Raw genomic sequence first — 94,298 nt, 5'->3', positions numbered from 1 at the left:
GCGGCCGGAGCCGCTGCCTCGGGAGCCGGAGCGGCGGCGGGGGCCTCCTGGGCCGGGGCCGGAGCCTCGGCCGGAGCGGCGGGGGCCTCGGCGGCGGGGGCCGCTGCCTCGGCCGGAGCGCCCGAGCCGTCGTCGATGACGGCCAGCTCGGCGCCGACCTCGACGGTCTCGTCCTCGGCGACCTTGATGGAAGCCAGCACACCGGACGCGGGGGCGGGGATCTCGGTGTCGACCTTGTCGGTCGAGACCTCGAGCAACGGCTCGTCGGCCTCGACGCGCTCGCCCTCGGCCTTCAGCCAACGGGTGACAGTGCCCTCGGTGACGCTCTCGCCGAGCGCCGGAAGGGTTACGGAAACCGACATGGTTTCAGTTGCTCCTTACGAAAATGCGGAAGTGGTCGGTCGTCGCGCCCGGGACCGGGGGATCAGTCGTGGGCGTGGAGAGGCTTGCCGGCCAGTGCCAGGTGAGCCTCGCCCATCGCCTCGTTCTGCGTCGGGTGTGCGTGGATGAGCTGGGCGACCTCGGCGGGCAGCGCCTCCCAGTTGTAGATCAGCTGGGCTTCGCCGACCTGCTCGCCCATACGGTCGCCGACCATGTGGACGCCGACCACGGCACCGTCCTTGACCTGGACGAGCTTGATCTCGCCCGCGGTCTTCAGGATCCGGCTCTTGCCGTTGCCCGCGAGGTTGTACTTGAGGGCGACGACCTTGTCCGCGCCGTAGATCTCCTTGGCCTTGGCCTCGGTGATGCCCACGGAGGCGACCTCGGGGTGGCAGTAAGTCACCTTCGGCACGCCGTCATAGTCGACCGGGACGGTCTTGAGACCGGCCAGCCGCTCCGCCACCAGGATGCCCTCGGCGAAGCCGACGTGGGCGAGCTGGAGGGTCGGGACGAGGTCGCCCACGGCCGAGATCGTCGGGACGTTGGTCTGCATGTACTCGTCGACCAGGACATAGCCGCGGTCCATCGCGACGCCCTGCTCCTCGTAACCGAGGCCCTGCGAGACCGGGCCGCGGCCGATCGCGACCAGCAGCACCTCCGCCTCGAAGGTCTTGCCGTCGGCGAGCGTCACGCGGACGCCGTCCTGGGTGTACTCGGCCTTGTCGAAGAAGGTGCCGAGGTTGAACTTGATGCCGCGCTTGCGGAACGCGCGCTCAAGAAGCTTGGAGCTGTTCTCGTCCTCGACCGGGACGAGGTGCTTGAGGCCCTCGACGATGGTGACCTCGGTGCCGAACGACTTCCACGCCGAGGCGAACTCGACGCCGATGACGCCGCCGCCGAGCACGATCGCGGACTTCGGCACGCGGTCGAGCTTCAGCGCGTGGTCCGAGGAGATGATCCGGTTGCCGTCGATCTCCAGGCCCGGCAGCGACTTCGGCACGGAGCCGGTCGCCAGCAGCACGTGGCGGCCCTGGATGCGCTGGCCGTTCACGTCCACGGAGGTGGGGGAGGAGAGCTTGCCCTCACCCTCGATGTAGTGGACCTTGCGCGAGGCGATGAGACCCTGGAGACCCTTGTACAGGCCCGCGATCACATCGTCCTTGTACTTGTTGACGGCCTCCATGTCGATGCCCTCGAAGGTGGCCTTCACGCCGAACTGGGCCGACTCGCGGGCCTGGTCCGCGATCTCGCCCGCGTGCAGCAGCGCCTTCGTGGGAATGCAGCCGTTGTGCAGGCAGGTGCCGCCGACCTTGCCCTTCTCGATCAGGGCGACGTCCAGGCCCAGCTGCGCTCCGCGCAGGGCCGCGGCGTAACCGCCACTGCCACCGCCGAGGATCACTAGGTCGAAAACGGTGCTGGCGTCGTTCGCCACGTCACGTCCTCCATGCATGTGCGCCGTACGCCGGGCCCCGTCGCTGGGGTGTGACCGGCCGGTCGGCTGGTGTGCGGCCGCTTTTGTCTTCGGCCCTGTGGTGGGGGCCCTGTCCTGCCGAGAACCCATCTTCGCACTTGTCGACGGTGGGCGGGACGCGGGGCCCGGGTCCGGGACGGATCATCGTCCGTTCCGGAGGGTTACTGCTGCGTGGATCGCTACGGATTCGGCCGGTGTTCGTCGAGAGCGAAACCCGTTCGCCCTCCGCCGCTCATCCTTGCCGCTTCCGCTCCGAGAACACGTACGGCCCCGGACCTATGCCCGGGGCCGTACGTGTCATCGGCGGGGTCCGGCTCAGCCGAGGTCGCCGTCGGCGGTGCGCTCGGCGAGGCGCACCAGGGTGCGGACCGCGGAGCCGGTGCCGCCCTTGGGCGTGTAGCCGTACGGCGCGCCCTCGTGGAAGGCGGGGCCCGCGATGTCCAGGTGGGCCCAGGCGATGCCCTCGCCCACGAACTCCTTCAGGAACAGGCCGGCGACCAGGCCGCCGCCCATCCGCTCGCCCATGTTGGCGATGTCGGCGGTGGGGGAGTCCATGCCCTTGCGCAGGTCGGCGGGGAGCGGCATCGGCCAGGAGGGCTCGCCGACCTCCTCGGCGATCTCGTGGATCGACGTACGGAAGGCGTCGTCGTTGGCCATGATCCCGAAGGTGCGGTTGCCGAGCGCCAGCACCATGGCGCCGGTCAGGGTCGCCACGTCGACGATCGCGTCCGGCTTCTCCTCCGAGGCGCGGGTCAGCGCGTCGGCCAGGACGAGCCGGCCCTCGGCGTCGGTGTTGAGGACCTCGACGGTCTTGCCGCTGTACATGCGCAGCACATCACCGGGGCGGGTGGCGTTGCCGGAGGGCATGTTCTCGGCCAGCGCCAGCCAGCCGGTGACGTTGACCTTCAGGCCCAGGCGGGCGGCCGTGACGACGGCGGCGAACACGGCGGCGGCGCCGCTCATGTCGCACTTCATCGTCTCGTTGTGGCCGGCCGGCTTGAGCGAGATGCCGCCCGAGTCGTAGGTGATGCCCTTGCCCACCAGGGCCAGGGTCTTCTCCGCCTTCGGGTGCGTGTAGGCGAGCTTCACCAGGCGCGGGCCGTGCGTGGAACCCTGGCCGACGCCGAGGAGGCCGCCGAAGCCGCCCTTGACGAGAGCCTTCTCGTCGAGGACCTGGACCTTGATGCCGTGCTCCTTGCCCGCGGCGGTGGCCACGGCGGCGAAGGACTCGGGGTACAGGTCGTTCGGCGGGGTGTTGATCAGGTCGCGGGCGCGGTTGATCTCCTCGACCAGCGCGAGGGCGCGCTCGACCGCGGCCTTGTAGGCCTTGTCGCGCGGCTTGGCGCCGAGCAGGGCCACCTCGGCGAGCGGCTGCTTCGGGCCGCTGTCCTTGGACTTCGCGTCCTTGGGCGCCAGCTTGTTCTCGCCGCCCTGGTAGGCGGTGAAGGCGTACGAGCCGAGGAGCGCGCCCTCGGCGACGGCGGCGGCGTCCTCGACGGAGGCGGCGGGCAGCGCGAAGCCGGCCTTCTTGGAACCGGTCAGCGCGCGGGCGGCGGTGCCCGCAGCGCGGCGCAGCGCCTCGGCGTCGTACGCGTCCTCCTTGTCCGGGACCGGACCGAGACCGACCGCGACGACGACCGGGGCCTTGAGGCCGGACGCGGCGGGCAGCTTGGTCAGTTCGCCCTCGGCACCGGTGGCACCCAGGGTCTCCAGGACGGCGGCGAGCTTTCCGTCGAACGCCTTGTCCACGGCCTCGGAGCCGGGCGCCAGGACCGGTCCCTTGGCGCCCTTGGCGACGCCGACGACGAGTGCGTCGGCGCGCAGCGTCGCCGCACCGGCAGTGCTGAGAGTGAGAGCAGTCACGGTGGTGAAATCTCGCTTCCGTTGAGTTCGAGTTCGGTCGAGGGGTGGGCCGACCGTGCCCGGCGCATCGTAGACGCCCCGACGATGTGCCGGGAATGAGCCTACGCGCGCGGTTCCTGCTCCGTGACGGCGGCGGGCCGTTCCCCGCCGCCACGGGGGACATCGCACCGATGTGCCGCGCCGTCAGGCGCCGAACGCCAGCACCACCAGGGCCGCCGTCGCCGCGGTCTCCTCGACGCCCCCGAAGACGTCCCCGGTGACCCCGCCGAACCGCCGTACGCAGTGCCGCAGCAGCAGTTCGGCGGCGGCGAGCGCGCCGAGCACCGCGAGCGCGTGGCGCAGCGCCGCGTACGGGCCCAGCAGCGCGCCCGCCGCCGCGCACAGCGCCACCGTCACCACCACCGCGAGCAGCGCCCGCCCGGCCGGGACCGTGGCGGCCACCGTCGCCCCGAGCCCCTCCGGCCGGGCCGCCGGGACGCCCTGACGGGACGCCAGGGTCAGCGCGAGCCGGGCGGCGACGCCCGCCACGACGGCCCCCAGCGCCCCGTGCGCCCAGCCCTGCCCGTACAGCTCGAAGAGGACCGCGACCTGGGCCAGCAGGACCAGCAGCAGCGTGATGACACCGAACGGCCCAATGTCGGACTGCTTCATGATCCGCAGCGCGTCCTCGGCCGGCTTCCCGCTGCCGAGGCCGTCCGCCGTGTCCGCCAGGCCGTCCAGATGCAGCCCCCGGGTGAGCGCGGCGGGCACCGCGACGGAGGCCACCGCCGCGAGCGGCGGCCCCGAGCCGGCCAGCAGCGACAGCGAGCCGATGGCGGCGGCGAGCAGCCCCACGACGAGCCCGGCGAGCGGGGCGCAGAGCATCCCGGAGCGGGCGGTCGCGCGGTCCCAGCGGGTCACGCGGACGGGGAGCACGGTCAGGGTGCCGAAGGCGAAACGCAGCCCGTGGCTGTTCAGGGAGGTCACCGCGCGCAGGCTAGCCGCCGGCGCCCACCGATAGATTGGCCGAAACACGGCAAACCGCGGTGAAACCGGATGTATCGGGAGTGGGTGGCATGGGTCACTGGTGGCACGACAACATCACGGAGCCGGGCAAGCTGCCGCTGCTCCTCGCGCTGGCCGCCTTCGTCCTGACCTTCGCGATCACCCGCACCATCACCCGCATGATCCGCGCCGGGAAGGGCCCGTTCGGCAACATCACCCCGGGCGGGGTGCACATCCACCATGTGGTGCCCGGGGTCGTGCTCTCGGTGATCGGCGGGTTCGGCGCGGTGGCCAGCGGGCGGCAGGGCGTGGCCGCCGGGGTCTTCGCGGTGATCTTCGGGGTGGGGGCCGGTCTGGTGCTCGACGAGTTCGCCCTGATCCTGCATCTGGACGATGTGTACTGGACCGAGGAGGGCCGCCAGAGCGTGGAGGTGGTCGTGCTGACCGCCGCGCTGGTGCTGCTGGTCCTGGCGGGCTTCTCCCCGCTCGGCGTCGACGACGTCACCGACGAGGAGCAGCAGAGCCGCTTCGGCGTCATCACGACGTACGTGATCAACTTCTGCTTCGTCCTGATCGCCCTGTTCAAGGGCAAGGCGCGGATGGCGGTGCTCGGCACCCTCGTCCCGTTCGTCGCGCTGGTCGGCGCGATCCGGCTGGCCCGCCCCACCTCGCCCTGGGCCAGGCGCTTCTACCGCCACCGCCACCGGGCCCGCTCCAGGGCGCTGTTGCGGGCCTACCACCACGATGTGCGCTGGGTCGGGCCGCGCCGGAAGTTCCAGGACCTCATCGGCGGCGCCCCGGACCGGGTGCCGCTGCCGCCGTCGCCCAGACCCTGAAGCGCTCCGCTGCCGCCCGCGCCCAGGTCCTGAGCGCCGCGCCGCCGCCCGAGCCACTCCCGTACGCCGCACACCGCCAGGACGGCGGCGATGGCGGCCAGATGCTCGCGGCCCGCCAGGTTGTCCTTGACGAGGACCTCCACCACCATCGCGAGGACCACCAGCGCCCCGGTGAACCAGGCGCGCTGCTGGTGGCAGACGTACACCGCGAGCCCCACGACCGCCGCCGAAGGGCCGGTGTCCACCACCTGCGCGTCGGAGGCGGGCAGCCCGAGGAAGGTCTCGGGACCGAGCGCGATGCCGACCCGGGCGTACAGCGTGCCCGCCAGCGTCGCGGCATACGCGACGGCCAGGGTGCGCCACCGCCCCAGGCACACCTCCGCGATGCCGAACACCAGCAGGATCTGCGCCAGCGCGCCCCACACCGGCAGATCGAGCGCGGGCACGAACAGCGACAGCGGCGTCCGCAGCAGGGCGAGCCAGAGCGGGTCCTCGGCCCGTACGGCTCCGAGGTTCCGCACCGGCAGGTAGCCCCACGCCTGGTTCTGCACCACCTGGACGGTCGCGGTCAGCGCCACCGCGACCAGAGTCAGCGCGAGCGCCCGCGCCCACCGTCCGGCGAGCCCCCGCCGTACGGTCGTGCACAGCGGGCCCCACTCCCGTACCGCCGCCCGGCGCAGGGCCGGAAGACGGCTCATCCGCTCGTCTCGAACAGCATGGAACGGGCCCCCGGTCGGTCGTCGGTCGGTCGTCGGTCGGTACGCGGCGTCGGCGCGGATGTGCGCCGAGCCGCGATCGCTCACGAAGACGGGCCGGGGCAGCGCGAAGTTGAGCGACACCCGAGTGATGCCGATCTCGTCCGCGCGGGGCGGGGCCCGGGGTCTCAGACTCCGTCGAGAGCCGCGGCGTCCGACTCCGCTTCCGACGCCACCGGGGCCTCCGGCTCCTCGTCCGCGGCCTTCTCCGGCTCGCGCTCCGGCAGTTCGGCGGCCAGCGCCGCCGCGGCCTGCACCAGCGGCAGGGCCAGCAGCGCGCCGCTGCCCTCGCCGACCGTCACCCCGTGGTCCAGCAGCGGGGTCAGCGCCATCCGGTCCAGCGCCTTCGTCTGCGCGGGCTCCCCGCTGACCTGGCCGGCCAGCCACCAGTCCGGCGCCCGGAACGCCGCCCGCTGCGCCACCAGCGCGCAGGCCGCCGAGACGACCCCGTCCAGGATCACCGGCATCCGGCGCACCGCGCTCTGCAGCAGGAAGCCCGTCATCGCCGCCAGGTCGGCCCCGCCGGAGGCGGCCAGCAGCTCCAACTGGTCGCCGAGCACCGGCCGGGCCCGGCGCAGCGCGTCCCTGATCGCCGCGCACTTGCGCATCCACGCCAGGTCGTCGATGCCCGCGCCACCGCGCCCGGTCACCACGGAGGCGTCCGTTCCGCAGAGCGCCGCGACCAGCGTGGCCGCGGCCGTCGTCCCGCCCACGCTGAGGTCGCCGAGCACCACCAGATCGGTGCCGGAGTCCGCCTCCTCGTCGGCGATGGCCATGCCCAGCCGGACCGCCTGCTCGGCCTCCTCGGCGCTCATCGCGTCCTCGACGTCGATCCGCCCCGAACCCCGCCGCACCCGGTGCCGCACCACGGACTCGGGCAGCAGCTCCGGATCGCAGTCCAGCGACACGTCCACGATCCGCATCGGCACCGAGAAACGCCGCGCCAGCACCGCGACCGGGCTCGCCCCGTCGAGGGCGGAGCGCACCAGCTCGTACGCGCCTCCCGCCGGCCGGCCGGAGACGCCCAGCTCCGCCACCCCGTGGTCACCGGCGAAGAGCACCAGACGCGGCTGCTCGACGGCCCTGACCGGCACGGACTGCTGCGCGGCGCTGAGCCACTCGCCCAGCTCGTCGAGCCGTCCGAGCGCCCCCGGCGGTACGGTCAGCCGCTCGCGCCGCTCCTCGGCATCGCGCCGCACACCCCCGTCGGGGCGTTGGATCAGGTCGGAGAAGTCGTCCAGGTTCACGGAGGTCTGCCTCGCGGGTCGTCACGTCGGGTCCGGTGCGGAACCCGGCGGCGGGCCCCTGGGGCGGGTCCGGCGGATCAGGATCGGATCGGCCGGACACGCCCTGCCCGGAACAGTACCGGTCGGTCCACCGGCCGGTCCCGGCCGCGAGCAGCACGCCCCCGGGACGGGTCCGGCCCCGGCCCACCGGTCACATCTACCCCCGCAGCACCAGCGTCTGACCCGCCACCACCAGCAGCACCTGTTCGCACTCGGCCGCCACCGCCGCGTTCAGCCGCCCGAGCTCGTCCCGGAACCGCCGCCCCGCCGCCGTCGCCGGAACCACCCCCGACCCCACCTCGTTGGTCACCAGCACCACCGGCCGCCGGGTCCCGCGCACCGCCGCGACCAGCTCCGCGACCCGCGCCCGCAACGCCGTCTCGCCGCCGTCCCGCCACCGCTCGTCCTCCCAGGCCGCGACCCGGTCCATCGCGTCGGTCAGCCACAGCGACAGGCAGTCGATCAGCAGCGGCGGCCCGTCCGCCCGCAGCAGCTCCGTGAGCTCGCAGGTCTCCTCGGTCCGCCAGGCGCCCGGCCTGCGCTCCCGGTGCAGCCCGACCCGGGCCGCCCACTCCGGGTCGCCGTCGCGGCGGCCGCCGGTCGCCACGTACACCACCTCCGGGAACGTCTCCAGGCGCTGCTCCGCCTCCAGCGACTTCCCCGACCGCGCGCCCCCGGTCACCAGCACCCGGCGCGGCACGTCCGGCACCGCGTGGTACTCGCCCACCACCAGCGTCGTCCCGTCCGGCACCGCCCGCGCCCCGGCCGCCGCGAGCCGCCGCTCCAGCGCCGCGCCCGGCGGGGCGTCGTGGTCCAGGTGGACCGCGATCACCTCGGTCGTCGGGCCGACCGCGCCGGCCGACCGCAGCCGGGCCACCGCGTCGGGCCGCGCGATCACATCGAGGACGACCATGTCGTACGGCGGATCCGCCCGCCCGTCGAGCCCCGAGGGCGCGGCTCCCGGCGGCAGGTAGAGCAGCCGCTCGCCCTCCGGGGCGGTCACCTCGTACCCGGTCCCCGGCGCGTCCATCGCCACCGCCCGCACCCGGTGCCCGCTGATCAGCGTCAGGACCTGGCCGTCCGGCACCCGCCCGGCCGGCGGCAGCAGGGCGGGCAGTTCGACGGCGGGCCCGTCGTGCGGGTGGGTCAGCAGCACCTGGCGGACCGCGGCCAGCGAATGCCCCGCACGGGCGGCCGCGAACACCGCTCCCGGGGTGAGGTCCAGCAGCAGTGCGTCGTCGACCAGCAGGGCCGTCGCGGCCCGCGCCCACGGGCCGCGGGCCGAGGCGCAGGCCGCGCAGGGGCAGGAGGGGCGCGGCAGCCCTTCGGGGGCTCCGGTGCCGAGCAGAGTCAGTTCCACACCTTGATCCTCCCGCGTCCCCCCGCGAGGTGCGCGCCCGGCTAGGCTGCGGAGCAGCAACGCGACCCAGGAGGCTGGCATGGCGTGGACGTGGCGGTTCGAGAAGTCCGACGGTACGGAGACGGAGCCGGCGCTGCAGCCGGAGGAGTTCACCACCCAGGGCGACGCGGAGTCCTGGATCGGTGAGTACTGGAAAGAGCTCCTGGAGGGCGGTGCCGCACAGGTGACGCTCTTCGAGGACACCACCAAGATCTACGGCCCGATGAGCCTGCAGGCCGACAGCGCCTGACGCCCGGCCCACGGGCAGGGGCGGTACGGGAAACCCCGTACCGCCCCTGTCTTCCGGTTCTCCGGGATCAGATCTCGCCGAGCGTGACCTCCGCCGTCCGGCTGTCGCCGTCGCGGGTGTACGTCACCGTCACCTTCTGGCCCGGCTTGTCACCCGCCAGCGCCTCCGAGAGCGAGGTGATCGTGGTGACCGGGGTGTCCCCGATCTTCGTGATCGTGTCGCCGGGCTTCAGCCCCGCCTTGTCCGCCGCGCCGCCCCGGTCCACGCTGACCAGCGCCACCCCGGCCGGGCGGTAGTCGTCGTCGACGACCGTACGGCCGGTGATGTTCAGCGCGGCCCGGCCCGAGTCGGTGACCTTGCCGTCCTTGATGATCTGGTCCGCGACCGTCTTCACCATGGAGACGGGGATCGCGAAGCCGATGCCCGGCGCCGCGCTGTCGCCCATCTGCGGGTCGGTCGCCGCGAGGGTCGGAATGCCGATCACCTGGCTGTCCAGGTTGACCAGCGCCCCACCGCTGTTGCCCGGATTGATCGCCGCGGACGTCTGCACCATGTTGGCGATCGTCGCGTCCGTGCCGCCGCCCGCCCGGCTCTCGCTCACGGTCCGGCCGAGCGCCGAGACGATGCCCTGGGTGACGCTGCTGGACAGGCCGAGCGGCGAGCCCATCGCCAGCACGATCTGGCCCACCTCGACCTTCTCCGCGTCGCCGAACTTCGCGGGCTTCAGCCCGTCCGGCACCTCGTCGAGCTTGATCACGGCCAGGTCCTGCTCCGGGTAGGAGGAGACCAGCGAGGCGTTCAGCACCGCCTCCCCGGTGGCGACGCTGACCTTGAACTTCTTCTCGTCGCCGACCACATGGGCATTGGTGACGATGTGCCCCCGGTCGTCGTAGACGACCCCGGAACCGAGGCTGTCCGAGGCGTCGATCTGCACCACCGACGGCAGCACGTCGTTGATGACGGCCTGGTAGGCGTCCTGCAGATCGTCGGGGGCGCGCTTCACCGCACCCTGCGCCGTGCCCGACGCGGGGGCCTCGGGCGCCGGGGCCGCCGCGTCCGTACCGGAGCAGCCACCGGCCAGGGCGAGGGCGCAGACGGCCGCGGACAGGGGGATCAGCAGCCTGCGCGCCCGGCTGCGGGAGGGGGATGCGTCCATATCCGGAGTCTGTGGGTCGGCCCGTTCGGGTGCCCGTACTGATGGGCCGAACGGGCCCGCTCAGCGGAAGTCGTCGGCGCGCTCCCGCGCCCAGGAAGGGAAGGCGCGCGCGGGCTCCGGGCCCGCCGGTGGCCGCCCTCCGCGCGGGACGCGGCGGACGGCCGGCCGCGGTCGCCGCGCACTGCTCCAGCGTCTCCTCCCGCGTGCCTTCCGGAATCTCGGCCTGCCGCCGTCGCACCGGGTCCTGAACCCAGGAACCGGACAGGAACAGCCGCCGGTCGACGGGTGAGTTGAGCGTCCTCGATCCGTACCAGACGCCGAAGGCCCGCTGTCCGCGAAAGGCTCCGAGGCGCGGATCGAAACCCTGGTCGACCCCGACGGACCGGTCACCGGCCTTGGGGATCGGCATCGGGTGCACCACCCAGGCCCGGGGCGGCCCGATCCGGGTGAGATACCCCGCCAGTGGCGGGAGCACCGGGGTCGCGAGGATGTACGAGCGGCGGGGGCGGCCGTGGCGTTGCTAGCCGCGCACCCCGCACAGATGCAGCAGCGCCGCCACACCCCGGTACGGGTCGGTCCGCCCGGCCCGGTCCTCCAGGGTCAGGACCCGCTCCAGCTCCTCGGCCGGCGGCTCCGCGTCGTTCTCCACGCCGTCGGTGAAGACCCGCACCCCGTACCAGGCGTGCAGCGGCGCGGCGATCCCCGCGAGCGTGGCCCGCAGCGCGTCGAGCCGGTCCGCGCGCACCGTGACGCCGAGGTGGTCGGTGCAGGTGGCGGTGTCGAAGGCGGCCAGGGCTGCGCCGAAGTCACCGGCGAGCCCCGGGCGCATCGCGAGCGCGTCCGCGTTCCGTACGAGCAGGGACAGCAGGCCGCCCGGGGCCAGCATCCGGGCGAGCCCGGCCAGCATCGGGTCCGGCTCCTCGACGTACATCAGGACGCCGTGGCAGAGCACCACGTCGAAACTGCCGGGCAGGAAGTGCACACCGGTGTCCCGGCCGTCGCCCTCGATCAGCCTGACCCGCTCCCGGATGCCCTCCGGCTCGGTCGCCAGCGACGCGCGGGCCGCCGTCAGCAGCTCCGCGTCCGACTCCAGGCCGGTCACCGAGTGACCGGCCCGCGCGAGGCGCAGCGCCTGGGTGCCCCGGCCCATGCCGACGTCCAGGACGCGCAGCCGCTGCCCCACCGGGAAGCGGGCGGCTATCTGCTCGTCCAGCTGCCGTGCGACGAGCTCCCGGCGGACCCGGTCGCGTACGCCGACGGAACCTGCCGGGCACGCCGAGGAGACCCCGGTCGCGCCGGAGGTCTCCGTGCTCAGGGCCGCTCTCCGCGCTTGACCTGCGGCTTCGGAAGCCGCAGTCGGCGCATCTGGAGCGTGCGCATCAGGCCGTACGCCACGGCTCCGCGCTTCGGCGTGTCCGGGAAGCGCTCGCGCAGCTGCTTCTTCAGGCGCATCGACAGACCGATCGAGTCGATCACGATCAGGATGATCACGCCGAGCCAGAGCAGGAGCGAGATGCTCTGGATGTTCTGCACCTGGATCACGCTGAGGATCAGGATGATCACGGCGAGCGGCAGGAACCACTCGGCGATGCAGAAGCGCGAGTCCACGTAATCGCGGACGAAGCGCCTGACCGGGCCCTTGTCGCGGACCGGGAGATAGCGCTCGTCGCCCGACGCGAGCGCCTCACGCTGCCGGGCCAGGTCGGCGCGGCGCGCTTCGCGCTGGCGCTTCATGGCCGCCTTGCGGTCGGTCGGCGCGCTGGACGCGGCGCGTCGGCGCTGCGTCTGGGCCTCGCTGCGCTTGGGGGTGGGGCGACCCTTGGGAGCCTGCGGGTCGCGGGGCTGCTGGGAGAGGTCCGCCGTCACCTTGTCGGTGGGGGCCTTCTCTGTCTTGGCACGGCTACGGAACACAAAACCCAAGGGTACGGGGTCCCCGCGCGGGCCCGCGGACCCGGGCGGGAACGATCCGGCAACGGACGGCGTCCCCGGAAGTGTTCCGGCAGGTGGCGACGGGTGGAGACGGGTGGATACGGGCGTTAACCGCCCGTTCCGGAGTTCGTCATGGAGAGGTCCCGGGGCCTCACCTACACCCTGGGCGGGAGCGTTCGGCGGGTGCAGTCGTCCTTGGGGAGGAGCACATCGGCGTCCGAACAGTGCGGTAATAGAGGCAGGGCCCGTACTGTGGGTTCTATCGGGAGTGCTGGAGCTCAGTCCGTCAGAAGGGGGCGCGCGAAGCCCATGAGCGGTGTCATGAAGCGTATGGGGATGATCTTCCGCGCGAAGGCAAACAAGGCCCTTGACCGGGCCGAGGATCCGCGCGAGACCCTCGATTACTCGTACCAGAAGCAGCTGGAGCTGCTTCAGAAGGTGCGCCGCGGCGTCGCCGACGTGGCGACGTCCCGCAAGCGCCTGGAGCTGCAGCTGAACCAGCTGCAGGGCCAGTCGTCCAAGCTGGAGGACCAGGGCCGCAAGGCGCTGGCGCTGGGCCGCGAGGACCTGGCACGCGAAGCGCTCTCACGGCGCGCCGCCCTCCAGCAGCAGGTCACCGACCTGGAGACGCAGCACACCACGCTGCAGGGCGAGGAGGAGAAGCTCACCCTCGCGGCCCAGCGGCTGCAGGCCAAGGTCGACGCCTTCCGCACGAAGAAGGAGACCATCAAGGCCACCTACACGGCGGCGCAGGCCCAGACCCGGATCGGCGAGGCCTTCTCCGGCATCTCCGAGGAGATGGGCGACGTCGGCCTCGCGATCCAGCGGGCCGAGGACAAGACGCAGCAGCTCCAGGCGCGGGCCGGCGCCATCGACGAGCTGCTCGCCTCCGGCGCCCTGGACGACCCGACCGGCACGGCGAAGGACGACATCGCCGCCGAGCTGGACCGGATCTCCGGCGGCACGGACGTGGAGCTGGAGCTGCAGCGCATGAAGGCCGAGCTGGCCGGCGGCTCCTCTTCCTCGCAGCAGGCCATCGAGGGCGGCACGCAGGACAGCGCGCAGCAGTCGCAGCAGTCGTCCCCGCACAAGTTCGACAAGCAGTGAGGGCAGCGTCATGATCGTACGGATCATGGGGGAGGGCCAGGTCAAGCTGGCCGACAGTCACTTCGTCGAACTGAACGAGCTCGACGACGTCCTGCTCAAGGAGATGGAGAGCGGCGACGGCCCCGGCTTTCGCACGACTCTCCACGCGCTCCTGGACAAGGTGCGCGAGCTCGGCACTCCGCTGCCGGACGACTCCCTGGAGCCGTCCGAGCTGATCCTGCCGGCTCCCGACGCCACCCTCGAAGACGTACGCGCCATGCTCAGCGACGACGGCCTCATCCCCAACTGATTCCACGGGCCGGCCCCGGCGGGCCCGTGGAGCGGCCGCGTACCGTAGCTGAACGTGACCACCCTCTCGTCCGGCTTCGTGCGCGCCCGCCGCTGGCTCCGGGACCATCCGCTCGCGTTCGACGCGGCCCTGGCCCTCGGCGCCCTCGTCGCGATGATCTGCGGCTCCTTCGCCGACCCGGGCACCGGACACGGGCCGACCTTCGGCACCCGCACCCCCGAACCCCTCAGCGTCCTCCTGATGGTGCTCGCCGCCCTCGCCCTGGTCCTGCGGCGACGGCGCCCGATGGCGGTGCTCGCCGCCACCGGGCTCCTCTCGGCCACCGAGTACGTCCTGATGGACCCGCCCGCCCCGGTCGTGATGAGCACGGTCATCGCGCTCTACACCGTCGCCTCGCGCACCGACCGCCCCACCACCTGGCGGGTCGGACTGCTGACCATGGGCGGGCTCACCGCGGCCGCGATGGTCTTCGGCTCGACCCCCTGGTACAGCCAGGAGAACTTCGGCGTCTTCGCCTGGACCGGACTGGCCGGGGCCGCCGGGGACGCCGTACGCAGCAGGCGCGCGTTCGTCGACGCCATCCGGGAACGCGCCGAGCGGGCCGAGCGCACCCGTGAGGAGGAGGCCCGCCGCCGGGTCGCCGAGGAGCGGCTGCGCATCGCCCGGGACCTCCACGACGTCGTCGCCCACCACATCGCCCTGGTCAACGTCCAGGCCGGGGTCGCCGCCCACGTCATGGACAAGCGCCCGGACCAGGCCAAGGAAGCGCTCGCCCATGTCCGCGACGCCAGCCGCTCCGCACTCAACGAGCTCCGCGTCACCGTCGGCCTCCTGCGCCAGCAGGGCGACCCCGAGGCGCCCACCGAACCGGCCCCCGGGCTCGCCGTCCTCGGCGAGCTGGTCACCACCTTCCGCAACGCCGGGCTCCCCGTCGAGGTGGCCTGCGCCTACCGGGACCCGCTGCCCGCCGCCGTCGACCTGGCCGCCTACCGGGTCATCCAGGAGGCCCTGACCAACGTCCGCAAGCACGCGGGCGCCGGGGTCAAGGCCGAGGTGAGCGTCGTACGGGTGGGCGCCACCGCCGAGGTCACCGTGCTCGACAACGGCCGGGGGAGCGCCGCCCGGCCGGCCGGCTCCGGAGTGGCCGGCGGCACGGCCGACGACGGCCTGGACAGCGGCGGCCACGGCCTGGTCGGCATGCGCGAACGCGTCACCGCGCTCGGCGGCGCCCTCACCGCGGGGCCTCGCTACGGCGGCGGGTTCCGGGTCCATGCGATCCTTCCGGTCGAGGCCCGCACGGGTGAACCGGAGCGGCCGGGCACAGCGGGCGGGACGGGGATCCGCCGATGACCCAGCCAACGCCCGAAGCCGGGGAGGCGCCGATCAAGGTGCTGCTCGCCGACGACCAGGCGCTGCTGCGCAGCGCGTTCCGGGTGCTGGTGGACTCCGAGCCGGACATGGAGGTGGTCGGCGAGGCCGCCGACGGGGCCCAGGCGGTGGAGCTGGCCCGGGCCACGGGCGCCGACGTGGTGCTCATGGACATCCGGATGCCGGGCACCGACGGGCTCGCCGCGACCCGCATGATCAGCGCCGACCCGGAGCTGTCCGCGGTGCGGGTGGTCATGCTCACCACCTTCGAGGTCGACGAGTACGTGGTCCAGTCGCTGCGCGCCGGAGCCTCCGGCTTCCTCGGCAAGGGCGCGGAGCCGGACGAACTCCTCAACGCCATCCGGATCGCCGCCGCCGGCGAGGCGCTGCTCTCCCCGGCGGCGACCAAGGGGCTCATCGCCACGTTCCTGGCCCAGGGCGGCAACGCGGGGGAGGGGCCGGACAGCGCGGAGTACGCGGAGCGGCTGGCGGCGCTCACCGGCCGCGAACGCGAGGTGCTGGTGCAGGTCGCGGGCGGCCACTCCAACGACCGGATCGCCGAGCGGCTCGCGGTCAGCCCGCTCACCGTCAAGACCCATGTGAACCGGGCGATGGCGAAGCTGGGAGCCCGGGACCGGGCCCAATTGGTGGTAATCGCCTACGAATCGGGCCTGGTGCGTCCTCGCGCGGACTGACCGGGCGGCGGTACGGCGTACTTCGGCGTACTCCACCTGCGGTATGCGCGGCATAAGAAAGCAGCCCGGGGGGCGACGTTTCGGCGGCGCGCAGCGGAGATCGTAGGACTGGGCTGGAGGTGTCCCGCTTTTTCCCTCCCCGCCCCTCTGCCGCGTACGCCACAGAAGAGAGACCCACCCATGTCCTGGCTGTCCAGATTCAGCCTCGCGCAAAGGGCCCTGATCGGGCTGATCTCGATTGTCGCGCTGGTCTTCGGCGCGATAGCGATCCCGCAGCTCAAGCAGCAGCTGCTGCCGACCATCGAACTGCCGATGGTCTCGGTGCTGGCGCCCTACCAGGGTGCGTCTCCCGATGTGGTCGAGAAGCAGGTCGTCGAGCCCCTGGAGAACTCCCTCAAGGCCGTCGACGGCGTCGAGGGCATCACCTCCACCGCCAGCGAGGGCAACGCCCTCATCATGGCGACCTTCGACTTCGGCGACGAGGGCACCAAGCAGCTCGTCGCGGACATCCAGCAGGCGGTGAACCGGGCCCGCGCCCAGCTGCCCGACGGCGTCGACCCGCAGGTGGTCGCCGGTTCCACGGACGACATCCCGACCGTGGTCCTCGCCGTCACCTCCGACAAGGACCAGCAGCTCCTGGCCGACCAGCTCGACCGCACGGTCGTCCCGGCCCTCCAGGACATCGACGGCGTCGGCCAGGTCACGGTGGACGGGGTGTGGGACCTCCAGGTCTCCGTCGTCCCCGACGACCGGAAGCTCGCCGCGGCCGGTCTGAACGCGGGCACGCTCTCCCAGGCCCTCCAGGCGGGCGGCGCCACCCTGCCGGCCGGCTCCTTCTCCGAGTCCGGCAAGAGCCGCACCATCCAGGTCGGCGGCGCCTTCACCTCGCTGAAGCAGATCGAGGACCTCCAGGTCGTCGCCAAGGACCCGGCGGCAGGCCCGGGCGAGTCCGGCAAGCCGGTGCGCGTCGGTGACGTCGCCGAGGTGAAGCAGGAGCCGTCCACGGCGGTCTCCATCACCCGCACCAACGGCAAGCCGAGCCTCGCCGTGATGGCGACGATGGACAAGGACGGCAGCGCCGTCGCCATCTCGGACGCCGTCAAGGACAAGCTCCCCGACCTCCGCAAGGACCTCGGCGCCGGCGCCGAGCTGACGGTCGTCTCCGACCAGGGCCCCGCCGTCTCCAAGTCGATCTCGGGGCTGACCACGGAGGGCGCGCTCGGCCTGGCCTTCGCGGTCGTCGTGATCCTGGTCTTCCTCGCCTCGATCCGCTCGACGCTGGTCACCGCGGTCTCCATCCCGCTCTCCATCGTCCTCGCGCTGATCGTGCTCTGGACCCGCGACCTGTCGCTCAACATGCTCACCCTCGGCGCGCTCACCATCGCCATCGGCCGGGTCGTCGACGACTCGATCGTGGTCCTGGAGAACATCAAGCGTCACCTCGGCTACGGCGAGGACCGCCACGCGGCGATCATCACCGCGGTCAAGGAGGTCGCCGGAGCGGTCACCTCCGCCACCCTCACCACCGTCGCGGTCTTCCTGCCCATCGGTCTGGTCGGCGGCATGGTCGGCCAGCTCTTCGGCTCGTTCTCGCTGACCATCACCGCGGCCCTGCTGGCCTCCCTGGTGGTCTCGCTCACCGTCGTGCCGGTCCTGTCGTACTGGTTCCTGCGCGCGCCCAAGGGCACCCCCGAGGACGCGGCGGAAGCCCGCCGCCTCGCCGAGGAGAAGGAAGCGGCCAGCAGGCTCCAGCGGATCTACGTCCCGGTCCTGCGCTTCGCGACCCGCCGCCGTATCACCAGCCTCGTCATCGCCGTCGCCGTGCTCTTCGGCACCTTCGGGATGGTCCCGCTGCTGAAGACGAACTTCTTCGACGCCGGCGAGCAGGAGGTCCTGAGCGTCAAGCAGGAACTCACCCCCGGCACCAGCCTGGAGGCCGCCGACGAGGCGGCCCGCAAGGTCGAGAAGGTCCTCCAGGAGGACAAGGGCGTCAAGGACTACCAGGTCACCGTCGGCTCCTCCGGCTTCATGGCCGCCTTCGGCGGCGGCACCGGCGCCAACCAGGCCTCCTACCAGGTCACCCTGAAGGACGCCGCGGACTACGAGGACGCCCAGGACCGTATCGACGAGGCCCTCGGCAAGCTCGACGGCATCGGCGACACCACCATCGCCGCGGGCGACGGCTTCGGCTCCCAGGACCTGAGCGTCGTGGTCAAAGCCGCCGACGGCGACGTCCTGAAGAAGGCGGCCGAGGCCGTCCGCACCGAGGTCGCCACCATCAAGGACGTCACCGACGTCCAGAGCGACCTGGCGCAGAGCGTCCCGCGCATCTCCGCCACCGCCAACGACAAGGCGGCCGCCGCCGGATTCGACTCCGCCACCCTCGGCGGGATCGTCGCCGGAGCCGTACGCGGTACGCCCGCCGGCACCGCGACGCTGGACGACACCGAGCGCGACATCGTCATCCGCTCCTCCAAGCCGGCCGCCACCATGGCCGAGCTGAAGGCCCTGCCGCTCGGTCCGGTCAAGCTCGGTGACATCGCCGATGTGAAGGTCGTCCCCGGCCCGGTCTCGATGACCCGGATCGACGGACAGCGCTCGGCGACGATCACCGCCAAGCCTGTCAGCGACAACACCGGCGCGGTCAGCACCGAGCTCGCGAAGAAGATCGACGCGCTGGACCTCCCCGAGGGCGCCACCGCCACCATCGGCGGCGTCACCGAGGACCAGAACGAGGCCTTCGGCCAGCTCGGCCTCGCCATGCTGGCGGCCATCGCGATCGTCTTCATGCTGCTGGTGGCCACCTTCCGGTCGCTGATCCAGCCGCTGATCCTGTTGGTCTCCGTGCCGTTCGCGGCGACCGGCGCCCTGGCCCTCCTGCTCGTCACGGGCACCCCGCTGGGCATCCCCGCGATGATCGGCATGCTGATGCTCATCGGCATCGTGGTCACCAACGCGATCGTGCTGATCGACCTGATCAACCAGTACCGCGCCCAGGGCCTCGGCATCATGGAAGCCGTCATCGAGGGCGGCCGCCACCGCTTCCGCCCGATCCTGATGACGGCGCTCGCGACCATCTTCGCCCTGCTCCCGATGGCGCTCGGCGTCACCGGCGAGGGCGGCTTCATCTCGCAGCCGCTGGGCATCGTGGTTATCGGCGGTCTGATCAGCTCCACGCTGCTGACCCTGCTGCTCGTGCCGACGCTGTACGCGATGGTCGAGCTCCGCAAGGAGCGCCGCGCCAAGAAGAAGGCCGCCAAGCGCGCGGCCAAGGCGGGCGCGGCGGACCAGCCGGAGCCGGAGGAGGCCCGCGAGGCCGAACCCGCGCAGGCCTGACCCGACAGCCGGACAGAGAAGAGGGGCCTGCTCCACGCATCCGCGTGGGGCGGGCCCCTTCGGCGTACGGCAGGGTCTCAGGCGTAAGGCAGGGTCTCAGGCGTCCCCGCCCAGCGCCCGGATGATCCGGTGCCAGGTCGTCCCGTGCTGCTCGGGGAGCCGGACGCTCAGGGCGACCGTCTCCCGCACCAGCCGGGCCCGGGTCTCCTCCGGGGCCTTGTGCAGGAGCGCGGCGAGGTCGTCCGGCTCGAAGCCCTCGGTGGCCCCCGCGAGCACCAGCGCCACCTGGGCGTGGGTGAGCGAGGAGAGCCGGTCGCCGAAGACCTGCCCCTCGATGCCCCCGCCGTGCATCAGCGCGACGCCGTCCCCGGCCGCCAACGCCCGGTCCACGTACGCCTGCAGGGCCTCGCGGTCCTCGACGAGGCGGTACGCGGCGTCCAGGCCCTCGGTGCGGCCGATGTCGAGCATCGCGACATGGGCCAGCGGCGTGGCGTCGGGCGGCCGCACGGTCAGGAGGCGCGGGTGCTCCTCCAGATAGGCCCGCGACTCCTTCCAGTCCGCGCACTCCAGCCACTGGGCCAACTGCTCCTGCAGGATCAGCGGATCGTAGGCGGCGGTCACCCCGTGGACGAGGACCGCGTCGCGGAGCAGGGCGTGCTGCTGCGCACCGCGCGGGTGCAGGACCGCCAGCTCGTCCAGGGCCGTCGCAGCCTCCTCGCTGCCGAGGACATCGGCGTTGCGGGACCAGAAGTCGCGCGACCGGGGCCAGTTCGGCGCGAACATCCAGGCGCTGACGAGGTCCAGGGTCTTCGCCGACAGGGCGAGCCAGTCCGGCACGGGCGTGAAGGTCTCCTCCTCCCACGCCGTGCGCACCGCCGCGCTGTCACCGTACGCGCGCAGCGCCTGCCGGGCCCGTACGGTCACGGCGTCCGCGCCGCCGGTCGACTCCGCGTCCTCGTCGAGCCAGGTCACCAACTCGGTGACCCCGGTCGTGGGCCAGGGGGCGGGGCAGCGCAGCAGGAAGGCGCTCCGCTCGACGCCGAGCCGCCGGGCGGTCGCCGGTGCGGCCCCGGTGAACTCCTTGACGGTCTCGTCGAACTCCTCGACCGCCGCCGCGTGTTCGCCGGTACGGGCGAGCGCCCGGGCCAGGTCGTCGAGCGCGGAGACCAGCGAGGCGTCGGGGCCGCCGGGGAACTCCAGCGCCGCCGACCGGTGCAGGGCCAGCGCCTCCCGGAACGCCGCCACCGCCCCCTCGGCGTCCCCGCTCCGCTCCACGTACGTGCCGAGCATCTGGAGGGAGTCGGCCAGCTCGCCCAGGACGGCGTCGCCCTGTTCCCGCAGGAGTTCGACGGCCTCCCGCGCCGGGGCCGAGGCCTCCTTCGGCCCCTCGGCGCCGGCCAGGCTCCGGGCGAGGGTGCGCAGCGCGGCGGCGAGGCCCGGGCGGAAGGCCTCGGGTCGCTCCGCGACCAGCTCGCGGTGGAGGGCCACGCCTTCCCGCGCCACCCGGAGACCCGCCCCTGTGTCGCCCTCCTGGTTGAGGTGACCGGCGAAGCCGTCCATGGCCGCGGCCAGCTCCGGACGGAACTCGGGCCGCCGGGCGGCGAGCAGGCGGAAGCGGCCGCGCGCCTCGTGGGCCGCTTCGACCGCCCCGGAGGTGTCGCTCACGGCCGCCCGGTGGTGGCCGAGGGCGTGGAGGGCCGCGGCGAGCCGTGGAAGGAAGGCGTCCGGATCCTCCTCGGCGAGCCCCCGGAGGAGCCCGACCGCCTCCTCCGCCTGCGGCACGGCCGCCACGGTCTCCCCGGCACTCGCCAGCCGCGTGGCGTAGTTCAGGAGGTACTCCGCGAGCGCCGGGACGGACGCGCCCGGCTGGTTCTCCTCGACCAGCTCGCGCTGGAGCCGCACGGACTGCTGCGCGAACGGCACGGCGGCCGCCAGGTCCCCGGTCTCGGCCACGCGGTCGCCCAGCGCGCCCATGGTCAGGGCCAGTTCGGCCTGGAAGCCCCCGGGGCGCCGCATGCCGAGCTCGGCGTAGATCCGCGCGGCCTCCTTCGCCGGGGCCAGCGCGCCGGTGCGGTCGCCGGTGGCGGAGCGCCGGTTCGACAGCCGGTGCAGGGCCCGGGCCAGGGCGGGCAGACCGGTGGCGGGGTCCCGCTCGGCGGCGTCGCGCAGGTCGCGTACCTCTTGCTCGGCACGCGCCGACGCGTCGGCCTCCTCCGCAGGTGCCTCATCGCCCGAACCGGCCCCACGCGCCTCGTCGTCCACGCCCGCCCCACGGTCCTCGTCGTTCATGCCCGCCCCACCGTTCTCGCCGGCCCATCCGGTCAGCCTCATCGGTTCCGCCCGCGCGAAGATTCGCTGCGGTGAGTAGCAGCGTAGTTACGGGGTGGTGTCATCGGCTGCCGTATGGAAGAACCGGCCGGACCGGAACCCGCCCACCGGCACGCGAAAGCTCCGGCACACGAAAGCCCCGGCACACGGAAAGCCCCGGCACGCGAAGGCCCCGGCACGCCGACCTGCGGCATACCGGGGCTCCAGGCGCTCCCCGCGGCTCCCGGCGGGGGATCGGCGTCCGTTACGGCAGCGCCAGCATCCGCTCCAGGGCGAGCTTGGCGTACTTCTCCGTCTCCGGGTCGACCTCGATCCGGTTGACCAGCTTGCCCTCGGCCAGCGACTCCAGGGTCCAGACCAGGTGCGGCAGGTCGATGCGGTTCATCGTCGAGCAGAAGCAGACCGTCTTGTCGAGGAAGACGATCTCCTTGTCCTCCGCGGCGAAACGGTTCGCCAGGCGGCGGACCAGGTTCAGCTCCGTGCCGATGGCCCACTTCGAGCCGCGCGGGGCCGCCTCCAGGGCCTTGATGATGTACTCCGTCGAGCCCACGTAGTCCGCGGCGGCGACGACCTCGTGCTTGCACTCCGGGTGCACCAGCACGTTGACCCCGGGCATCCGCGCGCGGACGTCCTCGACCGACTCGACCGAGAAGCGGCCGTGGACCGAGCAGTGCCCGCGCCACAGGATCATCTTCGCGTCGCGCAGCTGCTCGGCGGTGAGGCCGCCGTTCGGCTTGTGCGGGTTGTAGAGGACGCAGTCCTCCAGGCTCAGCCCCATGTCCCGTACGGCCGTGTTGCGGCCCAGGTGCTGGTCGGGGAGGAAGAGGATCTTCTCGCCCTGCTCGAAGGCCCACTCCAGGGCCCGTTTCGCGTTCGAGGACGTACAGATCGTGCCGCCGTGCTTGCCGGTGAAGGCCTTGATGTCGGCGGAGGAGTTCATGTACGAGACGGGCACCACCTGATCGGCGACCCCGGCCTCCGTCAGCACGTCCCAGCATTCGGCGACCTGCTCGGCGGTGGCCATGTCGGCCATCGAGCAGCCGGCCGCCAGGTCGGGCAGCACGACCGCCTGGTCGTCCGTGGTCAGGATGTCGGCGGACTCGGCCATGAAGTGCACACCGCAGAAGACGATGTACTCCGCCTCCGGGCGCGCGGCCGCGTCGCGGGCCAGCTTGAACGAGTCGCCGGTGACGTCCGCGAACTGGATGACCTCGTCGCGCTGGTAGTGGTGGCCGAGGACGAACACTTTGTCCCCGAGCTTCTCCTTGGCGGCGCGGGCGCGCTCCACCAGGTCCGGGTCGGACGGCGAGGGGAGGTCGCCGGGGCATTCGACGCCGCGCTCGCTCCTCGGGTCGGCCTCGCGGCCGAGCAGCAGCAGCGCGAGGGGTGTCGGCTGTACGTCCAGGGGCTGGGCCGTGGTCACGTCACGCACCCTTTCTTCTCTGCGTTCTGCTCTGCGCTTCTGCGAACGCGCCTTTTCGTCTATTTGACGCTATCTATCATAGCCGCTTCGTGTCACTTTGACGATGCCGATAGCGTCGATGTGACGCATCCCCCGGGCGACCGGGTGTGCGAGCATGAAAAGGAACAGACAAGCGCTTGGCCCGGAATGAATCCGCGGCGCAGGCGGTTGAACCGTCGGCAAGCAGTCCGTACAACCCGGGAGAGAAGCAGATGTCCGTATCGGACGAGACCACCACCGTGAGCGACGGCATCCTCCTGTCCGACGCCGCCGCCGCCAAGGTCAAGGGCCTGCTGGAGCAGGAAGGCCGCGAGGACCTGGCGCTGCGCGTCGCCGTTCAGCCCGGCGGTTGCTCGGGCCTGCGCTACCAGCTCTTCTTCGACGAGCGTTCGCTCGACGGTGACGTCGTGAAGGACTTCGACGGCGTCAAGGTCGTCACCGACCGGATGAGCGCCCCGTACCTGGGCGGCGCCTCCATCGACTTCGTCGACACCATCGAGAAGCAGGGCTTCACGATCGACAACCCCAACGCCACCGGCTCCTGCGCCTGCGGCGACTCCTTCAGCTGAGCGCCGAAGGCGGGAACACACGGCGGCGGCCCCGGGAATCATTCCCGGGGCCGCCGCCGTGTGTACGTCCGCCTCAAGCCGTCGTCCGCGTCAGCCGCGCGGCACCGCACCGCCCGACGCCGCGTCGATCACCGTACGATCGCCCAGCGGCTTCTCCAGGGTCACCGTCCGGGTCAGCTCCTTGGCGATCATGATGCAGGCCTTCTTGCCCTCCTGCGGCTTCTCCGTGACGGAGATCCGGACCTGGCCGGCGCTCTCCTGGGCGCTCGCCGTGTACGTACTGCACACGCCGCCCCAGAAGGTCACCTCAAGGGTCCGTCCGTCCGCGCCGTACGAGGTCACCTTCCGGTCCCCGGAGGGCGTCGGGGTCTCCGGCTTCTCGATGAACTTCGGGTCCACGGCGACCTGGGTGACCGTGTGCTCCGGACCGCCCGGCGCCTGCCGGACCGTGAACAGCCAGGACGGCACCAGCGTCTGCCGGCCGTCCACATAGTTCAGCGCGAGGCCGAACACCGCGTCCTCGACCGTCTGCGTCACCGGGGCCCGCTTGCCGTTCGACGGCACGCACTGCGGATCCGACGGGGACTTCTGCTCACCCTCCAGCGGGACGGGTGTGGCGCAGCCGCCGATGTCACCGGAGGCGTCGCCCTTGCCCTTGTTCGCCGCGTTCAGCTGCTTCAGCGCCTCGTCCGCGCCGACCGTCGGGTAGGTGGCGCCCTTCTCCAGCGCCTTCAGATGCCCGCTGCCGCCGGTCACCTTGCCGTCCGGGCCCACCTGGACACCGGTCGACCAGCCGTACGTCGGGAGCCCGTCGATCTTCGGATCGGCGTTCACCACCCGGATGTCGCCCATCAGCTGGCCCGCGTTCAGCGCCGCGTCGTCCTGCCCGGCCGCCTTGAGCACCGGGACCGCGGCCGCCTTCGCCGCCTTCTCGCTCACCGGGTCGCCGCCCGGCTCCGCGGGCCCGTTCGCGCACATCTTCCCCGGCTCGCACGGCTCGGTGGGGGTGGTGCGGGCGAACGTCCAGGTGCCCGGCGCCTGCTTCGTCACCTTCAGGAGCGCGCCGGGGCCGTCCTCGTCGCCGACCACCCAGGACGTGCCCTCGGTGCGCGGCGAGCCCGGAATGCCCAGCGCCTTCGCCAGCCGGGCGACATCGGCCGACGCCACCGTGCCCTTCGCGTGGTGGACCGCCGCCTCGTCCGGGCCGTCCGGGAGGTCGCCCGCGGCCCGGTAGGTCACGGGCGGGCCGCCCGGATCCGGTTCGCCGGGGGCGATGCCCGGGGGAGGGGTGTCGGAGGACGAGGCGGCCCGGTCCGGGCCGTCCGCGGCGGCGTCCAGGGCCAGCGGCGGGGCCTCGCCCTTGGCCGCCGCACCGCTGTCCGCCCTGCCGCCGTCGCCCGAAGCGGTCGAGGCCCAGTACGCCCCGCCGCCCCCGGCCAGCAGCACGGCCGCGGCCACCGAGGCCACCGCGAGCGGCGGACGCCGCCGCCGGGGGCCGGTCACGTCGTTGTCGGGTCGCTCGGTGCTCACCGGATCGCTCCTTCGACTGCGTTGCCGTCGCGGTGCCTACCGCGTGCCCCCGGACGGGGACACCGGTGGGACGGAGCAGAGGAGCGTGCGGTTCCCACGGCCGGGCGCGGCCCGGACGCGGGTGCCGTACGGATTCCGCCGGAACCCGCGACGAAAGGGCCGAAACATGGTGCGGTCCGGCCCGGCCGGGTCCGCCCTCAGTCGCCGTACTCGGACATCGCGTCGATCAGCCGCGCCGACGAGGGCGGCACCGTCACCCCGTTGATCAGGGACGGCTTCACCGGAACGGGTGCGCTCTTCACGGGCGCCGTCCAGTGCGGAGCCATCCGCGCGCAGTCTCCGCGCAGTGCGGCCAGGCTCAAATCCGACTCGGGCAATGCGGTGTGCTTCGACATATCCGCACCGTAACCACGGTCGAGCTCAGGTAGAAAGCCCTACTATCGGGTAGTTTTCCCTTTTCCCGGCCGTCGGCTCACCCGGTAGCGTGAACTGTCACGTCGTCCCGGAGGGCGCACTCACGGCCCTTCGCCTTCCGCAGGAGTAGCCTCCCCGTGCGTATTGCAGTCACCGGCTCGATCGCCACCGACCACCTCATGACCTTCCCCGGCCGCTTCGCCGACCAGCTGGTCGCGGATCAGCTGCACACGGTCTCCCTGTCCTTCCTGGTCGACAACCTCGATGTGCGCCGGGGCGGTGTCGCCGCCAACATCTGCTTCGGGATGGGCCTGCTCGGCACCCGCCCGATCCTGGTCGGCGCCGCCGGATCCGACTTCGACGAGTACCGCGCATGGCTCGACCGGCACGGCGTCGAGACCGGTTCGGTCCGTATCTCCGAGGTACTGCACACCGCCCGCTTCGTCTGCACCACCGACGCCGACCACAACCAGATCGGCTCCTTCTACACGGGCGCGATGAGCGAGGCCCGCCTCATCGAGCTCAAGAGCGTCGCCGACCGCGTCGGCGGCCTCGACCTCGTCTCCATCGGCGCCGACGACCCCGAGGCGATGCTCCGCCACACCGAGGAGTGCCGCTCCCGGAACATCCCGTTCGCCGCCGACTTCTCGCAGCAGATCGCGCGGATGGACGGCGACGAGATCCGCATCCTCCTCGACGGCGCCACCTACCTCTTCTCCAACGAGTACGAGAAGGGGCTCATCGAGTCCAAGACCGGCTGGAGCGACGAGGAGATCCTCGCCAAGGTCGGCCACCGTGTCACCACCCTCGGCGCCCGCGGTGTCCGGATCGAGCGGGTCGGCGAGCCGGTCATCGAGGTCGGCTGCCCCGAGGAGGACACCAAGGCCGACCCCACCGGCGTCGGCGACGCCTTCCGGGCCGGCTTCCTCTCCGGCCTCGCCTGGGGCGTCGGCCTGGAGCGCGCCGCCCAGGTCGGCTGCATGCTCGCCACCCTGGTCATCGAGACGGTCGGCACCCAGGAGTACACCCTGCGCCGCACCCACTTCATGGACCGCTTCACCAAGGCGTACGGCCATGAGGCCGCCGCCGAGGTCCGCCAGCACCTGGCCTGATCAGGCGAGCCGGCGGACCACATAGGCCGAGCCGCGGTCCGCCGGCTCCTCGCCCACGTACTCCTGGCCCCGCATCTCGCACCAGGCCGGGATGTCCAGGCGCGCCGCCTCGTCGTCGGCGAGCACCGTCACCGTGGCGCCCACCGCTACCTCTCCGATCACCTTTGCGAGTTCGATCACCGGGATCGGGCAGCGGCGGCCCAGCGCGTCGACCACCAGCGACGCGGCGGGACCGGGGGAGGGGGGCGCGGTCACCGGGGCCCCGAGCCGCTCCCGTACCTCCGCGACCACCTCCGGCAGGACCTCCAGGAAGCGGTCCACGTCCGCCCCGGCCGTGCCCGGCGGCAGCGAGACCCGGACGTTCCCCTCCGAGAGCACCCCCATCGCCTTGAGCACATGGCTCGGGGTCAGCGTGCTGCTCGTGCAGGACGAACCGGACGATACGGAGAATTCCCTCCGGTCCAGCTCATGCAGCAGGGTCTCCCCGTCGACATAGAGACAGGAGAAGGTGACCAGATGCGGCAGCCGCCGCTCCGGATCGCCCACCACCTCGACATCGGGCACGCGCTCGGCCACCACCGACCGGATCCGGTCCACCAGGGCCCGCAGCCGCACCGACTCCGCCGCCGCCTCGTCCCGTACCGCGCGCAGCGAGGCCGCCGCCGCCACGATCGCCGGCAGGTTCTCGAACCCCGGCACCCGCCCCGACTCCCGCTCCCCGGCCGGGCCTTGGGGTGCGAAGCGCACCCCCTTGCGGACCGCGAGCAGCCCGACCCCGGCCGGACCGCCCCACTTGTGCGCGCTCGCCGTCAGCAGCGACCAGCCCGCCGGGACCGGCCCCCAGCCGAGCGACTGGGCCGCGTCCACCAGCAGCGGCACCCCGGCCTCCGCACAGCGCGCGGCGACCTCGGCCACCGGCTGCTCGGTGCCCACCTCGTGGTTGGCCGACTGGAGGCAGGCCAGCGCGGTGTCGGCCCGCAGCGCCCCGCCGAACACCGCCGGGTCCACCGCCCCGGACCGCTCCACCGGGACCTCGGTGAACGAGCCGCCCGCCGCCTCGTGGGCCGCCGCCGAATGGAGTACCGACGAGTGTTCGACCGCGGAGAGGGCCAGATGGCGGCCGACACGCCGACGCCCCGAAAGAGCCCCGGCAATTCCCGCGTGCACCGCCGTCGTCCCGGAGGAGGTGAAGACCAGCTCGTCCGGGCGGCATCCGACGGCCTCCGCGGCGGCCTCGCGGGCCGCGTCCAGCAGCAGCCGGGCCCGCCGCCCCTCCCGGTACAGCCGGGCGGGATCGGCCCAGCCCTCGTCGAGCGCGGCAAGCAGCGCCTGGCGTGCGACGGGGTGCAGGGGGGCGGCGGAGGCGGCATCGAAGTAGGGCACCCCGCCACGCTAGCCCGCACCCGGCCCCACCTCGGCGGGGGCCGCCCCTTCCGGGCAGGCGAGTGGCCGTCAGATGAGGGCCGGAGGGCAGGATTCCATCCGCAGGGGGTGTCGGGCGGCGCGTTGGGCACCCTCCCCGCGCGACCCCAAATAGCGTCCAGTAGGGTTTGGTCCGCATAAACATCCAAACCCCTGCCCGCGTCAGGGCCGGCGACCGACCAGAGACATACGGGCGCGCCGACCGTGCGGGCGAGACTCTCGGGAAGGCGCTACGTGAGTCCCAACGGCTCCGACCGCTCGTCGCGGCGCCCGATGCGGCGGAAGCTGCCGCAGGTGCTGACTGCGGGCCTGGTCCTGGCGACGGCCTCCGGTTGTTCATACAACTGGGAGGATTTCCCCCGCCTCGGAATGCCCACTCCGGTTACGGAAGAGGCCCCTCGGATCCTCTCCCTCTGGCAAGGCTCGTGGGCGGCAGCGCTCGTCACGGGTGTCCTTGTCTGGGGACTGATCCTCTGGAGCGTCTTCTTCCACCGGCGTAGCCGGACCAAGGTGGAGGTACCTCCGCAGACCAGGTACAACATGCCCATCGAGGCGTTGTACACAGTGGTTCCCCTCATCATCGTCTCGGTGCTCTTCTACTTCACCGCGCGTGATGAGTCGAAGCTCCTCGAGCTCTCCGAAAAGCCCGCCCACACCATCAACGTGGTCGGCTTCCAGTGGAGCTGGGGCTTCAACTACATCGAGAAGGTGGACGGCCAGCCCGCGGCGGGCCCCGAGCTCCCCAAGGAACTCGACGCCATCCCCGACCGGTTCCGCAAGGACTTCCCCGAGGGCGCCGGCGGCGTCTACGACGTGGGCATCCCCGGGACCCGCAACCCGCAGAACGGCAACCCGGGTCCGACCCTGTGGCTGCCGAAGGGTGAGAAGGTCCGCTTCGTCCTCACTTCGCGTGACGTCATCCACTCCTTCTGGGTGGTGCCGTTCCTCATGAAGCAGGACGTCATCCCGGGCCACACCAACGCGTTCGAGGTCACTCCCAACCGGGAGGGCACCTTCATGGGCAAGTGCGCCGAGCTCTGTGGCGCCGACCACTCCCGGATGCTCTTCAACGTCAAGGTCGTCTCCCCGGAGCGTTACCAGCAGCACCTCAAGGAGCTGGCTGAGAAGGGTCAGACGGGCTACGTGCCGGCAGGCATCGCGCAGACCGACCCGGCCAGGAATGCGGAGAAGAACCAACTGTGAGCATCCTCAACGAACCTCAGGGTGCCGCTCCGGCAGACGACTCGTACGAGGACGAGCTGCCCGTGCGGCGCAAGCAGCCGGGAAACATCGTCGTGAAGTGGTTGACCACCACTGACCACAAGACGATCGGTACGCTCTACCTGGTCACCTCGTTCGTGTTCTTCTGCATCGGCGGACTGATGGCGCTCTTCATGCGCGCCGAGCTGGCCCGTCCGGGTACGCAGATCATGTCGAACGAGCAGTTCAACCAGGCGTTCACGATGCACGGCACGATCATGCTGCTGATGTTCGCGACGCCGCTGTTCGCCGGATTCGCGAACTGGATCATGCCGCTGCAGATCGGCGCGCCCGACGTGGCGTTCCCGCGGCTGAACATGTTCGCGTACTGGCTGTACCTCTTCGGCTCGCTCATCGCGGTGGCGGGCTTCCTCACCCCGCAGGGCGCGGCCGACTTCGGCTGGTTCGCCTACTCCCCGCTCTCGGACGCGGTCCGTTCGCCGGGCGTCGGCGCCGACATGTGGATCATGGGTCTGGCCTTCTCCGGCTTCGGCACGATCCTCGGTTCGGTCAACTTCATCACCACGATCATCTGCATGCGCGCACCCGGCATGACGATGTTCCGCATGCCGATCTTCACCTGGAACGTCCTGCTGACCGGTGTCCTGGTCCTGCTGGCCTTCCCGGTCCTCGCCGCCGCGCTCTTCGCGCTGGAGGCCGACCGAAAATTCGGCGCGCATGTCTTCGACGCGGCCAATGGCGGCGCATTGCTCTGGCAACACCTCTTCTGGTTCTTCGGCCATCCAGAGGTGTACATCATCGCCCTACCATTCTTCGGAATCATTTCCGAGGTCATCCCGGTATTCAGCCGCAAGCCGATGTTCGGCTACATCGGTCTGATCTCCGCGACGATCGCCATCGCCGGCCTTTCCGTGACGGTGTGGGCGCACCACATGTACGTCACGGGCGGTGTGCTGTTGCCGTTCTTCTCGTTCATGACGTTCCTCATCGCCGTACCGACAGGCGTGAAGTTCTTCAACTGGATCGGCACGATGTGGAAGGGGTCGTTGTCCTTCGAGACACCGATGCTCTGGGCCGTCGGCTTCCTGATCACCTTCACCTTCGGTGGTCTGACCGGCGTCATCCTCGCCTCGCCCCCGATGGACTTCCACGTCTCGGACTCGTACTTCGTCGTCGCGCACTTCCACTACGTCATCTTCGGCACCGTGGTCTTCGCGATGTTCTCCGGATTCCACTTCTGGTGGCCGAAGTTCACCGGCAAGATGCTGGACGAGCGGCTCGGCAAGATCACGTTCTGGACGCTGTTCGTGGGCTTCCACGGCACGTTCCTGGTGCAGCACTGGCTCGGTGCCGAGGGCATGCCGCGTCGTTACGCGGACTATCTCGACGCCGACGGCTTCACCGCGCTGAACACGATCTCCACGATCTCCTCGTTCCTGCTCGGCCTGTCGATGCTGCCGTTCTTCTACAACGTGTGGAAGACCGCCAAGTACGGCAAGAAGATCGAGGTCGACGACCCGTGGGGTTACGGCCGTTCGCTGGAGTGGGCGACCTCCTGCCCGCCGCCGCGGCACAACTTCCTCACCCTGCCGCGGATCCGTTCCGAATCCCCGGCGTTCGACCTGCACCACCCGGAGATCACGGCGCTCGAACAGCTCGACCACCTCTCCGAGTCGGACAAGGCCCTCGCCGGCGGCAAGGAGGCAGGCAAGTGAAGATCCAGGGACAGATGTTCATCTGGCTGAGCGTCTTCATCCTCGCCATGGCCGCCGTGTACGGCCTGTGGTCGAAGGAGCCGGTCGGCACCACGGCGCTCTTCCTGGCCTTCGGGCTGTCCATCATGATCGGCTTCTACCTGGCCTTCACGGCCAACCGGGTCGACGCGATGGCCCAGGACAACAAGGAAGCCGACGTCGCCGACGAAGCGGGCGAGCTGGGGTTCTTCTCCCCGCACAGCTGGCAGCCGCTCTCCCTGGCGGTCGGCGGAGCCTTCGCCTTCATGGGCGTCGTCTTCGGCTGGTGGCTCCTGTACTTCTCCGCCCCCCTGCTCCTGGTCGGCCTCTTCGGCTGGGTCTTCGAGTACTACCGGGGCGAGAACCGCACCCAGTGACACCGCACTACGTGCCACCGCTCAGCCGGTGACACGCGCTACACCAGGAAAGGCCCGCATCGCCGAAAGCGACGCGGGCCTTTCGCTCGTTCGGAGTCACTGAACGCGCTGGAACGGATGAATCTTCTTAGCGTGGACCGCATGAACCACACGCCGCGCATCCGCACCGTAGTGAGCTGCACCCTGCTGGTCGTGACCCTCGTCGCGGGTGCGACCGCCTGTGGCTCGCCCGACGGCCACCCGCTCTCCACGAAGCCTTACGACGCGGGCGACCAGGTCTCCTTCAACGGCCCCTCCAAGAAGGAGAAGGCCGACCCCGACAAGCCCCTGGAAGTCACCGTCAAGGGTGACGACGGGCGCATCACCGACGTCAGCGCCGTGGACACCGGCGGCCGCCACCTCGCGGGAGAGCTCTCCGCCGACGGGAAGCGCTGGCGCTCCACCGCGCCGCTCGCGGCCGGCACCGGATACACCGTCAGGGTCGCCACGGAGAACAGCGACGGCGCCCCAGGCGTCCGTACGCTCTCCTTCGGCACCTCCTCGCCCAAGAAGCTGCTGAAGGTCTCCTTCGGCCCGCAGGCGGGCACCTACGGCGTCGGACAGCCCATCACGGCGGAACTCAGCGCTCCGATCACCGACAAGGCGGCCAGGGCCACCGTGGAGCGCGCCCTGAAGGTCCGCTCCACCCCGGCCGTCACCGGCTCCTGGTACTGGGTCGACGACAAGAAGCTGCACTTCCGCCCGAAGGAGTACTGGCCCGCGAACGCCTCCATCGAGGTGCGCTCCAACCTGGCGGGCATCAAGGTGACCAACGCCCTCTACGGAGCCGAGGCCAAGCCCCTGAAGCTCGCCACGGGCGACCGGATCGAGGCCGTCACCGACGCCTCGGACCACTCCATGACGGTGTACCGCAACGGAGAAGTGATCAACACCATTCCGGTCACCACCGGCAAGCCCGGCTTCTCCACCCGCAACGGGGTCAAGGTGGTGCTCGCCAAGGAGCAGTTCGTACGCATGCGCGGCGAGAGCATCGGCATCGCGGCCGGCTCGTCGGAGTCGTACGACCTGCCGGTCTACTGGGCCACCCGGGTGACCTGGAGCGGCGAGTACGTCCACGCCGCCCCCTGGTCCACGGGCTCCCAGGGCAACGCCAACGTCAGCCACGGCTGCACCGGCATGAGCACCGGCAACGCCGAATGGTTCTTCGACACCGTGCGCGAGGGTGACATCGTCAAGGTCGTCGGCAGCGCCGGCGAGGACATGGACCCGTTCGGCAACGGGTTCGGCGACTGGAACCTCTCCTGGGAGAAGTGGCAGAAGGGCAGCGCCCTGAACGAAGGGGCGCCGGACAGCCCGCAGACACTCCAGGCCGCCCGACTGCGTCCCCACGTCTGACCCGGGCCGGGGGTGCCCGCTGCGCGGAACGTCCCTCAGCGGGGCACAGGGGCCGCTCAGGCCTCCACGGCGAGCCGGTGGCGCAGCAGCGCCGCCAGCGCGTCGGCGAACTCCACCGGGTCCACCGGGAGCGTCACAGCGGCCTCCGCACGGCTCCAGGTGGCCAGCCACGCGTCCTGCGGGCGGCCGATCAGCAGGAGCACCGGCGGGCAGCGGAAGATCTCGTCCTTGATCTGGCGGCAGACGCCCATGCCGCCGATGGGAGCCGTCTCGCCGTCCAGCACACAGACGTCGACGCCGCCGCCGTCCAGCGCCTTCAGGACGGCCGGGAGCGTCGCGCACTCCAGGAACTCCACCGGTGGAACGTCCGCGGCAGGCCTGCGACCGGCTGCCAGCCTCACCTGCTCGCGGATGTTGGCGTCGTCGCTGTAGACCAGGACCGTGGCGGTCGCCTGCATTGTTCCTCCGTGACATCGACGTCGTCGGGGCTCTCGGGGCATGAACCGATGCGCGGATCGTACTCCGCCCGACCGGCCGTCAGCACCGGTAATGACGACGATTCGATGGGCCGTTCGGCGCAGGGCACGACCCCTGCAGACGGTACGGACACACCGAACGGCACCCCCCGGGGTGAGGGCGGGATAAGCGACCGACATAATGTCGGTCGTGGCGACAGCAACGACAGTAGAAACCGGGCACGCGCACCCGTCGGTCAATCGGCCGAACCTCACCAGCGTCGGAACCATCATCTGGTTGAGTTCCGAGCTGATGTTCTTCGCGGCCCTCTTCGCGATGTACTTCACCCTGCGATCGGTGATGGGACCCGATTACTGGAAGGAGATGGCCGGCCATCTGAACTTCCCGTTCTCGGCGACGAACACCACGATCCTGGTGCTCTCCTCACTCACCTGCCAGCTCGGCGTCTTCGCCGCCGAGCGGGGCGATGTGAAGAAGCTCCGCACCTGGTTCATCATCACGTTCGTGATGGGTGCGATCTTCATCGGCGGCCAGGTCCTGGAGTACACCGAGCTGGTCAAGGACGCGGGGCTCTCCCTCTCGTCCGACCCGTACGGCTCGGTGTTCTACCTGACCACCGGCTTCCACGGTCTGCACGTGACAGGCGGTCTCATCGCCTTCCTGCTGGTCCTCGGCAGAACGTACGCGGCCAAGAGGTTCACCCACGATCAGGCCACCGCCGCCATCGTCGTGTCCTACTACTGGCACTTCGTCGATGTCGTATGGATCGGCCTGTTCGCAACGATCTACATGATCAAGTAACCGGGACTCGCACCCGCCCACCATCGACGCAGAAGATCCTGACACCGGGGTAATCCGTGAAAAAGCTCTCCGCACGACGACGCCATCCGCTGGCGGCGGTCGTCGTACTACTCCTCGCGCTGGCGGCCACCGGGGGGCTGTACGCCGCGTTTGCGCCTGCGGGCAAGGCGCAGGCCGATGAAACCGCCCAGTCCCTCGCCATCGAAGAGGGCAAGAAGCTCTACGCCGTAGGCTGCGCCAGCTGCCACGGAACCGGCGGTCAGGGCACCACCGACGGGCCGTCCCTCGTGGGCGTGGGCTCCGCCGCCGTCGACTTCCAGGTCGGTACGGGCCGTATGCCCGCGCAGCAGCCGGGCGCCCAGGTACCGAAGAAGAAGGTCATCTACACCCAGGCGGAGATCGACCAGCTCGCGGCGTACGTCGCGTCGCTCGGCGCCGGTCCGGTCACGCCGACCGACAAGCAGGTCGACCCGTCGGGCGCGAACGTCGCCAACGGTGGCGAACTGTTCCGCACCAACTGCGCCCAGTGCCACAACTTCACCGGTAAGGGCGGCGCCCTGACGGAGGGCAAGTACGCACCTGACCTCGAAGGCGTGAGCCCGAAGCACATCTACGAGGCCATGCAGACCGGCCCGCAGAGCATGCCCTCCTTCCCCGACACGACGATGCCGGAGCAGGAGAAGAAGGACATCATCGCGTACATCGAGTCCGTGAACGGTGACGAGACGGAGAGCCCCGGCGGCCTGGCCCTCGGCGGTCTCGGTCCGGTCAGCGAAGGTCTGTTCGCCTGGATCTTCGGACTCGGCGCGCTCGTCGCAGTCGCCGTTTGGGTCGCGGCCCACACCGCTAAGGCCAAGAAGTCATGAGTAGCCAACAGATTCCAGAAGACAGCCTGCCCGTGGTGCAGGAGACCGCGCACGGCGCGGTGGAGCGCAAGGACGACCCGTTCGCCGACCCGGGACTGCCGGCCCACCAGCCGCGCATCCAGGATCTCGACGAACGCGCCGCGAACCGCTCGGAGCGCGCCGTCGCGTTCATGTTCACCCTCTCGATGCTGGCGACGGTGGGCTTCATCGCCTCCTACGTCATCTTCCCGGTGGACAAGATCGTCTACATCTGGCCCTTCGGCCATGTGAGCGCGCTCAACTTCTCCCTGGGTCTCACCCTGGGCGCGGCGCTCTTCTTCATCGGAGCGGGAGCCGTCCACTGGGCGCGCACCCTGATGTCCGACGTCGAGGTCGCCGCCGACCGGCACCCGATCGAGGCCACGCCCGAGGTCAAGGCCCAGGTCATGGCCGACTTCGCGGCCGGCGCCGAGGAGTCCGCGATCGGTCGGCGCAAGCTGATCCGCAACACCATGTTCGGTGCGCTGGCCCTGGTGCCGCTCTCCGGTGTGGTCCTGCTGCGCGACCTCGGTCCGCTGCCGGAGAAGAAGCTCCGCAACACCCTCTGGGCGGAGGGCAAGCAGCTCATCAACATGAACACGATGAAGCCGCTGCGCCCCGAGCACATCACCGTCGGGTCCCTGGCCTTCGCCATGCCCGAGGGTCTCGACCCGGAGTCGCACGACTTCCAGACGCAGATGGGCAAGGCGGCCCTGATGATCGTCCGCATCGAGCCGGACGACATCAAGGACAAGCGCCAGCTGGCCTGGGCCCACGAGGGCATCGTCGCGTTCTCCAAGATCTGCACCCACGTCGGCTGCCCGATCAGCCTGTACGAGCAGCAGACGCACCACGTGCTCTGCCCGTGCCACCAGTCCACCTTCGACCTCTCCGACGGCGCTCGCGTCATCTTCGGTCCGGCCGGCCACCCCCTTCCGCAGCTGCGGATCGGTGTCAACAGCGAGGGCAACCTCGAGGCGCTCGGCGACTTCGACGAGCCCGTCGGTGCTGCCTTCTGGGAGCGCGGATGAGTACTGCGACAACGAACCCCTCGGCCGCCGAACCGGCGAGCGGACGCAAGGCTCCGGCCGGCGAGCGGGTGGCCGACTGGGCGGACGGCCGACTGGGCATCTACGGCCTGGCCAAGGCCAACATGCGCAAGATCTTCCCGGACCACTGGTCCTTCATGCTCGGTGAGGTCTGCCTCTACAGCTTCATCATCATCATCCTCACGGGTGTGTATCTGACGCTGTTCTTCCAGCCGAGCATGGGCGAGATCGTCTACCACGGTCCGTACGAGCCCATGCAGGGCATCCGGATGTCCGAGGCCTACGCCTCGACCCTGAAGATCAGCTTCGAGGTCCGCGGTGGTCTGCTCGTCCGGCAGATCCACCACTGGGCCGCGCTGATCTTCCTGGCCGGCATGTTCGTGCACATGATGCGCGTCTTCTTCACGGGCGCCTTCCGCAAGCCGCGCGAGATCAACTGGCTCTTCGGCTTCCTGCTGTTCGTGCTCGGCATGTTCACCGGGTTCACCGGCTACTCCCTCCCGGACGACCTGCTCTCCGGTACGGGTGTCCGCTTCACCCAGGGCGCGATCCTGTCCGTGCCGATCGTCGGTACGTACATCTCGATGTTCCTGTTCGGCGGCGAGTTCCCCGGCCACGACTTCGTGGCCCGGTTCTACTCGATCCACATCCTGCTGCTGCCGGGCATCATGCTCGGCCTGCTGGTGGCGCACCTGATCCTGGTCTTCTACCACAAGCACACGCAGTTCGCGGGTCCCGGCCGGACCAACAAGAACGTCGTCGGCATGCCGCTGCTGCCCGTGTACATGGCGAAGGCCGGAGGGTTCTTCTTCCTCGTCTTCGGCGTCATCGCGGTCATCTCGGCCATCGCCACGATCAACCCGATCTGGGCGCTCGGTCCGTACCGCGTCGACCAGGTGTCCACCGGCGCCCAGCCCGACTGGTACATGGGCTTCGCCGAAGGTCTGGTGCGTGTGATGCCGGGCTGGGAGATCAACCTGTGGGGCCACACGCTCGTCCTGGGCGTGTTCATCCCGCTGGTCGCCTTCGGCCTGGTGCTCGGTGTCATCGCGCTCTACCCGTTCATCGAGTCCTGGATCACCGGCGACAAGCGCGAGCACCACATCCTGGACCGCCCGCGCAACGCCCCGACCCGTACGGGCTTCGGCGTCGCCTGGATCACGGCGTACTTCGTCGGCCTCATCGGCGGCGGCAACGACCTGTGGGCCACGCACTTCCACCTGTCGATCAACTCGATCACCTGGTTCGTCCGGATCTTCTTCTTCCTCGGACCGGTCATCGCGTTCATCGTCACCAAGCGGATCTGCCTCGGCCTCCAGCGCCGCGACCGGGAGAAGGTGCTGCACGGTCGCGAGAGCGGCATCATCAAGCGCCTGCCGCACGGTGAGTTCGTCGAGATCCACGAGCCGCTCAGCCCCGAGCAGCTGCACACGCTCACGGCGCACGAGCAGTACCAGCCGCTCGAACTCGGCCCCGCGGTCGACGAGAACGGCGTCAAGCGCAAGATCTCCCCGGTGCAGAAGCTGCGCGCCAAGCTCAGCAAGGGGTACTTCGCCGAGGGGAACCAGATTCCCAAGGCCACCCCCGAGGAGTACAAGGAGATCAGCGAGGGCCACGGCCACCACTGATCGCCTGACCTGATCGCCACCGTGAGAGCCCCGTCCATTCGATGGACGGGGCTCTTCGCGGTCCCCCCGGCTGGATAGGGTGGAGCCATCTTTCCTGACCGGCTGTGGACCCTGGAGCGGACCATGAACGTTGTGACCCCGAACGGCGGCGACAGCGTGGCGGCCCACTCCTGGCCCGGCCTCCTGAACCCCCTGCTGCGCGGCGAGAACCTCAGCTCCGAGGAGACCGCCTGGGCCATGGACCGCATCATGAGCGGCGAGGCCACCGACGCGCAGATCGCCGGGTTCGCCGTCGCGCTGCGGGCCAAGGGCGAGACCGTCGACGAGGTCACCGGACTGGTCCGCGCGATGTACGCCCACGCCAACACCATCCAGGTGCCGGGCCGCACCGTTGACATCGTCGGCACCGGCGGCGACCTCGCCAAGACGGTCAACATCTCGACCATGTCCGCGATCGTCATCGCCGGCACCGGCGCCAAGGTCGTCAAGCACGGCAACCGCGCCGCCTCCTCCGCGAGCGGCTCCTCCGACGTACTGGAGAAGCTCGGCGTCAACCTGGAGCTGACCCCGCGGCGGGTGGTCGAGGTCGCCGAACAGGCGGGCATCACCTTCTGCTTCGCCGTGAAGTTCCACCCCGCCCTGCGGTACGCCGCCAAGGCCCGCAAGGAACTCGGCGCGCAGACCACGTTCAACATCCTGGGCCCCCTCACCAACCCGGCCCAGGTCCGCGCCCAGGCGGTCGGCGTCGCCGACGCCCGGATGGCGCCCATCGTCGCGGGCGTGCTGGCCGACCGGGGCAACTCGGCGCTGGTCTTCCGCGGCGACGACGGGCTCGACGAGCTGACCACCACCGCCACCTCCCGGGTCTGGGTGGTCCGCGACGGCGCGGTCCGCGAGGAGCCCTTCGACCCGCGCGACGTCGGGCTGCCCATCGTCCCCGTCGAGGCGCTGCGCGGCGCCGACGCCTCGTACAACGCCGATGTGGCCCGCCGCCTGCTGGAGGGCGAGGGCGGCGCGGTACGCGAGGCGGTGCTGCTCAACTCGGCGGCGGCCCTGGTCGCCCTGGACCCGGGCCCCGGCACGCTGACCGAGCAGCTCGCGGCGAAGATCACGGTGGCGGCCGAGGCCATCGACTCCGGAGCCGCCAAGCGTGCGCTGGAGCGCTGGATCGCGGCCAGCAACGCCTGAGCGCGCCGGAGAGGCACCTCCGGAGCACACGGTGTGACGCAGGGCGCAGTCCGGATGCCGGACTGCGCCCTTGCGCGTGTGCATACGTATGGCAAGATGCTGCGCAGGTCATGAGTGACAGCGACTACGGCCCCGGCCCGCTGTCCGGCAACCCTCCGTCCGTGGCGGGGTGCCCCGGGTGAAGACCAGGCCGTAGGCAGCGAGGTCTGCGGCAAGCGCGGGCCCCTCGGCATCCAGCGGATGCCAGCCCCCGGGGTCCTGGTCCCTAGGGAGCCTCTTGTGAGCAAGCGAATGCGCTAGGGCTGACCGCCCTCCTTCAGCGCACCTTTTTTCCTTCCTCCTCCGCGCCGCCGCGTATCCGCGGGCGCGTGGATTTCGCCTGCCTGTTACGGGAGTTCGCCATGTCTGTCTCCACCGCTGCCCTCGACTCGTCGGTTTGTGCCCCGCTGCCCGTTCTGGGCCAGGACGTCACTGTTCCGCTCGTCACCGGCGGTGAGGTCACCTACGCCGCGCTCGACTACGCCGCCAGCGCCCCGGCCCTCCAGCGGGTCTGGGACGACGTCGCCGCGTACGCCCCGTACTACGGCAGCGTCCACCGCGGGGCCGGCTACCTCTCGCAGCTCTCCACCGACCTCTTCGAGAACAGCCGGCGCACGGTCGCGGAGTTCCTCGGCTGCCGCGCCGAGGACCAGGTGGTCTTCACCCGCTCCACCACCGACTCCCTCAACCTGCTGGCCGCCGCGATCCCCGCCGACTGCCAGGTCTTCGTGTACGAGACCGAGCACCACGCCTCCCTGCTGCCCTGGCGCGACGCCCAGGTCACCTACCTCAACGCGCCCCGCACCCCGGCCCAGGCCGTCGAGACGCTGGAGCGCGCGCTGGCCGACCGCGACCCGTACGGTCCCGCCCTCGTCTGCGTCACCGGCGCCTCCAACGTGACCGGCGAGCTGTGGCCGGTGAAGGAACTGGCCGCCGCCGCCCACGCGCACGGCGCCCGCATCGTCCTGGACGCCGCCCAGCTCGCCCCGCACCACCCGGTGGACATCGCCGAACTGGACGTCGACTGGGTCGCGTTCTCCGGCCACAAGCTGTACGCGCCGTTCGGCTCCGGGGTCCTGGCCGGCCGCGCCGACTGGCTGCAGGCGGCCGAGCCGTACCTCGCCGGCGGCGGCGCCTCCCGCAAGGTCGCCCGGCGCGCCGACGGCGGCGTGGACGTCGACTGGCACACCACGGCCGCCCGCCACGAGGCCGGTTCGCCCAACGTCATCGGCGTCTACTCCATCGCCTCCGCCTGCAAGGCCCTGACCGAGGCGGGCTTCGAGGGCCTGGTCGCCCGGGAGCAGGAGCTGGTGGGCCGGGTCCGCGAGGGTCTGGCCGCGGTGCCCGAGGTGCAGGTGCTCTCGCTGTTCGGCGACGACGCGCCCCGGGTCGGCGTCATCTCCTTCGTGGTGCGCGGCTGGAACAGCTCGCACTTCGCCGCCGCGCTCTCCGCCGAATACGGCATCGGCGTCCGCGACGGTCTCTTCTGCGCCCACCCGCTGGTGCGCACCCTGCTCGGCAGCGACCCGCAGGACCCGGGCGAGTGCGGCGCACCGGAGGCCGAGCCGGGCGAGCGCTCGCTCAACGCGATCCGTGTCAGCTTCGGCGCCGGTACGCCCGACGAGCACATCGACCGGTTCCTGCGCGCGGTCTCCGAGCTGGTCCGCGAGGGCGCGCAGTGGAAGTACCGTACCGAGGACGGCCGTTGCGTCCCGGACCGCGGCGAGGCCGCCCAGGTCTGAGCGGGCCTCGTGAAGCACCTCGGCCGGGGGCAGGCACGCCGCCTGCCCCCGGCCGAGGTGCGTCGCCGGTGCGCCTACGCGTCGAGGCCGATGGCGAAGGCCGCTTCCAGGTCGTGCTGGGAGTACGTACGGAACGCCACATGGGTGTCGGTGCCCTCGACGCCGGGGATCTTGCTGATCCGGCCGGGGATGACATCGGCGAGGTCGTCGTGCCTGGCGACCCGGACCATGGCGATCAGGTCGTAGGTGCCGGTGACGGAGAAGACCTCGCTGACGCTGTCCAGCGCGGCGATGGCCTCGGCGATCTCCGGAATCCGGTCCACGCTGGTCTTGATGAGCACGATCGCGGTGATCACGGCTGGCTGTCTCCCTCGGTGGCCGTGGCTGGAGCCTTCACCTTAGCCCCACCCCGGTAACGCACCCAGGCGTACAGGAACCCGACCGCGAACCCGGCCACATGCGCCAGATACGCCACCCCGGGCCCGCTGCCCGCCCCCTGCGCCGCCGCCCACTGCAGGGCGAACCAGAAGACCAGCACGATCCAGGCCGGGAAGCGCAGCGGCAGGAAGAAGAGGAACGGGAACAGGCTGGTCACCCGGGCCTTGGGGAAGAGGTACAGGAACGCGCCGAGCACCGCGGAGATCGCGCCGGACGCGCCGACCAGCGTCTGCTCGGAGTCCGCGTGCGCCGCCGCGTAACAGACCAGGGCCACATAGCCGCAGCCCACGTAGAACAGCGCGAACCGCACCCGGCCCATGCGCTCCTCGGCCATCGCGCCGAACACGTACAGGAACAGCAGGTTCCCCAGCAGGTGCAGCCAGCTGCCGTGCACGAACAGTGCGGTGAACGGCGTGATCAGCGCGTGCGCGGAGCCCTCCCACAGCTCCGCCGGAATCACGCCCCACCGCTCGAAGTACCCGGCCTGCGCGGCGAGCAGCGCGTCCTCGCTCCGGTGGGCGGCGCCACCGAACCCGGAGAGCGGACTGATCAGGAAGACCACACCGCAGACGCCGATCAGCCCGTACGTGACCGGGGCCCCGCTCGACGCCGCCGCGTCCCGGATCCTCCCTGCCGTGGTCCGCCAGTCGGCCTGCCGCCACTCGATCATGTACAGAGCATGACGTACCGGCGGAGAACGGGACGGAGCGCCTCGCCGTGCCGATGCCTATACGCGAGGCCGTAGGGTTACGCCAGGACTTCCGCAGTTCGACGGCGCACCGCGAGATCCTTGACGTAGACAGGTGGAGTCGCGGCGGCGCGCCCGGCGCGGACTCCTGGCGACGACGAAAGAGGACGCAACGATGACGACGGTTCCCCTGCCGACCGACGGGACCCGCTGGCGCTGCACGCTGTGCGGCAATCTCACGCGCTTCGACGTGACCCGCTCCTCCAAGGTCGTGGAGTACGTGCACCTCGACCTGGCCGGAGAGTCGAGTGTCGAGGAGCGGGAGGTCGTCAGTGAGACCATCGAGTCGGTCCGCTGTCGTTGGTGCAACGCGGTGGATCAGATCGAACTGGTGGACAGGCCGGGTGCCGCTTCCTGAGGGAGCGCACCCTTCGACATATCTATGGGGTGACGGACGGTGGATCAGCCGACCAGCGGCGCCGGACCGGCCGATGAGGCCGACGGCGGTGCAGAGGCGCTCGGCCGTCCGCTGCCCGAGGGTGTGCGACGGCGGGTCGTCGCGCTGGTCTCGGACGCCTTCGGCGGACTGACCGTCTCCGAACTGCCCGCCCAGCTGCGGCAGTACGCCCGGTTCACCCCGACCCGGCGGGCGAAGTTCGCCGGGAACGCGATGGCCGCCGCGCTGGAGAGCGACGCCCTCTTCCGGCAGCGCATCGGTGAGCGGCTGGCCCAGTCGCAGCCCGAGCTGACCGGCGCGCTGGAGGCGGGTTCACCGCCCGCCGCCGCCGATCCCCTCGATGTGGCCGCGGCCGCCTATGTGCTGCGCCCGGTCGGCTGGGTCAAGCTGGTCGAGGCGGCCGGCGAGGAGGTCCAGCGCGCCGACGCGGAACGGGCGGACGAGGAGACCCGGCGCGAACTGGAGCAGCTGCGCGAGGAGCTGGAGCGGGCCCGCGCCCACACCCGCGCCGAGACCGAGCGGCTGCGCACCGAGCTGGAGGCGGCCCGCAAGGAGGCCGAGTCGCTGCACCGCAAGCTGCGCAGCGCGCTCAGCGAGGTGAAGCGCGGCGAGGCCGCCCTGCGCCGCAGCGCCGCCGAGACCGACACCGTACGGGCCGAGTCGGCCGCCCAGATCTCCGCCGCCGAGAGCGAGTCGCGCCGGCTCAAGGGGCGGCTGGGGGAGGCCGAGGCGGCCCTGGAGGCGAGCCGGCGGGCCGCCCGCGAGGGCCGCTCGGTGGAGGACATGCGGCTGCGGCTGCTCCTGGACACCGTGCTGGACGCGGCCTCGGGGCTGCGCCGGGAGCTGGCGCTGCCCCCGGCGACGACGCATCCCGCCGACACCGTGGACGCGGTGGAGCCGGGCCGGATGTCACCCAAGGACATTGCCGCCAGGGCCCTTTCGGAGACCGACCCGGCCCTCCTCGACCAGCTGCTGGCGCTGCCGCAGGCCCACCTCATCGTGGACGGCTACAACGTCACCAAGACCGGCTATCCGCAGATGCCGCTGGAGAAGCAGCGGTTGCGGCTGCTGGGCGGCCTCTCGGTGCTCGCGGCGCAGACCGGCGCGGAGATGACCTGTGTCTTCGACGGGGCCGAACTGGCCGCCCCGGTGCTGCTCGCCCCGCCGAGAGGCGTACGGGTGCTGTTCAGCAAGGCCGGGGTCACGGCGGACGAGCTGATCCGTCAACTGGCCCGCGCGGAACCGCCGGGGCGGCCCGTGGTGGTCGTCTCCACCGACCGCGAGGTGGCGGACGGTGTGGCGAAGGCCGGGGCGCGGCCGGTCGCGTCCGTCATGCTCCTCAAGCGCCTTTCGCGCGTCTAGCGGGATTTGCACGGCATGTGTGACATGCCGGATTTCTGGGAACGTACCGTCAAGTCATCGCTACACGCGGTGGGGTGAGAGTAAAGAAGTGCCTGGTGTGACGAGAAAAATCCTGTGAGGATTTGAACTGATCACAAGATGGTCACTAGGGTCAGGCCTCGAACCTTCGCACGGTTGATCACCCATTGGGGGTGACGGCGAAGGAACCGCCGAGTCCGTCATGTGCACGGAGCCGGGGAATCTTTCCCCCACAGCCCGGTAGGCGGCTCTGAGGAAGAAGGAGCTCGCCTTCGTGGCGTCCCACCGTCGTCCCAAGCAGCCGAGCCGCACCCGCGTGACCGTGCTCACCGCGACCGCCGCCGCGGCCGTGGCCCTGACCTCCCAGGCCGCCCACGCCGACCCCAAGCCGAGCAAGAGCGAAGTCAAGGCGAAGGTCGACAAGCTCTACCACGAGGCCGAGGCGGCCACGGAGAAGTACAACGGGGCCAAGGAGCAGCAGGACAACCTGAAGAAGGAAGTCGACGCGCTCCAGGACAAGGTCGCCCGCGGTCAGGCCGAGCTCAACACGCTGCGCGGCGAACTCGGTTCGATAGCCACCGCGCAGTACCGCTCCGGCGGCATCGACCCCTCGGTGGCCCTGTTCCTCGCCTCGGACCCGGACAGCTTCCTCGACCAGGCCTCCGCGCTCGACCAGCTGACGGTCAAGCAGACGGAGTCCCTGCAGAAGATCCAGTCCAAGCAGCGCACCCTCGCCCAGCAGCGCAAGGAGGCCCAGGACAAGCTCGGCGACCTCGCCGACGTCCGCAAGGCGCTCGGCGAGAACAAGAAGAAGTACCAGGGCAAGCTGGCCGACGCCCAGCAGCTGCTCAACACGCTGACGCAGGCCGAGCGGGCGAAGATCCAGGAGGAGGAGAACCGCGCCAGCCGCGCCTCCACCGACCGGGTCGAACTCGGCAACGAGGCCCCCGCGTCCGGCCGTGGCGCCGCCGCCCTCAGCGCGGCCGCCACCCAGATCGGCAAGCCGTACGTCTCCGGCGGCTCGGGCCCCAACTCCTACGACTGCTCCGGGCTGACACAGTGGGCCTTCGCCCAGGCCGGCGTCTCCATCACCCGGACCACGTACACCCAGCAGAACGACGGCCAGCGGATCGGCCGCAGCCAGCTCAAGCCGGGCGACCTGGTCTTCTTCAACGGCCTGTCGCACGTCGGCTTCTACGCCGGCAACAACCAGATCCTGCACGCCCCGAAGCCGGGCACCGTCGTCCGCTACGAGTCGATGGACTACATGGGCACCTTCCAGTTCGGCGTCCGTATCTGACGCCACGGCACGCCCGAACGAGGGAATCGCCGCGCACCACGCTGACGCCGCCGCCCCGCCGGAGACCAAGGTCACCGGCGGGGCGGCGGTGTTCGGGCACCCCTTCCGCCACCGGCGCGGTCTTTGGCCGGTGCGTAGTCGTCCGATTACTGTCTGGCTGCTGTGCGGCTCCCGGTCGTCGATCCGCCCGTCCCGGGCGGCAGGGGCCGCGCACTACCGCGTCAGCGGAAGGGAGTGCGGCTACCTGTGGTGTCCCATCGCCGTTCCACACAGTCCGGCTTCAACAGAGGCGTCCGGGTCACGGTCATCTCGGCGGCCGCCGCCACCGCGGCCGCGACCCTGACCGGGGCTCCGGCGAGCGCCGACCCGAAGGACACCCGGGAGAGCGCGAAGGCCGCCGTCGACCGGCTCTACGAGGAGGCCGAGCAGGCCACCGAGCGGTTCAACGAGGCCGGGGAGCGGGTGACCCGGCTGCGCGGCGAGGCGGACCGCGCCCAGGACGCCACGGCCCGGGGCCAGGAACGCGTCAACGAGATGCGCAACGCGCTCGGCGCCATGGCGGGCGCCCAGTACCGCACCGGCTCCATCGACCCGGCGCTCGCGCTGCTGCTCTCCGCCGACCCGGACAGCTACCTGGAGCAGGCCGCCGCCCTCGACCGGGCCGGCGCTCGCCAGGCGATGACCCTGGACAAACTCCGGCACGCCCAGCGCAAGATCGCCCAGACCCGTGCCGAGGCCACCCGCGCCCTGACCGAGCTGGAGCGCAACCGGGCCGCCGTCACCCGCCACAAGCGCGCCGTCGAGGGCAAGCTCCGCGAGGCCCGCCGGCTGCTTGCCTCGCTGCCGCCCGAGGAACGCGCCTCCTTCGACCGGGCCTCGCGCACCGGCCGCGACGGACTGCCCGACCTCTCCGGCGTCGCCCCCGGCTCGGGCCGTGCGATGTCCGCCGTGGCCGCCGTCCACCAGGCGCTCGGCAGACCCTACGTCTGGGGCGCCAACGGGCCCTCCGGGTTCGACTGTTCCGGCCTGATGCAGTGGGCCTACGCCCAGGCCGGCGTGAGCCTGCCCCGCACCTCCCAGGCCCAGCGCTACGCGGGCCGCATGGTGCCGCTCTCCCAGGCGCTCCCCGGTGACCTGGTCGCCTACCGCGCGGACGCCAGCCACATCGGCATGTACGTCGGCAACGGCCAGGTCATCCACGCCCCCTACCCGGGCGCCGCGGTCCGCTACGATCCGGTCGGCATGATGCCCGTCTCCTCGGTCACCCGGATCTGACCGTACGATCGGCAGGGTGGCCGTACGAGGACGTGACGCGCGCGGGGGAGGCCCCCGGGGGCGGCGGCGTGCGGCGGGCCTGCTGCTCGCCGCGCTCCTGACCGCGTCCGCCTGCACGGCCCCCGCGGCCCCGGACACCTTCCTCACCGCCGGCGTCCTCGACGCCACCCTGGCGGGCCGCGCGGCGGCCGTGCTCGCCCACGACACGACCGGCTACCTCGACGCCCTCGCCCCGGAGGCCGCGAAGCTGCGGGCCGCCCAGCGCACCGAACTGGCCAATCTCGCCGACGTGCCCCTGAAGTCCTGGACCTACGACGTCAAGGGCATCACCAAGCAGGACGGCCGGTGGGCCACCGCCGACGTGGAGCTGCGCTACCGGATCGCCGGCTACGACACCGCCCCGGTCGCCACCCGCCGCGTCCTGGAGCTGATGCGGGACGGCGAACGCTGGTACATCACCGCCGACCGGCCCGCCAAGGGCTCCTCCGGGCAGCTCTGGCAGCAGGGGGACGTGGCGGTCGTCGAGGGCGCGCACAGCATCGTCCTGGGCGTCGGACGGGGCGAGGAGGAGCTGCGGCAGATCGCCGACACCGTGGACCTCGCCGTCCCCGCCGTCTCGGACGCCTGGCCGCGGCCCTGGACCCGCCGGGTGGTGGTCCTCGTCCCGGACTCCGTCGAGGACATGGCGGGGCTGCTGGGCTCGCCCGAGGCCAGCTACCGGGGCATCGCCGCCGTCACCACCGGCGAGGTCGGCGGCACCGGCAAGAGCCCGGCCATCGCCGACCGGGTGATCGTCAACCCGCAGGCGTACGCCACCCTGGGCAGTTTCGGGCAGCGGATCGTCCTGACCCATGAGACGACCCATGTCGCCACCCGGACCAGCACTTCCACCGCCACCCCGGTCTGGCTCTCCGAGGGCTTCGCCGACTGGACCGCCTACCGGGGCGAGGACCGCGCCGCCGACACGGTCGCCCCCGAACTGGCCGCCGCCGTCCGCGCCGGCGAGACCCCCGCCGAGCTCCCCGCCGACCCGGACTTCGGCTTCGACGGCGACCCGGCGAAGCTCGCGGGGGCCTACGAGGGCGGCTGGCTGGCCTGCGAGCTGATCGCGGAGCGATGGGGCAAGGACAAGCTGATCGCCTTCTACGAGGCCGTGGGAGCCCACGACGGGCGCGAGGGAGCGGTGGAGCAGGCGCTGGACGCGGTGCTCGACACCACCTCCGAGCAGTTCACCGCCGACTGGCGCGACTACCTCGCCACCCGGCTCGGCTGACCGTCGACCGCGAGCGGGGCCGCGTCCGCGCGCGGCCCGCCCGGCACCGTCGACCGCCACAGCCGCCGCGCCGCGATCAGCGAGGCCGCCACCAGCAGCCCGTTCCGTACGAGCAGAAGCGTCACGCCCCACGCGTCGCTCGCCACCACATGGCCGAAGCCGATCGGGAACTCCAGCACCGTCACCCCCGCCGCCACCAGCGCCAGCACCGCCGGAAGCGTCATCGCGGCCGCCCGGAACGCCAGGCACACCGCCGCCAGCCCGACCAGCCACACCACGTACTGCGGGCTGATCACCCGGCTGGTGACCGTGAACAGCAGCACCGCCGTGAACGCCGCCTCGGCCGGGGTATGGGCCGCGAACGACCTCGCCCGCAGCCGCCACAGCACCAGCCAGCCCAGCGCCAGGACGGCGAGCCCCAGCGCCAGCGTCGACACCAGCTCCACCTGCGGGCCGATGAACTCCAGCGAGCCGTAGCGCAGCTCCACCCGCCCCTCCCAGCCGAATTGCCGCGCCACATGGAAGACCAGCGCCCCCAGCGACTCGACCTCCGTGCCCCGGTCCCGCTGGAAGGCCAGGAACGCGAACGCCCCCGGCATCCACAGCGCGAAGGAGACCGCGAGACCGGCCCCCGCCAGCGCCGCCGACACCCAGGCCGCCCGCGTCGGACGCCCCTTCCGCACCCCCACCAGCAGCAGCGCCGGCCACCCCTTCAGCAGCGCCCCGAACGCCGCCAGCACCCCCAGCGCGCGCGGATGACGCACCCCCGCCAGCAGCGCCGCCACCGCGACAGCCGTCACCATCAGGTCGTAGCGGGCGTACACCGTCGGCCCCAGCAGCGGCACCCCCACGACCCACACCCACGCCCCCGCCGCCCTTATCCCCGGCCGCCGCCCCACGTACAGCAGCAGCCCCAGCGTCAGCGCGTCGCAGAGCAGGACGAGGACGAAGAAGGCCGCCGCGTACTCCAGGAACGGCAGCAGGGCCGGGGAGAGGACCGCCAGGGCCGCTCCGGGCGGGTACTGCCAGGTGACGTCGTCCAGCGGATACGTGCCCGTCAGCAGCACCTCGTACCAGCTCCGGTAGATCACCGACACATCCACCGTGACGTCCGGGCCGGGCACCGTGACCACCTTGAACACACAGGCCAGCAGCCAGGCCCGGGTCAGCGCCCACACCGCGTACGGCCAGGGTCCCGCGCCGGTGGATGCTCGTCCCGTCATCGCCGTCCGCCTTCGTCGTCGCCGCCGGGTCTCCCGGCGGCCCATGATGCCGGGGGCCGTGCGCGGGAGCGGTGAAGCGCGGCCGTTGGGTACTGTCGGCGGCGATGGACAAGACCTTGATCGTGACCAATGACTTCCCGCCCCGCCCCGGTGGCATCCAGGCGTTCCTGCACAACATGGCGCTGCGCCTGGACCCCGACCGGGTCGTCGTCTACGCCTCCACCTGGAAGCGCGGCGAGGAGGGCGCGGCGGCCACCGCCGCTTTCGACGCCGAGCAGCCGTTCACCGTGGTCCGTGACCGCACGACGATGCTGCTGCCGACCCCGCGCGTCACCCGCCGGGCCACCGCCCTGCTGCGCGAACACGGCTGCACCTCCGTCTGGTTCGGCGCGGCCGCCCCGCTCGGCCTGATGGCCCCGGCGCTGCGCCGCGCGGGCGCCCGGCGGCTGGTGGCCACCACCCACGGGCACGAGGCCGGCTGGGCGCAGCTGCCCGCCTCCCGGCAACTGCTGCGCCGCATCGGCGAAGGCACGGACACGATCACCTATCTCGGTGAGTACACCCGCTCCCGGATCGCCGCCGCCCTCACCCCGGACGCGGCCGGCCGCATGGTCCAACTGCCGCCCGGCGTCGACGAGAAGACCTTCCACCCGGCGTCCGGCGGCGACAAGGTCCGGGCCCGCCTCGGGCTCTCCGACCGCCCGGTGGTCGTCTGCGTCTCCCGTCTGGTGCCGCGCAAGGGCCAGGACACCCTGATCCTGGCCATGCCCGCGATCCTGGCGCAGATCCCGGACGCGGTGCTGCTGATCGTCGGCGGCGGACCGTACGCCAAGGACCTCAAGCGCCTCGCGGCGGAGACCGGCGTCCAGGACTCGGTGCGCTTCACCGGGCCGGTGCCCTGGGCCGAGCTGCCCGCGCACTACGGGGCCGGTGACGTCTTCGCCATGCCGTGCCGGACCCGGCGGCGGGGGCTCGACGTGGAGGGCCTCGGCATCGTCTACCTGGAGGCGTCCGCGACCGGACTGCCCGTGGTGGCCGGCGACTCGGGCGGCGCCCCGGACGCGGTGCTCGACGGCGAGACCGGGTGGGTGGTGCGCGGCGGCAGCGCCGAGGAGTCGGCGGACCGGATCGTGACGCTGCTCGGCGACCCGGAGCTGCGCCGGCGGATGGGGGAGCGGGGCCGGGCCTGGGTCGAGGAGAAGTGGCGCTGGGACCTGCTGGCGGAGAAGCTCAAGACCCTGCTGTGACGGTACGGCGAAGGGGCCCGCGCTTTGCGAAAAGCGCGGGCCCCTCCGACGTAACCCTCAGGCGCGGTAGATCGACTCCACCTCGTCCGCGAAGTCCTTCGCCACCACGTTCCGCTTCAGCTTCAGCGACGGCGTGATGTGGCCCGCCTCCTCGGTGAACTGGGCGGGCAGGATACGGAACTTGCGGACCGACTCGGCCTTGGAGACCGCCGCGTTGCCGTCGTCCACCGCCCGCTGCACCTCGGCCAGCAGCTCCGCGTCCTCGCGCAGCGACAGGGCCGTCGAGCCGACCGGCTTGCCGTGCTCCTCGGCCCAGCGGCCCAGGAACTCCTCGTCCAGGGTGACCAGCGCGCCGACGAACGGGCGGCCGTCGCCGACCACCATGCACTCGGCGACCAGGGCGTGCGCGCGGATGCGGTCCTCGATGACGGCCGGGGCGACGTTCTTGCCGCCCGCCGTCACGATGATCTCCTTCTTGCGGCCGGTGATCGCGAGGTAGCCGTCCTCGTCGAGCGTGCCGATGTCCCCGGTGTGGAACCAGCCGTCGGCCAGCGCCTCGACGGAGGCGGCCTCGTTCTTCCAGTACCCGGTGAACAGGTGCTCGCCGTGCAGCAGCACCTCGCCGTCGTCCGCGATCCGCACGACCGAACCGGGCAGCGGCTGGCCGACCGTGCCGATCTTCTGCCGGTCCCACGGGTTGAACGCGGTCGCCGCACACGTCTCGGTCAGGCCGTAGCCCTCCAGGACCGTGAAGCCGATGCCCCGGTAGAAGTGGCCGAGCCGCTCACCGAGCGGAGCGCCGCCGGAGATCGCGAACTCGCCCCGGCCGCCGAGCACCGCGCGCAGCTTCCCGAAGACCAGCTTGTCGAAGAGCTTGTGCTTGAGCTTCAGACCGAGCGAAGGACCCTGCGGCGTGCTCAGCGCCCGGCTGTAGGCGATCGCCGTGTCGGCGGCCCGGTCGAAGATCTTGCCCTTGCCGTCCGCCTGCGCCTTGGCGCGGGCCGCGTTGTAGACCTTCTCGAAGACCCGGGGCACACCCAGGATCAGCGTCGGCCGGAACGAGGCCAGCTCGTCGGTGAGGTTCTTGATGTCCGGGACGCAGCCGAGCTTGATCGGGGCCATCACCGAGGCGACCTCGACCAGCCGGCCGAAGACGTGCGCGGCCGGCAGGAACAGCAGCACCGAGCACTCGCCCGTACGGAACAGCGGCTTCAGCCGCTCCACCACGTTGCCGCACTCCGCGAAGAAGCTGCGGTGGGTGAGCACACAGCCCTTCGGGCGGCCCGTGGTGCCCGAGGTGTAGACGATCGTCGCCGGGTCGTCCGCCTTGGCGCTGACCATCCGCAGGTCCATGGTCTCGTCGGAGACCTCGGCGCCCGCCTTGCCGAGCGCCTCCACGGCGCCCGCGTCGATCTGCCAGACATGCTCCAGCTCCGGCAGCGCGTCCCGTACGGAGGCCACGGAGGCGGCGTGCGCGTCGCTCTCCACGAGCACCGCCACCGCCCCGGAGTCACCGAGGATCCACTGCACCTGCTCGGCGGAGCTGGTCTCGTACACCGGCACGGTCACCGCGCCCGCGCTCCAGATCGCGAAGTCCAGCAGCACCCACTCGAAACGGGTGCGCGACATCAGGGCGACCCGGTCGCCGGGCTGCACGCCCGAGGCGATCAGCCCTTTGGCGGCGGCTCTCACCTCGGCCAGGAACTGGGTGGCGCTGACGTCCGTCCAGACGCCGGCCACCTTGCGGCTCATCACCGCGACTTCGGGATGCTGAGCGGCATTGCGGCGGATGAGATCCGTCAGGTTGCCGTCCGTCGGGACCTCGTACAGGGCCGGAAGGCTGAACTCGCGCAAGACTGCTGCTCCTCATCGGGCTCCGGTGCCACGGCTCTGTGTGACGCACCGGCTGCGGTCCAAGAATGGCGGGTGCTCAGTGGGGTGAGCACGACTGGACTGCCCGGACGTTACCCACCGGTACTCGGTTCCGGATAGGGGGTTCCGGCCAGATGTCTTATGCATCACACATATAAATGGCCCTTTCGCGCACAGTAGTCCACCGCTGTCCCGACGTGGAAGTAACCGCAGGTCCGGACGGTCTACCCAGCGGTGGAACGGGCACTCTAGGGTGATCCCATGCGAGGCAGCGAACCGGACAACGGGGGCTCGGCCGCCCGGTCCACCCGGATCCACGTGGTCAGCGACGTGCACGGCAACACCGAGGCCCTGGCCCGCGCCGGGGACGGGGCCGACGCCCTGATCTGCCTCGGTGACCTGGTGCTCTTCCTCGACTACGCCGACCACTCGCGCGGCATCTTCCCCGATCTGTTCGGCAAGGAGAACGCCACCCGCATCGTCGCCCTGCGCACCGCCCGCCGCTACGACGAGGCCCGCGCCTTCGGCCGCGAGCTGTGGGCGGGCCGCGACCGCAACACCGAGATCCTCGGCGCGGTCCGCAGGCAGTACGCCGAACTCTTCGCCGCCTTCCCCACTCCGACGTACGCCACCTACGGCAACGTCGACGTCCCCGACCTCTGGCCGGAGTACGCCCGCCCCGGCACCACCGTGCTGGACGGCGAACGCGTCGAGATCGGCGGCCGGGTCTTCGGCTTCGTCGGCGGCGGCCTCAAGACCCCGATGAACACCCCGTACGAGATCAGCGACGAGGAGTACGCGGCCAAGGTCGAGGCGCTTGGCCCGGTCGACGTCCTCTGCTCGCACATCCCGCCCGAGGTCCCCGAGCTGACGTACGACACCGTCGCCCGCCGCTTCGAACGCGGCAGCCGCGCCCTGCTGGAGGCGATCCGCGCCACCCGCCCCCGGTACGCGCTTTTCGGCCATGTTCACCAGCCGTTGGTCCGCCGGATGCGGATCGGGACCACCGAGTGCGTCAACGTCGGCCACTTCGCCTCGACCGGAACGCCCTGGGCGCTCAGCTGGTGACCGCGGGCGGCCGGGCCGTGGACCGGAGCGCCCCGGGCACGCGATAGCCTGCACAGCGGCAGGCTCCTGCCGAACGCGACCGGTATCACCGCACTGGAGGGCCACGGCGATGGCTGAACACACCAGCTCGAGCATCACGATCGAGGCGGCGCCGGCCGACGTCATGGGCGTGATCGCCGACTTCGCCCGCTACCCGGAGTGGACCGGCGAGGTCAAAGAGGCCGAGGTCCTCTCCACCGACGACCAGGGCCGCGCCGAGCAGGTCCGCCTCGTCCTGGACGCCGGAGCGATCAAGGACGACCACGTCCTCTCCTACACCTGGACCGGCGAGAACGAAGTCAGCTGGAGCCTGGTCAAGTCCCAGATGCTGCGCTCCCTGGACGGCACCTACGCCCTGGCCCCGATCGGCGGCGGCGAGCGGACCGAGGTCACCTACCGGCTCGCCGTCGACGTCAAGATCCCGCTGCTCGGCATGATCAAGCGCAAGGCCGAGAAGGTCATCATCGACCGCGCCCTCGCCGGTCTGAAGAAGCGCGTCGAGTCCGCCCCGGGAACCTGAGAGCCGTGCGTACGGTACTGGTCACCGGCCTCGGCGGCGCGGGCCGCACCACCGTCGCCGCGGCCACCGCGCTGGCCGCCGCCGAGCAGGGCGGCCGCACCCTCCTGATCTCCGCCGAGGGCATACCCGGCTTCCCCGCCGGTACGGAACCCACCCGGGTCGCCGACCGCCTGGACCACGCCCGTATCGACTCCGGCGCGCACTTCCGCGCCGAACTCACCGAACTCCAGAAGCGCGCCTCCGGCGTCCTGGACCTGCTCGGCGCCGGCCGGCTCGACGGCGAGGAGCTCACCGAACTCCCCGGCTCCCCGCAGCTCGCCCTGCTGCACACGCTGCGCCGGGCCGCCGAGGGCGACTGGTCCGGCTACGACACCCTCGTCGTCGACCTCCCGCCGCTCACCGAGGCCCTCGCCCTGCTCGCCCTGCCGGAACAGCTGCGCCGCTATCTGCGCCGGCTGCTCCCCGCAGAACGCCAGGCCGCCCGCGCCCTGCGCCCGGTCCTCGCCCAGCTCGCCGGGGTCCCGATGCCCGCGCAGTGGCTGTACGAGGCCGCCGCCCGCAAGGACGAGGAGCTGGCCGCCGTCCAGGCCCTGATCGAGGACGGGTCCACCACGCTCCGGCTGGTCGCGGAGCCGGGCCTGGCCGCCGAGGACGCCCTGCGCACCGCCCGTACCGGCCTCGCCCTGCACGGACTGAGCGCCGACCTGCTGGTCGCCTCCCGCGTGCTGCCCCGGCACTCCGCCGACCCCTGGTTCGCCGCGCTCGCCGCCCAGCAGGAGAAGTGCCTGGACCACTGGCACCAGGACGTGGCGCCGGACGTCCCCGTGCACGAGGCCGCCCACCTGGGTCGCGACCCGCAGGGCCCGGACGACCTGGCCGCGCTGGAGCTCCCCGCCCCCGACGACCGCACGCCCGGCCGGGCCGAGGACCCCTGGTGGATCGAGGAGGAGCCCGGCGCCGAGGACGCGGCGACCGTCCTCGCCTGGTGCCTGCCGCTGCCCGGGGCCGCCAAGGAGGACCTGCGCCTGGTCCGCCGGGGCGACGAACTGCTCCTGACCGTCGGCCCCTTCCACCGGATCGTGCGCGTCGCCTCCGCCCTGCGCCGCTGCACCGTCTCCGGCGCGGCCCTGGCCGACGGGGTGCTGCGGGTGAGGTTCACCCCGGATCCGGCCCTGTGGCCGCGCACCTCCTGAACGGCGTGCGGCCATTCGGGTAACGTCGGTAGTACGTGTACCGCAGGCCGACCGTCGGCCGCCCCGCGTCGCAGGAGTCCGCCATGAGTGAAGCCACCGATCGTCCCGTCGACGGCGACGCGTGGGCCGACGCCTGCGCCGAGGACCTCGCGGCCGAGAAGGCCCGCCGCCGAGCCCAGTACGGGCCCCCGCCCGGCTCCGCCGCCGAGGAACTGCGCAAGCTGGTCGACGCGGTCGCCGACAAGGTCTCCTCGCTCCAGACCCCGCTGCTCGGCGTCGCCGCCCAGGGCGCGGTCCAGCAGGCCATCCGGCAGGCGAAGTCCGCCGTCGAACCCGTCATCGAGCGCAACCCGGAGCTCTTCGACCACCTCGCCGCCGCGGGCAACGAACTGCTGGCCGCGTACCGCTCGGCGGTCGAGGGCCAGGAGAGCCGCTGGACCCGCACCACCGAGGGCGCGTCGGGCACGAGCGGCGCCACCGGCCCCGCGGGCCCCTCGAAGCAGGCCGCCGAGGACCCGTCCGACCCCCGCGACGAAGGCCCTTCCGGCACCGAACGCATCGACCTGGACTGACCGGACACAACGGCCGGCGGAGACCGGACACAACGGCCGGGACCGACCTGCCCCGGCCGGGCCGGGCCACGCCTCGGGTACGGTTGCCCCTAGCGGGGCTCGACCGAAACTGAGGGATTCATGGGACTCACCATCGGCGTCGATATCGGCGGCACGAAGATCGCGGCTGGAGTGGTCGACGAAGAGGGCCGGATCCTCTCGACGTTCAAGGTGGCGACCCCGCCGACGGCCGAAGGCATCGTCGACGCGATCTGCGCGGCGGTGGCCGGGGCGAGCGAGGGCCACGACGTGGAGGCCGTCGGCATCGGCGCCGCCGGTTACGTCGACGACAAGCGCGCCACCGTGCTCTTCGCACCGAACATCAACTGGCGCCACGAACCGCTCAAGGACAAGGTCGAGCAGCGTGTCGGCCTGCCCGTCGTCGTCGAGAACGACGCCAACGCCGCGGCCTGGGGCGAGTATCGCTTCGGGGCCGGCCAGGGTCATGACGACGTCATCTGCATCACGCTCGGCACCGGCCTCGGCGGCGGCATCATCATCGGCAACAAGCTGCGCCGCGGACGCTTCGGCGTGGCCGCCGAGTTCGGCCACATCCGGGTCGTCCCGGACGGACTGCTGTGCGGCTGCGGCAGCCAGGGCTGCTGGGAGCAGTACGCCTCCGGCCGCGCGCTCGTCCGGTACGCCAAGCAGCGCGCCAACGCCACCCCCGAGAACGCCGCTGTCCTGCTCGGCCTCGGCGACGGCTCGGTGGACGGCATTGAGGGCAAGCACATCAGCGAGGCCGCCCGCCAGGGCGACCCGGTGGCCATCGACTCCTTCCGCGAGCTGGCCCGCTGGGCCGGCGCCGGACTGGCCGACCTCGCCTCGCTGTTCGACCCGTCCGCGTTCATCGTCGGCGGCGGCGTCTCGGACGAGGGCGAGCTCGTCCTCGACCCGATCCGCAAGTCGTTCCGGCGCTGGCTGATCGGCGGCGAGTGGCGCCCGCACGCCCAGGTGCTGGCCGCCCAACTCGGCGGCAAGGCAGGGCTGGTGGGCGCCGCCGACTTGGCCCGCCAGGGCTGACCGAGCCGGTCGCGTCCGAGCACGACGCACGCCCGTCGCCGCCCTCCGGGGCAGCGGCGGGCGTCCGTCGTATCGTGGCCCGCATGGTCCTGACGCCACTGCCCGACTCCCGTACCGAGCCGGACGGTTCAGCCGTGATCCGCGTGCTGAGCTACAACGTCCGCTCCATGCACGACGACACCGCCGCACTGGCCCGGGTGATCAGCGCCTGCGCGCCCGACCTGGTCCTCGTCCAGGAGGCCCCGCGCTTCTTCCGCTGGCGCAAGGCCGCGGCCAGGCTCGCGAAGAGCAGCGGTCTGGTGGTGCTGAGCGGCGGGGCCACCGCCGCCGGGCCGCTGCTGCTGTGCTCGCTGCGGGCGTCCGTCGAGCGCACCGAGGACGTCCTGCTGCCGCTCACGCCCGGCCTGCACCGCAGAGGCTTCGCCACCGCCGTGGTGCGGATCGCCGGGACCAGGCTCGGGGTGCTGAGCTGCCATCTGAGCCTCCAGCGCGACGAACGCCTCGCCCAGGCGGACCTGCTGCTGGAACGGCTGGCGTCCATGGGCGTGGAGCACGCGGTGGCGGGCGGCGATCTCAACGACGTACCGACCGGGAAGGCGTTCCGGCGGCTGGCCGGGAAGCTTCAGGACTGCCGGGCCGTCGCCCCGTGGGGCGGCGAGCTCACCTTCCCGCCCGACGAGCCCCGTAAGCGCATCGACGCGGTGTTCGCGACCCCGGGCATCGAGGTGCTCGGCTGCGGTGTCCCGGCCGGGCTGCCCGGGGTGAGCGAGGCAGACCTGAGGGCGGCAACGGACCATCTGCCGGTCCTGGCCGCCCTCAAAGTCGCCGCCGGATGAGCGGTCACACCACCGCGCCGCGCCCCGGGTCGCCGTAGGTGTCGTCATCGTCGTCGTGCGGCATCCGGGCCACCAGGGTGGCGAAGCCGCCGAGGAAGCCGCCGATGCAGAGCGTGGTGAGCCACCACGTCATGTCCCACCGCAGCAGCACCGCGACGAGCATCAGGACCGGCCCGCCGATCACCGCCAGCCAGGCGAACTTCGCCGTGACGTCGGCCTCCGGCAGCGGCGGCGGCTCCGGGGGCACGAAATGGCCCTCGTCCCCGTCGTCCGGCACATCGATGCCGTCGTCCTTGGACTCGGGCAGTTCGTAGTCCCGCGGACCGGCGACGCCGGGCGCGAAGACCACGGAACTGCCGAGCGGCTTCTTCTCCGGCGGCTTCGGGGGCGTCTTGCCGGACCCCTTGTCCGCCGGGTCGCCGGCGGTGCCGTCCTTCGGCTCCACCACATTGCGCTGGTCGTCCTCCAGCAGGGCCAGGTCCTCGATGGACTTGAACGGCTTGGCGCCCGGCGGGTCCGGCGGCTCCTCCCCGTACCCCGCGACGATCGCGGCCCAGGCCGCGTCCTCGTCGATCGCCCGCTCCTGCTCCGCGCCCCCGTCGCCCGCCGGCTTCGTCCCCTCCGGGACGGCCGCGGGCTCCGTGGGGCGCGGTTCGCGCTCCTCGTCGCTGCCTGTGCGTTCCGCGTCGTGCTCAGCCACCGGACGTGCTCCCCTTCATCCCGACGTTCGGTGCGAGACGGCCGATGAACCGGTAGCTCTCATCGAAGATCCGCTCCGCATCATGGTCCAACGTCGCCACGTGGTAGCTCTGTTCCAACAGGATCTCCGAAACATCCGTGGAGGAGATCCGGCTCAGGATCCGCGCGCTGTCCGCGGGCGGCACGACATGGTCCTGCGGGCTGTGCAGCAGCACCACCGGCTGGGTCACCTGGGGCAGCTCCCCGTCGACCAGGCGGAAGAACTTCCGCAGCGAGTGCGCCGCGTGCAGCGGCACCTTGGTGTAGCCCACCTCGTGCGAGCCGGGCAGCGCGATGTCGTCGGCCACGCCCTTGGTCGTCCGCACCAGATGGCGGGCCACCGGCAGCGCGTACGCGGAGAGGCCGTGCACCTTGTTAGCCGGGTTGACCAGCACCAGACCGCTGATCGCGTCCCCGTGCTTGGCCGCCAGCCGCAGGCTCAGCGCGCCGCCCATGGACAGCCCGAAGACGAAGACCTGCTCGCACTTCTCCCGCAGGACCCGCAGTTCCCGGTCGACCTCCGCGTACCAGTCCTGCCAGCCGGTGACCGCCATGTCCTCCCAGCGGGTGCCGTGGCCGGGCAGCAGCGGCAGCGAGACCGTCAGCCCGCGCTCGGCGAGGTAGTCGGCCCAGGGGCGCATCGACTGCGGGGATCCGGTGAAGCCATGGCAGAGGAGGACGCCGACCTCTCCGCCCTCGTGGCGGAACGGCTCGGCTCCAGGGAGGACCGGCACCAGGGTCTCCTGTTCGTGGGACGGGGCGGGGGCGGGCGAGGCACCTGGGGGAGTGCTTGACGGATGACTTCACCGTACGCGACCGGACCGACACCGACCAGGGCCGTCACGCCCCCGGAGACCGCCCCGCACGGCCCGCCCGCGGAGCCGGGTCCCCCATGCCGGGCAAAGGCCGCGGCGGCCTCACAGGTTAAGGTCTGACCGACAGCACACAGGAGGCACAAGAGTTGATCTACGGCGCAATGAAGTTCTCCATCGGCGGGTCCCTGAAGCTCGCCTTCCGGCCGTGGGTGGAGGGCCTGGAGAACATCCCCGAGCGCGGTCCGGCGATCCTCGCGAGCAACCACCTGTCGTTCTCCGACTCGTTCTTCCTCCCGGCCGTGCTGGACCGCAAGGTCACGTTCATCGCCAAGGCCGAGTACTTCACCGCACCCGGAGTGAAGGGCAAGCTCACCGCCGCCTTCTTCAAGGGCGTCGGCCAGCTCCCCGTCGACCGCTCCGGAGCCCGCGGCGCGGGCGAGGCGGCGATCAAGGCGGGCATCCAGGTCGTCGAGAGCGGCGGCCTCTTCGGCATCTACCCCGAGGGCACCCGCTCGCCCGACGGCCGCCTCTACCGGGGCAAGCCCGGCGGTCTGGCCCGGGTCGCGCTGGCCACCGGCGCCCCCGTGATCCCGGTCGCCATGATCGACACCGAGAAGATCCAGCCGCCCGGCCAGGTGATGCCCAAGCTGATGCGCCCGGGCATCCGGATCGGCAAGCCGCTGGACTTCAGCCGCTACCAGGGCATGGACGGCGACCGCTTCATCCTGCGCTCGGTGACCGACGAGGTCATGTACGAGATCATGAAGCTCTCCGGCCAGGAGTACGTGGACATCTACGCCACCGCCGCCAAGCGCCAGATCGCCGACGAGGCGAAGGCCAAGGCGGAGGAGGCGAAGGCCAAGGCCGAAGAGGCGAAGCGGGCGCAGAAGCAGGCCGCCGCGAGCAACGAGAACGGAACGGAACGGTCCGGCGCGTAACCGCGTCGTTCACCGTCCGGGGGGTGTGGCCATGGCCAAGCGTGAGCGGGTCGTACGGATGTCGGTCGAGCTGCCGCTGTGGCGTGCGCTGACGGGCTACCGCGTCCTGACGATGATCTACGCGGTGCTGCTCGCGATCTTCGGCAAGGACAACTTCGGCCAGCAGAGGTTCGAGCGGCCCTGGGTGGCCGTCGCGTATCTGGCGTTCCTCTTCGTCTGGACGCTCGCCACGCTGCCGAAGGTCCGCTCGGCGGCGAGCTGCACCAAACGCTTCCTCGTCGCGGACCTGGTCGTCGCCCTGACCGGCATCCTGCTCACCCCGCTCGCCGACTTCGACTCCCAGTCCTTCGACGGCCCGACGCTGCCGTCGATCTGGACGGCCGGCGCGGTCCTCGCCTTCGCGATCAAGGGCGGCTGGCGGTGGGCGGCCTTCGCCTCCACCTTCGTCGCCGCCGCCAACATCATCCAGCGCGGCGAGCCCAGCCGGGACACCTACCACAACGTCCTGCTGGTCTGGGTCGCCTCCATCGCCATCGGGTACGTCGTCGAGGTCGCCCGCGCCAGTGAGCGCACCCTCGCCCGCGCCCTGGAGATCGAGGCCACCACCCGCGAACGCGAACGGCTCGCCCGCGACATCCACGACAGCGTCCTCCAGGTCCTCGCCATGGTGCAGCGCCGGGGCACCGCCATCGGCGGCGAGGCGGCCGAGCTGGGCCGGATGGCCGGGGAACAGGAGGTCGCCCTGCGCACCCTGGTCTCCAGCGGCCTGGTCCCGCCGACCCGGGTCTCCGAGGACGCCGCCGAGGGCGCCGTGGTCCGCACGGTCGAGGTGGACGAGACGGACGGGGCGGAGGGCTCCGGCGACGGGGCCGCCTGCGACCTGAGGGCCCTGCTCGCCCCGCACGCCGGATCCCGTACGAGCTTCGCCGAGCCGGGCGCTCCGGTGCTGCTGCCCGCCGGGTCCGCCCGGGAACTGGCCGCCGCCGTCAGCGCCGCCCTGGACAACGTACGGGTGCACGCCGGCCCGGACGCCCAGGCGTGGATCCTGGTCGAGGACGAGCCGGACGAGGTGATCGTCACCGTGCGGGACGACGGCCCCGGCATCCCGGAGGGGCGGCTCGCCCAGGCGGAGGGGGAGGGGCGGCTCGGGGTCGCCCTGTCCATCCGCGGCCGGCTGCGCGATCTGGGCGGCACGGCAGAGCTGATCTCGGTCCCCGGACAGGGCGCCGAGGTCGAGTTGAAGGTTCCGAAAGCACCGAAGGTTTCCCGGGGGAAGGCAGGAACGGCCCGATGAGCACGCAGAACACACCACAGGACGAGCAGGGGGCCACCGGCCGGCCCATCAAGGTCATGGTCGTCGACGACCACCCGATGTGGCGCGACGCGGTCGCCCGCGACCTGGCCGAGTCCGGCTTCGACGTCGTCGCGACCGCGGGCGACGGCCCGCAGGCGGTCCGCCGCGCCAAGGCCGCGAACCCGGACGTCCTGGTCCTCGACCTGAACCTCCCCGGCATGCCCGGCGTCCAGGTCTGCAAGGAGCTCGTCGGCTCCCACCCGGGCCTGCGGGTCCTGGTCCTCTCCGCGAGCGGCGAGCACGCCGACGTCCTGGAGGCGGTGAAGTCCGGGGCCACCGGCTATCTGCTGAAGTCCGCCTCCACCCAGGAGCTGACCGACGCCGTCCGCTCCACCGCGGCCGGCGACCCGGTCTTCACCCCGGGCCTGGCCGGCCTGGTCCTCGGCGAGTACCGCAGGCTCGCCTCCGACCCCGCACCCGTGGCGTCGAACGAGCCCAAGGCCCCGCAGCTCACCGACCGGGAGACCGAGGTGCTGCGGCTGGTCGCCAAGGGCCTCTCGTACAAGCAGATCGCCGAACGCCTGGTCATCTCGCACCGCACCGTGCAGAACCATGTGCAGAACACCCTCGGCAAGCTCCAGCTGCACAACCGGGTGGAGCTCGTGCGGTACGCCATCGAGCGCGGCCTCGACGACGTCTGACCGGCGGGTCCGGGGGCGGAGCCGTATATTCGCGCTGACCGGCCCTGACCCGTTCCGCCCCCAGACACAGCTCGGGAGTACCCGTGGAAATCCTGGCCTTCGGTGTGCAGTCCGACGAGAAGCCCCTGATCGAGAAGGCCTTCGAGGGGCTGCACGAGGTCCGCTGCCTGGACGTCTTCCTGAACCGGGACACCGCGCCCATCGCGGCCGGCTACGAGATCGTCTCCACCAGCGTCAACGCCGACCTCGGCTCCCAGGTGCTCCAGACGCTCGCCGCGGGCGGCACGCAGATGATCGCCCAGCGCTCCACCGGCTTCAACAACATCGACCTGGAGGTCGCCGAGCGCCTCGCCCTGCGCGTGGCCCGGGTCTCCTACTACTCCCCGTACTCGGTCGCCGAATTCGCCTGGACGCTCGCCATGGCCGTGAACCGGCGCATCATCCGCGCCGCGAGCCGCACCCGGGACTTCGACTTCCGGCTCGACGGGCTGCTCGGCCGGGACATGCGCGGCCGGACCGTCGGAGTGCTCGGCACCGGGAAGATCGGCGAGGCGTTCACCCGGATCGCCCACGGCTTCGGCATGAAGCTGCTCGGCTGGGACGTGGCCCAGAACCCGGCCTGCGTCGAACTGGGCATGGAGTACGTCGACAAGGACCGGCTGTTCGCCGAGGCCGACCTGATCAGCCTGCACGTACCGCTGCTGCCCAGCACCCAGCACATCATCGACGAGGCCGCCCTCAAGGCGATGAAGGACGACGCGATCCTCGTCAACTCCAGCCGCGGCGGCCTCATCGACACCGCCGCCCTGGTCACCGAACTGCGTGCGGGCCGCTTCCTCGGCGTCGGACTCGACGTGTACGAGGCGGAGGCCGGGCTGTTCTTCCTCGACAAGTCGCTGGAGGGCATCGACGACGACACCCTCGCCCGGCTGGTGACCTTCCCCAACGTCGTCGTCACCTCCCACCAGGCGTACTACACCGAGGACGCGGTGGGCCAGATCATCGACGCGACCGTCCGGAACGTCACCGACTACCTGGCCCGCCGCCACAGCGAGAACGTCCTCGTACCGAGGAGCACATAGCCTCAGCCCGGCACGGGCAGCCCCGCCAGCAGCTCCGTCACGATCGCCGAGCCCCGCACGGTCAGCACCGACTCCGGGTGGAACTGCACCGAGGCGAAGCCCGGCCCGCGCAGCGCGTGCAGTTCACCGCTGTCCTCGTCACGGCTCACCTCGATGCCGTGCGCGGCCAGCTCGGCGGCGGCCGGACCGTCGCACCGACCGGTGAAGCTGTTGTAGAAACCCACCGTCTCGGGCCGCCCGAACAGCTCGATCCGGGTCTGCGCCCCCTGGTACGGCACGGTCTTGCGCACGATCTCCAGACCCAGCTCCGCCGCGATCAGCTCATGCCCGAGGCAGACGCCCAGCAGCCCGTGCCGGTGGTCCCGCACCAGCTCGGCGGTGATCTCGCGCAGCAGCCGCATCTTCGGGTCGGTGAGATCGCCCGGGTCGCCCGGGCCGGGGCCCAGCACCACGGGCCCCTCGTGCGCCCGGACCACCTCGCGCAGCCCCGGCTCGTCGTAGCGGCGCACCGAGACGTCCAGGCCGGAGGCCCGCAGCAGATGGGCCAGCATCGCGGTGAACGTGTCCTCGCCGTCCACCACCAGCGCGTGGCCCGCCAGGTCCCGGACGCGCTCCTGCATCCGCAGCCAGAACGGGGCGAGGGAGCCGCGCCGGTCGTCCAGCGCCGACTGCACCCGGGGGTCGGAGGCCAGCCGCGGAAGGTCCGCCTCCGCCCCGGGCCGGCCCGGCCGCACCCCCAGCGCGGCCAGCACCCCGGCCGCCTTGGCGTGCGTCTCGGCGACCTCGCTCTCCGGGTCCGAGTGACGTACGAGCGTGGCGCCGACGGGCACCCTCAGCGAGCCGTCCGGAGCGATGTCGGCGGTCCGGATCAGGATCGGCGAGTCCAGCGTCTGCGCCCCGTTGGCGTCCCGGCCCAGCAGGGCCAGCGCCCCCGCGTAGTAGCCGCGGCCCCCGGACTCGTACCGCTCGATGACCCGGCAGGCGTTCTGCACCGGCGAACCGGTGACGGTCGCCGCGAACATCGTCTCGCGCAGCACATCACGCACATCCAGCGAGGACCGGCCGCGCAGCTCGTACTCGGTGTGCGCCAGGTGCGCCATCTCCTTGAGCCGGGGCCCGACCACCACCCCGCCCATGTCGCCCACCGTGCACATCATCTTCAGCTCCTCGTCGACCACCATGGACAGCTCCTCGCTCTCCTTGCGGTCGCCGAGGAAGGCCAGCAGGCTCTCGGCGGTGGGCCCCTCGGCCGGGTAGCGGTACGTCCCGCTGATCGGGTTCATCACGACCGTCCCGCCGGACATCCGCACATGCACCTCCGGGCTCGCCCCCACCAGCGTCCTGCCCCCGGTGTGCACCACGAACGTCCAGTACGCCCCCCGCTCGCCCGCCAGCAGCCGCCGGAACAGCGCCAGCGCATCGGCCCGCCCGAACCCGGGGATCTCACCCCGGAACGTCCGCCGGATCACGAAGTTCGCGCCCTCGCCCTGCCCGATCTCGTCCCGGATCACCCGCCGCACGATGTCCGCGTACTCCTCGTCCGGCACATCGAAGCCGTGGTCCGCCACGCTCACCTCATGGGCGGGCAGCGCCGCCAGCAGCTCCGCGAGCTCCAGCTCATGCGTCTCGTCGGCGACCAGCACGCTCAGCGGGGTGCCGTCGTCGCGCACGTCGAAGCCGCGCTCGGCGATCTGCCGGAATGGCACCAGGGCGAGCGCGGGCGACGCGCCCACCGGCAGATCGGCCAGCCGGTCCACCTCCCGGACCCCGCCGATCAGCAATTCGACGTGATCGTGGTCACGGCCGGGCGTACGCCGGCGCAGCAGGGCGAAGGGCGGGGCGTCGTCGGCCAGCAGCAGGCGGACGAGACCGGAGGCGGAGCGGGGCGCGGTCTGGGACATGGGAGCAGGTTCCTTCCGGACGGGCCCGTACGGGATTCCGTACGGGACTCACAGGGGGAGGAACGGCTCCGCAACGCAGAAAAGGCCGCCCCTCGGGCGGCCTTCGCGAAGTGTCAGCGCGATGAATCAGCGGGCCGCCGGATGAGCGGTCCACCACCAGTTCTGGATCGAGATCTGGATCTGTTGCGTCGACATGCTCCGACCCTAGCGGACCGCTCAGGGCATCGGAGCGCGTGTCTCATCTGTTGAGCGCACGGCTGGACGCCCCTTCCGACCCCGTAATGTTGTGCTCGTGACCGTGAACGCCAATACCTCCGTCGCCGGTGGCAACACCTGGCGAGACCTTCCCGCGGCGCAGCAGCCCGAGTACCCCGACTCCGAGGCCCTGCGCGATGTACTCGCGGACCTCGCGTCGTATCCGCCGCTCGTCTTCGCCGGCGAGTGCGACCAGCTGCGCGCCCGCCTGGGAGCCGTCGCCAAGGGCGAGGCGTTCCTGCTGCAGGGCGGCGACTGCGCCGAGGCCTTCGACGCCGTGTCCGCCGAGCACATCCGGGCCAAGCTGAAGACGCTGCTCCAGATGAGCGCCGTCCTGACCTACGCGGCCTCCGTGCCCGTGGTGAAGGTCGGCCGGATCGCGGGCCAGTACTCCAAGCCGCGCTCCAAGTCGACCGAGACCCGCGACGGCGTGACCCTGCCGACCTACCGCGGCGACTCGGTGAACGGCTTCGCCTTCACCGAGGAAGCCCGGATCCCGGACCCCGCGCGGCTGAAGCAGATGTACCACGCGTCCTCCTCCACGCTGAACCTGGTGCGCGCCTTCACCACCGGCGGTTACGCCGACCTGCGCCAGGTCCACGCCTGGAACCAGGACTTCGTGAAGTCGTCGCCCGCGGGACAGCGCTACGAGGCCCTGGCCCGCGAGATCGACAACGCGCTCAACTTCATGAAGGCGTGCGGCACCGACCCGGCCGAGTTCAAGGCGGTCGAGTTCTACGCCTCGCACGAGGCGCTGCTGCTGGACTACGAGACGGCGCTGACCCGCACCGACTCGCGCACCGGCGAGCTGTACGACACCTCCGGCCACATGGTCTGGATCGGTGAGCGCACCCGCCAGATGGACGGCGCGCACATCGAGTTCGCCTCCAAGGTCCGCAACCCGATCGGCATCAAGCTCGGCCCGACGACCACCGTGGACGAGGCGCTCGGCTACGTCGACCGCCTCGACCCGGACCGCGAGCCCGGTCGGCTGACCTTCATCGTCCGCATGGGCGCCGACAGGGTCCGCGACAAGCTCCCCGAGCTGGTCGAGAAGGTCACCGCCTCGGGCGCGACCGTGGCCTGGGTGACCGACCCGATGCACGGCAACACCTTCGAGGCCGCCTCCGGCCACAAGACGCGCCGCTTCGACGACGTCCTGGACGAGGTCAAGGGCTTCTTCGAGGTGCACAAGGGCCTCGGCACCCACCCGGGCGGCATCCACGTGGAGCTGACCGGCGACGATGTCACCGAGTGCGTGGGCGGCGGCCACGAGATCTTCGTGGACGACCTGCACCAGCGCTACGAGACGGCCTGCGACCCCCGGCTCAACCGCAGCCAGTCGCTCGACCTGGCCTTCCTCGTCGCCGAGATGTACCGCGACCAGTAGAAGTCACCGCTGGACGCACCTGTGGGGCACGGATCGATGTGATCCGTGCCCCACAGGTCGTCCCAGGACTTTTACGCTGCCCGGGGGACGGGTAAGGTTAGGTTAGCCTCACCGACGAAGACCGGGACGGCACCAGCGACCGACCCGCAGGGAGGTGAAACGCATGTACGTCTGCTCCTGCTTCGGCGTCACCGAGGCGCAGGTGAAGAAGCATGCGGACGCCGGTGCCTGCACACCCCGGCAGATCGCGTCGGCCTGCAAGGCCGGCACCGACTGCGGCGGTTGCGTACGCCGCATCCAGGCCCTGCTGGGGCGCGGCGACTGCCCGCGCCGCGAGCTGCTCGACCAGCGCCAGGAGCCCGTGGCCGCCTCCGTCGCCCGCCCGGTCCTCTCCGACGCCGCCTGAGCGTCAGCTCTCCGGCTGCTCGATCAGCTGGGCGATGTAGAGCGGCTCACCGAGCTTCTCGACCAGCTCCAGCTGGGTGTCGAGATAGTCGATGTGGTGCTCCTCGTCCTCCAGGATCGACTCGAAGATGTTCGCGGACGTGATGTCGCCCTTGCCGCGCATCACCTCGATACCGCGCTTGAGGCGGTCGATCGCCTCCACCTCGACCTGGCGGTCCGCCTGGAACATCTCGGTGACCGTCTGGCCCACCCGGACATGGAAAAGTCGCTGATAGTTCGGCAGCCCGTCGAGGAAAAGGATCCGGTCGGTGAGGATCTCGGCGTGCTTCATCTCGTCGAAGGACTCGGCCCGGGTGTACTTGGCGAGCTTGGTCCACCCGAAGTTGTCCTGCATCTTGGCGTGCAGGAAGTACTGGTTGATGGCAGTCAATTCGGCGGTCAGCTGCTCATTGAGAAACTCAAGGACCTCGGGGTCGCCCTGCATGGCAAAGGCTCCTTCCAACCGGTGATCGATCTGGCAAGTTGGCCAGATCCTCGCACCGTGCTCAGCGGTCGTCCAGTAAGTGCACGCTTAGTACGAGTTGCCCGGATGAGGTCCTCCCTGGTCATGACCACCCCTGCCTGTCTGTCACCATGGAGGCATGGGTCAGCCGGAAAGCCGGGAAAACCGCGAAACAGAGCAGTCCGAGCTTCCGCCGGGACAGCGACTGCAACGCGGATGGCCGGTCACCCATTACGGGCCCGTTCCCAAGTTCAAGCCCGACCGCTGGGAGTTCCGGGTCTTCGGGGCCACCGCGGACGGCGACAAGCACTGCTGGAACCACCAGGACTTCTCGGCGCTGCCGTTCTCCACGGTCGTCGCCGATCTGCACTGCGTGACGAAGTTCAGCATGATCGGCGCCGAATGGGGCGGAATCCCCGCCCGTACGGTCCTCGAACTGGCACCGCCCGCCCCTGACGCCACCCATGTGATGGTCTGGGCCGAATACGGCTTCTCCTCGAACCTGCGCCTGGAGGACTTCGCCTCCGAGCGCACCCTCTTCGCCACCCACAAGGACGGCGAACTCCTCACCGCCGAGCACGGCTTCCCGCTCCGTCTCGTCGTTCCGCATCTGTACGCCTGGAAGGGCCCGAAGTGGGTCCGGGGCATCGAGTACATGACGGCGGACCGGCGCGGATTCTGGGAGGAACGGGGCTACCACAACATCGGCGACCCCTGGAGCGAGCAGCGCTACTCCTACCAGGAGGAACCCGGGGACGGCCCCGAGCTGTAGCGGCTAGCGGGCGTCCCGCAGTTCCTTCAGCCGGGCCACGTCCGCCGCGTGCCCCTCCTTGCCGCCGGGCGTCTCGATGATCAGCGGTACGCCCTCGGTCGCCGGATGCGTGAACAGCTCCCGGAAGGGCTCCGCCCCGATGTGACCGGCGCCGATGTTCTCGTGCCGGTCCTTGTGGGCGCCCACCACGTCCTTGGAGTCGTTGGCGTGGATCAGCTTCAGTCGGCCCTCGCCGACCGTGTCCACCAGCAGATCGAGCGTCTGCCGCATCCCCGACGGGCCGGCCAGGTCATGCCCGGCGGCGTAGATGTGGCAGGTGTCCAGGCAGATGCCCAGCTTCGGGTGGGAGTCCAGCGCCTCGAAGTACGGCCCGAAGTCCCAGGTCCGCGAGCAGAGCGAGAAGCCCTGGCCGGCCGTCGACTCCAGCAGCAGATCCGGATCGTCGTCGTGGGTCAGCTCGTCCAGCAGCGGGCGCATGTGCGTCCGCACCTGGGCCAGCGCCTCGGCGCGCGGCCGCCCGCCGGTCGCCGAACCGGTGTGCACCACCACGCCCAGCGCACCTATCTCCCGGGCCCGCCGCAGCGAGTGGCGCAGGGACTCCACGGACTTCTCGACCGTGGCCTCCGTGTGCGAGCCGAAGTTGATCAGATACGGGGCGTGTACGTACGCCGGGATCGAGGCCGCCGCGCACTCGGCGCGGAACAGCTCGTCCTGCGCCGGGTTCCCGACGGGCGTCGCCCAGCCGCGCGGGTTGGCCACGAAGACCTGCACGGTCTCCGCCGCCAGCTCACGGGCGTACTCCAGGCCGACCTTGGCGAGACCGCCGGCCACCGGGACGTGTCCGCCGACCGGATTGCGCAGAGAGTGCATCTGGTTTCTAGAACCCCTTGGTCTTGATCGTGATCGTGGAGCCCTCGGGGGCCTGCTCGCCGCCGTCCACGGACTGGCCGGCGATGGTGTCGCTGAAGGAGAGGAACGGCCGCTCCACCTTCACCTCGAAGCCCGCCTCCTCCAGGGTGCTCCGTGCCTCGTCGACGTCCCGGCCGACGACGTCCGGGACGTCCAGCATCCGGGGGCCCTTGGAGACGGTCAGCTGGATCGTGTCGCCCTCGGCGGCCTCGGTGCCCTCGCCGGGGGACTGCTCGGCGACATCGCCCTCGGCCTCGGCGGAGTGGACCCGGCCGGGCAGCACCTCGGCCTTCAGCCCCTCGGCCTCCAGCTCGGCGGTGGCGTCCTCGACCGAGAGACCGCTGACGTCCGGGACGTCGACGGGGGCGCCCTTGCTGACGACGAGCGCCACGGCCGTGTCCGGGTTGCGGTCCGTGCCCGCGCGCGGATCCGTACGGATCACCTCGCCGCGGGCCACGTCCTCGCTGAACTCCTTGGTGACCATCCCGGGGGCCAGGCCCACCTTCTTCAGGGCGCGCCGGGCGTCCGCGAGCGAGCTGCCCACGACATCGGGCACCCGCACGATCTCCGGGCCCCGCGAGACGACGAGCTTCACCGAGCCGTTGCCCCGGATCCGCGCGCCCGAGGCCGGGTCGCTGCTCACGACCGAGCCGCGCTCGATGGTGTCGCTGAAGACCCGGTCCACGCCCTTCAGCCCGAGACCTTCGTCGGAGAGCCGCTGCTCGGCGGTCCGCTGGGTCTGGCCGAGCAGGGAGGGGACCTGGGTGAACTGGCCGGAGTTGATGTACCAGACGCCCGTGCCGATGCCGAGCGTCAGCAGTACGGCGGTGAGGATCGTGATCAGCTTGCGGTGCGGCCCGCCGAACGGGCCGCGCCGAACGGTCCGCCGGGGAGCGGAGGGGCCCGCGGGCGGCATCTCCAGCCGGCTGGTGCGGTGCACTCCGGCTCCGTCGCCGTCCGCCGGGAGGGCCCGCGGGATCACGCTCGTACGGTCGTCCGCGCCGTCGTGCGCCTCCGAGAGCGCCTGCGGCGGTACGGCGTCCAGCTCGGCGTCGGTCAGCGCGGCGCGCGCCTCACGGGTCTCGGCCAGCAGCAGCACCGCGTCGTGCGGGCGCACCTCGGGATTGCGGGCGGTCGCGCTCGCCACCAGGCTGTCCAGCGCGACCGGGAGCCCCGGCACGACGGCGGACGGGGCCGGGACGTCGGAGTTGAGGTGCTGGTAGATGACCTGGGCGGCGTTCTCGCCGGTGTGCGGCTTGGCGCCGGTCAGCATCTCGTACAGCACGACCCCGCAGGCGTACACATCGCTGCGGGTGTCGGCGGTGCCGTGCTCGATCTGCTCGGGGGCCAGATACGACACCGTGCCCAGCAGCGAACCCGTGGTGTCGGTGGCCGTGCCGACCGCCCTGACCAGGCCGAAGTCGGCGACCTTCACCCGGCCGTCGTCCCCTATCAGGACGTTCTCCGGCTTCATGTCGCGGTGCACGAACCCGGCCCGGTGCGCGGCGCCGAGCGCGGCGAGGACCGGCTCCAGGATGTCGAGGGCCGCCCGGGGCTGGAGGGCCCCGCGCTCGCGCAGCACATCGCGCAGGGTGCAGCCCGCCACGTACTCCATCGCGAGATAGACGTACGCGCCCTGGGCGCCCTGGTCGAAGACCGCGACGACATTGGGGTGCGCGAGGCGCGCCACCGACTTGGCCTCACGGATGAAGCGCTCGACGAACGAGACGTCGGTGGCGAGCGCCGGGTGCATCACCTTGAGGGCGAGCACCCGGTCCAGGCGGGTGTCCACGGCCCGGTAGACCGTGGCCATCCCGCCGACGGCGATGCGCGCCTCTATGCGATACCGGCCGTCGAGCAGCTGCCCGACGAGAGGGTCCTGGAGGGTCGTGTCCACCCCGAGAGTCTACGAGCCGCCACCGACACCCTGGACGGGCCGGGGCTCTCCCGGGGCCGTTCTGCAGCCGATCCGTGACAGGGACAATTCAAGCCCCTCCTTCAAGCCCCTCCGGCGATTGAGGAGCGGGGGTCCGGGGGCAGCGCCCCCGAACGTAACGCAGCTCAGAACGCCGGCCGCTCCGGATCCAGCGCCGCCCGCCCCTCCACCGGCGACGACGCCTCGGCGAAGTGGCGACGCGGAATCCGGCCGGCACGGTGGGCCAGTCGGCCCGCCTCCACCGCGTGACGCATCGCACCCGCCATCAGCTCCGGCTCCTGGGCCCGGGTCACCGCCGAGGCCAGCATCACGGCCGCGCACCCCAGCTCCATCGCCTGCGCCGCGTCCGAGGCCGTCCCGGCGCCCGCGTCGAGGATCACCGGCACCCCGGCCCGCTCGACGATCAGCTCGAAGTTGTGCGGGTTGCGGATGCCGAGCCCGGAGCCGATGGGGGAGCCGAGCGGCATGATCGCCGCGCAGCCCACGTCCTCCAGCTTCCGGGCCAGCACCGGATCGTCGTTGGTGTAGGGCAGTACGACGAACCCGTCGTCCACCAGGGTCTCCGCCGCGTCCAGCAGCTCGACGGTGTCGGGCAGCAGGGTCCGCTCGTCCGCGATCACCTCCAGCTTCACCCAGTCGGTGCCGAGCGCCTCCCGGGCCAGCCGGGCGGTCAGCACGGCCTCTCCGGCGGTGAAGCAGCCCGCGGTGTTCGGCAGCACCTGGATGGAGAGCCGCTCCAGCACCGAGAGCACCGAACCCCGCACCGTCGGGTCGAGCCGGCGCATCGCCACGGTGGTCAGCTCGGTGCCGGAGGCGATCAGCGAGCGCTCCAGCACCTCCAGGCTCGGGGCGCCGCCGGTGCCCATGATCAGCCGGGAGCCGAAGGTGGCGGGCCCCAGCGAGAAGACGTCGTCCGACATGGTCAGCCTCCCTGCACGGCGGTCAGGATCTCGACGCGGTCGCCCTCGCCGAGCGTCGTGGCGGCCCACCGGCCGCGCGGGACGACGCTCTCGTCGACGGCGACGGCGACCCCGGAGCGGGCCGGGGTCAGCGTGGCGACGAGGGCGTCCAGGGCGGTCCCGGCGGGAACGGTACGGGCTTCCCCGTTCACCGAGACGGAAACGGTGGCGGTCGCGGCGGCTTCCGATACGGCGGCGGCTTCCGGGACGGCGGGCTGCTGGGTCATACGGGCTGCTCCTGGAGTACGGGGGCGGCGGGGGAGGCCGCCGCGAAACGGCCGGGGGCGAAGGGGCGGGCCGTCTCGGGCAGCTCGCCGGTCGTCAGGGCGTCGGCCATCGCGTCCCCGGTGACCGGGGTCAGCAGGACGCCGTTGCGGTGATGGCCGGTGGCGAGCAGCAGACCGGGCAGGGCGGTCGGGCCGAGCAGCGGGGCGTTGTCGGGCGAGGCGGGACGCAGACCGGCCAGGGTCTCGGTGAGCGGCAGCTCGGTGATGCCGGGCACCAGCTCGTGGGCGTCGCGCAGCAGCTCGTACACCCCGCCGGCGGTGACCGTGGTGTCCCAGCCCTGCTCCTCGCTGGTGGCGCCGACGACCAGCTCGCCGTTCTCGCGCGGTACGAGGTAGAGGTGGCCGCCCCGGACCACGGCGCGCACGGTGCGGCTGAGGAAGGGGGCGTACGCCGGTGGCACGGTGAGCCTCAGGACCTGGCCCTTGACCGGGCGGACCGGCGGCACGAGCTCCGGCGGGAGCCCCGCGAGCCGGCCGCTGAGGCTGCCCGCGGCGAGCACGACCTGATCGGCCGCGAACTCCGTGCCGTCGCCGAGCAGCGCCCCGGCCGCCCGGCCCCCGGAGACGGTGAGCCGCTCGGCGGTCGTCCGGCGGAACGCGACCCCGACCCGCTCGCACGCGACTCGCAGTGCGGCGGCGAGGCGGCGCGGATCCACCTGGTGGTCGCCGTCGACCCGCAGACCGCCCCGGACGCCAGGCGCCAGCATCGGCTCCAGGCGGCGGCACTCACGGCCGCTCAGCCAGGTCGACTCCAGCCCCGAACGCTCCTGGAGGGCGTGCAGTTCGCGCAGATGCGCGCGGTCGTCGGCGTCCAGCGCGACGGCGAGCGTGCCGCAGGTGCGAAAGCCGGTGTCCCGGCCGCTCGCCTCCTCCAGCTCGGCCACGAACGCCGGATAGCGGGCGGCCGAGGCGAGGTTGAGCCCGAGCAGCATCTGCTCGCCGTAGTGCAGTTCGGTGACGGCGGCCAGCATGCCCGCCGCGACCTGTGCGGCGCCGCCGCCCGGTGCGGGGTCCGCCACCGTGACGCGCAGCCCCCGCTGGGCGGCCCGCCACGCGGTGACCAGACCGATGATTCCGCCCCCGATGACGAGGACGTCGGATCCGGAGATTCTCCTTGAGGCTCCTGAGGTTTTCCCCGAGACGCGCATGGGTGTCCAGCCCCTCCCTTCGCCGGCATGACCCGGAGCAGGTTCGTACGGTCGGAGGCCGGCCAGCCTCCCTCTCAGCCCGGTGCGTCCGGGCTCCCGCGAGTGTTCTACCTTGGCCAGCCTAGACCCACTCGCTCGCGGCCAGTAAGGGAGCGCCCACCGTGGCCCGTTCGCTCGACGGACTCGTCCTGTCGCCCGTCGCCGACCAGGCCCCGGGCCAGGTCGGTACCCGCACGCGCTTCACGTACCACGAGCAGGACGGCCGGATCTGGGCCGAGTACACGGGCGGCGACGTGGTCCGCGGCCATCTCGTCGGCACCCGGGACGGGGACGCGCTGGACTTCCGCTACGTCCAGCTCAAGCGGGACGGAACGACCTCGTCCGGACACTGCCTCTCCACCGTCGTCGGCCTCGCGGACGGCCGGGTGCGGCTGGAGGAGCGCTGGGCCTGGGAGTCCCAGGAGGGCAGCGGAACGAGCGTGGTGGAGGAAGTGCGCTCCTGACGGCCGTCGTTCCGGCATTCCGTCGACCGCCTTCCTGACGCCCCGTCAGGTGATTAAGGTGGACAGGTGAGCGAGCAGCAGACGGAGAAGAGTCCGGACCGGAGCGTCGTGGTCGTCGGAGCGGGCATGGCGGGCGTGCAGAGCGCCGTGGCCCTGCGCGAGGCGGGCTTCGCCGGGCCCGTCACCCTGATCGGCGCCGAGCCCCACCAGCCCTACGACCGCCCGCCGCTCTCCAAGGCCGTCCTGCTGGGCAAGGCCGAGGACTCCGCCTTCGACGTCGACTTCGAGGCGCTGGACATCACCCTGCGCCTCGGCCTGGACGTCACCGCCCTGCGCGCCGCCGACCATGTGCTGGACACCGCCGACGGGCCCGTCCCCTACGACGCCCTGATCCTCGCGACCGGCGCGGAGCCCATCACCCTGCCCGGCACCGAGGGCGTGCCCGGCGTCCATCTGCTGCGCACCCTGGACGACGCCGCCCGGCTGCGGCCCGTCCTGGACCGGCAGCACGACGTGGTCGTCGTCGGGGCGGGCTGGATCGGCGCGGAGTTCGCCACCGCCGCCCGGGCCGCGGGCTGCGCCGTCACCGTCGTCGAGGCCGCCGCCCGCCCGCTCGCGGGCACCCTGCCCGCCGAGGTGGCCGCCCCGATGGCCGACTGGTACGCCGACAGCGGCGCTGAACTCCTCACCGGGGCCCGGGTCGACCGCGTCGAGGAGGGGGCCGTCATCCTCGCGGACGGCCGCACCCTGCCCGCCGGAGCCGTGGTCGTCGGCATCGGCGCCCGCCCCGCCACCGGCTGGCTGACCGGCTCCGGGGTGGAGCTCGGCCCGGACGGCTCGGTCACCGCCGACAGCGCACTGCGCACCACGCTGCCCGATGTGTACGCGGTCGGGGACTGCGCCTCCTTCCCCTCCGCCCGCTACGGAACCCGCTTGCTGGTCCACCACTGGGACAACGCCCTCCAGGGCCCGCGCACCGCGGCCGCCGCGATCCTGGCCGCCCAGGACGGCGGACCGCTCCCCGTCTACGACCCCGTCCCGTACTTCTGGTCCGAGCAGTTCGGCCGCTTCGTGCAGTACGCCGGCCACCACGCGGACGCCGACACCCTGCTGTGGCGCGGCGACGGGTCGGAGGCGACCTGGTCGGTGTGCTGGCTGCGCGACGGGGCGCTCGTCGCCGTGCTCGCCGTGGGCCGTCCGCGCGACCTCGCCCAGGGCCGCAGGCTCATCGAGTCGGGGGCCGCCCTCGACCCGGAGAAGGTGGCGGACCCCGCCGTACCGCTGAAGTCCGCCGCCCTCTGAAGGGCCCCGGCCCGCCGCGGCCGACCCCCGTACGGTCGGCCCGGCTACCGACTGTCAGTCCTGGATGGCACGCTTGTCCTTGTGACCGAGATTGACGCAAAGACCGATGCTCTCGTCCCCGCCTGGCTCCACCTTCCCGACATCGCGGAAATGCTCGATGTCCAGGTGACGCGCGTACGGCAGTTGGTCAAGGAGGGCCAGCTCATCGCCGTACGCCGTGGTGAGAACCGGACGCTCCAGGTGCCCGCCGCCTTCATCGACGGCGACAAGGTGGTCAAGGGCCTCTCCGGCACCCTGACCCTCCTGAAGGACGACGGCTATTCCGACGAAGAGATGCTGGAGTGGCTCTTCACTCCCGACCCGACCCTGCCCGGCACCCCCGCACAGGCGCTGAGCGAGAATCGCGGTACGGAGGTGAAGCGCCGAGCCCAGGCGCTCGCCGTCTGACCGATACGACAGAAAGCGGAGCACGGGCCGCCCGGTGCGGCCCGTGCACCGCCACGACCACGGGGGAGTTCCACCATGTCCACGCCTCGCGAGCAGCTGTCCGACGCCCGGCTCTATCTGTGCACGGACGCCCGCAAGCGCCAGGGCGACCTCCCCGCCTTCCTGGACGCCGTGCTCGCCGCGGGCGTCGACATCGTCCAGCTCCGGGACAAGGGCATGGAGGCCGCCGAGGAGCTGGAGCACCTCGCCGTGTTCGCCGACGCCTGCCGCCGGCACGGCAAGCTCCTCGCGGTGAACGACCGCGCGGATGTCGCCCACGCCATCGGCGCCGACGTCCTGCACCTCGGACAGGGCGACCTGCCGGTCCCCGCCGCCCGCGCGATCATCGGCGCCGACCGGCTGATCGGCCGCTCCACGCACGCCGAGGCCGAGGTCGACGCGGCCGTCGCCCAGGACGGCGTGGACTATTTCTGCACCGGCCCCTGCTGGCCCACCCCCACCAAGCCCGGCCGCCACGCCCCCGGCCTCGGCCTCGTGCGCCACGCGGCCTCGCTCGACCAGCCGCGCCCCTGGTTCGCGATCGGCGGGATCGACGCGGGCAATCTGGACGAGGTGCTGGACGCCGGGGCCCGCCGTGTCGTCGTCGTCCGGGCGATCACGGAAGCCGACGACCCGGCCGCCGCCACCGCCGACCTGGCCCGACGCATCCGGACGCACGCGCTCTGACCTTCCGGGCCGCCCGACCCACGTGTTCCGGCTCGCGCGAATGGGGGATATCCCGGGCTCCTGTCCGAGGGATGGACAAGAGCCCGACAAAACGACGCAAAGTTTGCTGCTCTGGTTGGGGGAGCGTCCACCCCCTGGTTAACCTCCCCTTATGGCCCTTGGCACACCCTCCACCAGGACGGATCACGCGCGCACGGTGCGTGACCTGCTAGCGACCGGCAAGACGTCGTACTCCTTCGAGTTCTGGGCGCCCAAGACGGAAAAAGGTGAGCGGAACCTCTGGAACGCGCTGCGCCGCGTCGAGGCGGTCCGCCCGAGCTTCGTCTCCGTGACGTACGGAGCCGGCGGCTCCACCCGTGCCGGGACGGTCCGAGCCACCCAGCAGATCGCCGCCGACTCCACCCTGACCCCGGTCGCCCACCTCACCGCGGTCAACCACTCCGTCGCCGAGCTGCGCAACATGGTCGGGCAGTACGCCGACGCGGGCATCAGGAACATCCTCGCGGTCCGCGGCGACCCGCCGGGCGACCCGATGGGCGCGTGGGTGGAGCACCCGCAGGGCGTGAAGTACGCCGCAGACCTCGTCCGACTCATCAAGGAATCGGGCGACTTCTGCGTCGGCGTCGCGGCATTTCCCGAAATGCACCCCCGGTCGACCGACTGGGAGACGGACATCGGCCATTTCGTGGACAAGTGCCGGGCGGGCGCGGATTATGCGATCACCCAGATGTTCTTCCGTCCGGAGGACTATCTCCGGATGCGTGACCGCGTGGTCGCTGCGGGTTGCGAAACGCCGGTGATCCCGGAGGTCATGCCCCTTACCAGCGTGAAGCAATTGGAAAAGTTCTCCCAGCTCAGCAACGCGACCGTGCCCGCGTCGTTGAAAGAGCGCATCCTCGCAGCCAAGGACGATCCGGCCGCTGTACGCTCCATTGGCATCGAGTTCGCAACGGAGTTCTGCGCGAAGCTGCTGTCCGAGGGTGTGCCCGGACTGCACTTCATCACGCTCAACAACTCGACGGCTACGCTCGAAATCTACGAAAAACTCGGACTGCACAAGCAGTCGTGACCGGTCGTACCCGCCGCCGATGCGGCTACGGCCGAAGGAGGGGGCGGGCGTGGGCTGGACGGTCCTCTACATCGCATTCGGTCTGGTGGCCCTGTGGCTGCTCGGCGAGGTGCTGCTGCAGTACAAGGCACGACTGCGCTGGCGGCTCCTCGCCTTCGCCGGCTTCCTCGGCGTGGTGGTCGGGGTGCTGCTGGCCTCCGTTCCGGTGATCGTAGTCGGCACGATCGCCTTCGCCACCGGCCAGACCTTCGTGACGCTGTCCTTCCGGCGCGGCTTCTCCACCGGCTGGGCCATAGGCGGCAGCCCGGGGGAGAGCCGGCGTCGCAGGGGCGGCGGCGAGGGCGCCGCTGTGAAGGAACCCACGCTGGAGGTCTCGGACCTGGAGGTCGCCGCCCCCGGGTACGACCAGGCCCCGCCCGTCCCGCCCGCGCCGTCCGTCTACGAACCGCAGCCGATGCCCGACGACACCGGCCAGTACGGCGTGTACGGGGACACCGGCTACGACGCGAACGGCAACGCCCACCAGGGCCACGAGGCCGACCCCGCGGCGCAGCCGCAGTACGCCGCGTACGACCCGTACACCGGCTACGAACAGCAGCCCGCCCAGGACCCCTACGCCGGAACGTACGACTACGGCACCGGCCAGCAGAGCTACGCCGCCTACTCCGACCCGTACATCGGCACCACCAACGGAGCTCCCTCCTACGGCGGTTACGACGCCTACGGCAACGGCGACGGCTACGACAGCCAGGGCGGACAGCAGAGTTACGCCGACGCCTACGCCCAGAGCTACGGCGCGGAGACGTACGGCGCGGACACCCCGCCCGGCGGTGTCTGGGTCCCGCAGCAGCGCGACGCCGAGCAGTACCCCCCGATGCCGCCCGAGCAGCCCGCGGGGCCCGCCCCGTACGGCAACGGCTACGACACCGGCCAGAACGAGCAGTACCGCTACTGAGACCGCGCCGCCGCCGGGGGCAGGCCCCGGGCGGCGGCCCGTACTCCTCTCTCAGCGTGAGCCGCGGAAGTCGTCGCCCTCCACGACCAGTCCGGCCACCAGCGTCCCCGACATCCCGGCGTGCGCGAGCCCGCCGCCGGGGTGCGACCAGCCGCCCGCGAGATACAGCCCCGGCAGCCGGGTGAGGTTGCCCGGGTGCAGATACGCGCCGCCCGCCCCGGCCAGCGCGGGCGGCGGCACCGCACCGCCCTCGGCCCCCGTCTCCGCCTCGGTCTCCGCCGGTGTGCGGACCTCGGTGTGCAGGATCCGCTCCCGCAGCCCGGGCACGGCCGCGACCGCCCGCTCCACCAAGGCATCGGCGAACCGCTGCCGCACCTCCGCGTCCCGCCAGTCGACCGGGCCCTGCGGAGCCACCGTCGCGGTGAGCGTCACCGCCTCGTGCTCCGCGTCCGGGCGGGTCGCCGGATCGTCGGGGCGCAGCACCGTCACGGTGGGGTGTCCGGCGACCCGGCCCCCGAACACCGCCTCCTGCTCCGCCGCCCCCTCCGCGCTGTGCACCACGGTCCGGTGCACCGCGTCCGCCTCCCGGGCCCCGCGCAGCGACAGCAGCACCGTGAACCGGCCCGCCGCGCCCGCGCCGGAGCCCGCCCGGACCGGCACATCGCCCGCGCCCCCCGGCTGCTGACCCGGCACCAGATCCGGGCGCGGCCGGACCCCGAGCACCACCCGGTCCGCCTCGGCCACCTCACCGCCCGCCAGCTCCACGCCCGCCGCCCGGCCGTCCTTCTCGACGACCCGGACCACCTCGGCCCCGAAGACGAACTCCACCCTGCGGGCCACGCACCGCTCGTACACCGCCCGCGCCAGCTCACGCATCCCGCCCAGCACGTACCAGCTGCCGAAGGTCTGCTCCATGTACGGCAGCAGCGCGGCGCTCGCGGGGGCGGTGCGCGGGTCGAGCCCGTGGGACAGCGCGTACCCGTCGAGCAGGGCGGCGAGCCGGTCGTCCGCCAGCTCCCACGCGCCGATCTCCGCGACCGTGCCTGCCCGCCGGGCCGCGCGCAGCAGCCGCCGCTGCCGCACCGCCGGATACGGATCGCGCCCCAGCACCTGGTGATCCGACCGCAGGGGCTCCTCCAGAAGCGGTCGCCGCGAGCGGTCCCAGGTGTCCCGGGCCCGGTCCATGAAGTCGCTCCAGCGTGCCCCGGCGCCCGCGCCGAGGGCGCCGTCCAGGGCGGCGGCGACCCCGGCCCGGGAGGCGTTGGGCAGGGACACCGCCGTGCCGTCCGCGAAGAGATGACGGCTCGCCGGATCGACCTGGGTCAGCGTCACGCACTGCTCCAGCGACTCCTTGCCGGTCTTCACGAAGAGATCGCGCTGGACGGCGGGGAGGTGCAGCAGCCCGGGCCCGGTGTCGAAGACGAAGCCCTCGTGCTCATGGCGGCCCACCGAGCCGCCGTAGCTCGCGGACCGCTCGTACACCGTCACCCTGTCGCCCGCCATGGCGAGCCGGGCGGCCGCCGCCATCGCGCCCGTCCCGGCGCCGATCACCGCAATTCGTGCCATGCCGGTGACTTTATCGACCAGCACTGACACCTCAGCCGGGAGGCCAGGGCCCACCCGTCCCGGCCAGCCGTTTCTCCTCGCGGCGCCAGGGCCTGTCCGACAACTCCCGCCTGCCTCACGACGCCATGCACGCACTCTCGCCGCGCCGGCCCCAGACCCAAGTACGTCCAGTACGAGGTCCTGGGGCCGGCACGCCGAGAGCACGCGCCTGACGCCGCGCGGCCGCCCTACGGGCTACGACGGGAGTTGTCAGACAGGCCCTGGGCCCGGCGGCGCAGGAAGCGGCGGATGCGCGAGGCGAGGAAGACCACGGTGACGATGCCGAGCACCAGCAGCACGGCCGCGATCACGGCCGCCGCCACCGGATGGAATATGGCGAACGTGACGACCCCGGCGACCCCGAGGTCCTCCGCGATGCTCATCCCGACGTTGCTGAAGGGCTCCGGAGAGGTGTTGACCGCCATCCGCGTGCCCGCCTTGACCAGATGGCTCATCAGCGCCGTGGACCCGCCGATCGCCCCGGCCGCCAGCTCCGGCAGCGAACCGCTCTCCCCGGCCAGCAGCGCGGCGATCACCGCCCCGGCCACCGGCCGGATCACGGTGTGCGCCGTGTCCCAGACCGAGTCGACGTACGGGATCTTGTCCGCCACCGCCTCGCAGAGGAACAGCACACCGGCCACGATCAGGACGTCGGTGCGCTGGAGGGCGGCGGGCACCTCGTCGGACACGCCGGTCGCGCCGAACAGGCCGAGCAGCAGGACCACCGCGTACGCGTTGATCCCGCTCGCCCAGCCGCTTGTGAACACCAGGGGGATTACGGACACGCAGGCGATCGTAACGACCCCGCGCCGGACCCGGGTGGGGCTCGGCGCCGACCTCTGAGTATCCGTACTCAGGCACACAGATGAGTAGCTACGCGGATAGGCCCCCACCTGCGCGGACGGCAGAGTGATGACCACGGAAGGGGCGCTGCGCCAGGACCGCCGGCACGGGGCGGCGGAACGGCGCGGTTCCCCCGACGCAACGGGGGTGCACGACGGAGGCCCGGGGACCACGGGGGACATACGGGGTCACGGGGAACGGGTTTCCGGCAGGCACGGAAGACGCCGGTCCGGTGATGTTCGCGGGGGATGCGAACTTCAGCGGCCGGCGTCTTCGGCTTTCCCGGGCCCGGAAACGCGGCCGGGAGCGGGCTTCAGTGCCCGCTGACCCGCCCGTGCAGCAGCAGCGACAGCGCCGAGTGGACCTCGTCGATCGAGCGCTCCGGCTGGAACGCCTGCCAGTCCAGCGCCGCCACCAGCACCATCCCGACCAGCGCGGCGGCCGTGAGCGGAATGTCGATCTCCTCGCTCAGCTCTCCGCTGCGCACCGCCTCGCGCAGCACGTCCTCGACGACCGCGACGGCCTCCTGACGTACCACCAGCAGCGTGGACTGCCAGGCGCGATTGGTGCGCCAGAGCTCGGCAACGTACAGCTGGGTGAAGGCCGGATAGCGGTCGATGAAGGCGAGCCCGGCCCGGATCATCGCGTCCAGCGCCTCGACCCGGGTGCCGCCGCGCTCGGCGGACTCCTCGGCGGCGGCCCGCAGCGAGGCCGTGAGCAGCCCCACGCCGTGCCGGAGCAGCTCCTCGAACAGCTCGGTCTTGCTCTTGAAGTTGTAATAGACCGTGCCCTTGGCGACCCCGGCCCGCTCGGCGATCTCGTCGACGGTGGTCGCCGAGAAGCCCTTCTCGGCGATGAGCGTCACCGCAGCCTCGTAGAGCTTCTGCCGGGTGGCCTGGCGGCGCGTGGTGCCACTGCTTTCCATGAGCCCGATTCTTCCAGGCCGCGGCGTGCTCACCGGCCCGGCGCCCGGCGCGCTCACAGGCTCAGCTCCGGGTGCAGTCGGCTCAGGCTCCACACCTGCTTGCGGCGGGCGGTGAACGCGGTCAGGGCGAGCGCGCCGACGGTGAAGGCCGCCAGCACCGCGCAGCCCAGCCACACCGGGGTGAGCGGACCGCCGGTGATCAGCCTGCGCAGCCCCTCGACGACGTAGGTCATCGGCAGGTACGGGTGGATCGCGCCGAAGAAGCCGGGGCTGGTCTGGACGGGGTACGTACCCCCGGCCGAGGTCAGCTGGAGCATCAGCACCACCAGCACCAGGATCCGCCCGGCTGCCCCGAAGCAGGCGTTCAGCCACTGCACGATCGCGGCGAAGCAGCAGGTCACCAGGGCCAGGAAGCCGATCGTTCCGGCGGCGTGGGCCATCTGGAGACCGAGGCCCCAGTGCAGGACGGCCATCAGGGCGCCGACCTGGGCCGTGCCGATGGCGGCGACCGGGAGCCAGCCGGCGAACGCGATCCGCCAGGAGGAGGCCCCGGCGGCGAGGGCGCGCCGGTTCATCGGCTGGATCAGCATGTACGCCACCATCGCGCCGACCCACAAGGACAGCGGGATGAAGTACGGGGCGAAGCCGGTGCCGTAGTTGGGCGCCGCGTGCAGCGACTTGGAGGCCAGCTGGACGGGGTCGGCCATGACGTCGGTCCGCGCGTCGCGGTCCTTCTTGTCGTAGTCCGGGATCTTGTCCACCCCGTCGTTGAGGCCGGCGGCCAGCTCGGCCGAACCGTCGCCGAGCCGGAACAGCCCGCCGTCCAGGTTCTCCGCGCCGGTCTTCAGCTTGCCGACGCCGGTGTCCAGGTTGCTGGAGCCGGTCTGCGCGCCGCCGAGCCCGGTGTGCAGCGCCTGCGCGCCCTTGGCGACCTTGTGGGCGCCGGTGTTGAGCTCGTTGACCTTGGATACGGCCGATGCCAGGTCGTCGTCCAGCGTCGGTGCGCGCTTCGCGAGGTCCTCGGCCTGCTTCTGGAAGGCGGTCAGCTGGGTGCTCAGCTTCTTCAGGTCGCCGTTCTGGTTGGTGACCAGGGTGTTCACATCGGCGGCGATCTTCGCGACGTCGACGGCCGTGACCTTGGCGCGCTCCAGCGGCGGGCAGACCGTGGCGTCGGGCTCCTCGGCCTCCTCGCACTGGGTGCGGTGGATCTCGGTCAGCTCGTCGGCCGCCTCCTTGGCGCCGACGGCGGCGGTCGGCGCGCTCTTCACGAGCAGGTCGAGGTTGTGCCGTACGGCTCCGGAGGTGTCGGCGACCAGGCGTGCGGTGTCGCGGATGGACTTCCCGTTGTCCTGGAAGAAGGGCCGTACGTCGGTGGCGATGCCGTTGACCTTGTCGGCCAGGACCTGGGTGCCTCCGGCGACCTGGGCGGAGCCCGTGGCGAGGTCGCGCGAGCCCTTGTTCAGCTTGACGATCCCGTCGGAGAGCTTCTTGCTGCCCTCCTTGGAGTCCTTGAGGCCGTCCGCGAGGTCCTTGGAACCCTTCTTCGCCTTTGAGATGCCGCCCTTGAGGTCGTCGGCGCCCTTGGCCGCCTCGGCGGTCTTGTCGTGCAGATCGGAGAAGTTGATGAAGATGCGGTCCAGGAAGCCCCGGGAGGCATTGGTGGAGGCGGCGTTGCGCACCTCGCCGAAGACCGTCTTGGAGATCTGCCCGACGATGTAGTTGTTCGCGTCGTTCGTCCGCACCTGGAGCGCGCCGGTCTCGGGCGAGTCACCGCCGCTGGACGCGATCTTCTCGCTGAAGTCCGACGGCATCGTCAGCGAGAGGTAGTACGTCCCCTCCTCGACGCCCTTCTCGGCCTCGGCGGAGCTCACCTCGTGCCAGGCGAACACCTTGGAGTCGAGCAGCTTCTTGCTGATCTCGTCCCCGGCGGTGACGCGCTTGCCGTCGCTGGTGGCCCCCTTGTCGTCGTTGACCAGCGCGACGGGCAGCTTGTCGAGCTTCCCGTACGGGTCCCAGAAGGAGCACAGGTACAGGGCGCCGTAGAGCAGCGGCAGGAGCAGCAGGGCCACCAGCGCGGCGGCCGGCAGCTTCCCCCTGCCGAACCGCTTCAGCTCAAGCGCGGCCAGCTTCGGCGATCGCATCGGCCGTCTCCTCGTCGGTGGTGGGTGCGGGGGCGGGGTCTTCGGCGGCGCTTTCCCCGGTGACCGGTGCGGTGCGCACGACCTGGGTGTTCTCCGGGGCCTCGCTGCACACGGCGAGCACGGTCGTCCCGGCGTCGGCCACGGAGCGCAGCAGCGCCCAGGCCTGGGCGCGTTCGGCGTCCGGGAGCTTGAGGTCGGTGTCGTCGACGGCCAGCAGCCGCGGCTTGCCGATCAGCGCCAGCGCGACGGACAGCCGCAGTGCTTCGAGCCGCTCCAGATCCCGTACGGAGGTGCGCCCCGACTTCGGCAGGGTGGCGGGGTCCAGCCCCGCGGCCTCCAGGGCCTCGTCGACCCGGGCGGCGGCCGCTGCCCGGCGCTCGGCGCGCGGGCGCAGCAGGGTGCGCAGGGACGCGCCGTATCGGCCCTGGAGGAGGGCGCGTTCGCCGAGGTGCTCGGCGACGGTGAAGGCGGGGTCCAGCTCGCTGACGCCCGGCACCGGGCCAAGGGCGGCGATCCTGCGGACGGCGGCGGCCTGCTTGGGCAGCCGGAGCCCGCCGGTCTCCGCGTGGCCCTCGGTGGTGCGCATCCGGCCGGTCAGGGCGAGCAGCAGGCAGGTGCGGCCCGACCCCGACGGTCCCTCGATGGCCACCAGTGCCCCTGGCTCGGCACTGAACGTCACGTTCCGGAAGACCCGGCCGCGCGGTCCCTCCAGTCCGAAGTCCTCGGCGCTGACAGCCGCGCCGTGCGGGCTCTCCACAGAGACCCTCCCCTAATTGAACTGACCAGTCAGTGCAAAAAGGTAGTCCGAACTCGCGCTCGAAGCAAAACGGCAGGTCAGAGGCGCATTCGGGTCGATTGTCAGTGGGGCCCGCCACCATGGACACAGACGGCCACGGAGCCGTCACACGACGACAGGAGGTTCGTCATGGCCAGCTCGTCCGCAGCCGCCGCCCCGCGGCGCCGCGCAGGCAGCCCTGCCCCCTCACTGACCGGTCCGGCCGGCGATGTCCACCCCGTGCTGCGCCGCAGCACGGCGCCGCCCGCCGCTCTCGAACTGCTCGCCAAGGCCCGCTCCGGCCTCGACGAGGCCGCCGTGCTCCACGAGCCGAACGAGCGGTACGCCACCGCCCACCTCGCCGCCCTGCGCACCGCGGCGGCCGTGCTGGCCGCCCGCGGCCGCCCCGAGACGAACAAGCGCCGCCGCGACCGCATCCGCAGCGCCTGGGAAGTCCTCCCGGAGATAGCACCGGAACTGACCGAATGGAGCGCCCTCTTCGCCTCGGGCGCCCTGCGCCGGGCCCGCGCCGAGGCCGGAATGCCCGGAGCCGCCAGCGGGCGCGACGCCGACGACCTGCTGCGCGACGCGGCCATGTTCCTGCGCCTGGTGGAACGGCTGCTGGTGCTCCAGCCGGTGCTCCCGCAACCACGTCCGGAGCGCCCCGGCGGCGGGTGACCCGGACACGTCCGCGGCGGCCCGGCAGCGGGTGACCTGGACAACGGTGCGAGGCAATAGGGTGGTGACCGCCCACATCACCACCCGCACTGTTCACGCTCCGCCGTCCCCGGCGGCACCGTGCCGAGGAGTCATCTGCCGTGTCGGACCAGCCGCGCCCCCGCGCCTCCCTCCGTACCGCCGTGGTCTGGGAGGTCCTCAAGGACGCTCTGGACCGTCAGACCAAGGCGACCGGCAGGGACGCCCTGGATGTTCTGGACACCGGCGGCGGCACCGGCAACTTCGCCGTGCCCGCGGCCCGGCTCGGCCACCGGGTCACCGTCGTCGACCCCAGCCCCAACGCGCTCTTCGCGCTGGAGCGCCGCGCCGCCGAGGCCGGGGTCGCCGACCGGGTCCGGGGCGTCCAGGGCGACATCCTCGGGCTGTTCGACGTCGTGGAGCGCGACGGCTTCGACGCGGTGCTCTGTCACGGCGTCCTGGAGTACGTGGACGAGCCCGCCGAGGGCGTACGCAACGCGGTCGAGGCGCTGCGCCCCTCCGGCGCGCTCAGCCTGCTCGCCGCCGGCCTGGGCGGAGCCGTCCTGGCCCGCGCGCTCGCCGGTCACTTCACCGAGGCCCGGCAGGCGCTCACCGACCCGGCCGGCCGCTGGGGCGAGGGCGACCCGGTGCCCCGCAGGTTCACCGCCGAGCAGCTCTCCGACCTGGTCTCCGAGGCCGGACTGGAGATCGCCGCGGTGCACGGCGTCCGGGTCTTCGCCGACCTCGTGCCGGGCGTCCTGGTGGACACCGAGCCCGGTGCCGTGGAGGCGCTCCTCAAGCTGGAAGCGGCCGTCGCCGAGCAGCCCGCGTTCCATTCCGTCGCCACCCAGCTGCACGTTCTGGGCGAGAAGCGCCGCTGATCAGCAACGCAGCTGCGGACGGAGTGCGACTCAGGACCCCCGTACGGGGCGTGCGCCCCGTATGATCGGGTGACACCATCCGGCATGGCGGATCGGTCGTCGGGGAATCTACGCCTCAGCAGCCGAGCCGACATAGCGGTCCGGACTGGCTGAACGCTAGAGGGCGGGTTTCACGGGGGCGAATCCCTGCCTATCCTGGAAGGGCCGCATACCGGTCGCCCCCGCGGCCGACGACGAGGAGGATCCCGTGCCGCTCTCGGAGCACGAGCAGCGCATGCTCGAGCAGATGGAGCGAGCGCTGTACGCCGAAGATCCCAAGTTCGCGACAGCGCTCGAGGGAAGCGGACTGCGTACGTACACCCGGAAAAGGGTCTACCAGGCGGTCGCTGGCTTTCTGGTGGGTATCGCGCTCCTCATGGCCGGAATGGTCGCCCAGCAGATCTGGATCAGCGTGGTGGGGTTCCTCGTCATGCTCGGCTGTGCCGTGCTCGCGGTCACCGGATGGCGCAAAGCGCCCAAGCCCGGTGAACAACAGCCGACCGCCGCGGACAGCGGGGACAGCGGCGCACGCCGCCGACCGAGACAACGCCGGTCGATGATGAACCGCATCGAACAGCGGTGGCAGCGCCGCCGCGACGAACAGGGGCAGTAGCCGGCAGAACGCCTCGGCCCGGTTCCCGCACCGGGCCGTGCGCCGGCGCAACGTATGACACCGATGGGTGAGGGGCGGTCGCGTTTCTGCGACCGCCCCTCACCCATGTGCGTATGCGTGCCTCAGCCGTGCTGGCGCGAGAGGCGGCGCAGCCGGGCCGACCAGCGACCGGCTCCCGGACGGTTCGCCCAGCGCTCGGCGAGCGCGGTCCGGCGCTCCGCGAGGGCCCACACCACCCGGACGGACGAGCGGGGCAGGAGCGTTGCCCGCAGCCGGGCGCCGCGGCCCACCGACGCCCGCAGACCGGCCCCCACCGCCAGTGCGTCCTCGGCCAGTCCGGCCGCGGGGCGCGGCTCGGGGGCGTACAGCACCTGCTCCACCGAGCCCGCGATCCGGTGCACGGCCTCGGCCGCGGTGGTGTCGAGCCGGCCCAGCCGCACGATCCTGGCCGCCGCCTTCCGGGGCGTCAGCGACTCGTCAGGACCGATGCCGTGGTCCCAGGCCGTATCGGTGACCTCCCGCCAGGCGGCCAGCGTCCGCGCGGCGGCGTCCGCGGGCGTCCGGCCCCCGGAGCCCAGCCGCCGATTCCGCGTCCGGGTCCGCCACAGCAGCGGCGACAACGGCAGCACCAGCACCAGGACCGCCGGGAGGACCACCAGCAGCACGGTCCCGGTCGGGGTGCCCCGGTCGGTCGGCAGCGCCGCTCCCGGCTCCTGCGAGGGCCCGCATCCGCCTTCCTGACGCAACTGCGGCGGGCAGCTGTCCTCGGCGGAGGGAGCGGCGGACGGTGCGTCCGAGGTTTCCGCGGAGGGCTCGGCCACGTCGCTCGCGCTGTCCGTGGGGACCTCGGGCCGGGTGTACGAAGGAGCGCTGCCCCGGCTCGGGGTGGGCTCGAACCGGGTCCACCCGACCCCCTCGAAATACAGCTCGGGCCAGGCGTGCGCGTCACGCAGCCCGACCGACGTAGCCCCGTTCGACTTCATGGTGCCCGGGGTGAAGCCCACCGCGACCCGGGCCGGAATGCCCAGCGTCCGGGCCATCGCGGCCATCGAGAACGAGAAGTGGACGCAGAAGCCCTCCTTGTCGCGGAGGAACCGTGCGATGGCGGACGAGCCGGTCCCCGAGGTGACCGTCGTGTCGTAGGTGAAGCCGCCGTCGGACGCGAACCAGTCCTGGAGCTTCACCGCCTGCTCGTAGGCGTTGGACGCGCCTTCGGTGACCTCCTCGGCGGTATCGGCGACCACGCCCGGCAGCGAGCCGGGCACCTGGGTGTACTCGCGGAGCAGCTCCTCCGGCGGTGTGCCCGCGGCGGCGAGCTGGGCCGCCGTGGGCTCGACGACCAGGCTGCCGACCTCGTACTGCGCGCCGCGCGTGGTCTGCCCGTCGTCGCCGACCAGGGTGCGGCCCTCGGGCTCGTACCGCCAGCGGCCGCCGACGCGGACCTCGCTCGCCGGGTAGGGGAGCGGCAGATAGGTCTGCTGGTAGGAGCGCGAGGCGGAGATGTTCGTCCGGACCTCGGTGACGGCGACGTCCCCGCTCAGCCCGGTGGGCTGCGGGAGGCGGTCGGGCACATCCGTCAGCCGGCGGGTGGAGGAACGCCACTCGCTGCCGTTGAACTCGTCCAGGGCCAGGATCCGGAGATACAGGCTCTGCGGGTCCTCGATATTGCTGCGGTACGTCATCACCTCCCGGTTGTCCGGCTGGTTGAGGTTGTTCTGGAGCGAGACCAGCGGATTCACCGCGGAGATGGTGCCGCCGCCACTGCCCCTGCCGTTCCCCGGACCGCTGCCGCCCAGCAGGCCGCTGTCCAGGGCGGGCAGCGCCAACGGGGCGACCAGCGCGATGCCGAGCGCCAGCACGCCGATCCGCCGACCGGTGCGGACGGGGGAGGAGCCGCCGCTCACCCCGGCCAGACCGCCCGAATTCCGCGCGGCGCCGCCGAAGACGCGGCCCCACTGGGAGAGCCGGTCCCGGCCCTCCGCCAGCAGGAGCAACAGATAGCCGGAGGCGGCCAGCAGGAACCACAGCCAGCTCGCGCCGCCGTCGGAGAGACCGGCCGCGACCGAATACAGGGCGAGCAGCGGCAGTCCGGCCGGGGCCGCGCTGCGGAAGGTCACCGCCAGGGCGTCCACCGCGAGGCCGATCAGCACCACCCCGCCGATCACCATCAGCTTGATGCCGTCGGTCATCGGGGCCGGGGTGGAGTACGTGCCGACGTCCTCCCCGCCCGCCACCAGCAGCTCACCGAGCCGCATGACCGCCCCCGGTCCGGGCAGCAACCCGAACAGGGCGTGGTCCCGGGCGAACATCAGCGTCAGCAGCACCAGGGTGACCAGCGCCTGGAGGGCGATGGTCAGCGTCCGTGCCAGCGGCACCCGGCGCGCGAGGGCGCCGACCCCGCTCTGGACGCCGAGCAGCATCGCCGCCTGCACCAGCCAGCCGACCCCCTCCACCAGCGGGATCAGCGACCCCGCCGCCAGCAGTGTCGCCGCATAGGCGCACAGCGCCAGCCTGGCCCGCCCGCTCATGACCATCCCCCCGCGAAACCTGTCGTGCCGCCGCTCGGGGCGGACGGCGTATCCGTGCGCATCCGGCCCGCCAGCTGCCACAGCGCGGGCAGCTCGGCCCCCGGCTCGACGGGCACCACGGTCCAGCCCGACTCGCGCAGCCGTCGCAGCCGGTCCTCGGTCCGTTCCGGTGCGGCCTCTTCGCCGGCCCAGGCGGCGCTGTCCAGGACGAAGGCGACGCCCGCGCCGGCGCGCTGCCGCATCCGGGCCGCGACCGCGGCCTGTTCCTCGTCCAGATCGCCGAAGAAGGCGATGAGCAGCCCCTCGTTGCCGCCGCGCAGCACGTCATGGGCGCGGGAAAGACCTCCGCCGTCGGAGTGGCCGACCACCGCGAGCGTGTCGAGCATCAGCCCCGCCGAGTCCGCGGACTCCTGGGTCGAGCCCGCGAATCCACCGGACCCCTCGCCGGGCACCGCGTTCCCGTCGTCGGTGAGCAGCCGTACGGCGAAGCCGCGCTCCAGCATGTGCACCAGCGCGGAGGCCGCCCCCGAGACCGCCCACTCGAACGCCGAGTCGGGCCCGGCGCCCTGGTAGGCGATCTGCCGGGTGTCCAGCAGCACCGTGCACCTGGCGCGCTGCGGCTGCTCCTCACGGCGCACCATCAGCTCGCCGTGGCGGGCGGTGGAGCGCCAGTGGACCCGGCGCAGGTCGTCACCGTGCCGGTAGCCGCGCGGAATGATGTCGTCCTCACCGGCGAGCGCGAGCGACCGCTGCCGCCCGTCGCCGTACCCGGAGGCCTCGCCCGCCAGCCGCAGCGCGGGCAGCGGCACCGTACGCGGAATGACGACGAGGGTGTCGTACGCGCTGAAGGAACGGGTCAGCTCGCACATGCCGAACGGGTCGCTGAGCCGGAGCTGCAACGGGCCCAGCGGATAGCGGCCGCGCAGATCGGAGCGGACCCGGTAGGACACCTCACGCCGGCCGCCCGCCTCCACCCGGTCCAGGACGAAGCGGGGGCGCGGACCGAGCACGTACGGAACCCGGTCCTGGAGCATCAGCAGACCGGTGGGCAGCCGGGAGACGTTGTCCATGCGCAGATGCACCCGGGCCTCCGCGCCCGCGGGCACCCGGGACGGCGAGAGCCGCCGGGTGCCCGTCACCCGGTAGCGGGTGCGGTAGAGCACGGTCACGCAGACCAGGGGCAGCACGGCCAGCAGCAGCCCGACCCGCAGCAGGTCGCCCTGGCCCAGGACGTACGCGCAGACGGCGGCGGCCAGACCGGCGGCCAGGAACGAGCGTCCCCGGGTGGTCAGTCCGCTCAGGGCCGCCCGGGCGCCGCCCTTGCTGTCGCCGTCCTCCACGGCGCCGGGCTCGCCGCCCGCCATCACAGCCGCCGTGCGCCGTGCTGCTGGTCGTACAGCGGGCGGCCCGGCTCCTGCCCGGCGGGCGCGGGCGGCGCGGTGCCGCCGGCCGAGGTCGGCACCGGGGTGCGCTGGATGATCTCCAGGACCACCTGCTCCGCCGTGCGGCGGTTCAGCTGAGCCTGGGCGGTGGGCAGCAGCCGGTGCGCGAGCACCGGCGTGGCCAGCGCCTGGACGTCGTCCGGCAGGGCGTAGTCGCGCCCGCTGAGAGCGGCGGACGCCTTCGCGGCGCGCAGCAGATGCAGCGTCGCGCGCGGGGAGGCGCCGAGCCTGAGGTCGGGGTGGCTGCGGGTGGCTCCGACCAGCTCCACGGCGTAGCGCCGCACGGCGTCGGCGACATGCACCGTACGGACGGCGTCGATCAGCTTCACGATGTCGTGGGCGTGGGCCACCGGCTGGAGGTCGTCCAGCGGGGAGATCCCCCCGTGCACGTCGAGCATCTGGAGCTCGGCCTCCGGGCTGGGGTATCCGATGGAGACCCGGGCCATGAAGCGGTCGCGCTGGGCCTCGGGCAGCGGGTAGGTGCCCTCCATCTCGACCGGGTTCTGGGTGGCCACCACCATGAACGGGTCGGGCAGCTCGTAGCTGTGCCCGTCGATGGTGACCTGGCGCTCCTCCATCGACTCCAGCAGCGCCGACTGCGTCTTCGGCGAGGCGCGGTTGATCTCGTCGCCGATCACGATCTGGGCGAAGATCGCACCCGGCTTGAACTCGAATTCCCGCCGCTGCTGGTCGAAGATCGACACGCCGGTGATGTCCGAGGGCAGCAGGTCCGGCGTGAACTGGATCCGTCGCACCGAACAGTCGATGGACCGCGCCAGCGCCTTGGCCAGCATGGTCTTGCCGACCCCGGGAACGTCCTCGATGAGGAGATGCCCCTCGGCGAGCAGCACGGTCAGCGATAGCCGTACGACCTCGGGCTTGCCCTCGATCACACCCTCCACCGACCTGCGCACCCGCTCTGCTGTGGTGGTCAGATCCGTGAGGCTCGCTCGATCGTCATAGGTCGTCACCCGGCCCTCCTCGGCCCTTTTGCGCAGAGGCCGTCGCGCGTACCCGCGCGGCCCACCCCGGAAAATCGGACACTCCTCCGGAAGGCCCGGGGGATGTCACACCCGCATTCTTGTTGCCGTTACCGCTTCGTGTCACTCGCCTGTGGATAAGTGGGTGTGAAAAGTCAGCTTCTGTCACGATTCCGCCACCGTGAGCCACGGTGTTGGGTGCGTGAGGTGCGGCGGAGGGCCGGAAAACGAGGGGGATGCGTTCAGGAAACGGAGTCGATCTCCCGCAGCAGACCGGTGGTCACGTCGAACACGAACCCGCGCACGTCGTCGGTGTGCAGCAGGAACGGCGAGGTGCGCACCCGCTGCATCGACTGGCGTACGTCCTGGTCGGCGTCCGTGTAGGCCTCCACGGCCCAGGCCGGACGCTGGCCCACCTCGCGCTCCAGGTCCTGCCGGAAGTCCTCGGTGAGGGACTCCAGACCGCAGTTGGTGTGGTGGATGAGGACCACGCTGCGGGTGCCGAGCGCCCGCTGGCTGATGGTCAGCGAACGGATCACGTCCTCGGTGACCACGCCGCCCGCGTTACGGATGGTGTGGCAGTCGCCGAGCTCCAGGCCGAGCGCGGCGTGCAGGTCGAGACGGGCGTCCATGCAGGCGACCACGGCGACCTGGAGGACCGGGCGGGCGTCCATGCCCGGATCGCGGAAGTCCTTCGCGTATCCGGCGTTCAGCGCGACGAGCCGGTCGGTGACCTGGCCCCCTTCGCGGACCGCCGAAGCGGAGGGCGTCACGGACTCGGCGGCGGGGGTAGCGGAAGTCGACATGGATACGACGTTAGCGTTCCCACCTGGCACGGGCGTGCTGTGAGAGCGGACAAAGAACGTCAACACGGCTTGTTGTGAGCTAACCCACAGAACTCGGGGGGACGCGCCTGTTCGAGTGAGTTCGCCGCATCCGTACGGGTGGAGCGACGCGCTGCGCGGTTCGTTGATCGCGCATCGATCGAATGGCAGGGTGGACTAAAGTAACGCGAAGTCACCATCCACCTCCGTACCCACTGCCCCATCGCACCCCCCGCACCTCCTGCAATATTCCGTATTTCCCCCGTGATGTGCGGCGTACGTGCGACCCGGCCCTCTCCCGCTCTCGGTCGGCCGACGCCACTTCCCCGGCGCCGGCGGACCTCCCCTTCAGAGCGGGCGGGGACCAGGACGTACGTGCCGGCCGCGCGGGACAGAGCCTGAGAGGGCGCATTGAGCCAGACCCGACACGTCCCGGTGATGCTCCAGAGGTGTCTGGACCTGTTGGCCCCGGCTCTCCAGGACCCGGCCCACCCGGAGCCCGTGGTCGTCGACTGCACCCTCGGCCTCGGCGGTCACAGCGAGGCCCTGCTCGCCTCCTTCCCCACCGCCCGGCTGATCGCCCTGGACCGCGACAAGGAGGCGCTCCGCCTCTCCGGCGAGCGGCTCGCCCCCTACGGCGACCGGGCCACCCTCGTCCACGCGGTCTACGACGAGCTCCCCGAGGTCCTCGAACGGCTCGGCGTCCCGAAGGTCCAGGGCGTGCTGTTCGACCTCGGCGTCTCCTCCATGCAGCTGGACGAGGCCGACCGCGGATTCGCGTACGCCCAGGACGCCCCGCTCGACATGCGCATGGACCAGTCCACCGGCATGAGCGCCGCCGAGGTCCTCAACACCTACCCGCCCGGCGAGCTGGTCCGGATCCTGCGCGCGTACGGCGAGGAGAAGCAGGCCAAGCGGATCGTCTCCGCCGTCGTGCGCGAGCGCGAGAAGGAGCCGTTCAGCAACAGCGCCCGGCTCGTCGAGCTGATCCGCGACGCGCTGCCGCAGGCCGCCAAGCGCACCGGCGGCAACCCCGCCAAGCGCACCTTCCAGGCCCTGCGCATCGAGGTCAACGGCGAGCTGAGCGTCCTGGAACAGGCCATCCCGGCCGCCGTCCAGTGCCTCGCCGTCGGCGGTCGCATCGCCGTGCTCTCCTACCACTCGCTGGAGGACCGGCTGGTCAAGCAGGTCTTCGCGGCCGGCGCCGCCAACACCGCGCCCCCCGGACTGCCCGTCGTCCCCGAGCGCTACCAGCCCCGGCTCAAGCAGCTGACCCGGGGCGCGGAGCTGCCCACCGAGGAGGAGGTCGCCGAGAACCGGCGCGCCGCCCCCGCCCGGCTGCGCGGCGCCCAGCGCATCCGCGAGGAGGAGCGGTGACCACCGGGGCCGGGCGCCGTACCGGGGGAGTCGTGGGGTGAGCAAACCGGCCGCACCGCTGAAGGGGCGGGCCGCGCGGCTCGCCCGGCTGATGCCGTCCACCGGGCCCAGCACCGCGGCCCGCACCCCCTTCGTCCTGCTGGTCGTCCTGCTCCTGGGCGGCGGGCTCATCACCCTGCTCCTGCTGAACTCCGCCCTCAACGAAGGGTCGTTCAGGCTCAGCGAGCTGAAGCGGGACACCACCGAGCTCACCGACGAGCAGCAGGCCCTCCAGCGCGACGTCGACAGCCGCTCCCAGCCCGACGCCCTGGAGAAGCGCGCCCGGGAACTGGGCATGGTCCCCGGCGGCAGCCCCGCCTTCCTGAACCCCGACGGCACGGTCCGCGGCGACCCCGCCGAGGCCACCGCCCCGCCGTCGCCCAGCCCCAGTCCCAGCCCCACCCCGAGCACCGGCGCAGCGGCCGACGCCACCCCGGACCCCGACGCCCCCGCGGCCGGGGCCTCGGCCGGGCCCTCCGGCTCCGCGTCGCCCTCCGGATCCGTGTCCGCGACCGGCCCCGACCCCGCAACCGCCCCCGCGGCGGAGAACAGCCCGCCCCCGACGAGCCCCGGCAGGTGACGCAGTGCCGCCCAAGGAACCGCCGCGCCGCCGCGTACCCGGACCGGCCCGCCCCCG

At 71.9% G+C, this 94,298-nt stretch carries 87 protein-coding genes and 2 riboswitches; of the genes, 49 read left to right on the top strand and 38 right to left on the bottom strand.

Features of this window, described 5'->3' with window-relative positions:
- From G3I54_RS13295 to G3I54_RS13280, 4 genes are all read right to left on the bottom strand, one after another.
- The coding region (locus G3I54_RS13295) for a biotin/lipoyl-containing protein (RefSeq protein WP_343240328.1) at positions 1-362 on the bottom strand (362 nt) is incomplete at its 3' end.
- Positions 363-424: 62 nt separating this feature from the next.
- Positions 425-1,813, bottom strand: coding sequence for a dihydrolipoyl dehydrogenase (gene lpdA / locus G3I54_RS13290; RefSeq protein WP_164614335.1), 1,389 nt, complete (start codon positions 1,811-1,813; stop codon positions 425-427).
- A 354-nt stretch (positions 1,814-2,167) separates the two neighbouring features.
- Positions 2,168-3,715 (bottom strand): leucyl aminopeptidase, encoded by a 1,548-nt coding sequence (locus G3I54_RS13285; protein ID WP_164614333.1) that lies wholly within the window; start codon positions 3,713-3,715, stop codon positions 2,168-2,170.
- Positions 3,716-3,898: 183 nt separating this feature from the next.
- Positions 3,899-4,681, bottom strand: coding sequence for an adenosylcobinamide-GDP ribazoletransferase (locus G3I54_RS13280; RefSeq protein ID WP_164614331.1), 783 nt, complete (start codon positions 4,679-4,681; stop codon positions 3,899-3,901).
- Between the two features lie 89 nt (positions 4,682-4,770).
- Between G3I54_RS13280 and G3I54_RS13275 the strand changes: the two genes are divergently transcribed.
- A complete protein-coding gene (locus G3I54_RS13275) occupies positions 4,771-5,535 on the top strand; it encodes a hypothetical protein (RefSeq protein WP_164614329.1) in 765 nt (254 codons plus the stop codon).
- On the opposite strand, the gene G3I54_RS38975 is transcribed toward G3I54_RS13275, so the two are convergent.
- From G3I54_RS38975 to G3I54_RS13260, 3 genes are all read right to left on the bottom strand, one after another.
- A complete protein-coding gene (locus G3I54_RS38975) occupies positions 5,433-6,233 on the bottom strand; it encodes a hypothetical protein (RefSeq protein ID WP_203686110.1) in 801 nt (266 codons plus the stop codon). The genes G3I54_RS13275 and G3I54_RS38975 overlap by 103 nt on opposite strands.
- A 185-nt stretch (positions 6,234-6,418) precedes the next feature.
- Positions 6,419-7,537 (bottom strand): nicotinate-nucleotide--dimethylbenzimidazole phosphoribosyltransferase, encoded by a 1,119-nt coding sequence (gene cobT / locus G3I54_RS13265; RefSeq protein ID WP_164614325.1) that lies wholly within the window; start codon positions 7,535-7,537, stop codon positions 6,419-6,421.
- 196 nt (positions 7,538-7,733) lie between these two features.
- Positions 7,734-8,936 carry a bifunctional adenosylcobinamide kinase/adenosylcobinamide-phosphate guanylyltransferase gene (locus tag G3I54_RS13260; RefSeq protein WP_164614323.1) on the bottom strand — a complete coding sequence of 401 codons (1,203 nt, stop codon included), beginning with the start codon at positions 8,934-8,936 and terminating at the stop codon, positions 7,734-7,736.
- A gap of 79 nt (positions 8,937-9,015) precedes the next feature.
- Here G3I54_RS13260 and G3I54_RS13255 point away from each other — a divergent pair, with 79 nt between their 5' ends.
- Positions 9,016-9,225 carry a hypothetical protein gene (locus G3I54_RS13255; protein ID WP_030080718.1) on the top strand — a complete coding sequence of 70 codons (210 nt, stop codon included), beginning with the start codon at positions 9,016-9,018 and terminating at the stop codon, positions 9,223-9,225.
- A 67-nt stretch (positions 9,226-9,292) separates the two neighbouring features.
- Here the strand turns inward: G3I54_RS13255 and G3I54_RS13250 are convergent, their stop codons facing one another.
- From G3I54_RS13250 to G3I54_RS13240, 3 genes are all read right to left on the bottom strand, one after another.
- Positions 9,293-10,381, bottom strand: a complete 1,089-nt coding sequence (locus tag G3I54_RS13250; protein ID WP_164614321.1) for a trypsin-like peptidase domain-containing protein — start codon at positions 10,379-10,381, stop codon at positions 9,293-9,295.
- Between the two features lie 520 nt (positions 10,382-10,901).
- Positions 10,902-11,594 (bottom strand): methyltransferase domain-containing protein, encoded by a 693-nt coding sequence (locus tag G3I54_RS13245; protein ID WP_164614341.1) that lies wholly within the window; start codon positions 11,592-11,594, stop codon positions 10,902-10,904.
- Positions 11,595-11,692: 98 nt separating this feature from the next.
- Positions 11,693-12,292, bottom strand: a complete 600-nt coding sequence (locus G3I54_RS13240) for a DUF3043 domain-containing protein (RefSeq protein ID WP_164614319.1) — start codon at positions 12,290-12,292, stop codon at positions 11,693-11,695.
- Positions 12,293-12,631: 339 nt separating this feature from the next.
- Here G3I54_RS13240 and G3I54_RS13235 point away from each other — a divergent pair, with 339 nt between their 5' ends.
- From G3I54_RS13235 to G3I54_RS13215, 5 genes are all read left to right on the top strand, one after another.
- The gene (locus G3I54_RS13235) at positions 12,632-13,417 is read left to right on the top strand and encodes a PspA/IM30 family protein (protein ID WP_164614317.1); all 786 of its coding nucleotides are present in this window, start codon (positions 12,632-12,634) and stop codon (positions 13,415-13,417) included.
- 10 nt (positions 13,418-13,427) lie between these two features.
- Complete coding sequence (locus G3I54_RS13230) at positions 13,428-13,706, top strand: hypothetical protein (protein ID WP_006123934.1); 279 nt, start codon at positions 13,428-13,430, stop codon at positions 13,704-13,706.
- A gap of 54 nt (positions 13,707-13,760) precedes the next feature.
- Complete coding sequence (locus G3I54_RS13225) at positions 13,761-15,056, top strand: histidine kinase (protein WP_164614315.1); 1,296 nt, start codon at positions 13,761-13,763, stop codon at positions 15,054-15,056.
- On the top strand, positions 15,053-15,769 hold the full coding sequence (locus G3I54_RS13220; protein ID WP_164614313.1) for a response regulator transcription factor: 717 nt from the start codon (positions 15,053-15,055) through the stop codon (positions 15,767-15,769). Before G3I54_RS13225 ends, G3I54_RS13220 begins: the two co-directional genes overlap by 4 nt.
- A 180-nt stretch (positions 15,770-15,949) precedes the next feature.
- Positions 15,950-19,105 carry an efflux RND transporter permease subunit gene (locus tag G3I54_RS13215; RefSeq protein ID WP_164614311.1) on the top strand — a complete coding sequence of 1,052 codons (3,156 nt, stop codon included), beginning with the start codon at positions 15,950-15,952 and terminating at the stop codon, positions 19,103-19,105.
- Between the two features lie 96 nt (positions 19,106-19,201).
- Here the strand turns inward: G3I54_RS13215 and G3I54_RS13210 are convergent, their stop codons facing one another.
- The gene (locus G3I54_RS13210) at positions 19,202-21,394 is read right to left on the bottom strand and encodes a tetratricopeptide repeat protein (protein WP_164614309.1); all 2,193 of its coding nucleotides are present in this window, start codon (positions 21,392-21,394) and stop codon (positions 19,202-19,204) included.
- A 283-nt stretch (positions 21,395-21,677) separates the two neighbouring features.
- Complete coding sequence (gene nadA, locus G3I54_RS13205; protein WP_343240327.1) at positions 21,678-22,865, bottom strand: quinolinate synthase NadA; 1,188 nt, start codon at positions 22,863-22,865, stop codon at positions 21,678-21,680.
- A gap of 242 nt (positions 22,866-23,107) precedes the next feature.
- Between nadA and G3I54_RS13200 the strand changes: the two genes are divergently transcribed.
- A complete protein-coding gene (locus tag G3I54_RS13200) occupies positions 23,108-23,464 on the top strand; it encodes an iron-sulfur cluster assembly accessory protein (RefSeq protein WP_003969624.1) in 357 nt (118 codons plus the stop codon).
- Between the two features lie 90 nt (positions 23,465-23,554).
- Here the strand turns inward: G3I54_RS13200 and G3I54_RS13195 are convergent, their stop codons facing one another.
- Both G3I54_RS13195 and G3I54_RS13190 read right to left on the bottom strand, forming a co-directional pair.
- Positions 23,555-24,994, bottom strand: coding sequence for a hypothetical protein (locus G3I54_RS13195; RefSeq protein WP_164614305.1), 1,440 nt, complete (start codon positions 24,992-24,994; stop codon positions 23,555-23,557).
- 197 nt (positions 24,995-25,191) lie between these two features.
- Positions 25,192-25,389: a hypothetical protein gene (locus tag G3I54_RS13190; protein ID WP_164614303.1), complete on the bottom strand. Its 198-nt coding sequence runs from the start codon at positions 25,387-25,389 to the stop codon at positions 25,192-25,194.
- Positions 25,390-25,545: 156 nt separating this feature from the next.
- Between G3I54_RS13190 and G3I54_RS13185 the strand changes: the two genes are divergently transcribed.
- Positions 25,546-26,520, top strand: a complete 975-nt coding sequence (locus G3I54_RS13185; protein ID WP_164614301.1) for a carbohydrate kinase family protein — start codon at positions 25,546-25,548, stop codon at positions 26,518-26,520.
- Here the strand turns inward: G3I54_RS13185 and G3I54_RS13180 are convergent, their stop codons facing one another.
- A complete protein-coding gene (locus tag G3I54_RS13180) occupies positions 26,521-27,903 on the bottom strand; it encodes a cysteine desulfurase/sulfurtransferase TusA family protein (protein ID WP_164614299.1) in 1,383 nt (460 codons plus the stop codon).
- Positions 27,904-28,176: 273 nt separating this feature from the next.
- Between G3I54_RS13180 and coxB the strand changes: the two genes are divergently transcribed.
- The 4 genes from coxB (at position 28,177) to G3I54_RS13160 (ending at position 32,668) form a co-directional block, all read left to right on the top strand.
- A complete protein-coding gene (gene coxB, locus G3I54_RS13175) occupies positions 28,177-29,145 on the top strand; it encodes a cytochrome c oxidase subunit II (protein WP_164614339.1) in 969 nt (322 codons plus the stop codon).
- Entirely contained in the window at positions 29,142-30,878 is a 1,737-nt protein-coding gene (gene ctaD, locus G3I54_RS13170) for a cytochrome c oxidase subunit I (RefSeq protein WP_164614297.1), read from the top strand. Before coxB ends, ctaD begins: the two co-directional genes overlap by 4 nt.
- Entirely contained in the window at positions 30,875-31,273 is a 399-nt protein-coding gene (locus G3I54_RS13165; protein WP_164614295.1) for a cytochrome c oxidase subunit 4, read from the top strand. Before ctaD ends, G3I54_RS13165 begins: the two co-directional genes overlap by 4 nt.
- 141 nt (positions 31,274-31,414) lie before the next feature.
- Positions 31,415-32,668 (top strand): Ig-like domain-containing protein, encoded by a 1,254-nt coding sequence (locus tag G3I54_RS13160; protein ID WP_164614293.1) that lies wholly within the window; start codon positions 31,415-31,417, stop codon positions 32,666-32,668.
- A gap of 56 nt (positions 32,669-32,724) precedes the next feature.
- Here the strand turns inward: G3I54_RS13160 and G3I54_RS13155 are convergent, their stop codons facing one another.
- A complete protein-coding gene (locus G3I54_RS13155; RefSeq protein ID WP_164614290.1) occupies positions 32,725-33,126 on the bottom strand; it encodes a response regulator transcription factor in 402 nt (133 codons plus the stop codon).
- Positions 33,127-33,325: 199 nt separating this feature from the next.
- On the opposite strand from G3I54_RS13155, the gene G3I54_RS13150 reads away from it, so the two are divergent.
- The 6 genes from G3I54_RS13150 (at position 33,326) to G3I54_RS13125 (ending at position 40,476) form a co-directional block, all read left to right on the top strand.
- Entirely contained in the window at positions 33,326-33,946 is a 621-nt protein-coding gene (locus G3I54_RS13150) for a heme-copper oxidase subunit III (RefSeq protein WP_030086558.1), read from the top strand.
- Between the two features lie 56 nt (positions 33,947-34,002).
- Positions 34,003-34,812, top strand: a complete 810-nt coding sequence (locus tag G3I54_RS13145; RefSeq protein ID WP_030622655.1) for a c-type cytochrome — start codon at positions 34,003-34,005, stop codon at positions 34,810-34,812.
- Complete coding sequence (locus G3I54_RS13140) at positions 34,809-35,861, top strand: Rieske 2Fe-2S domain-containing protein (RefSeq protein ID WP_164614288.1); 1,053 nt, start codon at positions 34,809-34,811, stop codon at positions 35,859-35,861. The genes G3I54_RS13145 and G3I54_RS13140 overlap by 4 nt, the downstream gene beginning before the upstream one ends.
- On the top strand, positions 35,858-37,507 hold the full coding sequence (locus G3I54_RS13135; RefSeq protein WP_164614286.1) for a cytochrome bc complex cytochrome b subunit: 1,650 nt from the start codon (positions 35,858-35,860) through the stop codon (positions 37,505-37,507). Before G3I54_RS13140 ends, G3I54_RS13135 begins: the two co-directional genes overlap by 4 nt.
- Positions 37,508-37,630: 123 nt before the next feature.
- Positions 37,631-38,695: an anthranilate phosphoribosyltransferase gene (gene trpD, locus G3I54_RS13130; protein WP_164614283.1), complete on the top strand. Its 1,065-nt coding sequence runs from the start codon at positions 37,631-37,633 to the stop codon at positions 38,693-38,695.
- Positions 38,696-38,801: 106 nt separating this feature from the next.
- A riboswitch (SAM riboswitch) is annotated at positions 38,802-38,919 on the top strand.
- A 177-nt stretch (positions 38,920-39,096) separates the two neighbouring features.
- Positions 39,097-40,476 carry an aminotransferase class V-fold PLP-dependent enzyme gene (locus tag G3I54_RS13125; RefSeq protein WP_164614281.1) on the top strand — a complete coding sequence of 460 codons (1,380 nt, stop codon included), beginning with the start codon at positions 39,097-39,099 and terminating at the stop codon, positions 40,474-40,476.
- 74 nt (positions 40,477-40,550) lie between these two features.
- Here the strand turns inward: G3I54_RS13125 and G3I54_RS13120 are convergent, their stop codons facing one another.
- Positions 40,551-40,832 carry an Lrp/AsnC ligand binding domain-containing protein gene (locus tag G3I54_RS13120; RefSeq protein WP_003969641.1) on the bottom strand — a complete coding sequence of 94 codons (282 nt, stop codon included), beginning with the start codon at positions 40,830-40,832 and terminating at the stop codon, positions 40,551-40,553.
- On the bottom strand, positions 40,829-41,584 hold the full coding sequence (locus G3I54_RS13115) for a rhomboid family intramembrane serine protease (protein WP_164614279.1): 756 nt from the start codon (positions 41,582-41,584) through the stop codon (positions 40,829-40,831). The genes G3I54_RS13120 and G3I54_RS13115 overlap by 4 nt, the downstream gene beginning before the upstream one ends.
- Positions 41,585-41,777: 193 nt before the next feature.
- Between G3I54_RS13115 and G3I54_RS13110 the strand changes: the two genes are divergently transcribed.
- From G3I54_RS13110 to G3I54_RS13090, 5 genes are all read left to right on the top strand, one after another.
- Positions 41,778-42,020, top strand: a complete 243-nt coding sequence (locus G3I54_RS13110; protein ID WP_015608051.1) for a hypothetical protein — start codon at positions 41,778-41,780, stop codon at positions 42,018-42,020.
- Positions 42,021-42,059: 39 nt separating this feature from the next.
- Positions 42,060-43,421, top strand: coding sequence for an NYN domain-containing protein (locus tag G3I54_RS13105; RefSeq protein WP_164614277.1), 1,362 nt, complete (start codon positions 42,060-42,062; stop codon positions 43,419-43,421).
- 292 nt (positions 43,422-43,713) lie between these two features.
- The gene (locus G3I54_RS13100; protein ID WP_164614275.1) at positions 43,714-44,739 is read left to right on the top strand and encodes a C40 family peptidase; all 1,026 of its coding nucleotides are present in this window, start codon (positions 43,714-43,716) and stop codon (positions 44,737-44,739) included.
- 246 nt (positions 44,740-44,985) lie between these two features.
- On the top strand, positions 44,986-46,014 hold the full coding sequence (locus G3I54_RS13095; protein ID WP_164614273.1) for a C40 family peptidase: 1,029 nt from the start codon (positions 44,986-44,988) through the stop codon (positions 46,012-46,014).
- Between the two features lie 16 nt (positions 46,015-46,030).
- Positions 46,031-47,287, top strand: a complete 1,257-nt coding sequence (locus G3I54_RS13090) for a hypothetical protein (RefSeq protein ID WP_164614271.1) — start codon at positions 46,031-46,033, stop codon at positions 47,285-47,287.
- Here the strand turns inward: G3I54_RS13090 and G3I54_RS13085 are convergent.
- Positions 47,263-48,510 carry a glycosyltransferase family 87 protein gene (locus tag G3I54_RS13085; RefSeq protein ID WP_164614269.1) on the bottom strand — a complete coding sequence of 416 codons (1,248 nt, stop codon included), beginning with the start codon at positions 48,508-48,510 and terminating at the stop codon, positions 47,263-47,265. The genes G3I54_RS13090 and G3I54_RS13085 overlap by 25 nt on opposite strands.
- A gap of 104 nt (positions 48,511-48,614) precedes the next feature.
- Between G3I54_RS13085 and G3I54_RS13080 the strand changes: the two genes are divergently transcribed.
- A complete protein-coding gene (locus G3I54_RS13080; RefSeq protein ID WP_164614267.1) occupies positions 48,615-49,757 on the top strand; it encodes a glycosyltransferase family 4 protein in 1,143 nt (380 codons plus the stop codon).
- Positions 49,758-49,814: 57 nt separating this feature from the next.
- On the opposite strand, the gene G3I54_RS13075 is transcribed toward G3I54_RS13080, so the two are convergent.
- The gene (locus G3I54_RS13075) at positions 49,815-51,611 is read right to left on the bottom strand and encodes an AMP-dependent synthetase/ligase (RefSeq protein ID WP_164614265.1); all 1,797 of its coding nucleotides are present in this window, start codon (positions 51,609-51,611) and stop codon (positions 49,815-49,817) included.
- Positions 51,612-51,890: 279 nt separating this feature from the next.
- Here G3I54_RS13075 and G3I54_RS13070 point away from each other — a divergent pair, with 279 nt between their 5' ends.
- The 6 genes from G3I54_RS13070 to G3I54_RS13045 all read left to right on the top strand — a co-directional run bounded on the left by G3I54_RS13070 (position 51,891) and on the right by G3I54_RS13045 (position 56,919).
- Complete coding sequence (locus G3I54_RS13070) at positions 51,891-52,697, top strand: metallophosphoesterase (protein ID WP_164614262.1); 807 nt, start codon at positions 51,891-51,893, stop codon at positions 52,695-52,697.
- 109 nt (positions 52,698-52,806) lie between these two features.
- Positions 52,807-53,256, top strand: a complete 450-nt coding sequence (locus G3I54_RS13065) for an SRPBCC family protein (protein ID WP_030622669.1) — start codon at positions 52,807-52,809, stop codon at positions 53,254-53,256.
- A gap of 5 nt (positions 53,257-53,261) precedes the next feature.
- A complete protein-coding gene (locus G3I54_RS13060) occupies positions 53,262-54,449 on the top strand; it encodes an ArsA-related P-loop ATPase (protein ID WP_164614260.1) in 1,188 nt (395 codons plus the stop codon).
- Positions 54,450-54,532: 83 nt separating this feature from the next.
- Entirely contained in the window at positions 54,533-55,021 is a 489-nt protein-coding gene (locus tag G3I54_RS13055) for a DUF5304 domain-containing protein (RefSeq protein ID WP_164614258.1), read from the top strand.
- 120 nt (positions 55,022-55,141) lie between these two features.
- Complete coding sequence (locus G3I54_RS13050) at positions 55,142-56,083, top strand: ROK family glucokinase (RefSeq protein ID WP_030086593.1); 942 nt, start codon at positions 55,142-55,144, stop codon at positions 56,081-56,083.
- An 83-nt stretch (positions 56,084-56,166) separates the two neighbouring features.
- On the top strand, positions 56,167-56,919 hold the full coding sequence (locus G3I54_RS13045; RefSeq protein ID WP_164614256.1) for an endonuclease/exonuclease/phosphatase family protein: 753 nt from the start codon (positions 56,167-56,169) through the stop codon (positions 56,917-56,919).
- A gap of 4 nt (positions 56,920-56,923) precedes the next feature.
- Here the strand turns inward: G3I54_RS13045 and G3I54_RS13040 are convergent, their stop codons facing one another.
- Positions 56,924-57,619 carry a hypothetical protein gene (locus tag G3I54_RS13040; protein WP_164614254.1) on the bottom strand — a complete coding sequence of 232 codons (696 nt, stop codon included), beginning with the start codon at positions 57,617-57,619 and terminating at the stop codon, positions 56,924-56,926.
- Positions 57,612-58,391, bottom strand: coding sequence for an alpha/beta fold hydrolase (locus G3I54_RS13035; RefSeq protein ID WP_164614252.1), 780 nt, complete (start codon positions 58,389-58,391; stop codon positions 57,612-57,614). The genes G3I54_RS13040 and G3I54_RS13035 overlap by 8 nt, the downstream gene beginning before the upstream one ends.
- Positions 58,392-58,618: 227 nt before the next feature.
- Here G3I54_RS13035 and G3I54_RS13030 point away from each other — a divergent pair, with 227 nt between their 5' ends.
- The 4 genes from G3I54_RS13030 (at position 58,619) to G3I54_RS13015 (ending at position 62,487) form a co-directional block, all read left to right on the top strand.
- Positions 58,619-59,410 carry a lysophospholipid acyltransferase family protein gene (locus tag G3I54_RS13030; RefSeq protein ID WP_164614250.1) on the top strand — a complete coding sequence of 264 codons (792 nt, stop codon included), beginning with the start codon at positions 58,619-58,621 and terminating at the stop codon, positions 59,408-59,410.
- A 31-nt stretch (positions 59,411-59,441) separates the two neighbouring features.
- Positions 59,442-60,704: a DUF5931 domain-containing protein gene (locus tag G3I54_RS13025; protein WP_164614248.1), complete on the top strand. Its 1,263-nt coding sequence runs from the start codon at positions 59,442-59,444 to the stop codon at positions 60,702-60,704.
- Positions 60,701-61,405: a response regulator transcription factor gene (locus tag G3I54_RS13020; RefSeq protein WP_164614246.1), complete on the top strand. Its 705-nt coding sequence runs from the start codon at positions 60,701-60,703 to the stop codon at positions 61,403-61,405. The genes G3I54_RS13025 and G3I54_RS13020 overlap by 4 nt, the downstream gene beginning before the upstream one ends.
- Before the next feature lie 83 nt (positions 61,406-61,488).
- The gene (locus G3I54_RS13015; protein WP_164614244.1) at positions 61,489-62,487 is read left to right on the top strand and encodes a 2-hydroxyacid dehydrogenase; all 999 of its coding nucleotides are present in this window, start codon (positions 61,489-61,491) and stop codon (positions 62,485-62,487) included.
- Between the two features lie 2 nt (positions 62,488-62,489).
- Here G3I54_RS13015 and G3I54_RS13010 read toward each other — a convergent pair whose 3' ends face one another.
- Positions 62,490-64,388, bottom strand: coding sequence for an anthranilate synthase family protein (locus tag G3I54_RS13010; protein WP_164614242.1), 1,899 nt, complete (start codon positions 64,386-64,388; stop codon positions 62,490-62,492).
- A gap of 298 nt (positions 64,389-64,686) precedes the next feature.
- On the opposite strand from G3I54_RS13010, the gene G3I54_RS13000 reads away from it, so the two are divergent.
- Together G3I54_RS13000 and G3I54_RS12995 are read left to right on the top strand one after the other, a co-directional pair.
- Positions 64,687-66,033, top strand: a complete 1,347-nt coding sequence (locus G3I54_RS13000) for a 3-deoxy-7-phosphoheptulonate synthase class II (RefSeq protein WP_164614240.1) — start codon at positions 64,687-64,689, stop codon at positions 66,031-66,033.
- A gap of 163 nt (positions 66,034-66,196) precedes the next feature.
- The gene (locus G3I54_RS12995) at positions 66,197-66,439 is read left to right on the top strand and encodes a (2Fe-2S)-binding protein (protein ID WP_118903762.1); all 243 of its coding nucleotides are present in this window, start codon (positions 66,197-66,199) and stop codon (positions 66,437-66,439) included.
- A gap of 3 nt (positions 66,440-66,442) precedes the next feature.
- Here the strand turns inward: G3I54_RS12995 and bfr are convergent, their stop codons facing one another.
- Positions 66,443-66,922 carry a bacterioferritin gene (gene bfr / locus G3I54_RS12990; RefSeq protein WP_007451289.1) on the bottom strand — a complete coding sequence of 160 codons (480 nt, stop codon included), beginning with the start codon at positions 66,920-66,922 and terminating at the stop codon, positions 66,443-66,445.
- Positions 66,923-67,079: 157 nt separating this feature from the next.
- On the opposite strand from bfr, the gene G3I54_RS12985 reads away from it, so the two are divergent.
- A complete protein-coding gene (locus G3I54_RS12985) occupies positions 67,080-67,712 on the top strand; it encodes a sulfite oxidase-like oxidoreductase (protein ID WP_164614238.1) in 633 nt (210 codons plus the stop codon).
- 3 nt (positions 67,713-67,715) lie between these two features.
- Here the strand turns inward: G3I54_RS12985 and G3I54_RS12980 are convergent, their stop codons facing one another.
- From G3I54_RS12980 to thiO, 5 genes are all read right to left on the bottom strand, one after another.
- Positions 67,716-68,582, bottom strand: coding sequence for a deoxyribonuclease IV (locus tag G3I54_RS12980; RefSeq protein WP_164614236.1), 867 nt, complete (start codon positions 68,580-68,582; stop codon positions 67,716-67,718).
- Positions 68,583-68,589: 7 nt separating this feature from the next.
- Complete coding sequence (gene pknB / locus G3I54_RS12975; RefSeq protein ID WP_164614234.1) at positions 68,590-70,518, bottom strand: Stk1 family PASTA domain-containing Ser/Thr kinase; 1,929 nt, start codon at positions 70,516-70,518, stop codon at positions 68,590-68,592.
- Between the two features lie 164 nt (positions 70,519-70,682).
- Positions 70,683-71,477 (bottom strand): thiazole synthase, encoded by a 795-nt coding sequence (locus G3I54_RS12970; RefSeq protein WP_164614232.1) that lies wholly within the window; start codon positions 71,475-71,477, stop codon positions 70,683-70,685.
- A gap of 2 nt (positions 71,478-71,479) precedes the next feature.
- Entirely contained in the window at positions 71,480-71,743 is a 264-nt protein-coding gene (gene thiS / locus G3I54_RS12965; RefSeq protein ID WP_164614230.1) for a sulfur carrier protein ThiS, read from the bottom strand.
- Positions 71,740-72,951: a glycine oxidase ThiO gene (gene thiO / locus G3I54_RS12960; RefSeq protein ID WP_164614228.1), complete on the bottom strand. Its 1,212-nt coding sequence runs from the start codon at positions 72,949-72,951 to the stop codon at positions 71,740-71,742. The genes thiS and thiO overlap by 4 nt, the downstream gene beginning before the upstream one ends.
- Positions 72,949-73,061: riboswitch (TPP riboswitch) on the bottom strand. (Overlaps the previous gene by 3 nt.)
- 51 nt (positions 73,062-73,112) lie before the next feature.
- Between thiO and G3I54_RS12955 the strand changes: the two genes are divergently transcribed.
- From G3I54_RS12955 to G3I54_RS12930, 6 genes are all read left to right on the top strand, one after another.
- The gene (locus G3I54_RS12955; RefSeq protein ID WP_164614226.1) at positions 73,113-73,454 is read left to right on the top strand and encodes a hypothetical protein; all 342 of its coding nucleotides are present in this window, start codon (positions 73,113-73,115) and stop codon (positions 73,452-73,454) included.
- Positions 73,455-73,520: 66 nt separating this feature from the next.
- Positions 73,521-74,756 carry an FAD-dependent oxidoreductase gene (locus tag G3I54_RS12950; protein ID WP_164614224.1) on the top strand — a complete coding sequence of 412 codons (1,236 nt, stop codon included), beginning with the start codon at positions 73,521-73,523 and terminating at the stop codon, positions 74,754-74,756.
- 81 nt (positions 74,757-74,837) lie between these two features.
- Complete coding sequence (locus G3I54_RS12945) at positions 74,838-75,203, top strand: Rv2175c family DNA-binding protein (RefSeq protein WP_137232693.1); 366 nt, start codon at positions 74,838-74,840, stop codon at positions 75,201-75,203.
- A gap of 75 nt (positions 75,204-75,278) precedes the next feature.
- Entirely contained in the window at positions 75,279-75,929 is a 651-nt protein-coding gene (gene thiE / locus G3I54_RS12940) for a thiamine phosphate synthase (protein WP_164614222.1), read from the top strand.
- Positions 75,930-76,080: 151 nt separating this feature from the next.
- Entirely contained in the window at positions 76,081-76,998 is a 918-nt protein-coding gene (gene metF / locus G3I54_RS12935; protein ID WP_164614221.1) for a methylenetetrahydrofolate reductase [NAD(P)H], read from the top strand.
- 49 nt (positions 76,999-77,047) lie between these two features.
- Positions 77,048-77,953 carry a hypothetical protein gene (locus tag G3I54_RS12930; RefSeq protein WP_164614219.1) on the top strand — a complete coding sequence of 302 codons (906 nt, stop codon included), beginning with the start codon at positions 77,048-77,050 and terminating at the stop codon, positions 77,951-77,953.
- A 51-nt stretch (positions 77,954-78,004) separates the two neighbouring features.
- Here the strand turns inward: G3I54_RS12930 and G3I54_RS12925 are convergent, their stop codons facing one another.
- From G3I54_RS12925 to G3I54_RS12905, 5 genes are all read right to left on the bottom strand, one after another.
- On the bottom strand, positions 78,005-79,519 hold the full coding sequence (locus G3I54_RS12925) for an NAD(P)/FAD-dependent oxidoreductase (protein WP_164614217.1): 1,515 nt from the start codon (positions 79,517-79,519) through the stop codon (positions 78,005-78,007).
- Between the two features lie 227 nt (positions 79,520-79,746).
- Entirely contained in the window at positions 79,747-80,343 is a 597-nt protein-coding gene (locus G3I54_RS12920; protein WP_164614215.1) for a DUF4126 domain-containing protein, read from the bottom strand.
- A 371-nt stretch (positions 80,344-80,714) separates the two neighbouring features.
- Positions 80,715-81,326: a TetR/AcrR family transcriptional regulator gene (locus tag G3I54_RS12915; RefSeq protein ID WP_098024243.1), complete on the bottom strand. Its 612-nt coding sequence runs from the start codon at positions 81,324-81,326 to the stop codon at positions 80,715-80,717.
- 53 nt (positions 81,327-81,379) lie between these two features.
- Positions 81,380-83,467, bottom strand: a complete 2,088-nt coding sequence (locus G3I54_RS12910; protein WP_164614213.1) for a YhgE/Pip domain-containing protein — start codon at positions 83,465-83,467, stop codon at positions 81,380-81,382.
- Positions 83,439-84,224, bottom strand: coding sequence for an ATP-binding cassette domain-containing protein (locus G3I54_RS12905; protein WP_164614211.1), 786 nt, complete (start codon positions 84,222-84,224; stop codon positions 83,439-83,441). Before G3I54_RS12905 ends, G3I54_RS12910 begins: the two co-directional genes overlap by 29 nt.
- 168 nt (positions 84,225-84,392) lie before the next feature.
- Here G3I54_RS12905 and G3I54_RS12900 point away from each other — a divergent pair, with 168 nt between their 5' ends.
- From G3I54_RS12900 to G3I54_RS12890, 3 genes are all read left to right on the top strand, one after another.
- On the top strand, positions 84,393-84,920 hold the full coding sequence (locus G3I54_RS12900; protein WP_164614209.1) for an SAV_6107 family HEPN domain-containing protein: 528 nt from the start codon (positions 84,393-84,395) through the stop codon (positions 84,918-84,920).
- 140 nt (positions 84,921-85,060) lie between these two features.
- Positions 85,061-85,819 carry a methyltransferase gene (locus G3I54_RS12895; protein WP_164614207.1) on the top strand — a complete coding sequence of 253 codons (759 nt, stop codon included), beginning with the start codon at positions 85,061-85,063 and terminating at the stop codon, positions 85,817-85,819.
- 247 nt (positions 85,820-86,066) lie between these two features.
- Entirely contained in the window at positions 86,067-86,471 is a 405-nt protein-coding gene (locus G3I54_RS12890) for a DUF3040 domain-containing protein (protein ID WP_164614205.1), read from the top strand.
- A 122-nt stretch (positions 86,472-86,593) separates the two neighbouring features.
- On the opposite strand, the gene G3I54_RS12885 is transcribed toward G3I54_RS12890, so the two are convergent.
- The 4 genes from G3I54_RS12885 to G3I54_RS12870 all read right to left on the bottom strand — a co-directional run bounded on the left by G3I54_RS12885 (position 86,594) and on the right by G3I54_RS12870 (position 92,227).
- The gene (locus G3I54_RS12885) at positions 86,594-88,999 is read right to left on the bottom strand and encodes a DUF3488 and transglutaminase-like domain-containing protein (RefSeq protein WP_164614203.1); all 2,406 of its coding nucleotides are present in this window, start codon (positions 88,997-88,999) and stop codon (positions 86,594-86,596) included.
- A complete protein-coding gene (locus tag G3I54_RS12880) occupies positions 88,996-90,363 on the bottom strand; it encodes a DUF58 domain-containing protein (RefSeq protein ID WP_164614201.1) in 1,368 nt (455 codons plus the stop codon). Before G3I54_RS12880 ends, G3I54_RS12885 begins: the two co-directional genes overlap by 4 nt.
- Positions 90,363-91,412 (bottom strand): MoxR family ATPase, encoded by a 1,050-nt coding sequence (locus G3I54_RS12875; RefSeq protein WP_164614199.1) that lies wholly within the window; start codon positions 91,410-91,412, stop codon positions 90,363-90,365. The genes G3I54_RS12880 and G3I54_RS12875 overlap by 1 nt, the downstream gene beginning before the upstream one ends.
- 251 nt (positions 91,413-91,663) lie before the next feature.
- Complete coding sequence (locus tag G3I54_RS12870; protein WP_164614197.1) at positions 91,664-92,227, bottom strand: carbonic anhydrase; 564 nt, start codon at positions 92,225-92,227, stop codon at positions 91,664-91,666.
- A gap of 429 nt (positions 92,228-92,656) precedes the next feature.
- Here G3I54_RS12870 and rsmH point away from each other — a divergent pair, with 429 nt between their 5' ends.
- Both rsmH and G3I54_RS12860 read left to right on the top strand, forming a co-directional pair.
- The gene (gene rsmH, locus G3I54_RS12865) at positions 92,657-93,622 is read left to right on the top strand and encodes a 16S rRNA (cytosine(1402)-N(4))-methyltransferase RsmH (RefSeq protein WP_164614195.1); all 966 of its coding nucleotides are present in this window, start codon (positions 92,657-92,659) and stop codon (positions 93,620-93,622) included.
- Positions 93,623-93,659: 37 nt separating this feature from the next.
- Positions 93,660-94,241, top strand: coding sequence for a septum formation initiator (locus G3I54_RS12860; RefSeq protein ID WP_343240326.1), 582 nt, complete (start codon positions 93,660-93,662; stop codon positions 94,239-94,241).
- Positions 94,242-94,298: the final 57 nt, after the last annotated feature.

The sequence above is a fragment of the Streptomyces sp. SID14515 genome (assembly GCF_010548505.1).
GTDB classification, from domain to species: Bacteria; Actinomycetota; Actinomycetes; order Streptomycetales; family Streptomycetaceae; genus Streptomyces; species Streptomyces caviscabies.
The sequence above is the reverse complement of the archived record's forward strand: the minus strand, read 5'-3'. Positions and strand labels throughout refer to the sequence as shown.

Excerpts from the sequence above, each read along its gene's own strand:
- G3I54_RS13140 (WP_164614288.1), top strand. The coding sequence starts at position 34,809 with ATGAGTAGCCAACAGATTCCAGAAGACAGCCTGCCCGTGGTGCAGGAG.
- G3I54_RS12915 (WP_098024243.1), bottom strand. The coding sequence starts at position 81,326 with ATGGAAAGCAGTGGCACCACGCGCCGCCAGGCCACCCGGCAGAAGCTC.
- metF (WP_164614221.1), top strand. The coding sequence starts at position 76,081 with ATGGCCCTTGGCACACCCTCCACCAGGACGGATCACGCGCGCACGGTG.
- G3I54_RS13215 (WP_164614311.1), top strand. The coding sequence starts at position 15,950 with ATGTCCTGGCTGTCCAGATTCAGCCTCGCGCAAAGGGCCCTGATCGGG.
- G3I54_RS13250 (WP_164614321.1), bottom strand. The coding sequence starts at position 10,381 with ATGGACGCATCCCCCTCCCGCAGCCGGGCGCGCAGGCTGCTGATCCCC.
- G3I54_RS13080 (WP_164614267.1), top strand. The coding sequence starts at position 48,615 with ATGGACAAGACCTTGATCGTGACCAATGACTTCCCGCCCCGCCCCGGT.
- G3I54_RS12980 (WP_164614236.1), bottom strand. The coding sequence starts at position 68,582 with ATGCACTCTCTGCGCAATCCGGTCGGCGGACACGTCCCGGTGGCCGGC.
- G3I54_RS12910 (WP_164614213.1), bottom strand. The coding sequence starts at position 83,467 with ATGCGATCGCCGAAGCTGGCCGCGCTTGAGCTGAAGCGGTTCGGCAGG.
- G3I54_RS13045 (WP_164614256.1), top strand. The coding sequence starts at position 56,167 with ATGGTCCTGACGCCACTGCCCGACTCCCGTACCGAGCCGGACGGTTCA.
- G3I54_RS12870 (WP_164614197.1), bottom strand. The coding sequence starts at position 92,227 with ATGTCGACTTCCGCTACCCCCGCCGCCGAGTCCGTGACGCCCTCCGCT.
- G3I54_RS13230 (WP_006123934.1), top strand. The coding sequence starts at position 13,428 with ATGATCGTACGGATCATGGGGGAGGGCCAGGTCAAGCTGGCCGACAGT.
- thiE (WP_164614222.1), top strand. The coding sequence starts at position 75,279 with ATGTCCACGCCTCGCGAGCAGCTGTCCGACGCCCGGCTCTATCTGTGC.
- G3I54_RS13010 (WP_164614242.1), bottom strand. The coding sequence starts at position 64,388 with ATGTCCCAGACCGCGCCCCGCTCCGCCTCCGGTCTCGTCCGCCTGCTG.
- G3I54_RS13190 (WP_164614303.1), bottom strand. The coding sequence starts at position 25,389 with ATGTCGAAGCACACCGCATTGCCCGAGTCGGATTTGAGCCTGGCCGCA.
- G3I54_RS13275 (WP_164614329.1), top strand. The coding sequence starts at position 4,771 with ATGGGTCACTGGTGGCACGACAACATCACGGAGCCGGGCAAGCTGCCG.
- G3I54_RS13020 (WP_164614246.1), top strand. The coding sequence starts at position 60,701 with ATGAGCACGCAGAACACACCACAGGACGAGCAGGGGGCCACCGGCCGG.
- thiS (WP_164614230.1), bottom strand. The coding sequence starts at position 71,743 with ATGACCCAGCAGCCCGCCGTCCCGGAAGCCGCCGCCGTATCGGAAGCC.
- G3I54_RS12900 (WP_164614209.1), top strand. The coding sequence starts at position 84,393 with ATGGCCAGCTCGTCCGCAGCCGCCGCCCCGCGGCGCCGCGCAGGCAGC.
- G3I54_RS12880 (WP_164614201.1), bottom strand. The coding sequence starts at position 90,363 with ATGGCGGGCGGCGAGCCCGGCGCCGTGGAGGACGGCGACAGCAAGGGC.
- G3I54_RS12995 (WP_118903762.1), top strand. The coding sequence starts at position 66,197 with ATGTACGTCTGCTCCTGCTTCGGCGTCACCGAGGCGCAGGTGAAGAAG.
- G3I54_RS13135 (WP_164614286.1), top strand. The coding sequence starts at position 35,858 with ATGAGTACTGCGACAACGAACCCCTCGGCCGCCGAACCGGCGAGCGGA.
- G3I54_RS13210 (WP_164614309.1), bottom strand. The coding sequence starts at position 21,394 with ATGAACGACGAGGACCGTGGGGCGGGCGTGGACGACGAGGCGCGTGGG.
- G3I54_RS13025 (WP_164614248.1), top strand. The coding sequence starts at position 59,442 with ATGGCCAAGCGTGAGCGGGTCGTACGGATGTCGGTCGAGCTGCCGCTG.
- G3I54_RS13115 (WP_164614279.1), bottom strand. The coding sequence starts at position 41,584 with ATGATCGAGTGGCGGCAGGCCGACTGGCGGACCACGGCAGGGAGGATC.
- G3I54_RS12885 (WP_164614203.1), bottom strand. The coding sequence starts at position 88,999 with ATGAGCGGGCGGGCCAGGCTGGCGCTGTGCGCCTATGCGGCGACACTG.
- trpD (WP_164614283.1), top strand. The coding sequence starts at position 37,631 with ATGAACGTTGTGACCCCGAACGGCGGCGACAGCGTGGCGGCCCACTCC.
- G3I54_RS38975 (WP_203686110.1), bottom strand. The coding sequence starts at position 6,233 with ATGAGCCGTCTTCCGGCCCTGCGCCGGGCGGCGGTACGGGAGTGGGGC.
- G3I54_RS13220 (WP_164614313.1), top strand. The coding sequence starts at position 15,053 with ATGACCCAGCCAACGCCCGAAGCCGGGGAGGCGCCGATCAAGGTGCTG.
- G3I54_RS13110 (WP_015608051.1), top strand. The coding sequence starts at position 41,778 with ATGACGACGGTTCCCCTGCCGACCGACGGGACCCGCTGGCGCTGCACG.
- bfr (WP_007451289.1), bottom strand. The coding sequence starts at position 66,922 with ATGCAGGGCGACCCCGAGGTCCTTGAGTTTCTCAATGAGCAGCTGACC.
- G3I54_RS13065 (WP_030622669.1), top strand. The coding sequence starts at position 52,807 with ATGGCTGAACACACCAGCTCGAGCATCACGATCGAGGCGGCGCCGGCC.
- G3I54_RS13235 (WP_164614317.1), top strand. The coding sequence starts at position 12,632 with ATGAAGCGTATGGGGATGATCTTCCGCGCGAAGGCAAACAAGGCCCTT.
- G3I54_RS13150 (WP_030086558.1), top strand. The coding sequence starts at position 33,326 with ATGTCGGTCGTGGCGACAGCAACGACAGTAGAAACCGGGCACGCGCAC.
- G3I54_RS12925 (WP_164614217.1), bottom strand. The coding sequence starts at position 79,519 with ATGGCACGAATTGCGGTGATCGGCGCCGGGACGGGCGCGATGGCGGCG.
- G3I54_RS13070 (WP_164614262.1), top strand. The coding sequence starts at position 51,891 with ATGCGAGGCAGCGAACCGGACAACGGGGGCTCGGCCGCCCGGTCCACC.
- G3I54_RS13155 (WP_164614290.1), bottom strand. The coding sequence starts at position 33,126 with ATGCAGGCGACCGCCACGGTCCTGGTCTACAGCGACGACGCCAACATC.
- thiO (WP_164614228.1), bottom strand. The coding sequence starts at position 72,951 with ATGCGCGTCTCGGGGAAAACCTCAGGAGCCTCAAGGAGAATCTCCGGA.
- G3I54_RS13160 (WP_164614293.1), top strand. The coding sequence starts at position 31,415 with ATGAACCACACGCCGCGCATCCGCACCGTAGTGAGCTGCACCCTGCTG.
- G3I54_RS13055 (WP_164614258.1), top strand. The coding sequence starts at position 54,533 with ATGAGTGAAGCCACCGATCGTCCCGTCGACGGCGACGCGTGGGCCGAC.
- G3I54_RS13125 (WP_164614281.1), top strand. The coding sequence starts at position 39,097 with ATGTCTGTCTCCACCGCTGCCCTCGACTCGTCGGTTTGTGCCCCGCTG.
- G3I54_RS13050 (WP_030086593.1), top strand. The coding sequence starts at position 55,142 with ATGGGACTCACCATCGGCGTCGATATCGGCGGCACGAAGATCGCGGCT.
- G3I54_RS13255 (WP_030080718.1), top strand. The coding sequence starts at position 9,016 with ATGGCGTGGACGTGGCGGTTCGAGAAGTCCGACGGTACGGAGACGGAG.
- G3I54_RS13085 (WP_164614269.1), bottom strand. The coding sequence starts at position 48,510 with ATGACGGGACGAGCATCCACCGGCGCGGGACCCTGGCCGTACGCGGTG.
- G3I54_RS12985 (WP_164614238.1), top strand. The coding sequence starts at position 67,080 with ATGGGTCAGCCGGAAAGCCGGGAAAACCGCGAAACAGAGCAGTCCGAG.
- G3I54_RS12970 (WP_164614232.1), bottom strand. The coding sequence starts at position 71,477 with ATGTCGGACGACGTCTTCTCGCTGGGGCCCGCCACCTTCGGCTCCCGG.
- G3I54_RS13200 (WP_003969624.1), top strand. The coding sequence starts at position 23,108 with ATGTCCGTATCGGACGAGACCACCACCGTGAGCGACGGCATCCTCCTG.